Annotated in this window: 100 protein-coding genes, 10 pseudogenes and 1 riboswitch (2 of these 111 only partly in view); of the genes and pseudogenes, 7 read left to right on the plus strand and 103 right to left on the minus strand. The window is 29.7% G+C overall.

The genetic code is table 11. The features are described 5' to 3' along the window. From CLOCEL_RS10945 to CLOCEL_RS10970, 9 genes and pseudogenes are all read right to left on the minus strand, one after another. Positions 1-663: the 5' portion of an aminoglycoside 6-adenylyltransferase gene (locus CLOCEL_RS10945; protein WP_010076856.1), read on the minus strand. The gene continues 195 nt to the left of window position 1, outside the view; only the first 663 of its 858 coding nucleotides appear in the window; its start codon is at positions 661-663; its stop codon lies beyond the left edge, outside the window. A 7-nt stretch (positions 664-670) separates the two neighbouring features. Further along, on the minus strand, positions 671-1,009 hold the full coding sequence (locus CLOCEL_RS10950) for a DUF2500 domain-containing protein (RefSeq protein WP_010076855.1): 339 nt from the start codon (positions 1,007-1,009) through the stop codon (positions 671-673). Between the two features lie 67 nt (positions 1,010-1,076). Beyond that, a complete protein-coding gene (locus tag CLOCEL_RS10955) occupies positions 1,077-1,415 on the minus strand; it encodes a low molecular weight protein tyrosine phosphatase family protein (RefSeq protein WP_010076854.1) in 339 nt (112 codons plus the stop codon). Between the two features lie 47 nt (positions 1,416-1,462). Further along, the gene (locus CLOCEL_RS23900) at positions 1,463-1,555 is read right to left on the minus strand and encodes a hypothetical protein (RefSeq protein ID WP_010076853.1); all 93 of its coding nucleotides are present in this window, start codon (positions 1,553-1,555) and stop codon (positions 1,463-1,465) included. A 20-nt stretch (positions 1,556-1,575) separates the two neighbouring features. Further along, positions 1,576-1,704: pseudogene (locus tag CLOCEL_RS23465) on the minus strand (type I restriction-modification system subunit M N-terminal domain-containing protein); the annotation flags it as partial. A 401-nt stretch (positions 1,705-2,105) separates the two neighbouring features. Then, positions 2,106-2,849, minus strand: coding sequence for a hypothetical protein (locus CLOCEL_RS10960; protein ID WP_010076852.1), 744 nt, complete (start codon positions 2,847-2,849; stop codon positions 2,106-2,108). A gap of 70 nt (positions 2,850-2,919) precedes the next feature. Beyond that, the gene (locus tag CLOCEL_RS22765) at positions 2,920-3,078 is read right to left on the minus strand and encodes a hypothetical protein (protein WP_157629736.1); all 159 of its coding nucleotides are present in this window, start codon (positions 3,076-3,078) and stop codon (positions 2,920-2,922) included. A 737-nt stretch (positions 3,079-3,815) separates the two neighbouring features. Then, on the minus strand, positions 3,816-4,814 hold the full coding sequence (locus tag CLOCEL_RS10965) for a GGGtGRT protein (RefSeq protein WP_010076851.1): 999 nt from the start codon (positions 4,812-4,814) through the stop codon (positions 3,816-3,818). A gap of 20 nt (positions 4,815-4,834) precedes the next feature. Then, positions 4,835-5,527, minus strand: a complete 693-nt coding sequence (locus tag CLOCEL_RS10970) for an iron-sulfur cluster assembly scaffold protein (protein WP_010076850.1) — start codon at positions 5,525-5,527, stop codon at positions 4,835-4,837. Positions 5,528-6,087: 560 nt separating this feature from the next. On the opposite strand from CLOCEL_RS10970, the pseudogene CLOCEL_RS22290 reads away from it, so the two are divergent. Then, positions 6,088-6,540, plus strand: a pseudogene (locus tag CLOCEL_RS22290) (transposase family protein); the annotation flags it as partial. Between the two features lie 324 nt (positions 6,541-6,864). On the opposite strand, the gene CLOCEL_RS10975 reads toward CLOCEL_RS22290, so the two are convergent. Next, complete coding sequence (locus CLOCEL_RS10975) at positions 6,865-7,272, minus strand: aegerolysin family protein (RefSeq protein ID WP_010076847.1); 408 nt, start codon at positions 7,270-7,272, stop codon at positions 6,865-6,867. A 402-nt stretch (positions 7,273-7,674) separates the two neighbouring features. Between CLOCEL_RS10975 and CLOCEL_RS10980 the strand changes: the two genes are divergently transcribed. After that, on the plus strand, positions 7,675-8,100 hold the full coding sequence (locus tag CLOCEL_RS10980) for a hypothetical protein (protein ID WP_010076846.1): 426 nt from the start codon (positions 7,675-7,677) through the stop codon (positions 8,098-8,100). Positions 8,101-8,162: 62 nt separating this feature from the next. On the opposite strand, the gene CLOCEL_RS10985 is transcribed toward CLOCEL_RS10980, so the two are convergent. Then, on the minus strand, positions 8,163-9,122 hold the full coding sequence (locus tag CLOCEL_RS10985) for a cohesin domain-containing protein (RefSeq protein WP_010076845.1): 960 nt from the start codon (positions 9,120-9,122) through the stop codon (positions 8,163-8,165). Between the two features lie 77 nt (positions 9,123-9,199). Next, on the minus strand, positions 9,200-10,633 hold the full coding sequence (locus tag CLOCEL_RS10990; RefSeq protein ID WP_010076844.1) for a transglutaminase domain-containing protein: 1,434 nt from the start codon (positions 10,631-10,633) through the stop codon (positions 9,200-9,202). Between the two features lie 455 nt (positions 10,634-11,088). Between CLOCEL_RS10990 and CLOCEL_RS10995 the strand changes: the two genes are divergently transcribed. Continuing rightward, a complete protein-coding gene (locus tag CLOCEL_RS10995; RefSeq protein ID WP_013291728.1) occupies positions 11,089-13,506 on the plus strand; it encodes a cohesin domain-containing protein in 2,418 nt (805 codons plus the stop codon). Positions 13,507-13,944: 438 nt separating this feature from the next. Here CLOCEL_RS10995 and CLOCEL_RS11000 read toward each other — a convergent pair whose 3' ends face one another. The 37 genes from CLOCEL_RS11000 to cbiD form a co-directional block, all read right to left on the minus strand. After that, positions 13,945-14,712: an acylneuraminate cytidylyltransferase family protein gene (locus CLOCEL_RS11000; RefSeq protein WP_010076841.1), complete on the minus strand. Its 768-nt coding sequence runs from the start codon at positions 14,710-14,712 to the stop codon at positions 13,945-13,947. After that, positions 14,709-15,329 (minus strand): Gfo/Idh/MocA family oxidoreductase, encoded by a 621-nt coding sequence (locus CLOCEL_RS11005; RefSeq protein WP_010076840.1) that lies wholly within the window; start codon positions 15,327-15,329, stop codon positions 14,709-14,711. Before CLOCEL_RS11005 ends, CLOCEL_RS11000 begins: the two co-directional genes overlap by 4 nt. A gap of 28 nt (positions 15,330-15,357) precedes the next feature. Continuing rightward, positions 15,358-15,627: a Gfo/Idh/MocA family oxidoreductase gene (locus CLOCEL_RS21995; RefSeq protein ID WP_010076839.1), complete on the minus strand. Its 270-nt coding sequence runs from the start codon at positions 15,625-15,627 to the stop codon at positions 15,358-15,360. 2 nt (positions 15,628-15,629) lie between these two features. Next, positions 15,630-16,610, minus strand: a complete 981-nt coding sequence (locus tag CLOCEL_RS11010) for a Gfo/Idh/MocA family protein (RefSeq protein WP_010076838.1) — start codon at positions 16,608-16,610, stop codon at positions 15,630-15,632. Between the two features lie 74 nt (positions 16,611-16,684). After that, the gene (gene murJ, locus CLOCEL_RS11015; protein WP_010076837.1) at positions 16,685-18,223 is read right to left on the minus strand and encodes a murein biosynthesis integral membrane protein MurJ; all 1,539 of its coding nucleotides are present in this window, start codon (positions 18,221-18,223) and stop codon (positions 16,685-16,687) included. Beyond that, positions 18,210-19,484 (minus strand): O-antigen polymerase, encoded by a 1,275-nt coding sequence (locus tag CLOCEL_RS11020; RefSeq protein WP_010076836.1) that lies wholly within the window; start codon positions 19,482-19,484, stop codon positions 18,210-18,212. The genes murJ and CLOCEL_RS11020 overlap by 14 nt, the downstream gene beginning before the upstream one ends. Then, positions 19,462-20,169: an SGNH/GDSL hydrolase family protein gene (locus tag CLOCEL_RS11025; protein ID WP_010076835.1), complete on the minus strand. Its 708-nt coding sequence runs from the start codon at positions 20,167-20,169 to the stop codon at positions 19,462-19,464. The genes CLOCEL_RS11020 and CLOCEL_RS11025 overlap by 23 nt, the downstream gene beginning before the upstream one ends. Then, a complete protein-coding gene (locus CLOCEL_RS11030) occupies positions 20,162-21,574 on the minus strand; it encodes a glycosyltransferase family protein (RefSeq protein WP_010076834.1) in 1,413 nt (470 codons plus the stop codon). Before CLOCEL_RS11030 ends, CLOCEL_RS11025 begins: the two co-directional genes overlap by 8 nt. A 36-nt stretch (positions 21,575-21,610) precedes the next feature. Beyond that, positions 21,611-22,741, minus strand: coding sequence for a glycosyltransferase (locus CLOCEL_RS11035; protein ID WP_010076833.1), 1,131 nt, complete (start codon positions 22,739-22,741; stop codon positions 21,611-21,613). A gap of 314 nt (positions 22,742-23,055) precedes the next feature. Beyond that, positions 23,056-23,670: a histidine phosphatase family protein gene (locus tag CLOCEL_RS11040; RefSeq protein WP_010076832.1), complete on the minus strand. Its 615-nt coding sequence runs from the start codon at positions 23,668-23,670 to the stop codon at positions 23,056-23,058. Continuing rightward, positions 23,667-24,935, minus strand: a complete 1,269-nt coding sequence (hemL, locus tag CLOCEL_RS11045; RefSeq protein WP_423200083.1) for a glutamate-1-semialdehyde 2,1-aminomutase — start codon at positions 24,933-24,935, stop codon at positions 23,667-23,669. Before hemL ends, CLOCEL_RS11040 begins: the two co-directional genes overlap by 4 nt. An 11-nt stretch (positions 24,936-24,946) precedes the next feature. Beyond that, complete coding sequence (gene hemB, locus CLOCEL_RS11050; protein WP_010076830.1) at positions 24,947-25,909, minus strand: porphobilinogen synthase; 963 nt, start codon at positions 25,907-25,909, stop codon at positions 24,947-24,949. Continuing rightward, positions 25,902-27,431 (minus strand): uroporphyrinogen-III C-methyltransferase, encoded by a 1,530-nt coding sequence (gene cobA, locus CLOCEL_RS11055; RefSeq protein WP_010076829.1) that lies wholly within the window; start codon positions 27,429-27,431, stop codon positions 25,902-25,904. Before cobA ends, hemB begins: the two co-directional genes overlap by 8 nt. Beyond that, positions 27,431-28,333, minus strand: a complete 903-nt coding sequence (gene hemC / locus CLOCEL_RS11060; RefSeq protein ID WP_010076828.1) for a hydroxymethylbilane synthase — start codon at positions 28,331-28,333, stop codon at positions 27,431-27,433. The genes cobA and hemC overlap by 1 nt, the downstream gene beginning before the upstream one ends. A gap of 198 nt (positions 28,334-28,531) precedes the next feature. Next, positions 28,532-28,951 (minus strand): precorrin-2 dehydrogenase/sirohydrochlorin ferrochelatase family protein, encoded by a 420-nt coding sequence (locus tag CLOCEL_RS11065; protein WP_013291729.1) that lies wholly within the window; start codon positions 28,949-28,951, stop codon positions 28,532-28,534. Between the two features lie 111 nt (positions 28,952-29,062). Then, positions 29,063-30,235, minus strand: a complete 1,173-nt coding sequence (gene hemA / locus CLOCEL_RS11070; RefSeq protein WP_010076826.1) for a glutamyl-tRNA reductase — start codon at positions 30,233-30,235, stop codon at positions 29,063-29,065. A gap of 17 nt (positions 30,236-30,252) precedes the next feature. Further along, positions 30,253-31,308: a nicotinate-nucleotide--dimethylbenzimidazole phosphoribosyltransferase gene (cobT, locus tag CLOCEL_RS11075; RefSeq protein ID WP_010076825.1), complete on the minus strand. Its 1,056-nt coding sequence runs from the start codon at positions 31,306-31,308 to the stop codon at positions 30,253-30,255. A 190-nt stretch (positions 31,309-31,498) separates the two neighbouring features. Continuing rightward, positions 31,499-32,074: an alpha-ribazole phosphatase gene (gene cobC, locus CLOCEL_RS11080; RefSeq protein WP_010076824.1), complete on the minus strand. Its 576-nt coding sequence runs from the start codon at positions 32,072-32,074 to the stop codon at positions 31,499-31,501. A gap of 13 nt (positions 32,075-32,087) precedes the next feature. Further along, positions 32,088-32,813, minus strand: a complete 726-nt coding sequence (gene cobS / locus CLOCEL_RS11085; protein ID WP_010076823.1) for an adenosylcobinamide-GDP ribazoletransferase — start codon at positions 32,811-32,813, stop codon at positions 32,088-32,090. Between the two features lie 8 nt (positions 32,814-32,821). Next, positions 32,822-33,460: a precorrin-8X methylmutase gene (locus tag CLOCEL_RS11090; RefSeq protein ID WP_010076822.1), complete on the minus strand. Its 639-nt coding sequence runs from the start codon at positions 33,458-33,460 to the stop codon at positions 32,822-32,824. Between the two features lie 39 nt (positions 33,461-33,499). Next, positions 33,500-34,027 (minus strand): cob(I)yrinic acid a,c-diamide adenosyltransferase, encoded by a 528-nt coding sequence (locus CLOCEL_RS11095; RefSeq protein WP_013291730.1) that lies wholly within the window; start codon positions 34,025-34,027, stop codon positions 33,500-33,502. Beyond that, positions 34,028-35,524: a cobyric acid synthase gene (locus tag CLOCEL_RS11100; protein WP_010076819.1), complete on the minus strand. Its 1,497-nt coding sequence runs from the start codon at positions 35,522-35,524 to the stop codon at positions 34,028-34,030. A gap of 20 nt (positions 35,525-35,544) precedes the next feature. Continuing rightward, positions 35,545-36,600: a threonine-phosphate decarboxylase CobD gene (gene cobD, locus CLOCEL_RS11105; protein ID WP_010076818.1), complete on the minus strand. Its 1,056-nt coding sequence runs from the start codon at positions 36,598-36,600 to the stop codon at positions 35,545-35,547. 38 nt (positions 36,601-36,638) lie between these two features. Then, positions 36,639-37,475, minus strand: coding sequence for an energy-coupling factor ABC transporter ATP-binding protein (locus tag CLOCEL_RS11110; RefSeq protein WP_010076817.1), 837 nt, complete (start codon positions 37,473-37,475; stop codon positions 36,639-36,641). Positions 37,476-37,561: 86 nt separating this feature from the next. After that, positions 37,562-38,326: a cobalt ECF transporter T component CbiQ gene (cbiQ, locus tag CLOCEL_RS11115; RefSeq protein ID WP_010076816.1), complete on the minus strand. Its 765-nt coding sequence runs from the start codon at positions 38,324-38,326 to the stop codon at positions 37,562-37,564. A 57-nt stretch (positions 38,327-38,383) separates the two neighbouring features. After that, the gene (locus CLOCEL_RS11120) at positions 38,384-38,701 is read right to left on the minus strand and encodes an energy-coupling factor ABC transporter substrate-binding protein (RefSeq protein ID WP_010076815.1); all 318 of its coding nucleotides are present in this window, start codon (positions 38,699-38,701) and stop codon (positions 38,384-38,386) included. Then, positions 38,701-39,483 (minus strand): energy-coupling factor ABC transporter permease, encoded by a 783-nt coding sequence (locus tag CLOCEL_RS11125; protein ID WP_010076814.1) that lies wholly within the window; start codon positions 39,481-39,483, stop codon positions 38,701-38,703. Before CLOCEL_RS11125 ends, CLOCEL_RS11120 begins: the two co-directional genes overlap by 1 nt. 1 nt (position 39,484) lies before the next feature. Further along, on the minus strand, positions 39,485-40,447 hold the full coding sequence (gene cbiB / locus CLOCEL_RS11130) for an adenosylcobinamide-phosphate synthase CbiB (RefSeq protein WP_010076813.1): 963 nt from the start codon (positions 40,445-40,447) through the stop codon (positions 39,485-39,487). 125 nt (positions 40,448-40,572) lie between these two features. Beyond that, on the minus strand, positions 40,573-41,310 hold the full coding sequence (gene cobJ, locus CLOCEL_RS11135; protein ID WP_010076812.1) for a precorrin-3B C(17)-methyltransferase: 738 nt from the start codon (positions 41,308-41,310) through the stop codon (positions 40,573-40,575). Next, the gene (locus CLOCEL_RS11140) at positions 41,307-42,695 is read right to left on the minus strand and encodes a cobyrinic acid a,c-diamide synthase CobB (RefSeq protein ID WP_010076811.1); all 1,389 of its coding nucleotides are present in this window, start codon (positions 42,693-42,695) and stop codon (positions 41,307-41,309) included. The genes cobJ and CLOCEL_RS11140 overlap by 4 nt, the downstream gene beginning before the upstream one ends. Continuing rightward, positions 42,674-43,444: a precorrin-6A reductase gene (gene cobK, locus CLOCEL_RS11145; protein ID WP_010076810.1), complete on the minus strand. Its 771-nt coding sequence runs from the start codon at positions 43,442-43,444 to the stop codon at positions 42,674-42,676. Before cobK ends, CLOCEL_RS11140 begins: the two co-directional genes overlap by 22 nt. Continuing rightward, positions 43,438-43,797: a sirohydrochlorin chelatase gene (locus CLOCEL_RS11150; protein ID WP_010076809.1), complete on the minus strand. Its 360-nt coding sequence runs from the start codon at positions 43,795-43,797 to the stop codon at positions 43,438-43,440. Before CLOCEL_RS11150 ends, cobK begins: the two co-directional genes overlap by 7 nt. A 135-nt stretch (positions 43,798-43,932) precedes the next feature. Then, positions 43,933-44,937, minus strand: coding sequence for a cobalt-precorrin 5A hydrolase (gene cbiG, locus CLOCEL_RS11155; RefSeq protein WP_010076808.1), 1,005 nt, complete (start codon positions 44,935-44,937; stop codon positions 43,933-43,935). Further along, entirely contained in the window at positions 44,934-45,683 is a 750-nt protein-coding gene (gene cobM, locus CLOCEL_RS11160; protein ID WP_010076807.1) for a precorrin-4 C(11)-methyltransferase, read from the minus strand. The genes cbiG and cobM overlap by 4 nt, the downstream gene beginning before the upstream one ends. Then, entirely contained in the window at positions 45,683-46,384 is a 702-nt protein-coding gene (cobI, locus tag CLOCEL_RS11165) for a precorrin-2 C(20)-methyltransferase (protein ID WP_010076806.1), read from the minus strand. Before cobI ends, cobM begins: the two co-directional genes overlap by 1 nt. Positions 46,385-46,450: 66 nt before the next feature. Next, positions 46,451-47,665, minus strand: a complete 1,215-nt coding sequence (locus CLOCEL_RS11170) for a bifunctional cobalt-precorrin-7 (C(5))-methyltransferase/cobalt-precorrin-6B (C(15))-methyltransferase (RefSeq protein WP_010076805.1) — start codon at positions 47,663-47,665, stop codon at positions 46,451-46,453. Then, a complete protein-coding gene (gene cbiD / locus CLOCEL_RS11175) occupies positions 47,662-48,738 on the minus strand; it encodes a cobalt-precorrin-5B (C(1))-methyltransferase CbiD (protein ID WP_010076804.1) in 1,077 nt (358 codons plus the stop codon). Before cbiD ends, CLOCEL_RS11170 begins: the two co-directional genes overlap by 4 nt. A 282-nt stretch (positions 48,739-49,020) precedes the next feature. Beyond that, positions 49,021-49,212: riboswitch (cobalamin riboswitch) on the minus strand. Positions 49,213-49,524: 312 nt separating this feature from the next. Here cbiD and CLOCEL_RS11180 point away from each other — a divergent pair. Beyond that, complete coding sequence (locus CLOCEL_RS11180; protein ID WP_010076803.1) at positions 49,525-50,916, plus strand: hypothetical protein; 1,392 nt, start codon at positions 49,525-49,527, stop codon at positions 50,914-50,916. 211 nt (positions 50,917-51,127) lie between these two features. Here the strand turns inward: CLOCEL_RS11180 and CLOCEL_RS11185 are convergent, their stop codons facing one another. The 42 genes and pseudogenes from CLOCEL_RS11185 to CLOCEL_RS22295 all read right to left on the minus strand — a co-directional run. Continuing rightward, complete coding sequence (locus tag CLOCEL_RS11185; protein ID WP_010076802.1) at positions 51,128-51,931, minus strand: nitroreductase family protein; 804 nt, start codon at positions 51,929-51,931, stop codon at positions 51,128-51,130. Between the two features lie 99 nt (positions 51,932-52,030). Beyond that, positions 52,031-53,077, minus strand: coding sequence for a sensor histidine kinase (locus CLOCEL_RS11190; protein ID WP_010076801.1), 1,047 nt, complete (start codon positions 53,075-53,077; stop codon positions 52,031-52,033). After that, the gene (locus CLOCEL_RS11195; RefSeq protein WP_010076800.1) at positions 53,074-53,748 is read right to left on the minus strand and encodes a response regulator transcription factor; all 675 of its coding nucleotides are present in this window, start codon (positions 53,746-53,748) and stop codon (positions 53,074-53,076) included. The genes CLOCEL_RS11190 and CLOCEL_RS11195 overlap by 4 nt, the downstream gene beginning before the upstream one ends. Before the next feature lie 20 nt (positions 53,749-53,768). Further along, positions 53,769-54,860, minus strand: a complete 1,092-nt coding sequence (locus tag CLOCEL_RS11200; protein WP_010076799.1) for a radical SAM/SPASM domain-containing protein — start codon at positions 54,858-54,860, stop codon at positions 53,769-53,771. A 25-nt stretch (positions 54,861-54,885) separates the two neighbouring features. Further along, a complete protein-coding gene (locus tag CLOCEL_RS11205; RefSeq protein ID WP_010076798.1) occupies positions 54,886-55,293 on the minus strand; it encodes a flavodoxin family protein in 408 nt (135 codons plus the stop codon). A gap of 180 nt (positions 55,294-55,473) precedes the next feature. Further along, complete coding sequence (locus tag CLOCEL_RS11210; protein ID WP_010076797.1) at positions 55,474-56,955, minus strand: L-fucose/L-arabinose isomerase family protein; 1,482 nt, start codon at positions 56,953-56,955, stop codon at positions 55,474-55,476. Between the two features lie 527 nt (positions 56,956-57,482). Continuing rightward, positions 57,483-58,424, minus strand: coding sequence for an IS982 family transposase (locus CLOCEL_RS11215; RefSeq protein WP_010077629.1), 942 nt, complete (start codon positions 58,422-58,424; stop codon positions 57,483-57,485). 207 nt (positions 58,425-58,631) lie between these two features. After that, complete coding sequence (locus tag CLOCEL_RS23680; RefSeq protein ID WP_010076796.1) at positions 58,632-59,174, minus strand: calcium-binding protein; 543 nt, start codon at positions 59,172-59,174, stop codon at positions 58,632-58,634. A 242-nt stretch (positions 59,175-59,416) separates the two neighbouring features. Continuing rightward, the gene (locus CLOCEL_RS11225) at positions 59,417-62,914 is read right to left on the minus strand and encodes a beta strand repeat-containing protein (RefSeq protein ID WP_010076795.1); all 3,498 of its coding nucleotides are present in this window, start codon (positions 62,912-62,914) and stop codon (positions 59,417-59,419) included. A gap of 445 nt (positions 62,915-63,359) precedes the next feature. Continuing rightward, complete coding sequence (locus CLOCEL_RS11230; protein ID WP_010076794.1) at positions 63,360-64,313, minus strand: alpha/beta hydrolase; 954 nt, start codon at positions 64,311-64,313, stop codon at positions 63,360-63,362. Positions 64,314-64,493: 180 nt separating this feature from the next. After that, the gene (locus CLOCEL_RS11235) at positions 64,494-65,120 is read right to left on the minus strand and encodes a metallophosphoesterase (protein WP_341271463.1); all 627 of its coding nucleotides are present in this window, start codon (positions 65,118-65,120) and stop codon (positions 64,494-64,496) included. 3 nt (positions 65,121-65,123) lie between these two features. Further along, entirely contained in the window at positions 65,124-65,351 is a 228-nt protein-coding gene (locus CLOCEL_RS23480) for a hypothetical protein (RefSeq protein ID WP_010076792.1), read from the minus strand. Positions 65,352-65,819: 468 nt separating this feature from the next. Next, positions 65,820-67,559 carry an NADH-dependent [FeFe] hydrogenase, group A6 gene (locus tag CLOCEL_RS11240; protein ID WP_010076791.1) on the minus strand — a complete coding sequence of 580 codons (1,740 nt, stop codon included), beginning with the start codon at positions 67,557-67,559 and terminating at the stop codon, positions 65,820-65,822. A gap of 17 nt (positions 67,560-67,576) precedes the next feature. Then, positions 67,577-69,469 (minus strand): NADH-quinone oxidoreductase subunit NuoF, encoded by a 1,893-nt coding sequence (locus CLOCEL_RS11245; protein WP_010076790.1) that lies wholly within the window; start codon positions 69,467-69,469, stop codon positions 67,577-67,579. Between the two features lie 14 nt (positions 69,470-69,483). Further along, complete coding sequence (locus tag CLOCEL_RS11250; RefSeq protein WP_010076789.1) at positions 69,484-69,966, minus strand: NADH-quinone oxidoreductase subunit NuoE family protein; 483 nt, start codon at positions 69,964-69,966, stop codon at positions 69,484-69,486. A 213-nt stretch (positions 69,967-70,179) separates the two neighbouring features. After that, positions 70,180-71,049 carry an L-serine ammonia-lyase, iron-sulfur-dependent, subunit alpha gene (gene sdaAA / locus CLOCEL_RS11255; RefSeq protein ID WP_010076788.1) on the minus strand — a complete coding sequence of 290 codons (870 nt, stop codon included), beginning with the start codon at positions 71,047-71,049 and terminating at the stop codon, positions 70,180-70,182. Next, positions 71,039-71,734: an L-serine ammonia-lyase, iron-sulfur-dependent subunit beta gene (sdaAB, locus tag CLOCEL_RS11260; protein ID WP_010076787.1), complete on the minus strand. Its 696-nt coding sequence runs from the start codon at positions 71,732-71,734 to the stop codon at positions 71,039-71,041. Before sdaAB ends, sdaAA begins: the two co-directional genes overlap by 11 nt. A 138-nt stretch (positions 71,735-71,872) precedes the next feature. Further along, positions 71,873-72,391, minus strand: coding sequence for a cysteine hydrolase family protein (locus tag CLOCEL_RS11265; protein WP_010076786.1), 519 nt, complete (start codon positions 72,389-72,391; stop codon positions 71,873-71,875). Positions 72,392-72,577: 186 nt separating this feature from the next. After that, positions 72,578-73,984 (minus strand): glucuronate isomerase, encoded by a 1,407-nt coding sequence (uxaC, locus tag CLOCEL_RS11270; RefSeq protein WP_010076785.1) that lies wholly within the window; start codon positions 73,982-73,984, stop codon positions 72,578-72,580. A gap of 13 nt (positions 73,985-73,997) precedes the next feature. Then, positions 73,998-75,485: a UxaA family hydrolase gene (locus tag CLOCEL_RS11275; RefSeq protein WP_010076784.1), complete on the minus strand. Its 1,488-nt coding sequence runs from the start codon at positions 75,483-75,485 to the stop codon at positions 73,998-74,000. Further along, on the minus strand, positions 75,478-76,947 hold the full coding sequence (locus tag CLOCEL_RS11280) for a tagaturonate reductase (RefSeq protein ID WP_010076783.1): 1,470 nt from the start codon (positions 76,945-76,947) through the stop codon (positions 75,478-75,480). The genes CLOCEL_RS11275 and CLOCEL_RS11280 overlap by 8 nt, the downstream gene beginning before the upstream one ends. A 55-nt stretch (positions 76,948-77,002) precedes the next feature. Next, on the minus strand, positions 77,003-77,833 hold the full coding sequence (locus CLOCEL_RS11285) for a polysaccharide deacetylase family protein (RefSeq protein WP_010076782.1): 831 nt from the start codon (positions 77,831-77,833) through the stop codon (positions 77,003-77,005). A 634-nt stretch (positions 77,834-78,467) separates the two neighbouring features. Further along, positions 78,468-79,163 (minus strand): GntR family transcriptional regulator, encoded by a 696-nt coding sequence (locus CLOCEL_RS11290; RefSeq protein ID WP_010076781.1) that lies wholly within the window; start codon positions 79,161-79,163, stop codon positions 78,468-78,470. 95 nt (positions 79,164-79,258) lie between these two features. After that, the gene (locus CLOCEL_RS11295) at positions 79,259-80,791 is read right to left on the minus strand and encodes a glycoside hydrolase family 28 protein (protein WP_010076780.1); all 1,533 of its coding nucleotides are present in this window, start codon (positions 80,789-80,791) and stop codon (positions 79,259-79,261) included. 247 nt (positions 80,792-81,038) lie between these two features. After that, positions 81,039-82,547, minus strand: a complete 1,509-nt coding sequence (locus CLOCEL_RS11300) for an MFS transporter (protein ID WP_010076779.1) — start codon at positions 82,545-82,547, stop codon at positions 81,039-81,041. A gap of 83 nt (positions 82,548-82,630) precedes the next feature. Continuing rightward, positions 82,631-83,719: a glycoside hydrolase family 88/105 protein gene (locus tag CLOCEL_RS11305; protein WP_010076778.1), complete on the minus strand. Its 1,089-nt coding sequence runs from the start codon at positions 83,717-83,719 to the stop codon at positions 82,631-82,633. A gap of 593 nt (positions 83,720-84,312) precedes the next feature. Next, positions 84,313-85,149: a sugar phosphate isomerase/epimerase family protein gene (locus tag CLOCEL_RS11310; RefSeq protein WP_010076777.1), complete on the minus strand. Its 837-nt coding sequence runs from the start codon at positions 85,147-85,149 to the stop codon at positions 84,313-84,315. Positions 85,150-85,244: 95 nt separating this feature from the next. After that, on the minus strand, positions 85,245-85,871 hold the full coding sequence (locus CLOCEL_RS11315; protein ID WP_010076776.1) for a bifunctional 4-hydroxy-2-oxoglutarate aldolase/2-dehydro-3-deoxy-phosphogluconate aldolase: 627 nt from the start codon (positions 85,869-85,871) through the stop codon (positions 85,245-85,247). A gap of 72 nt (positions 85,872-85,943) precedes the next feature. After that, entirely contained in the window at positions 85,944-86,891 is a 948-nt protein-coding gene (locus CLOCEL_RS11320) for a sugar kinase (RefSeq protein WP_013291731.1), read from the minus strand. A gap of 156 nt (positions 86,892-87,047) precedes the next feature. Then, on the minus strand, positions 87,048-87,830 hold the full coding sequence (gene kduD, locus CLOCEL_RS11325; protein ID WP_010076774.1) for a 2-dehydro-3-deoxy-D-gluconate 5-dehydrogenase KduD: 783 nt from the start codon (positions 87,828-87,830) through the stop codon (positions 87,048-87,050). Positions 87,831-87,974: 144 nt separating this feature from the next. Then, a pseudogene (locus tag CLOCEL_RS11330) lies at positions 87,975-88,612 on the minus strand (RpiB/LacA/LacB family sugar-phosphate isomerase). Between the two features lie 11 nt (positions 88,613-88,623). Continuing rightward, positions 88,624-89,427: a gluconate 5-dehydrogenase gene (locus CLOCEL_RS11335; protein WP_010076773.1), complete on the minus strand. Its 804-nt coding sequence runs from the start codon at positions 89,425-89,427 to the stop codon at positions 88,624-88,626. Positions 89,428-89,697: 270 nt separating this feature from the next. Beyond that, on the minus strand, positions 89,698-90,528 hold the full coding sequence (gene kduI / locus CLOCEL_RS11340; RefSeq protein ID WP_010076772.1) for a 5-dehydro-4-deoxy-D-glucuronate isomerase: 831 nt from the start codon (positions 90,526-90,528) through the stop codon (positions 89,698-89,700). 435 nt (positions 90,529-90,963) lie between these two features. Further along, positions 90,964-91,725 (minus strand): IclR family transcriptional regulator, encoded by a 762-nt coding sequence (locus tag CLOCEL_RS11345; RefSeq protein ID WP_010076771.1) that lies wholly within the window; start codon positions 91,723-91,725, stop codon positions 90,964-90,966. A 158-nt stretch (positions 91,726-91,883) separates the two neighbouring features. Continuing rightward, positions 91,884-92,222 (minus strand): annotated as a pseudogene (locus CLOCEL_RS11350) (DUF6054 family protein); the annotation flags it as partial. Positions 92,223-92,552: 330 nt separating this feature from the next. Next, positions 92,553-93,410: a DMT family transporter gene (locus CLOCEL_RS11355; RefSeq protein ID WP_010076769.1), complete on the minus strand. Its 858-nt coding sequence runs from the start codon at positions 93,408-93,410 to the stop codon at positions 92,553-92,555. 155 nt (positions 93,411-93,565) lie between these two features. Then, entirely contained in the window at positions 93,566-94,294 is a 729-nt protein-coding gene (locus CLOCEL_RS11360; RefSeq protein WP_010076768.1) for a TIM barrel protein, read from the minus strand. Between the two features lie 67 nt (positions 94,295-94,361). Further along, the gene (locus CLOCEL_RS11365; RefSeq protein WP_010076767.1) at positions 94,362-94,895 is read right to left on the minus strand and encodes a hypothetical protein; all 534 of its coding nucleotides are present in this window, start codon (positions 94,893-94,895) and stop codon (positions 94,362-94,364) included. A 139-nt stretch (positions 94,896-95,034) separates the two neighbouring features. Next, positions 95,035-95,154: pseudogene (locus CLOCEL_RS23865) on the minus strand (IS982 family transposase); the annotation flags it as partial. 35 nt (positions 95,155-95,189) lie between these two features. Next, positions 95,190-95,831 (minus strand): YczE/YyaS/YitT family protein, encoded by a 642-nt coding sequence (locus CLOCEL_RS11370; protein ID WP_010076766.1) that lies wholly within the window; start codon positions 95,829-95,831, stop codon positions 95,190-95,192. Between the two features lie 16 nt (positions 95,832-95,847). Continuing rightward, positions 95,848-96,396 carry a helix-turn-helix domain-containing protein gene (locus CLOCEL_RS11375; RefSeq protein ID WP_010076765.1) on the minus strand — a complete coding sequence of 183 codons (549 nt, stop codon included), beginning with the start codon at positions 96,394-96,396 and terminating at the stop codon, positions 95,848-95,850. Positions 96,397-96,611: 215 nt separating this feature from the next. Then, positions 96,612-96,896, minus strand: a pseudogene (locus tag CLOCEL_RS22295) (FAD-dependent oxidoreductase); the annotation flags it as partial. Between the two features lie 33 nt (positions 96,897-96,929). On the opposite strand from CLOCEL_RS22295, the gene CLOCEL_RS11385 reads away from it, so the two are divergent. Then, a complete protein-coding gene (locus tag CLOCEL_RS11385) occupies positions 96,930-97,172 on the plus strand; it encodes a helix-turn-helix domain-containing protein (protein WP_013291732.1) in 243 nt (80 codons plus the stop codon). 361 nt (positions 97,173-97,533) lie between these two features. On the opposite strand, the pseudogene CLOCEL_RS22770 reads toward CLOCEL_RS11385, so the two are convergent. Beyond that, a pseudogene (locus tag CLOCEL_RS22770) lies at positions 97,534-97,656 on the minus strand (IS982 family transposase); the annotation flags it as partial. Between the two features lie 56 nt (positions 97,657-97,712). Then, positions 97,713-98,249, minus strand: a pseudogene (locus CLOCEL_RS11390) (FAD-dependent oxidoreductase); the annotation flags it as partial. On the opposite strand from CLOCEL_RS11390, the gene CLOCEL_RS11395 reads away from it, so the two are divergent. After that, complete coding sequence (locus CLOCEL_RS11395) at positions 98,217-98,483, plus strand: helix-turn-helix domain-containing protein (protein WP_010076760.1); 267 nt, start codon at positions 98,217-98,219, stop codon at positions 98,481-98,483. The pseudogene CLOCEL_RS11390 and the gene CLOCEL_RS11395 overlap by 33 nt on opposite strands. Positions 98,484-98,800: 317 nt before the next feature. On the opposite strand, the pseudogene CLOCEL_RS22300 reads toward CLOCEL_RS11395, so the two are convergent. Beyond that, positions 98,801-99,342 (minus strand): annotated as a pseudogene (locus CLOCEL_RS22300) (IS982 family transposase); the annotation flags it as partial. Positions 99,343-99,740: 398 nt separating this feature from the next. Here CLOCEL_RS22300 and CLOCEL_RS22000 point away from each other — a divergent pair. Beyond that, positions 99,741-100,319, plus strand: a complete 579-nt coding sequence (locus CLOCEL_RS22000) for a transposase (protein ID WP_010076757.1) — start codon at positions 99,741-99,743, stop codon at positions 100,317-100,319. Between the two features lie 200 nt (positions 100,320-100,519). Here CLOCEL_RS22000 and CLOCEL_RS11415 read toward each other — a convergent pair whose 3' ends face one another. The 9 genes and pseudogenes from CLOCEL_RS11415 to CLOCEL_RS11445 all read right to left on the minus strand — a co-directional run. Beyond that, positions 100,520-103,009, minus strand: coding sequence for a non-ribosomal peptide synthetase (locus tag CLOCEL_RS11415; RefSeq protein ID WP_010076756.1), 2,490 nt, complete (start codon positions 103,007-103,009; stop codon positions 100,520-100,522). A 156-nt stretch (positions 103,010-103,165) separates the two neighbouring features. Beyond that, a complete protein-coding gene (locus tag CLOCEL_RS11420; RefSeq protein ID WP_010076755.1) occupies positions 103,166-104,860 on the minus strand; it encodes a B12-binding domain-containing radical SAM protein in 1,695 nt (564 codons plus the stop codon). Then, on the minus strand, positions 104,857-106,608 hold the full coding sequence (locus tag CLOCEL_RS11425) for an ABC transporter ATP-binding protein (RefSeq protein WP_010076754.1): 1,752 nt from the start codon (positions 106,606-106,608) through the stop codon (positions 104,857-104,859). The genes CLOCEL_RS11420 and CLOCEL_RS11425 overlap by 4 nt, the downstream gene beginning before the upstream one ends. A gap of 56 nt (positions 106,609-106,664) precedes the next feature. Then, the gene (locus tag CLOCEL_RS11430; RefSeq protein WP_010076753.1) at positions 106,665-108,377 is read right to left on the minus strand and encodes an ABC transporter ATP-binding protein; all 1,713 of its coding nucleotides are present in this window, start codon (positions 108,375-108,377) and stop codon (positions 106,665-106,667) included. A gap of 70 nt (positions 108,378-108,447) precedes the next feature. After that, the gene (locus tag CLOCEL_RS11435; RefSeq protein WP_010076752.1) at positions 108,448-109,572 is read right to left on the minus strand and encodes a hypothetical protein; all 1,125 of its coding nucleotides are present in this window, start codon (positions 109,570-109,572) and stop codon (positions 108,448-108,450) included. A gap of 250 nt (positions 109,573-109,822) precedes the next feature. Continuing rightward, a pseudogene (locus CLOCEL_RS22305) lies at positions 109,823-110,335 on the minus strand (IS982 family transposase); the annotation flags it as partial. A gap of 594 nt (positions 110,336-110,929) precedes the next feature. Beyond that, positions 110,930-111,142 carry a hypothetical protein gene (locus tag CLOCEL_RS23485; protein ID WP_157629737.1) on the minus strand — a complete coding sequence of 71 codons (213 nt, stop codon included), beginning with the start codon at positions 111,140-111,142 and terminating at the stop codon, positions 110,930-110,932. Positions 111,143-111,503: 361 nt separating this feature from the next. After that, on the minus strand, positions 111,504-114,044 hold the full coding sequence (locus tag CLOCEL_RS11440) for a toll/interleukin-1 receptor domain-containing protein (protein WP_010076749.1): 2,541 nt from the start codon (positions 114,042-114,044) through the stop codon (positions 111,504-111,506). A gap of 893 nt (positions 114,045-114,937) precedes the next feature. Further along, positions 114,938-115,343 carry the final stretch of a TIR domain-containing protein gene (locus CLOCEL_RS11445; RefSeq protein WP_013291733.1) on the minus strand. It continues 1,667 nt past the right edge of the window, so 406 of the gene's 2,073 nt are visible here — the last part of the coding sequence; its start codon lies off the right edge, out of view; it ends in the stop codon at positions 114,938-114,940.

Genomic DNA, 115,343 nt, shown 5'->3' on the forward strand with positions numbered 1-115,343 from the left:
ACTAAGGTATCTTTTAAAATATTTATAACACTTTCCTGTAGAAACTGAAAAATCATATTCAATTCCAATTTTCCAATTAAGCATTTTTAAAAACATATCCATCTGGTAATGTTCCATGAAAAATTTAACATACATTAATTCTTCTCTACATAAACCTTTTGCAATATTTGTATTTAACCACCAAAACTCATTACAACAATCCCTAAATTCTTCTTTTGACGGTTTTTGAATATAGTAATAATCCTTAACTTCGATGTTATGTAAACCATCTATTCCATCTTTATCAAGTAATATAATCCTAGGTTCTTTATCATTTATTCTTCTTTTAACATTTTCAATATCAACAAGCGTTAAATCAATTCTATTACCATCTAGAAATTGCATTAAGTATATAAAATCTTCGTTACTATTATAATCATACTGATGACTATACCAATCAACTGATTTCTGCATAATTAATCTATCACCAAATTGGTCTAGCCAATGATCATCCTTTGTAAAAGATTGAATTTCATTTACTATATAAACAATATCAAAATCTGAATATTTATCTTGGGTTGCATCAGGATCTACTCGTGAACCTGATAAATATACAGCTCGAATCCTAGCATCTTCTTTAGCTATATTTAATATTAAATCCATCATTTCTTGAGTATTTCTCATTTTATAACTACCTTTCAACACTTCCACTTACTGATTGAAATTTTAAAAAACGTGTTCCTTTAAAAGTTAAGGTTCCCCATTCATGTTCTGTAATATTTCTAAATACACGTCTTCCAACGTTAAATTTAATTTCACTGCCAGTGTCCAGTTGAAATATCAGGATCAAGGCTTCATTTGTCGACATCATGCCATTACCATCAGTATGGGAATGCATGTCTCTCTTTTTCTTAATTAGTTGAGCTTTAGTAGATATAACAGGTGAATTTTCATTTTTAATATAAGTGGCTATTCCCATAAATGCTACAAAAGCAAAGAAAATAAAAAATATTATTTGAAAGCTAAACATCTATAACTCCTCCGAAATTTTCTTGAGTGATTTCATAATATATATCCTACAATGAAGTAGCTGATGATTAAAAATCTATCTCTATATGTTCTGATCCCCTAGCTTTAAGTAATTCTATCAATTCTTCATCCATAAATCCATAATCATCAGGTATATCAAGACATATTATTCTTTTAGCATAAAGCATATGATTAAATCTATTTTTGATTTTTTGAGAATGCTTTTTCTCCATAACGAATATCATATCTGCCCAACCAATATGTCCTTCTGTAATTTTAATTCGAGCATTTGTTTCTGTCCCAGCTGATCTTACAGAATATCCATTTAATTTATTGAATATTTTTTCTGCTGTAAGACTTCGCCACTTATTTCTGCTACATATAAATAATAATTTTATGTTAATCACACTCCAAATAAACTAATTTTGTTACCAACATTTGCTTTTCTACCACTCTAACTAATAATGTTAACTTCTCTTTTCCAACCTTTAGCACCTTCTGATAAAATTCCAAGGTTCTTAATAAGATCAAATTTAATTTCTGCCAATATAATCACACTCCTCATCACTAATTTCTAAATTTATTGCAATTCCATAACTTTAAAACAATTTCTTTTAAGAATAACATTCCAAATATATAATCCAGGTATTGAGTTGCAGAAAGTTCTTCTCTTAAAACATCTGCAAAGTCCCATAGATTTGATTTTAAGTGCTATAGTGTCAATTTCTACATAATATTAAATCTCAAAATAGAAAAAACTTTTTAGTATAGTATATTTTATCACAATCTTGTATTTTATTATCCGCCTAAGATAGAGTTTAGTAAAATTATTAAAATCAGAACTATCCGCAACATCATTTTGGATAACATCTATGTATTCAATAATTCTTGAAAGTGTTACATTTTGCAAGAGCCTAACATAAGTAAAAGTTGTAAAAAAATACTTCTCATTATTGGCTACTTTTATTATTTTTTTATTCTTAATCCTTTAAGAGCTAATTCTCTCAAGCGCATCACCTCATCAAATAAAAATAAAAAGAACTCTAATTAACTAGAGTTCCTAACGTAATAACCTTCTAATCATTGATTAAACAATTCTATAAAAGTCCTTCAATGTATTTTAAATCTTCAATTGTAATTGGATAATTAATACTATCAATATAATTAGCAATTTTATCAACAACTTCATCATATGAGGTTGTAAATTTATTTTCTGAGTATTGATTATAAACTGATACATTTCCTAACCATTGAGCGTTAAAATAATTAATATTTTTCTTGAATTCTTTCACTTCATTACCAAAGGATATTTCAACTTCTGATATTAATTTTTTATTATTAGATTTTAAAATTTTCTCATATTTACTTATTAATTCATTGCCCTTCTCAAAATACAACTTTTTCTCCCGCCACATACTGTCAATTTCACCTTTTAGTTTTAATATATCAGGATTTTTATTGTAAAAGTATAGTTTTGTTTCATAAATTGCATAGTACTCACTTAAAAAAGCAAGAGCATTGTTTATTTTTTCATTCATTGCCTTTTTCAACATATCATAGTTGTCAATAATTACTTTAACATGAACTAATTCATTATAAATTACTTCATCTAAGTTACCAAAGTCAAACATTGGTATTGTCATTGTCTTATCGTCTGTAGAATAGTTTGCTCCTAATTTAGCTTCAACTGTATAATCTACGTACTTTAAGAATTCACCATATTTTCTATCATTTAAGACTATATCTAAATATTTAAAAAACTTAGTTATAATATTAACTGCTTCTTCATGGTTAACAGAATCATTAAATTTAAAATTAATATTATTCTTTTCTATAATCATATTCCAATTTCACACCCCTTTGTAACCTATTTCTCTAAAAATAAGAAAAATCCTCTATTTTTACATTTTTTTAAATACAGATTAAAGCATTTACTCTTATATTACTTAGTAATTTTGCTAAATTCTTTAATTTTCTGCAAAATAACGAAATATCTCTAGTCAATTCTCTAGCACTTCTAGTACTTTTCACTAATTTCTCGTATTCAAAGCCATCTCTAAATTTTGCCAATTATAATTAGACAGCCATAACTAGTTTTGAAAATAAATCTACATTTGATTTTATCTTCTTGATATGATAACCCTTCTGAAACATAAAAAAGACAGCCCCCATCATAATCAATAGAATTAAATCTATCATTATTCAACGGAAACTGTCCTTATAAAGAACTTTTATTTAATTAAATTGTCTTTAAAGCTAGTAATATATAATAACAATAAAGTTTAGTCATTCCCAAAATGCTCCAATCTGTAAAGCCTTGAAATCACTAGCCTCCTTTGTTCTGAATTTTCTTGAATTATAATAAAGTTTGGTCAAAATATTATTTCTATTCTTTTTCTATTCAAAATTCCATTTAAAAAAATCATAATAAAGTTTGGTCATTTGACGGCCGTCATAAGAATTATGTCATTTTTCTTGATTCAAGATGTGGCTTGTTTTATATTGTAGAGGCATGAATTGATCTATTCATTTTTCTATTTTATCTTTCTACTTTCTTTCCATAAAGCCTGATCTTATAAGGATTAAAGCGAGATAATCTATTTAATTTTCTATATAAAAATCTATTTATTTTTCTATTTTTTACAGCCTGACTCTCAGATGAAGAGGCCGAAAAATAAAAAGGCTGTGCAGCGATGAATGTGAAAACATTCATCGGCCACACAACCTTGACTAAACTTTTTTATTTTTAACCAAACTTTTTATGTTTTGACTAAACTTTATTGTTATTGGACAAGTAAAACAGCCTATTATTTAGCTGCTTCTTCTATAGCAACAGCAACGGCAACTGTAGCACCAACCATTGGGTTGTTACCCATACCGATTAATCCCATCATTTCAACGTGAGCTGGAACTGACGAAGATCCTGCGAATTGAGCATCAGAGTGCATTCTTCCCATAGTATCAGTCATACCGTAAGAAGCTGGACCTGCTGCCATGTTGTCTGGGTGAAGAGTTCTTCCAGTACCACCACCTGATGCAACTGAGAAGTATTTCTTTCCTTGTTCAACACATTCTTTTTTGTATGTTCCTGCAACTGGATGTTGGAATCTAGTTGGGTTTGTTGAGTTACCAGTGATTGATACGTCAACACCTTCGTGATGCATTATAGCAACACCTTCTCTAACATCATCTGAACCGTAACACTTAACTTGTGCTCTTAATCCAGTTGAGTATGGAGTTTCTTTAACTATTTCAAGTTTTCCTGTGTAATAGTCAAATTTAGTTTGAACATATGTAAAACCATTGATTCTTGAAATGATCATTGCAGCATCTTTTCCAAGACCGTTTAATATAACCTTTAATGGTTCTTTTCTTACTTTGTTAGCTTTTTCAGCTATTTTGATAGCACCTTCAGCAGCTGCGAAAGATTCGTGACCAGCTAAGAATGCGAAACATTTAGTTTCTTCTCTTAAAAGCATAGCGCCTAAATTTCCGTGTCCTATACCAACTTTTCTGTCGTCAGCAACTGAACCAGGGATACAGAATGCTTGTAAGCCTTCGCCTATTGCAGCAGCAGCATCAGCAGCAACTTTACATTCTTTTTTAATTGCTATAGCAGCACCAACAATGTAAGCCCACATAGCATTTTCGAATGCGATTGGCTGAGTTGATTTAACTATATTGTAAACATCTATGCCTTTATCAAGACTTATTTGTCTAGCTTCTTCAAGGCTTGCTATTCCGTATTTTTCTAGTACTGGAGTGATTTGATTAATTCTTCTTTCATAACTTTCAAATAAAGCCATATTTTTCGACCTCCCTTATATTATTCGTGTCTTGGGTTGATGTACTTAGCAGCATCAGCAAATCTACCATAAGAGCTTGTAGCAGCTTCTTTAGCTTCATTTGCATCAGTACCTTTTGTTATAGCGTCCATCATTTTACCTAAGCTTATGAATTCATAACCGATAATTTGATCATCAGCATCCAAAGCTAGTCTTGTAACATAGCCTTCAGCCATTTCTAAATATCTTGGTCCCTTGTCTAATGTACCATACATAGTACCAACTTGGCTTCTTAATCCTTTACCAAGGTCTTCAAGTCCTGCTCCGATAGGTAGTCCACCTTCTGAGAATGCAGTTTGAGTTCTTCCGTAAACGATTTGTAAGAATAATTCTCTCATAGCTGTGTTTATAGCATCGCATACTAAGTCAGTATTTAATGCTTCTAAAATAGTTTTACCAGGTAATATTTCTGAAGCCATTGCTGCAGAGTGAGTCATACCTGAACATCCTATTGTTTCAACTAATGCCTCTTGGATTATACCGTCTTTTACGTTTAATGTTAATTTACATGCCCCTTGTTGAGGTGCACACCAGCCTATACCGTGAGTTAATCCTGATATGTCTGATACTTCTTTAGCTTGTACCCATTTACCTTCAACTGGAATTGGTGCTGGACCATGATTTGGGCCTTTTGCTACAGTGCACATGTGTTGTACTTCTGTTGAATAGATCATATTATTATCTCCTTCCCATTACTTAATATTATAGGAACCCTTAAAGGGTTAGAAGCGAAAGCACATGGTTTTTCAACCTTCGTACTTATCCTGCCCCAGAGGGCAATAATTGTCCCACTGGCATCCATATAATTATACTACGACACTAGGTTTTAAACAATATCTTTTTAAATTTTACACCAAAATCAATGGCTTTTAGATTCATGAAAAAACTTAACACCGCTATTATTCTGGAATACATGTTATAATTATGAAATGAAAATTCGGTAAAGTACAGTCGAATAATAATGGATATGCTACCTATATAGTTCCCAATTCTTTAGATGTTCTTGATAGAATCTATAATGATTATAAATCAAAGGTTATAAAAATTATGTCAAATTCATGTAATGTTGATAAAATTAATGAATATTTCTAACCAGAATATATATAAGTTTAGTTTTTAACCCCGTTGTGCTAGTTAAATACGCTGGTAATACTTACAAATAGAAAAACTCCAGCATATTCGCTAAGCTATCATTAAAAAACACGACTAATCTAATGATAGGAGGCTAACTCATATACCGGAGTTTAATAAAGATTTTATTGTTGTCACTTATGTTATAATTGATGATTTTTACAAAAAGGTAACTCTACGTCGCAATATTAATAAATCAGTAATGTCTAATAGCGAAATCATTACTTTACCTTTAATAGATGAACTCGTAACCATTGGCTCTGAAAAAGCTTGGTTTTGTTCTAAAAACTTACGAAATTTATTCCCTAATTCTTGTAGTAGAACAAGATTTTATAGAGTAAGAAAATCCTTATTTAGAATCACAGATGCAATCCGTAAGGAATTTATGGAATTTCTTAACTATCAATATGATCTAATAAGAATTGCATATAGTATGCCTATTCCTGTGTGTAAATTTGGTAGAACTCACTTTCATAAGTCATTTGACTATGAGCGATGCGCTTCGAAAAAAGAGACATATTATGGCTTTAAATTACACGCTTTAGTTGCTTTAAATAGGTAGATAATGCAGTGAGAGGATATAATAGTACTATATTAACTGTATGGGGAGAAGACTATAACATGAATACTAATTTTGTGTAGGCTGTAGCTAGTATGAAATAATCTAGACAGGAGTATAATTCTGATGGGTTGAATAGGAAGATACATGTTATAAGTTGAAGTAAGCTATAGATACCTATAGATAAATTATGTTTTTGCATAAAAATTTCTTGCCATAGTTATGGTGAAATATAGATAGATTTTATAATAAGTTTAAGATAATATTAAGGTATCTATAGCTTTAAATAATTATATTCTTTTATGCAAAATAAAATATAGTCTAGGCGTATTTCTTAAATATTTCTACTGTAACTGTGCCTAGGGCTCCACCATCTAAATTATCTCCAGAATAATCTACCATATAGCCAGTATTAATTGATGACACTTTAAAGGTATTTGTACTACTTCCCCATGGACAATCCCAATAAATGTTGCATATTTGTTGACCTTGGTCATCGCAGACATTGAAAGAGCCTTCTGTACCACTAGAAGCGTCCTCTCTCCCACATGAGGAAATAGAATAAGGAATTTCTTTCTTCACTTGATAATTTTCAAGGGTATTTTTATCAATTTCTGCATCTTTATTATTTGGGGCATAAAACTTACCCCAATCTAGTTGAAAATTTTTAAGAACTACATCACAGTTATCTGGTAAAATCGTAATAGTTACCCATTGAGCGTATGCCATATTTAACATCTCCTTTTTTATATTTTTGTTGGATGCAATTTATTCTTACTTAGTTATTTTTATATAAATTAAACTACAAACAACTACATGTAATATATTACATTAATAGTTAAAATATGTAAACAGATAAATGGTAGACTACTGATTAAAAATTTAAGTTAGAACCATAAAAGTATATAATAAATTAATAATTGAAATATAGTATACATGTGAATATTATTGGGTTTAAAACTGTTGCCTTTGCAATAAATAGTAACTCAATGTAGAAGTGTCTGTTGAGTTACTAATGAAACAATCTATAATGTTAAATATAAATTTATATATTTTTTTATATATTTTTTTGCACCTGAAGGCTACTTTTTCATATCATATATAGTAATTATTGTTTATGTGGAGTTGAAAATGAATAACTGTAGTTTTAATCTTAATAATTGTAATGAAGAAACAGAGGAGACACTTGGTTATGTGGTTTCAAGCAACAATAAAAGTTTTATACATGTAGGAAAATCAAGTAAATATGATGGGTGTTTTGAAAAAGGATTGTTAGTTCCCGGAGCTCCACTTATTGTAAACAAAAAAGAGTATGTTCCAGATACCATTCCAGGCATTGAAACAATTACTCTTGAGTGCAATAATGATCCAGTCACTAAATATTCGATTATTGTAAAAGGAGCAAATCCTTATGAAAAGAAAGGTATAAAACTACTCTTTACAGATTGTAATGATGAAGTTTATATTTTAAGAATATACTCTAGAATTAATAAGGAACATATATTTAACTATCAGAGTTCTGCAGGATATATAAAAAAAATTTCGTGGTATTCTTAAAAACTGGAATCTAATATTATCCTGGTACTGTACTAAAAAATACAGTACCACCATAATCATTTTTATATTCTTTTTATGTTTCTTCGAGAAACTTTCTTATAGAACATTATAGATCCTAATATCAACAGGATAGCAATTATTATAACTGGTAAGAAGAAACTATTAGATGACTTTTCATCTATATCAATTGGATTATTAGCTTCATCTTTTGGCAAAGTTTCTGTAGCTACATTTATTCCTTCCTTATCATTGAAATCTAAGATATCATTAATAGTATTATCCTTTGGTACAGCATCATTACTACTATCGACATTTTGAACTTTATTTAGCAAGCCAGAACTGTTATTGTTCTTTTCTATTTTGGTCGTTTCTTGTTGGAGAGGCGTTTTTGTAGTATTTATTTCTGTTTTATCGATAAAACTACTATTTTCAGTTATATTGTTCTGTTCAATATTTTTATTACTGCCAATATTGTTTGATGCAGAACTTTCAGTTTTTCTAGATTCATCATTATTAGGTTCTTTTACCTTTTTCATTTGTTCTGTGACTATTAATTGATAATCTATATCAACCAATGAAGTATTTACTTTTTCAACTAATTCTATTTTAAAATTATCTGAGTTTATATTTAATTTACCATCACTTAGAACTTCAGCTTTAATTGAAAGAAAGTTGTTGGTACCTGTATAACCTTTTGTATCCCCTAAAAATGTAAAACCGTACTTAGCTTTATTATTTTCATTATTAGGATAGTTATACTCATATATATTTTCTCCTGTAATAGATCTATTTACAGAAATGTTTTTTACTAAAATGATTTTACTATCATAGTTAAAGTCAACACTAGCAGCATACATATTTGTTATGTTGTTTAAATCAATTTGTATATCAATAAAATTACCTTTCTTTACTTCTCCTAGAGTTTTTATTTCGATACTTGCATCAGAGGCTTGTACAGAAGTTGATCTAAGCACCAAAAGAAAAACAAATAATATAAATGCAAAATTAAATATTCTTTTCACATTTTCCCCCTAAAAATATTTGGACAGCTATAGCGAATTTATATTGTAGCATCAAGAAAGTATCTCTTTTAATTTAACTATAGTTTATGCGTAATTTTAACAATATCAAATATATCTATAAGCCCATCTCTATTAAAATCAATCAATGATTTATAGCTAGTATCTTTCAGAGAAACATTATATTTACTAGCGATAGTAGCTAAATCCTTGATATCAATAATTCCATCCCTATTAATATCCTCATCAAGCTTTGTTGATAATACAGTAGTTAAAAGGATGTTGTTTTCAGTGTACTTAACTACTATTCCACTATCATTTTTATATATATCAGTTATAGTTCCTGAAGTTTTAAATAATATATCATTTGTATTCTTTACTACGTTGTATTTCATAACACAATTAGCAGTTCTTCCGTCAACATCGGAACCATTTATATAATAGATATTTTTTCTATCTCCAACAAAATCATTTGTAACAAAAGATAGCAATTCATTAGTTGAATTAGCACCATATAAATTTGTATAAGTTAAAGAGTTTCCTACTTTGTAATTTAAAGTATCTTCTGTTCTAGCAATATAACTATAACTTCTCAAAAATGAAAACTTGTTGCTTGGAGCTGCTATTGAATCTACTGGAACCCAACTATGATCTTTATTCATTTCGTTATCTGAACAATTAAAATAAGCATATCTATTTTTGTTACTTTCAGGAACAGGATCATCCCAAGTTACATCTAAATGATAGTACACTCCTTCAATTTTAACAATATTCCATGCGTGATTCATAGGAGCACTTTCGATTATTCCTGACTCTATTCCACACTTTTCAAAAAGTAAAGATGCTGCTTTAGAATATCCGTCACATACAGCCTTACCATTGATTAATGCTGCATAGGAAGTATGAGATATCAGAGGTACATTTCCCGATGATACAGATTGAGAATCATATGTGCAATTTTCAATAAGATAATCGTGGATTACATATTCTTTTTGCACCTCACTGTCTACTAAGTCTAGGTAGTTTTCTTTTATATAATTAACTTTAGCATCTAATTTTTGTTTCATTATTTTACATGTAGGAATATCGTATAGATAGCTTATGTAAAGCTTATAAGAAACTATTTTACCATTCTGATCTGTAGTATAAGAGCAACGAACATTATTGCTGATATAGAATAAATCTGGAGCTTGTTTATAAACAAGACAATATAAATCTAATGGAATTTGTGGTGTGTCAATTACACTAGCAAAAGCTGATAAATCAATAGTCTGTTGAAAATTAACTAATCCATTATATATAGCTTCTGTAATAGCTAGTCCATCTGCTGTAGAAGTTGCATATGTATTAGCACTATAATCTAAGGTTTTTGTTGTGGAATTATCGAAATCATTTAATTGCAAGCTTGCAGTTTTCACTTGAGTATTAGGTAACTCTGTACCTCTAATATCAACATTAAATAACATCGAATTTAATACTAATGTTATCGCTAATAATTTATTAAGTTTATTCATAATCGCATCCCCTTTTCGATTATTATAAATTTTCACTAATTAATAATTCTTTCTCATAATTTGGTATAAAAATCTTAGTAAATACAATTATACATTATATAGGAAATAATGTATAATTGTATTTACTTGCAGTTAATTAGAAATTAAATAAATTCTAGGAATGAAATCAAATAATGAAAAATTATAATCATAAATATAATTAAATTATAATTGTTTAAGAATAATTAATCAATATTTGAGAAGACCTTTCTTAGGACTATTTTGATATCGCACTAAAAATCTACTTTATTCTAGCTTTTTTTTAATCTTCTACAATAAATATCTATATATTGGGGATTGATACAATTAAGTTTTTAATTTTTTTAATAATAACGTTTAATATAGTGAATTTACAACTTTATTTTTTCAATATATAATTAAAGCTATAATATTCAATTAGTTGAAGGAGGAAACATATGAAAATTTTATTTAATAAAAAGATAAAAAAATCGTTTAGCACCATTTTTGTCTTATCCTTTTTTATGCAAATGTCTTTATTTGGGATTCCTGTATTGGCAGCTTACTCACCAGCCCAAATCTCCTATGTCGTTACTGGTGAAGCGACAGTTGGAAATACAATTATCATTACGGCTAACATTTCGTCTGTAAGTAATCTATACGCATTATCTTGGGATTTTATTTATGATTCAAATATGCTACAAATACAAAGCATTGAATCCGGTTCTATACTTGGAACTAGTGTTCAAAAAAATATCATCAATAACTTGGGACAAGCCTCGATTTGGATTTCTAAGACTGGAAATGTAGAATCTACAAATGGTTCGGGGACCGTTGCTATAATAAAGGCTAAAGTTCTTAAAGCAGGAGTTATCGATCTTAAAACAACCAATGATAAAGCCACTCTGAATCTCACAGGGTCAACTTCGTGTATAAAATTGTCTGATAATAATGGAAATATGCTTATGTACAATTTCACAGATACTTCTATAACATCAAAGATTGTATCGCCACTTTCTCCTGGTAAATATGAAAATACCAATAGCAATCTTACTTATAGCGGATCTTGGACTAAAGTTTCTGATGGTAGCCAACAGTATTCAAATATAACTAATAGTGTCTTGACCTTTACATTTGAAGGAGCTGGTTTAAATATATATGCACTTATGGCTTCAAATCGTGGTATAGCAAAAGTTTATATTGATGATGTAGCTTATGATTTTGATGAGTATAATGCGTCAGCACAAAGTAAAATTGTTTTCACAAAAGATGGGTTGAAAGCTGGGATACATACAGCAAAGGTTGTCGTTTCTGGTACTAAAAATCCTGCTTCCTCTGGATACTATATTTCAATCCATGCTATTGAAATTTTAGGAGCACCAACAAATCTTGTAGCAGGAAAATATGAAAATACAGATTCTAAGCTGAACTATACTGGTTCTTGGACTAAGGTTTCTGATGGTAGTCAACATTATTCAAATGTAACTAATAGCGTCTTGACTTTCACTTTTGAAGGTTCTGGTTTAAATATTTATGCGCTTATGGCTTCAAATCGTGGTGTAGCAAAAGTCTATATTGATGATGTAGCTTATGATGTTGATGAGTATAATGCGTCAACACAAAGTAAAATTGTTTTCACAAAAGATGGATTAGCAACGGGGAAACATACAGCAAAGATTGTTGTTTCTGGTACTAAAAATCCTGCATCCTCCGGATATTATATTTCAATTGATGCTATTGAAATTTTAAGTGCACCAGTAAATCTTATAGCAGGAAAGTATGAAAATACAGACCCAAAACTGACTTATACTGGTTCTTGGTCTAAAACTTCTGACGGTACCCAAAGTTATTCAAATGTAACTAATAGCGTCTTGGCCTTCACCTTTGAAGGTGTCGGGTTAAATATTTATGCACTCAAGGCTTCAAATCGTGGTATAGCAAAAGTTTATATTGATGATGTAGCTTATGATGTTGATGAGTATAATGCTTCACCACAAAGTAAAGTTGTTTTTACAAAAGCTGGGTTATCAGTTGGGAAACATACAGCAAAGATTGTTGTTTCCGGTACTAAAAATGTTGATTCTTCTGGGTATTATATTTCAATTGATGCTATTGAAATCCTAAGCGCACCAACAAATCTTGTAGCAGGAAAATATGAAAATACAGATTCTAGGCTGGTTTATAGTGGCTCTTGGACTAAATCTTTTGATGGTAGCCAACATTATTCAAATGTAACTAATAGTGTTTTGAACTTCACCTTTGAAGGTTCTGGTTTAAATATTTATGCACTTATGGCTTCAAATCGTGGTATGGCAAAAGTTTATATTGATGATGTAGCTTATGATGTTGATGAATATAATGCTTCATCGCAAAATAAAGTTGTTTTCACAAAAGATGGGTTATCAGCTGGGAAGCATACAGCAAAGATTGTTGTTTCTGGTACTAAAAATGCTGACTCCTCTGGATATTATATTTCAATTGATGCTATTGAAATCCTAAGCGCACCAACAAGTCTTGTAGCAGGAAAATATGAAAATACAGATTCTAGGCTTATTTATAGTGGTGCTTGGACTAAATCTTTTGATGGTAGCCAACATTATTCAAATATAACTAATAGCGTTTTGACCTTCAATTTTCAAGGTTCTGGGTTAAATATTTATGCACTTATGGCTTCAAATCGTGGTATAGCAAAAGTCTATATTGATGATGTAGCTTATGATGTTGATGAGTATAGTGCTTTATCGCAAGGTAAAGTTATTTTGGCAAAAGATGGTTTAACACCTGGAAATCATACAGCAAAGATCGTTGTTTCTGGTAACAAAAACATTGATTCTTCTGGATACTATATTTCAATCGATGCTGTTGAAATAAAATAATAATATGTAAAAAAATTTTTTATATAGGACACTAAAACCATTCACTTTCAAGTGAATGGTTTTTCTAAATAGAAAAAAGGTTCTTTATAGAGTTAGTTGAGTTATGTTATAAAATTAAACAAAACAGTAAAGACGTTATAAATGGATAGGATAAGCGTATTTTTGATGATACGTATAATCATTCATTGATAAATGCGTTAAATAAGGATTTAACAGAAAGTATCATTACATGTAATCATAGTAAATAGGAATATGTTAGCTGAAGGTGGTGTTAATAAGTCAGAGGGAAATTAAAAGAATTATTAGTAGTTGTAGTAGTTTTGGCATATTACCAAAAATCTACTACAACTTAAGGAATGCAAAATCATTTAACACTGAAAAGAAACACTTTCCAATTGACAATATCAAAATGACTTATTAAGTAATTTTTCAAAGGCTTTAAACTATACTTTTTATATTATCCTTTATATCTTTGAATTTAGGGTAAGTTTTATACAAATACTCTGCCATAATCTCCATCAGTTCAAAATCATTTTCGCTATCTATATCGAGAATAGCAGTATCAGTCATTTTAACTATATCTATTTTCCCATCAAATACTGTACGTACATCATTGTTTATAAGAAATGCTTTTGCATAAACATATATAGATGCATTCATATCATATACTTCAGGTGCCTGCTGCCTTGCAACAAAATTTGAACTAATTACTTTGCTAACTACTCCATTTTCATTTTTTACCATATTAAAATAGGGATTTCTCCTTGCTTCGACAACTGAAAAAACCACATCTGTAGAAGTATTTTCTATTTTTTTATTTACTGCATTCTCTAAATCTATAATTGTCCTTAACGGTGAAGTTATATCTAAATCAACAATTATGTCGTATCCATACCCCTTCTCTTTTTCAGCCATCTCTAAACTATTTCTTATAACACTAACTTTAGGTGTATCGTCTTTTCCTAACTCTTCAACTCTTCTAATTTGTAAAATATCCAAATTAGTTTCACCAGCAAGCTTTAGTAAGTCTTGACTATCGGAATTAATAGCAATATCTATATGAAATCTATTGCTATTTCTTTTTTTGAATAAGTCTATACAGGATAAGGTATAGTACATTAGTGGATCTCCTAAAAAGGTTTTTAAATTCTTATTTCTAAGCCCTTTTGAGCCTGCTCTTCCACAAACAGTAAATAATATTTTCATTTTATTTCTCCTTCAGCAAATCTAAGAACTTCTATCGAATGTTCTATTGAATTTTCATTAATAGAATTTCCATCTATCATATCCAAAAATGTTTCTAGTTCTTTTATGTACATATAATTAGGTGAAGTATCAAAGGATTCAATTTTGCCATTTGGATACCTAATTTCATTTCTATAAAAATCACCAATGAAACGTCCTTTTTCAGTATATATTTCTACAGTACGTTCTTTATTCTTTCCAAAATAATCGAGGTGCAATTCAATAAGTTTATCATCGTATTTAAAAATATATATAGATAAATCATCACTGTCAATTTCTAAATGAGAATATTTTCCTCTTACATTATACGCATTAGAAGGAAATCCAAATAAATGAAAAAGATAATCTAATTCATGAATACAATCAATACTAACACCGCCACCTTGGTCCTTATGAGCACTATATATATTTCTATAGTCTACATTTGGTCTCCAATCAGGTAAATATGAAGAGCAAATACTTCTTACAGAATAAACCTTGTTTTCATTTACAACTCTTTTAATTGATTCAAGAACCTTAGTATATCTTAAAGGGGCTGCCACATAGTAAATACCATTATCATTAGTCTTTTTACACAATAGTTGCTTCCAATCATATTTACTATGATCAAAAACTGGTTTTTAATATAAATTTATTAATGGTATCATAATGCATATTGGTTGGATTTGTTATAAATACAATATCATAATTATCATCTAAATCAGATGCTTCAAATATTTCTCTATCTATAAACTGTTTAATTTCTTCACTTAAAATTCTATTACTTTCTCTAAATGCATGAATCTCAAGATCAATTTGCCTATCCATTGAAACACTTTTCAAATTATTTATATGTCTACATCCAATAGATCCTAAACCAACGAAACATACTTTCATAATTAAACACCTTCGATTTGATCAAGAATTGATAAAACATATTTATCATCTTCAAAAGTATATTTTTCGTTATTTGTACCTTTGATTTTATCAATAAATGTTTTAAGTTCATCTAAATAAGCATTCTCAATTATATTTTCTGAGTAATTATTGTTTTTATCAACCTTCATATAAGTCTCAATATTATTTTCCTTTTTAGTTTCAATATCATATTCACTTAATGATTGTGGTGTACCTTTCCAAAAAACATGTATATCTTCACCAAAGACTTCTAAGTTTCTAATAGCTTTTCTTGAAACAACATCAATAGAAAGCATACCTAAGGAGCCGTTATCATGGGTCAACAAAATTTGATATGTATCATAATAATTTAATTCTAAACTACTGGAATTACTCTTGTTTACTTTGATATTTGTAATTTTCCCGAAAACTTTATATATCCAAGGCATTTCAATAGCTAAAATTTCTCTACAACCATTGCTTCTTTTTTCATTTACAAAAAAGTCTTTATAGTTTTCCCAAGGATGCCAGTCAGGTAAATATTGTCCGATATGATATATGTAGTTTACTTTATTTCTCGATTGTTTAACTTTAGTGGATATATAGTCTATTTCTTTTCTATATAGCATTGTAGAAGATAAAAACAAAGTTACATTTTTCTCTTTTGCTAGCTTTATAATTTCATCATAAGAATCAGCAACTAAATTAATTTCTGTAAAAACATTCAAGTTATAATTTATGCATTCCATAATAATCTTATGATGTGATAAAGGAGAGGTACATATTATTACTCCATCTAACTTTAAATTGTTTTTTGCATCTTGGATACTAGCAAAAGTTTTGACATTAAACTCTTTTTCTACAATATCTCTTCTTTCTATGCTTAAATCTATTCCAAATACTTCCACTTCATCGAAGTATTGTTTTAATAATCTTATTCGTCTTTTTCCCATAGATCCAAGTCCAACAACAAGTAATTTCATATAATCACTCCATTTTTATATATTAATATATATATCAATAAATAAGTACTGTCTTCTACTGATATATCTTCACTTTAATTTTTTTTATTCAATCTTTTATTCTTTATTATGAACTTAAAGTTAATTATAGCTACAATGATAAAGAAGATAACAAAAAATAATACACTAGCAATGCAAATTAAGATAAATAATTTGAGCTTATCACTTGTTTGAATATATAGTCTGAAAATTTTTTCTATAATATAAGAAGTTAATAAACAGCTTATAAGTGATGAGATAAATATAAAAGGAGCTTTACCAAATGAAATATCTATCTTGCTATTTAACCTAATTGTTAAAGCGATAACACTAAATAAAGTTGATAATGTAGTTGCCAATGCGACACCTACTACTCCCATGTATCTTGATAGAATAACACTTAAAATAACATTTATTATTGTAACCATAATTCCATTTTTCATAGAAGTTTTTGTATCTTTTAATGAGTAAAAAACTCTAGATAATAAATCTCTTAAAATGAATAACATCATTGTAGGAATTAACATAAAAAAAACCTTTGCTGTGTTTTGCGTATCTTCAGCAGTAAAGGCGCCCCCTTCAAATAATACCCTAACAATTTCTGTTCTGAATATTATCATTATAAAGGATATAGGAAGTATAAAAATTATGCAAAAAATCAATGTATTAACTAATATTTTTTTTAATTTTACTAATTCATTTTTATTAACGGCTTCAACCATTTCATTAAATAAAACATTGCTAATTACAATTGACACAATACCATATACTAGCATAATTAATTTATTTGAATAGTTTAAATTTGATATTGCACCTTCTCCTAAAAGACTTACTATAATTTTATCTATAGTTAAGTTAATTTGGTTAACAGATGACCCTACAATCACTGGTCCCATCAAAATAAACATTCTTTTAATATATGAATCCTTAAAATTAAAATCAACTCGGAATCTATATCCGTGTTTAATAATTTTAGGCATTTGAACTAATGCTTGTATTAAAAAAGCAAAAACTACACTCCATACTAAACCTTTAATACCATACTTACTTGAAAAAACAAGTAAGTATGAAATGCAAACAATATTAAACATTAAGCTAGAAAAAGAAGGTGTTTTATATTCCTTTTCTGCATTAAGTGCAAAGGCAATGATACTTTGAATACCTAAGAATATTATCGATATCATCATTATTCTTGTAACTTCGATAGCAAAGTTTATTCTGTCAGAACCGAATTTTATAAAACCTGGTGCAAAAATCATTATCAGTTGTTTTGCAAAAACAATACATATCATCGATAAAACTATTGATAAAATTAGTATGATATTCACATTTTTATTTAGAAATTTTAATGCTGTTTTTTTATCATCCTTAATTTTTATTTCTGAATAAATAGGCATAAAGGATGTTCCCATGGAAGTTCCAACAGCAGAAAATAAGATTGATGTCATTCCAAATGCAAAGAAAAAAACGTCTGATTCAAAGGTTGCTCCAAATTGTTTTGCTATAAGCATTTCTTTTAAAAAACCTAAAACTTTTCCAAGTCCAACTAATATGATTACCAAGAAAGTATCTTTTAAAATCCTATGTTTTTTCAACAACAATTCCTCCTCTTATAAATTTAGGAACTATATATAGTCCTAAAATAAAGGAAATTATAAAATATAATCCCATGGCGTAAGAAATCATATTAATAAAAAACATATGTAAAATAATTGAATATATAATTGAATACATAAGCTTATAGTTCTTATTATTCCTCCTGGAAAAGATCATTTGTGAGATAACTCCCAAAAAGAACATATATATAAATCCATATATCCCAAAGTCAATATATACATCTCCAAAAAATGTGCTATACACCCCAGATTCTGGTACGAAATTTTCTATATTTCCTATAGTTCTGTAGGATACTCCAAGTAAACTTAGCCCCTTAAATATTGGATTGAACTGATATTGACCATAAGCAATATTATCAGTATCGAATACATCTACAAGTAATTGAAATTGATATATACCATGAATTAGATAATGTCTCAAACTAACAGTTGCATATATTATCTCTCCACTAACTACATTATTGTCAAGAAAGTTCCAAATAAAGTCATCAAGATCCACATGGTGCATCTTCTCTAGATATATAAGTGCATCTGATGTATTTTTTTTCTGATATTGTAATCTATCAGATAAAATTGTAACTGAATAGAAAAAGAAACCTATAAGAAATACAGATATAAAAGCAATAATTTTTATTTTTTTTGATTTACTTAAATTTAATTTTTTACTAAAGAAAATAAATAATACAGCTACTGCTATAAAAGTAATTTGAGTTCTCGTTCCTATTGCTACAGAGAATAGAATTATCCCACCAAAGTTAGCCCAAACAGCTATTTTTTGTTTTTTTTCAAAAGATTTTTTATCATCGATATAGGCTAACAGAAGCAATAGAGCCATCGGAAATAGTAATGCAGATATTAGACTTATAAAATTAAAACTATTCCCAGTATAGTTACTTTTGAAATCTGAACTACCTGAATATGATAGGTAATTTTTGTTTACAATTAAATCATAACCTTTAGTAAGTAAGCCAATAATACTTAATATAATTAATGTATTTATCCACTTCTTATTATATGTACCTTCATGACTCACCTCAAGGCTTTCCTTGTTTCGTTCAATGACTTTCAAAAAAGTAGCACCCAGAATAAATGCAATTACATATATCGCTAATATGAATATTCCATTACTTTTAAGAATTATTGTATATGAATGAGTGTGGAAAATATACGCAATACTCCATAATACCATGGAGAAAATTATTGCTTTGATTGGTGAGTTAAGTTTCTTTAGCAGATTCATAATTACCTCTCTCATGAATTTTATTTAAAATCAGATTTGCTATTATATCATGATACTTGTTTTTAAAGTGAAAATAATCTATGTTATAAAATTCTTTATAAAAATCACTTGAAAAAACAGTGGAATCAATATAATTATTACGATATTCATTGGATAACCATTGATTAATTTTTTGTGCTTTTTTATTATGATCATCACCATATATACGTTCTAGCACTTCAAACAATGGTATTATATACAAAGTATTACTATTAGATTTGCATCGAGCTATTATTTCTGCAAGATTATTTTTTAAAATATCCTCAGTCACATAGAACTCTTTCTTTCTCATCCTTTTTATAATTATTCTTCTTAAAATAAAAAATGGATATCTAAGAAAAAAGCTTAATGAACGTTTAGGAGGAATAGAAAACAATGAATCCTTAGCTAACTTAGGTGCGATTTTCTTAAGTTTAGCCATTAATCTTTTAGGCATCCTAGGATGTATATCAGGGTTACCTATTTGTAAGATAATAACATCATAGTTTTCGTCTAATTGTAATTGGTTAAGTATTTTATCTGTAGATATTCCAGCAAATACATTGATATGTATAGATAAAGTATTATCTTTCTTCACTCGTGTCGAATAAGATTCACATCCATAATCAGATCCATGAGAATCACAAATTATTGCCACTTTAAGCATAGTTATCATTTCCTTCAACATAACTAATTAATTTTTCAAAAGCATATTTCATATTGGATATATTTTTTTCGCTGATACTAGCAGGAGAATTTAGAGCATCACCTACTAATCCTTCAAAAGAATATTTTAGAATATTTTCTTTTATATGCTTTATATCGTTAAGCTTATCATGGACAACATTTGACATTAGTGCTTCACCTATATCGTTCTCACTTTTAATATATTTTACAGTAGAAAGTTTAGAAAAATACATATCAATTAAAGTTACTGCCTTAAGCCCCATTATTCCAGCCTCATAGGCTATTGTACCAGTTATAGTAACTATAAGTTCTGCATGTTTTGCTAACTCTAACGTATCCATATATGGATCAACCATTACTACTCCTGGAATTTTAGATATCTCTTCTAAATATCCTTTATTTCTTTCACCAAAAGCTAGAGAATGCTCTTTTACATATATCTTAGTATTACTAGGTACAAATTTTGATAATCTCCTGATAGTCTCTATTTGGTTATTATATTTTATGCCAAGAACGTCAACACTTGATTCTGGTTGTTTATGTAAAGTGAAAATTATGTATTTCTCATTCAAATAATCCGGTTTACTAAACAAATTCTTTCTATTCAATATAAAAGACTTAAACGGCTTCAAATATTTTTTTTCAACGAATAATTGGTATTTTAAGGGTTTTACCGAGGCATCATTCTTACTTAGCCTAATAGATTCATTAAGTTTAATAAAGCATCGCTTTACAAACTTAAGATCATACTTTGGTATTTTAATTAGTTGGTTCCAGTAAAAAGGTTTTTCTTTTGTTACAGTAACAATGTCATATATTTTTTTACAAATGTTTTCCAAAGAATCATTTGATATTTCGCTTTCTACTGGAATTACTTTTGATATTTCGATTCCATCAAAAAAAGCAAACCTTTCAGATGGCATTCGAATAGTTTGTGGGACAGCATATAATTTTCGTTTATATTTGCATACTAATGAGATTAACACTTCATGAGCAGCTGTTATCTCACTAGTTATTATTTTTATATTATGTTTGTCTATAAACTTAGAACTCTCACAAACTACATAAGTAAAATATCTAAGGGCTTTTTCATAATCCCAATTTGAAATAATTCTGTCCATATAATAAACAGAATTAAAACTAACTCCAGTTTTAATCTGCATATCTTCTACAAATTCCAAATCTTCTTTAGAAACATTGTAATTATTTGCTTGAGTTAGGTCTAAATACAATATTTTGTCAGTAGTTACCCCGTTATCTAGTAACTGTTTTATATAATAGCTTGAGGGACTTATCCAAAATATATTATTATTATCTTTTAATTGTTCTGATATTTTATAAAAAATTGGTGTTTTCTCAAAACATGTAATAAACGCTAAGTTCATTCTGTAATTCCTTTCTGCATTCCAATAATAATATAATTAGTTATTATTAACACCGTTCACTGGATTAATAGCATTAAACTCTTTATATTTATTTTCGATGAAATTTTCAATTTTCTTTTTAAATATTTCCTCATCAAAACTTTCTGCATGTTTTCTAATTTCATTTTTATCAAATTTCATTTTTTCAAACTGTATCAACGCATTTTTTAAAGATTCTTCTGTTTGATCTTCAAAAAACACACCTGTTCTCCCGTTAACTACAGTTTCTAAAGCACCACCTTTACCGTAAGCAATAACAGGTCTCCCACTAGCCATAGCTTCAAGAGGGGTTATTCCGAAATCCTCCTCACCTGGGAATATAAAAGCTCTACATTTAGCATAGTATTCTTTAATTACTTCATCTGATGCTCGGCCTAAAAATTTTATATTATCTTTGGCCATAGATTGTAGTTTTTCTCTATCCGGTCCATCACCTATTACAACTAATGGTAACCCTAAAGTATTAAAGACTTTCACTGCTAAATCTATTCTTTTATATTCTTGAAGTCTAGATACAACTAAAAAATATTCTTCATCAATATTCGAGATATTAAACAGGCTACATCTTACTGGAGGATGAATTACTATAGAATCACGTCTATAATGTTTTTTTATTCTACGTGCAACATTTTGGGAATTAGCAATAAAATAATCAACTCGATCTGCTGAAGCGTTATCCCACACCCTCATTGCAGATAAAAAATAATTGAGTATTTTGTTTAATAGCTTGCTTCTCCCTACCATTTTACCTGCATATTCATGTGAAAACTCCCATGCATATCTCATTGGAGAATGACAGTAACAAATATGTAAAGTTTCAGGTTTAGTTATAACACCTTTTGCTACACTAGAACTACTACTTAGAACCACATCGTAATTATTTAAATTAAAACTCTCAATTGCTGTAGGCATGAATGGAAATAATTTTCTGTGGTTTTTTATTTCCTTGTTTTTTTTCTGCAAAGAAGAAGTTATAATATTTGCATCCCTCAAAGGAGGATCTAATTTGCCTTTATTGCATAGAATAGTATATATTGGCGAATCGGGATATAACTCAAGAAAATTTGTTAATACCCTTTCTGCCCCTCCCATAAATGGTAACCAATCATGAACTAATGCCAATCTCATACTGCACACCACCTAAAATTTAATACTAGATTTGTATTAATTTAAACTTATCATTAAATCAACTAGTATATTGTAACATTTTATTATTATGTAAATCAAATAAATATTTATGTTCCTATTAAAGAAGGATATTTTATTAATCATTTTAAATATATGTACTAGAGTATGAAGAAATTGTGAATTAATTGGTTTTATTGGTTTGAATTGTATTATACATATATTTAAAAATTATATGTCTTAAAACATTCAAAATATTTCAATGTAATATACAAATAATTAGCATCTAATTTATTTATATATTACTCTTACTTAAATTACTCATTTAAGTGGCATGTATCATTTAAAGTAATTAAAAAAGGTTTTAAATCTGTATCAAAAACTAATTTAGTAATTGAAGTATTGTCCATAGCAATTTTATGGTACATATTAAAGCCTAAAGAAAAAATTCCTATAAGAGCAGCCTTTATTATTCCCCCATGAGCAACTATAGCAATAGTACTCCCTTTATTTTTTGATACTATATTAAGAATGCATTTCTTAGCACGCAATGCTGCATTTCCAATACTTAGTTCTCCACCACTAATTGGACATTCCTCCAAACCATTATGCCATTTGTGATAAAGCTCTGGATAATTCTCTTCAATTTCTTTATAAGTTAGACCTTGCCAATCACCATAATTCACTTCTTTCAATTCATCTTCTAAATGTAATTCCTTCTGGTTATAGTCTGCTAAAATTTTTGCTGTTTTATTCGCTCTTATAAGAGGACTACTGTATATACAATCAAATCCATCCTTTAATCGCTCTTTCAGTGCATCTGCTTGTAATAAGCCTTCCTCTGTTAAATCTATATCTTGGCAACCTTGTATTTTACCAAAATTGTTCCACTCTGTTTTTCCATGTCTAATTAGTAGTACAGTAGTTTTCATATATTCTCTATAACCTCACAAGTTCTTTTTATATCTTCATCACTATGAGCAGCTGATAAAAATATCGCTTCAAATTGTGATGGTGCAAGATAAATACCGTTGTCTAACATTTTACTAAAAAAGTAAGAATAAGCTATTGTATCTGATTTTAATGCTGAATCATAGCTATTCACTGGATCTTTAGTGAAAAATGTACATAGTAGTGAACCAATGCTATTAACTTGTATTGGCAGTCCTTTTCGTGAGGTAGTTTCAACTATGGTATTTTTTATAATATCCGCTTTTATATTAAGTTCTTTATATATATTAGGATTCCTTTTTAAAATTTCAATTGTCTTTATTCCCGCAGCAGTTGCTACTGGATTTCCAGAAAGTGTTCCTGCCTGATATACTGGACCAAGTGGTGCAACAAGACTCATTATATCCTTACGTCCTCCATAAGCGCCAACTGGCATACCACCGCCTATTATTTTTCCGAAAGTAGTTAAGTCTGGTTTGATTCCGTATAAACCTTGAGCACCTTCTAATCCTAATCTAAAACCTGTAATCACTTCATCAAATATTAAAAGTGAATCATTTTTCAAAGTTATATTTCTTAAAAATTCTAAAAAACCTTCCTCTGGTAATACTACGCCCATATTCGCAGCTACAGGCTCAACAATTACAGCTGCAATTTTGCCCTTATAGGTATCAAAAAGCTTTTCAACAGACTCTTTGTCATTGTATAGTGCTATTAATGTATTATCAGCAAAATCTTTCGGAACTCCTAAGCTATCAGGAATACTTTCTGTTAAAGCACCAGAACCTGCTTTTACTAAAAGACCATCAGAGTGCCCATGGTAACATCCTTTAAATTTTATAATCTTATCACGCTTAGTATAACCTCTAGCGACTCTAACAGCACTCATAACAGCTTCTGTTCCTGAACTCACTAAGCGTACCATTTCTATTGATGGAACTGTATCACATATTAAATCAGCTAGATCAATTTCTGCTTTTGTTGGTGCTCCAAAGGTCATCCCTTTCATTGCAGCTTTGATTACTGCTTCTTGTACTTCTTCATTACAATGTCCAAGAATATTGGGACCCCAAGAACAGACATAATCGATATATTCGTTTCCATCTACATCATATATCTTTGAACCTTTTGCATGATCAATAAATAAAGGAGTCCTGTTAACAGCTCTAAAAGCTCTAACAGGTGAATTCACTCCACCAGGTATATTTTGTTGTGCTTTTTTAAAAAACTCTAATGATTTATCTATTTTCATACTCTCTATTCCTTTATCCACTTTGCTGCATCAAGTGCATGATATGTAATTATTATTTTTGCTCCTGCTCTTTTTATAGCAAGGAGATTTTCCATAACGATTTTTCTTTCATCTATCCATCCATTCATAGCTGCGGCTTTTACCATTGAATACTCTCCACTAACATTATAGGCAGCTACAGGAACGTTTACTTCATCACTTACGACTTTAATTATATCAAGATATGCTAGTGCTGGTTTAACCATAACAATGTCAGCACCTTCCTCAATATCATAAAGAACTTCTCTTATTGCTTCAGTTTTGTTAGCACTGTCCATTTGATAAGTTTTTCTATCACCAAATTTCGGTGCTGATTCAGCAGCCTCTCTAAAAGGTGAATAATATCCTGAAGAATACTTTGCACTATATGACATAATGATTCTATCTTTAAAGCCGTTGTTATCTAAAGCTTCTCTAATTACCGCAACTCTACCATCCATCATATCCGATGGTGCGATAATATCAGCTCCAGCTTCAGCACAAGTAACTGCCATTTTAGCTAATAAAGGTAAAGTATCGTCATTTACAATAGCCTCTTCTTTTATAAGTCCACAATGGCCATGAGAAGTGTATTCACATAAGCATACATCAGCAATAACTACAAGGTCCTTATGCTTCTCTTTAATTATTCTTATAGCCTTTTGAACTATTCCATCTGGATTATATGCTTCACTACCAACCTCATCTTTATGTAATGGTATTCCAAATAATAAAACTGTTTTCACCCCAGATTCTACTATTTCATCTAAAAGTTCACCGATTCTATCCAAGGAATATTGATAAATTCCTGGCATGGAATTGATTGGATTTTTTATGTTGTCTCCTTCAATTACAAAAAAAGGATAAACAAGATCATTAATATTAACTTCTGTTTCTCTTACTAAAGCTCTTATATTATCACTAGATCGTAATCTTCTTGTTCTATTCATCGCTTATGCCTTCCTTCTCTTTTAATAATTCTATTATTCCACTAACACAATATTTCTTCGGCATAATATAGTTTTTTATATTATATTTTTCTAAAGTTTTAGCTGTCATTTCACCTATACAAATAATCTGTACATTTTTTAATATATTTAAATACTTAGTATCTAGGTTTTCATAAAAACCATTCACTCCTGATGCACTTAAAAATACTAGATAATCTAAATAATCTATTTCATTAAGGAGTTCTGTTCTTTTTTCAAAATCTTTAGATAAATAATATGTTTTAATTTCTTGATATTTTACTTTTCTTCCATCTAAAATGTCAGTTAATTCTTCTGAAGATTCCTCTGCTCTTAATAATAAGACAGTTTCATTTGGTAAAACTATATTACTAAGACCTTCGCCTAAGGATTTTGTCGTGAATTTTTCTGGTTTATAATCTGCTATGAATCCGTTATTTTTAAGTACCTCAGCGGTGCCATCTCCTACTACTGCAAATTTCACCTTTGAAAAACTTCTATAATCAACAAGATACTCTTTAGCTTTCTTAAAAAATATATCCACTCCATTTGGACTGGTAAAGACAAGCCAATTATAATCATTTAAATGCTTTAAAGCCTTAATAAGTTCTGTGTTATCTTGAAACTCACAAACCTTACTAAAGCTTAGATTAACGGCTTTCCCTCTTATTTTCTCGACTTCCTTCTGAAGCTTTTCCGTTGTTTTTGGAGTTCCTGTAATACCTATTCGCTTACCTTCCAGCACTTCCGTTTTATCTGTGATAAAATTTAAATTAACAACATCTCCAATTACCATGATAGCTGGAGCTTTTATCTCTTTCTCCTTTGCTTTTTCAACAATGGTAATAAGCTCAGCTTTAGTAACTCTTTGATTAATTGTTGTTCCTTTTTCTATTATTGCTATAGGTGTATTTGGCGATTTACCATTTTGTACAAGTGTATCTACAATAAACTTTAGATTTCCAATACCCATTAAAAATACCAAAGTACCCTTAACTTTAGCTAAAATTTTTAGCTCTTTTTCCAAATCAGAATAATCACCTTGTTCGTTTTCATATCTGTGGCCTGTTATTACATGAAAAGAGGTACTTACTCCTCTATGGGTTACAGGAATGCCTGCATATTCTGGGACTGCTATTGCTGAAGTTATTCCTGGTACAACTTCAAAGGGAATTTCATTTTTAATTAATTCTTGAATTTCTTCTCCGCCTCTTCCAAAGACAAAAGGGTCCCCACCTTTTAATCTTACTACATTCCTACCTTTTAATGCTTCCTCTACAATAATTTCATTTATTTTTTCCTGCTTTATAGCATGTTTGCCAACATCTTTACCTACATAGATATGATTAGCTTTCTCGTTTACAAAATTAATCATATCTGATGATACTAGCCTGTCGTATATAATTGTATCACATTCTTCAAGAAGTTTTTTTCCTTTAATCGTTAGTAATCCTACATCTCCAGGTCCTGCACCAACAAGGTATACTTTGCCATTTTTCTTCATCACTTCACCTCCTGTAATATTTCCTCTACAAGTTTTTCTGTAAGTTTTAATCGATTTTCTATAGAATCGCTTCCTTTTTTTCTAGAAACTTTTCCATTATGCTCATAAATAATGTCCAAGAATATTGTATCTTTATCTATAAAAGAGTAGGCTCCAATAGGTTCATTACAACCAGCATTAAGCTTTTTCATTACATATCTTTCAACTTCTAAAGAATACATTGCTTCTTCATTATGTATGCTATCCTTTAAAAAACTAAACTCCTCCTCAGCTCTTCCTTCAACTGCAATAATTCCTTGTCCACCAGCAGGTATAAAATCTTCAACGGATAAATAATTCAGATTAATTCTTTCATCATCTAATAATCCAAGCCTTTTTAATCCTGCAGCTGCTAAAATTATTCCATCGTATTCACCACTTATCAACTTTTCTAACCTTCTTTGAACATTTCCCCGCAAATCCTTAGTATCTACGTTATTTAGAAGCCTCTTGATTTGTAGTTTACGTCTAAGACTAGTAGTACCTATTAACTTATTTGTTTTGTTAAAATCATTTATAGTATCCTTGTTATTGGCTGTAACCAGTACGTCCCTTGGATCCTCTCGTTTTGTTACAGCTACTATTTTAAGGCCAGTTAAAAGATCCATTGGCATATCTTTTGCACTATGAACAGCTAAATCTATCTCACCACTTTTTATAGCCTTTTCAAATTCTGATACAAAGGCACCTTTTCCACCAAAGCTAAGGAGAGATTTATCTAATATTTCATCTCCTTTTGTACTCATCTCTACTACTTCACAATTGATTTCAGGATGTTTTTTCTTAATAGCATCAATTACTATATTTGTTTGCATCAAGGCTAGTTTACTTTTCCTTGTGCCAATTCTTATAATCTTCTTCATTTTTTTCTCCTTAATATTTATCAATGATTTTTAATACATCGATTTCTTTTATATCTCCTTCCCTCTGAAGCGCTAAAATAAGTAATTCCTTGTGTATCTTCTTTCTTTTAGACTCATCTTTAACAGTAGAGTTAATAAAATTTCTATAGTTTAATAATTGATCAGATACTTTTTCATAAAAATCTGGAATTAACTCTTTTATGTCTTTTTTAGTTTTCTTGACAGACTAGGGCTTCCTCCAGATGAAGTAATGCCTACAATTACAGCTCCACGTTTAACTACAGCAGGAAATAAAAATCCCTCTTGATTTTGATTTGCAGAATTCACATTTGTCCCCTTTTCGTTACATACATTAACTATTTCTTTATTTATGAATTCAGCATCTGTAGCAGCAATTACAAGGAATGCATCTTTTAAATACTTATCATCGTAACTACCCTCTATTAGAGTAATCTTATCACTAACTTCTTTTAGTTCCTGACAAAACTTTGGTGAAATAACTTTTATCTGTGGTTCAAAATTTAAAAGTGTTTTTATCTTTCTATAAGCTACGGGTCCACCACCGAAAACTACAACGATTTTATTTTTTAACTCAACAAACAAAGGAAAATATGCCATTTCGTTCTCCTTAATCTAAGATGATATTTTAAAGCCTTCTTAAAATAAAAAACATTACTCTGTTTAATTGTTTTTGTATATGTTCTTTAGCCTACTATTAGTAATAAAGAACTATTGAAAATCCTCTACTGCTCTTGAAATACATTTTATAAAGGTTTCCAATTCTTCCTTACTTGAATTATCTCTTATTGAATAAATTATATTTTCAATGGAATGGTCTTTAAAAACCTTAGATATCTTGTCCATATCGCCCATAAATTCTCTAAATATAAGCCATTTTTCAAAGTTATCTACTCCATCATTAATTATAATATCAGCAGCTTCAAGTTCCTTAAGTTTTCTAGCATTATTTTCTTTAGAAAGCTTATTAAAGTAATCTATATTATAAAGAGTAGAATTTTCAATAGTGCTGATTCTACCATCGATATCTGTTGGTACTGCTAAATCTATAAATAATCTGTCTTTTAGAGTTATAAATCTTTCTTCAACTTCTTCCTTTGTTAAAGTATAGTGCGGACTAGAAGTAGCACTTATCACTACATCTGCTCTATCTATGAATTTATATCGTTCCTCATAGTTTATCATCTCAATAAAAGGATATTTTATACATGTATCCTTAAAGCTATTATGGTTTCTAGTAGTTACAATAATCTTATTAGCTTTACAATTACATAGGTTCTTTAAAACCGTTCCCCCGATTTTACCTGAAGCTCCAATTATCATTATTACCTTATCTTCAGACTTTTCTATAAAATCTAAAGCGGCATTTGCAGCAAAGGTTCCTATAGAAACAGGAATCTTCGAGAGCAGGGTTTGAGTTTTTATTATTTTTGCATTTGTAATAGCTTCTCTAAATAAGACATTAAAGATTGTACTAGTGCAATTAACTTCTTTTGAAGTATTAAAAGCTTGTTTAACTTGTCCTAAAATTTCATCTTCACCGATAACCATAGAATCTATTCCACAAGCTACTCTGAAAAGATGAGTAATTGCGGCTCTATCAGTAAACACTCTAAAGTGTTTCATTAAAATTTTCATTTCAATATTTTTCGTAGATGCAAGAAATTTTTGAATAGAATCTATAGTATAATTGATATTCTCGGATTTTGAGCTAAAACATACTTCAGTTCTATTACAGGTTGATATTAATACACATTCATCAACAATCTTAGAATCCACTGCTTCCTTAATAAAATCTCTTTGTTCCTCTTGATTAAAAGATAATAAAGCCCTTATATGAACTGGTGCTGTTTTATGACTTATACTAATTATTCCTATACTCATAATAGGCTCCTTTTTCATTATATTTGGTGCGTATATTCTTCAATTAATGCATCATCAAAAGAGGGTATCTCATAATAAGCTTTTAGGGCGTAATCAAATAAATTTGATGCGATTATCGCTCCAGTTCCTTCGCCCATGCCCATAGATAGATCCAAAGCACCTTCAATATTTAAGGTTTCTAAAAGCATTCTTCCAGCTGGTTCTTTTGATACGTGAGATCCAAAAATATAATCTTTACATTTAGGTTGTAATTGAACAGCAATTAATGCTGCAATGGTAGTTATAAAACCATCCATAATTATTGGCTTTTTATACAATGCAGCCCCAAGGTAACAGCCAACTAACCCTGCAATATCAAATCCTCCAACCTTTGCTAGGACATCTATTGGATCTTCTTTTAATGGTTTATTTACTTCTAGGGCGGTTTTTATCACCTGAATTTTTCTTTTAAGTCCTTCTGTGGATAATCCAGCACCTCTACCTGTTACAGTTTCTACACTAGTATCTAACATAACAGAAGCAATGGCACTACTTGTAGTTGTATTACCTATACCCATTTCTCCAGTTATAAATAAATCATATTGGTCTTTTAATTCACCAACAACTTTTATTCCTACTTCAATTGCTTTTATAGCTTCTTCTCTTGTCATAGCTGGCCCATTAATTATATTATCGGTACCTTTTCTTATTTTATACTTTATCACATTATCTTCTTCGACATCTTCAAGTATTCCTATATCTATGGGAATAACTTCTGCTGATGCTACCTTTGAAAGAATGTTAATTGTTGATTTTCCCTTTGCCATATTTCGGACTACTTGAGCAGTAACTTCACTACCAGTTTGAGTAACTCCTTCTGAAACTACGCCATTATCTGCTGCCATAATTAATACAGCTTTTTTTTCAACCTTTGGAGTTAAAGTTCTATATATACCTGCTAATCTTGACACATATTCTTCTAAACGACCAAGACTATTAAGCGGTTTGCAAAGCTTGTCCCAACGTGATTCACAGGCTCTTATCATTCCTTTATCTATTTCTTCTATTTGTGCTATAGCTTCATATAGCTTCACACCCATCACCTCGATAATTTTTATTCCGTATTATATATTTTAATAAATAATCTTCATAGTGTACATTGTTTTTTAGTAATCACATAGATTTACTGTGTACGATTAGGCTTTATCACTTAGTTTTACCTCTAGAAATCTTATAATCAACATAAAACAACTTATCAAATCAAGATATAAACATTATTGGATCTTATATATTTATAGCGTTTATTACAGGGTGATTGTCTATAATTTCAAGAACACTATAACAACCATGATTAAATCTAAAATTCCAAAAACCTTCAATAGGTAACTTTAGCATACTTGAAATCAAAACTTTTAATGGACCTTCGTGAGAAACTATCAATATGTCTTTATTATAACTTACTATTGTATTGGTAGCTTCTACAACTCTATTATAAAAATCTATAAATTTTTCACCTTGTGGTGGTGCTACATTAATCCAATCTTTGCTCCAGAAACTAACTTCTTTAGGGTATTTTTTTGATATTTCCTTATAGCTTAACCCTTCAAAAACACCAAAATCTATTTCTGTCAACTTATTGTCAATTTCAATTTGATTTTCCTGTGCAATAATTTCAGCAGTTTTATATGCTCTAGAATATGGGCTAGTTATTATTTTATCAAATCTCACATCTTTAAGCTTTTCCCTTAAAATTTCACCTTGCCTTATTCCTGTTTCATTGAGAGGTACGTCAGTTGATCCCATGTAAACACCTTTTTTGTTGCATTCTGTTTCACCATGTCTAACTAAATATAATTTCACTGTAAGCTCCTTTTTAAATCGCCAAAATCAATAAAAATAGTACTTCTGCTAACTCTGAGCCAGCCCCTAAAATATCACCAGTAATGCCTCCGATTTTTTTCTCAATATATTTCCTAAATAAGAATATAAAGAATAAACAACCTAGGGTAGCTATAATTCCTATAACTTTAACACCGATAGTTGTTATTAAAGTTCCTAAAATACAGCATATAGCAGAATTTAATAGAGTAACTTTACCTATATAAATATTCCCAAGGCCATTCTCACGTGGATAATTAGCTTTATACATTAATATAGGTTGAACAAGTTTACCAACCACGGGCGAAAGAAAAATGGCAATAGGTATATTTCTCGATACTGATATCAAAAGAATTTTTAATATCAAATCAAAAATAATAGCTATTACACCATTAGTTCCCACTCTGCTATCTTTCATAATCTCAAGCATCACTTCTTTTTTTCTTGAGGAGTATATTGCATCAGCAGTGTCAGCTAATCCATCAATATGAAATGCTCCTGTTAAGCATAGGTAAGCTAAAACAGCGCATACTATCTGAAAGTAACCTGGAACTACATATCCTGCTAAATTATATACAATCAAATCAAAAGCTCCAAGAATCACACCGACTATTGGAAAATAAATTATACCTTTAGAAATATCATTTTCTTTTATATCAATATTTATATTAATAGGTATTCTTGTGAGAAATTGAATTGTTAATATTAGTGATTTAATCATCGTCTTTATCACCTTATCTTATCTGCTTGGTATATTAAAGCATTACATATTGCTGCTGCAACTGTGCTCCCACCTTTTCTGCCCTTTGATACAATGTATGGAATCTCTGTACTCATTATAAGTTCTTTAGATTCTACTACATTTACAAAGCCTACAGGAACTCCAATTATTAATTCTGGTTTGACTATTCCTTCGTTTATGAGTTCATATAATCTAATCAAAGCTGTTGGGGCATTTCCAATAGCAAATATTATCTTTCCTTTAAGCTGAGAACCACGTTCCATAGAAACGGCAGCTCTAGTAACCTGTCTTTTTTCAGCTTCCTTTGCTACATCCTCGTGAGCCATAAAGCAATTAACAGTACCACCTAATGCTTCCAAACGTTTTTTGTTTATACCAGAAGCAGCCATATTGGTGTCTGTAATGATTGATGCACCATTTCTTAGAGCTTCAATGGCAATCTTTGCACTATCTTCTGAAAAACATAAGTTATCGACATAATCAAAATCTGCAGTGGTATGTATTACCCTCTTTACAACTAAGTCTTCATATTCAGGAAATGTTTTTCCTTCTAGTTCTTCAGTAATTATCTCAAAGCTTCTTTTTTCTATTTCATTTGGTTTGACAATTTCAATTTTATTAAGCATTATTTAAACTTACCTTCCTATAATAACCTTTTATTTAGGTTAGTTTTCTATTCCTTTACGGCTTGGAATGCCTTTTTCAAAAGGATGTTTGATTTTTTTTATTTCTGATACATAATCAGCTAGTTCAATTAATTCTTCGCTAGGATTTCTACCTGTTAATACTACTTCTAAAGTCTTTGGCTTTTTATTTAAGAATTCTATAAGATTTTCTTCCTCAAAAACGTTATTTAGAATTGCATAAATTATTTCATCTAAAAATAAAAGTTCTGCATTGGTCTTCTGTACAAAATCTACTATTTCTTTAAACTTTTCATTGTAGTAATTTTTTAACTCTTCTTTTTCTTCTTCTGTCATAGTGAAGGTAAATTTCATTTTATCTTTACCTTCAATTCTCGTTATATTAGGAATTCTATTTAAGCTATCAATCTCGCTAGTAGTATTGTTTTTTAAAAACTGATAAATTACAACTTTTTTACCACTACCAGCGGCTCTTATACATAATCCCATTGCTGCAGTAGTTTTTCCTTTTCCATCACCACAATAAATGTGAACACATGAATCTTTCATCTAAACACCCTCCTCTAATATTTCATATACTTTTTTCATATCTATGGAATTTCTTATTAAATCGGCTAACTTATTATATTGCTCTTCTTTGTAGTCTTTAAGACTTAAGTTGTTTTCTTCTGATGTTATGCCTTTTTCATTCATTAATGTTTTAATTATACTCTTAGTCAATTCTTCGTTGTCAAAGATTCCATGAAGATAAGATCCCCAAACACTAAGATTTTCATTTCCGTATCCATCTATTCTTCCATCTTCTAATGTGATAATGGCTTTTGCAGTCCCTAGATTTTTTGTTCCTCCCATATGTATTTCATAACCAGAGATTTCTTTATTATAAACTTCGTAAATGTCTTCAGTTTTAGCCCAATAGCCTCTAGTTCTTGTTCTGACCTTGCTTTTTTCAAAGGTTGTTGATATGTCTAAAAGTCCCATTCCTCTCATTGAACCGCCATGTTCAATATTCAAAGGATCATGAAGTTCTTTCCCTAAGATTTGAAACCCTCCACATATTCCGATTATTTTAGTTCCCTCATTGACTAATCTTAAAATAGTTCCCTCAAGTCCACTTTCTCTTAAATAAGATAGATCCGCCATAGTATTCTTGGTACCTGGTAAAATTATCAAATCAGGCTTCCCTAATTCACTTTTATTTCTTACATATCTTAACGAAACTTCTTTAAATAATTCTAACACATTGAAATCAGTAAAATTTGATATATGAGGCAATTTGATGATAGCTATGTCTATACCTTCTTTAATTGAATACTTTGTAAGCCTTTCTGATAAACTATCTTCATCATCAATATAAATACTTTCGTAAGGAACAACACCAACAACTGGTACATGTACCTTTTCTTCAAGCATATCTAGACCAGGCTTCAATATTTCAACATCGCCTCTAAATTTATTTATGACGACGCCTTTCATCATCTTCTTTTCTTCTTCTTCCAGTAACATTATAGTACCATAAACCGATGCAAAGACACCGCCTCTATCTATATCTGCCACTAATAGAACTGGAGCATTGGCCATTTTAGCCATACCCATGTTTACAATATCATTTTCTTTAAGATTAATTTCCGCCGGACTTCCTGCACCTTCAATAACGATGATATCATATTCTTCCGTAAGAGAATCATAGGCTTTTTTCACTTCTGGAATTAAATTTGTTTTATTTCTAAAATAGTCACTTGCCTTCATATTGCCCATTACTTCACCATTGACAATTACTTGTGAACCCATAGTGCTTGTTGGCTTTAATAAAATTGGATTCATGGTTACCTTTGGTTCTATACCGGCAGCTTCTGCCTGCATTGCTTGAGCTCTTCCAATCTCCAATCCATCCGAGGTTATGTATGAATTCAAAGCCATATTCTGAGATTTAAATGGAGCTACCTTATATCCATCTTGCATAAATACACGACATAAACCAGCAGTTATAAAGGTTTTACCTGAATTAGACATTGTACCTTGTATCATTATTGCTTTTGCACTCATCTCTATCACCTTTGCTTTTATTACTTTAATGCTTCTCTTAATGCTTCTATTAATTTTTCGTTTTCATCAGATTTTTTCACAGCAACCCTATAATAGGATTCATTCATGTTTGGATAATTGCTACAGCTTCTTATCATTATTCCCTTTTTTATAAGCTTACTCTTTAAATCTATATTGCTACTTACTTTGAACAATATATAATTAGCTTTTGAATCAAAAACCTTTAATCCTAGCTTTTTTAGATTCTCTAAAAGATAACTTCTCTGAGTTTTTACATATTCTTTAACATCATTTTTATATTTATCTTCTTTTAAAGCCTCGATTCCAGCCTCCTGAGCCAAGCTATTAACAGACCAAGCTTGTCCCGAACTGTTTACCTTAGCTACTATTCCTAAGTTACCTGTAATTCCATACCCAAGTCTAATTCCAGGGATAGCATACAACTTAGTAAAAGATTTTAATATAAATAAATTATCATATTCAGAAATAAATTTTTTCATAGAAAAATCTTCATAGTTTTCTATAAACTCTAAAAAACACTCATCTACTAGTAATAGACATTTGCAAGCTTTTGCTTTTTCAAGGATTCTTATAAGTAATTCTTTTTTTGTTACAAGCCCTGTAGGATTGTTTGGATTGCAGATTACTATCATATCTATATCTTCTGAAATTTTATCGATAAAGTTTTCTTTTACTTCAAAATCTTTGTCCATTATGTAATATTCAACTTTTGTTTCTACAGCGTTAAAGGCTTCTTCATATTCTAAAAAAGTTGGAATTGGTATTAAAGCTTTCTTTGGCTTAACTCCATAAACTAACCGATAAAGAACGTCAGCAGCTCCATTTCCACAGGCTATAAATTTTGTATCTATATCTTCAGTTCTACTTATAGCTTCCTTTAACTTTCTACACAAAGGATCAGGGTAATTTATAGCCTTTTTTATACCTCTAACCAAAGCATCTTCAACATTTTTAGGTATGCCAAAAGGGCTTATATTCGCTGAAAAATCTATCAAATCTTCTTCTTTCATACCAGCTTCTAAAGCTGCTGTATATATATCTCCACCATGCAACATTGATGATCTCCTTTTGATTAAATGTTATAAATATTTCTTCATTTATCCTTGCTAATTACTAGCTTCAATTCTTCTAAAGTTTTTGGATAACATTCAGTTTCATTTATCAAGTTATACTTTGACAGTTCTTTGTATATTTCAAAAATCTTAGGTTTACATAACTTCGATTCTTCTATTAAATTATCGTCATTAAATATTTTATAGGGATTGTTGTCACCAATTATTCTTCCATCATGAAACACCACAATTCTATCTGCCCAACTATAAGCAAAATCCATATCGTGGGTTGATAAAATAATTGTTTTCCCTAAAGCATGTAATTGTTCTAAAATACGATATAGATTTTTTGAATTACAAGGATCTAGTGAAGCAGTAGGCTCATCAAAAATTATAAGTTCTGGATCCATAACTAAAACATCAGCTATTGTTACCTTCTTTTTTTGACCACCACTAAGATAATGAGGTGTTTTTTCTTTAAGCTTTTCTATATTTAAATTAATTAATACTTCATCTACTTTTTTAATAACTTCCTCTTCTGTATCCCCTAGATTTAATGGTCCAAAAGCTACTTCTGTATAAACCGTTGGTGCAAATATTTGGTTATCAGGATCTTGGAACACTATACCTACATTCTTTCTTAATTTTTGTAGGTACCTTTTATTATATTGTACAGGCTCGTTTTTATATAAAACTTTTCCTTTGGAAGGTTTATTGATTCCATTAAGAGTTAAGAAAAAAGAGGATTTCCCAGCACCATTGGATCCTAAGATGGCTAACTTTTCTCCTCTATGTATACAAAAGTCAATCCCTTTTAGAGCCTTAGTTCCATCAGAATACTCATATTCAAGTTCTTCAATTTCTATTAATTTTTCCATAATCCGCTCCTTTCTAAACTCTATTTTAAATAAAAATCCCATAGAAAAAATCACTCTATCTATGTTAGCTTAATTATCTTACTTAATTAAGACAACTTTGCAATTAGTAAAATAGAAATTAAATATCCAAAAGCAAAAATATAATAGCTTATAGGACATATTTTATTAATCTTTAACAATCTGATTTCGCCATTAAATAAACGTGCTTCCATGGAATTATATAGATCCTCTGAATGTTTAAATGCCTTAATAAATAAACTAGTTGCAAGCATTGTTGTTGAGTTATAACTGGTTTTTAAATTTTTATACCCAAGCCTAATATTTTGAGCACATCTGATAGTTTCCATAGCTTCAAGCAAAATAAAAATGAAGTTATACATTATAAGCATTATCTCAGTAAGAAATTTAGGAATTCTTATTTTATTTAAAAAGTGAATTATTTCAAATAAAGGAGTTGTAAGAGAAATAAAATATAAGCAAACTACAGAAGCTAAAGCTTTGAAAAATAACTCGAAGCCTAAAATGAGATTCTCTCTTGATATTGATAGAAAATAGCTACTAAAACGAATATTCACTATGCCAATTGGATTTCTGGTTACAGATATCAATACTGTAGCTATACTGATAATCAGAAAAATTAAAGGAATTCTTAATAGCCTCAAATAAGTTTCCATTTTTACTCCAGAGATTTTTATAGTAATAAACGTAATTGTTACAAAAATAGTTAATGACAAAAATAATTTATTACCACATAAACAGATACATAAGAGTATTAGTCCAAAAAAAATCTTAGGAGTAGCTTCTATATTTCTAAGTTTTGAATCATTTGCACATTTATCAATAATATTCATAACTTCTTCTTACTTTCTATAAAATATTTGTTAACTAAATTTGTTTGTAATTAGTTTTCATTGAATTTCTTTATTTTGGTCTTGCTTCTTTTCACTTTTTTGTGTTTTATGAATGCCTCTCATATAACCAATACCATAACCTATAACCCCCGCACCAATAGCAGCTTGTAATGCAAATATAAAACTCTCCATTTCACCGCTTGGTGGTTTCCAAATTGACTTTATCCAAGGCTTATAGTCAGGATTTGTTTGAGAAATCATGTTTTCTGCAACAGTATCAGTTCCTTGAAATTCACTGTTTTTTATAAATACTACTGGTATCGAGATTATTAGCACCAATAGTAGGATTAACAAAACTACTGACTTTTTTTTCATTATAGCTCTGCCTCCTCACTATTATTTAATATACCTAATTTCCCCAACTCTTTACTGCTGTATTTAGCTATGACATTAAAAATAAGAACTGTTAATATTCCTTCTGCAATAGCTATTGGAATTTGTGTGATAGCAAATACACCTAAATACCTTTCGATAGACGCAAAAATTCCATCATACTCTAATGGATGGTCTATACCAAGCTGAATTGCAGTAATACAATAAGTAAAAAGATCTCCAACTGTTGCTGAAAAAAATATATTTATGTTTTGTGGTATTTTAATTTTTTGAAGTATTTTATAAACTCCATAGGCCATTAATGGTCCCATAACAGCCATTGCAAAACTGTTAGCACCTAAAGTTGATATTCCACCATGTGCTAATAGTAATGCTTGAAATAACAACACGATAACACCTAAAACTGTTGTTATAGCTGGTCCAAATAATATGGTACTTAAGCCAATTCCAGTTGGATGTGAGGAAGTTCCGGTAAATGATGGAAGTTTTAGAGCTGATAGAATAAATATAAAGGCACCAGCCATAGCAAAGAGCAATTTAATTCTTTGATCATCACTAACGACCTTTTTAACATTTAAAGATCCCTTTATTAAAAATGGAAGCACAAGGATACCCCAAATAATACACCACTTAGGCGATAAATAGCCTTCCATTATATGCATTGCATTAGCAACTGGCATAACAGTAAAGATTAAAACCCCTAAAAAAGCAATAATTTTTACTGATAATGTTGCATTTTTTTTCATACTTTCACCTAATTTCATATTATCTCATTAACACGCTATATCGTAATAAACAAACAATAACAATGGCTATTATTGAAGTGCCGTATAATAAGTTATTTGCTTTTTTTATGGTTTCGCAATCTATTGCTTTATTAGCATCTCCAATAGTTTTTTTATGTACCAACTTCCCAAAATAATAATTATCTCCTCCAAGTTTAATACCTAAAGCTCCTGCACAAGCCGCTTCAGTTTGTGCACTATTAGGACTTGAGTGATTATATCTATCTCTTAAGAAAATTCTTGTAGCTTCTTTAAAATCATAGCCAAGAAAAAGTGCTGCAAGAATCAGAAAAATTCCTGCTATTCTGGAAGGTAAAAAGTTAGCCACATCATCTAATTTTGCTGCAATTCTTCCAAAATACAAATACTTGTCATTTTTATAGCCTATTGAAGAATCTAAAGTGTTTATAGCTTTATATAAAATTCCAAAAGGTGCACCTCCAATTGCCATAAAAAGAAGAGGGGCGATTACTCCATCAGAAGTATTTTCTGCTATTGTCTCTACGGTAGCTCTTGCAACAGCTTCTTCATTTAGATGCTCAGTATCTCTTCCTACTAAGTAACTAAGCTTTATTCTTGCCTCAGGAAGATTATTATTTTTAAGTTCACTATATACTTTCATAGTTTCTTGCTTTAAGCATTTTGTGGCTAACACCTGATAGATAATAATAATCTCACCTAAATCTCTTAAATAGTTATTGATTAATCCTAAAAGAAATAAAATTAAATAGCAAACACCCGTAGAAATAGAAACTACAGATAAAGTAGTAATTCCACCTGCTATAATTTGTCCATTTTTTGTATCTTTAAATTTAGGCCTTAAAACTTTTTCACATTTTCCTATTAACCATCCAATATATCTTACTGGATGCGGTATGCTTATTGGATCTCCAAAAATTAAGTCTAATATAAAGCCTAGTAATAACTTCATGGTAAGTGACATAGTTTTCTGCTCCTCTTTGTCTTATATTTCCTCACTTCACCGATAAGTTGTTTAAAGTATTATCCAGAAGGAGTTTTCTTAAAAACTTCAGATATAATACAAAATTTTAATGTAGAAAAACTTGTCTATAGCTTATATCCTCTTGGTGTTATGATTTTACCATTTTCTATATAGCTTTGAGAATTTCCTATTATAACAATAGTAAACATATCTATGTTTGCTTTATCAATATCTTTAAGAGATACTATTTCACTGCTTTCATCTTCTCTACCTGCATTTCGAACAATTCCTACCGGTGTATTCTCACTTCTATACTTACCTACTATTTCAGCAGCTTTTGTTATATAATCAGTTCTTTTTTTACTTTTAGGATTGTACAAGCATATAACAAAGTCACCTTCAGCACTACATTCAACTCTTTTCATAATTAAGTCCAGTGGTGTCATTAAGTCACTAAGGCTTATAACTGAAAAATCATGCATCAGTGGTGCACCTAAAATTGCAGCTGCAGCATTTGCAGCAGTAACTCCTGGTATTACTTCAAAATCAATAGCTTCCTTTTGAGCATTAACGAGCTGAAGGAGTATCCCAGCCATTCCATAAATTCCACTATCTCCACTGCTAACCATAGCAACAGTTTTACCTTCTAAGGATTGTTCAACAGCGATTTTACAGCGTTCTATTTCTTTTTTCATTGCAGTAGCAATGTATTCTTTTTCAGGGAATATTTTTTTTACTAATTCTATGTAAGCTGTATATCCGATAATAATATCGGCTTCCTCAAGAACTTTTAATGCTTTTTGCGTCATATGTTCTTCTCCACCAGGACCTATACCAACAGCGAATAATTTATTTTTTTTCATATTAATCCCTCACGTCTATAATCTTGTGCTTTTTTTATAAAATTTATGGCTATATTAACATTACTATAAAAGTATAAATGAGGATACCCACAGTAATTAGTTTCACTAGCTGCAACATCACTCCATTGCTTTCCACTAGGCTTTGTTATAGTAAATCCTTGGTATTTTCCATCATCCTTTGAGTAATGAAATTCATGACCTTTGGCTTTTTCATTTGCATTTAATATCAATGAATCTGATTTAGCCTCTAATGTAATATATCCAAAACGTGGATTCAAGTTTTTAGTCATATATATATTGGAGTCTATCCCTTCCACCATGGTATAAGTGTTTCCAGTATTACCAGTTATTGAATTCGATAGATACATATATCCACCACACTCAGCAATGATAGGAATTTCACCTTTAACAAGGTTTTTCAATTCTTCGAGCATTGTTTTATTACTACTTAGCTTTTCTAGATATAATTCTGGATAACCACCACCGATATATATACCATCTATATCCTCTGGAAGAGATTCATCATTAAGAGGGCTAAAATATACTAATTCTGCTCCTAATCTTTCTAGTAATTCTAAGTTATCCTTGTAATAAAAGCAAAAAGCATTATCATAAGCAACAGCTATTCTAACCTTATCTTTCATTGATTTTGTAAATTCTTTAATTGTTTTTTGAAAATCAGGTATTATACAATCTAAGTTAACTGCAGCTTTAGAAATCTTGTATATTTCATCTAAATCAATTGTGGCTTCTGCCATTTCTCCTACTTTTGTAAGTTTGCAGTCTAAATCCTCAATTTCTTTAGCTAATACCAAGCCTAAATGTCTAGAATCTAAGGATATTTCTTCATTAAACTGTACATAACCTACTACCTTTATATCAAATTCTTGTTCTATTGCGTCTTTAAATATAGAATACATACCAGCACTACAATTATTTAAAATTACGCCTTTTATAAGCTTTGCCTTTTGATATTCTAAGATTCCTTTTATAATTGAAAGTAACGTTGTTGCCATTCCTGTAACATTGATAACTACAATTATAGGAGTATTCGTATATTCCGCAACTTCATATGTACTTGCTCTAGTAGTCATTGCAAGACCATCGTATAATCCCATAACACCTTCAATAATCGATAAATCCGCATCTTTAGAAGTATTATAAAGTAAATAGTTCAAATCGTTTTTATTTAAAAAGAAGCTGTCTAGGTTTCTCGAAGGCTTCTTTGTAATATAACTATGAAACATAGGATCAATATAATCAGGGCCACATTTATAACTATCAACATTTAGTCCTCTATTAATAAATCCTTTAATGATTCCTGCTGTTATGGTAGTTTTACCACAACCACTATTACTTCCTGCTATAATGATTCTGTTGCCCATCTTATCACCTCATCTAAATCCCCTACTCCAGAATCCGCTGGCCTTTGTATAAGAATAACTGGAATGTCCATGGCTTTAGCAGCTAATATCTTTTCTTCTATAGCCCCAGCCTTCCCACTGTCTTTTGTAACTATAGCCTTTGCATTAAGCCTTTTAATTAGATTTATATTATCTTCTGTCGAAAAAGGTGGAGACAATGAAAAAACATGTTCATCTTGTATTCCTAGGCCCTTGCATTTATCGATTGATGTTTTATTATCAAGAATTCTCACAAAAACTCTATTGAAAAAATCATCGATTAAATCCATATAATCTTCTAAGGTTTTTACCCCAGTTGTTAGAAGTATATTTCCTTCAATATTTTTTGCTTTTAAGGCCGCATCCTTTGAATCCTTTGCTAGAATTATTTTTTCATATTCATAAAGCTCTTTTGGCCTTTGATATCTAATATATTTTATATTATTTTCAGCACAAGCAGCTTTGACATTTTTGCTTACTATATCTGCAAAGGGATGAGAAGCATCTATAACACAGGATGGTTTTCTATCTGTAAAGAATTTAACAAAACCATTATAGTCTAGCCTATTCTCATATATTTCTGCATTTGTACCTTTAAGTGCCTGTGCTCCCATTTCTGTTGCCACAGTGGCAAGAATAGAAATGTTATATTTTTCGAGACTTTCTATTAGTTCTCTTGCTTCAGTAGTTCCAGCGATTATTATAATATCTGTTTTAGCATTTTTTAGCATAGTTCATTTATTCTTTCTGTAACTATTTCAGCTAACTTATCATCATCCCCGATACATCTGCCAAGTTTAATTGTAATATCTTTATAGATATCTTTAATCCTATCTAATTCTGAAGGAATATCCTCAGTTATGTGAATTCCATCAAAAATAAACATTGGAACAATTTTAAATACCCTTACTCCTGTTTCATACAATTCAGCAACTGCCTTTTCTATAGTAGAATCAGATAATTGTAAAAAAGCTAGCTTTATTGGGTCTTGGAAGTTTATTTTAACTTTTCTTGCTAAAGATTGTGCTATTTCTTCTGTATCCTTTTTCTTACTTCCATGCGCTAATATAATTATTCCTTCCATTTCTTCAGTTCCTCTCTTTTATATACTATTTTTTATACATATATAGGTTCAGTTAGTAAAACTTCATTAAATCTCTAAGACATATCAATAAACTAATGATTCTTCATCTAAATTTATATATGAAAAGCTAAAACTTTAAAATTTATATATAATGCTTTTCATAGCTAATGCTAGGGTTATTCCCTTGTACTTTGTTTTTCCTTTAAGAATTTTTCCTTTATTTGATGCTATATAAGCACTGGCTTCAGCAACAGAACCAACACCAGTAACAGATTTCACAAACTCTGATGTTTCAATTTCATAATTTATTGTTTCAATTTCTTCATAATCAGCTATATATAAATCAGCTTTATATTTTTCACATAAAGTATTAATAGCTATCTCTTTTTCTTTAAGTGCTATTGTGGCTATAGTCCCAATGGATAATGGCGATACTTGATTTTTCTCTAAAAAATCCTCCACAGCTAAAAGCATCTCTTCAGTACTAATATTTTTTTTGCAACCAACTCCAAGTACTACAGATTTTGGTCTAATATATAAAACATGATTTTCACTTTGAAATTTTTTTCCTATGTCAAAAACAACTTTGTTATTCTGTGAATTGTAAGTAGAATTATCAACTAGAGTATTTATATTATCAGTAGCCTTTAAGCCTTCTACCTGATATTCTGTTATAAAATCTACAACTTTTCCTTCAATTAAGTCGGCACTTATATATTTGAGGTCTTCTATATTTTCTATTACAGAATTATTTTCTTTTGCAAATAAATCAAAGGCTATGGTATTAGTTATATCTGTTGCTGTAGTTATTACAGGTGTTGCTGATATTACCTTTGCTATATTTCTAGCAATTTCATTTGCTCCACCAAGATGACCAGACAATAAGCTGATAACATGTTTACCCTTTTGATCTATTACGATTACTGCTGGATCTTTGGCTTTGTGTTCTAGTAAACTTGCAATAACTCTAACTACAATGCCTGTAGCCATGATAAATACTAAGCTATCGTATTGATTCCATGAACTTTGGACATTTTCTTTAAAGTTATCCTTATTGTATAGATCTCCACCTAACTGACTAGATATTTTCTTTGCTAAATTTTCTCCTTCATTAGTAAGAGAAAAAAATGCTATTTTCATTCTGCACTCCTAAACTCATGAGAAAAACTTTTGTCGTAAAGTTTTGATAACTGATACTCATTACCTAAAAAATCTCCAACAACTACTAGTGCTGTTTTTTTAATTCCAGCTTCTTTTACCTTTATAGCTATATCACTAAGAGTTCCTTTTACAATCAGTTCATCAGTCCAAGAAGCTTTATAAACAACAGCAACTGGAGTATCTTCTCTATAGGACTCATATAATTCTTGTACTAACTGTTCTATTTGTCCGACGCTTAAAAATATTATCATTGTAGCATTATGTGTAGCCAAATTTTTTATGCTTTCCTTTTTAGGTACTGGGGTTCTACCTTCAATTCTTGTCAATATTACTGTTTGTGTAACACCTGGAAGAGTGTATTCTTTTTTTAATGATGACGCTACTGCTAAAAAAGAACTAACTCCTGGTATATTACAATATTCTATACCTAACCTTTCTAAAGCATCCATTTGTTCTCTTATCGCTCCGAAAATTGATGGGTCTCCAGTGTGAATTCTTGCTGTAACTTTACCTTCAGCTTCAGCTTTTTTCATTACCTCAATAACTTGTTCCAAAGTCATAGACGCACTATTATACACAATGGCATCAGGTTTTGAATCTTTAAAAACGTCTTTATTTACTAAAGAACCTGCATAAATTATTACATCTGCTGTATCAATAATCTTTTTACCTTTAACAGTTATAAGTTCAGGATCTCCAGGACCTGCTCCAATAAAATACACCATTACTTTGTACCACCTTTTTTTATTATCATCGTTGTAAAATAACTATTTTCTCTTTCCAAATCTACTTTTCCAATGTATTCATCTTCAAATCCGCATTTACTAGCTACTAGTGCACTGTAATCTTTAAAATTTTCTTCTAAGCATTGATTAATATTTTTAATACTTCCAGCAGCTTTCATCATTACGACGTTATCATAGCTTCTAAAAATTTCAGCAAGATTTGTATTATCCTTTACTGCTGGTATTATAGCAAGGGTTTCATTACCTTCTGCTAAGGAAATTTGGGCTTTAGCAGCTATTGCACTAAATGAAGTAATTCCTGGTATTATCTCAGTTAAGTATCCTGCTTCCTTTATAGAATTATTTATATACATATAAGTACTATAAATAGATACATCCCCCAGAGTAATCATAGCAATATCTTTACCCTCTTTTAGTTTATCCTTAATCAAGTTTATTGCATTTTTTCTTGATGCTTCCCTTTTTTCTTTATTTTTATCCATAGAAAATTCCACTTCTAGAATTTCCTTTTCCTTAATATCAATAATCTCTTTTATAATGTTTAATGCTGTACTATCCTCGCCAATAGACTTCACAGGAACAGCTATAATAGGTACTTGGTCTAAAATCCTTTTCGCTTTTATAGTCATAAGTTCTGCTTCTCCTGGTCCGACACCAACACCGTAGAGTTTTCCTTCCATCTTTACCGCTCCTTAGATATATTTAAAACCTTTATTATTTGGATTTCTTATCATTGCACTTTGCACCTATACTGAATTTAATGTAGCACTTATTAAGTGCACTGGATTATTGGCTTCCATTAAGGTATATTTTCCAAGCTTTCTACTTTCACTTATAGAAACTTGTGTAACTTCAAAATCAGAAAAATCTTCTTTCACTAGAAGTGATGAAGCTAGTGACAAGGTTTCTATTGTTACAGCGGAAATAACGATTCGTATACTCTTTTTAAAACTTCTTAGAATATCAATTATTGCTTCAATCTCACCATTAGCACCACCTATAAAAACAACATCTGGTATTGGTAAGTCTTTTATAACATCAATTGCTCTTCCTTCATGAATGATTAAGTTAGCCTCAAGGTTAAATTTCTCTCTATTTTTATAAATTAGCTCCAGTGCTTTTTTCTTCATCTCAATCGCATGAACTTGTCCGAAATGGCATTGCCTTGCTACTTCTACAGCGATACTTCCAGTACCAGCACCAATATCCCAAACAATATTATCCTGAGATAGTTTTAATTTATGTATAGCTATTAATCTAACATTTTCTTTAGTCATCGGCGTATCATCCCTTATAAAGTCTTTATCACTTAAAAAACCTTGCATTAAAACTTTTTGAGGATTATTATTTATTATCATTACCGCTGTTAAGGAGTCATAATTCTTCTCTACAATTTCATTTGGAAAACCAATATTTATTAGCTCATCTTCATAAGATAGTCTTGATCCTACGCAAATTTTAACGTGATTAATACCATAGCTCAAAAGACTATTACAAATCCAACTTGGATTATTAACGCTACTACATAATACGAAAGTTTTTTTATTTTCTGAAACAGCCATAGCTAAGCTACCACTAGTTACTTCTAAACCATGGGCACTTACAATTTTAACATCTTCAATAGTTTCTCCAATTCTCGCTCCCAGAAGCTGCATAGAACTTATTCCAGGGACTATATCTATCTCTATATCTTTTAAATTATTTTTTATGGTATTGAAAAGACTATGAAGTAAAGGATCACCAGAAACCAAAACGGCTACAGCTCCCTTTAAAGCTAAACTATCTATTAAATCTAAAGTTTCTTTAATATTGCCCATAAAAAAAGTATTCTTTTTATTAAATAAGTTTTTATAGCGCTTTGAAACAACTATGTAATCAGCATTTTCAATTACTTCTTTTGCAGCTATGGAAAGATATTTTATATCTCCAGGTCCCAATCCAACTACTGTTACCTTTTTCATTGTTCCAACTCCTTTAAAACACGATGATAATTATTACTTTTAGCCAAAATCGTGCTATCATTCTCTAAAAATACTACAGCCACTTCAATCTTATTATGTGTTCTTAAAATACAATTCTTTGAAGCCTCCTCAACTATATCTTGCCACATATTATGTAAATTATATTTCTTTGCAATCCTTATGGCTTCGCTAATGTTGGGGCTGTTATAAAGCTCTAATATTGCATCTCTATCTGCTCCTTTTAAAGCAGCAACAGTGCATAAAATTTCACGGCGTCCTTCAGCAACATGACTATGTGTATTCATAATATTTGCTGCAAGTTTTATAAGTTTTCCTCCAAAACCCCAAATTAAAATATGTTTATAACCTAATTCTTCTGCTACATCAAGCATAGCTCCAATATAATTGCTTACATGGGTAATCCATTTTATCCTTATATTTAGTTGGTTTAATGATTTCTCACCAGAAGCTCCTATGACAAAACACATAGAATCAGTTCCTTGAGCTTTTTTCATCTGTAATTCTAATGCTATAGAATCCTTCATAGCTTCTTCACTCATAGGTCTTACAATGCCAGTAGTGCCAATGATAGATAAACCTCCCACTATGCCCATCTTAGGATTAAAAGTCTTCTTTGCAACTTCCTCTCCACCGGAAATAGATATGGTTACTTCTGCGCATTTATCACCAATAATCTTTCTTAATTCATCTTCAATCTGTTTTCTAGGAACTGGATTAATGGCTGGTTCACCTTTCTGTACCTTTAGCCCATCTACAGTAACAATGCCAACACCTTCTCCAGCTTTGTAAGTTATTAGTCCATTTTCATTAAAAATTCTCACTTTCGATATAATCATCATCTTATCAGTTACATCAGGGTCATCTCCTGCATCTTTAATAACACCGCAACAACCATTATTTAATTTCTTGATTTCCAGTTCTATCTCATAACCAGCTGGAACTATAACTTTCACAGAACTAGGACAATTTCCTGTGCTTTGCCATAATGCAACTGCTTTAGTTGCAGCAGCAGCACAAGTTCCTGTTGTTATACCTTTTCTTAGTATCTTCATATAGATTTCCTTTTTCTTTGATTATTTATATTTAATTGTATAGCTACATTAATTCTTAGAATCTATGGTCAATATATTTTTCTATTTTAAAAAATACAAAAGCCACACTTTTTCACCGATGCAAAAAAGTGCAGCCCATTTTTACTGCCCTAATTGTAATTAATAAATACTAAATTTCTCTTTATTATTTCAGTCAATAATTTAGCTTAGACTAAATTTTGTGAAAATTATAAAGTAATATATATAAATCACAAGTATCTAATATCTATAAACCGTAGATTTTAGAATTCACGTTCTTAAGCAGGTCTTCTGGCTTACGTATCATCATTAATATCAACCTTCCCAGAATATATTTCCAGTGGTATATTATGACATAACTCCTCGTTTACAGTGGCGGTACCGCGTGGGATCTTCACCCAACTTCCCTATTATCCTATAAATATTTATAGAGGCACTTAAGAAACTATTAAGTTTTTCCCTTTTATGATATTATACTGCAAATTAATAGTATGTCAAGATTTATAAACCATACAGAATGTAAATGAATTGTAAGGATTTCATTTTCGATAAAAATTTGTAAAAAATATATCTATAATTTTAAATTCTATATGTCGCCTATTTTATAATAACGGTGTTTTTTCTAAATATAAAAGTTATATAATTACATCTATTCGTCGAAAAAAGAAATATCTTGACATTAAAACTATAAAAATACATAATAAAGTATAGAGTAAACGTTTCATAATACTATAAAATTCATATATGAAAAAGGTGGTTATAAATATTATGGAGAACACTAATGAAGATATGAAGAGCAAAAATTCATATGATATGTATCAATTAAATCAAATAAATTTGGGAAAGAAAGATAATTTGGACATATCAACTTATTGTAACCCTAAATTTAATGCATATCAAATGGATCAAATAAGAAAAGGCCTTTATGAACATTTAGATATTAGTTGGTATTGTTCATTGACTTTCACTTGGAGACAAATGGAGCAAATACGCCTTGGATTAAGAAAAGGTCTCGATGTTAAATATTATGCAAAGCCTGAGTTTCACAGTTATAAGATGGAAGAAATAAGGCTTGGACTTGAAAAAGGTTTAGATGTGAAAATTTATGCAAAAGTAAGTTTAAATAGATTTCAGATGGAAGAAATTCGATTAGGTCTTGAAAAAAATATCGATACCTCCATATATGCAAAAGAAGAATTTAAAAAGTATCAAATGGAACAAATACGTCTTGGACTCGAAAAAAAACTAAATGCGTCAATTTACGCTAAAGCTGAATTTTCTAGTTCCCAAATGGAAGAAATAAGACTTGGACTCGAAAAAGGTTTAGATGTTTCTATATATGCAAAATACGAGTTTGATAATTATCAAATGCAAGTTATTAGAGTTGCTCTTGAAAAAGGTTTTGATGTTTTATATTATATAAAGCGAAAATTTAGTGTAGATCAGATTTATAGAATAATAAATGGATTAGAAAAAAGATTAAATGTATCATATTATGCAGACCCTAAATTTACTGTTTATCAAATGGATAAAATAAGATTAGGTCTAGAAAAAGGTGTAGATGTTACATTATATAATAAACCTGAATATGACCAAGCTCAGATGAGACTTATTTTAATGGGCCTACAGAATGGCTTGCAAGTTGAGTTATACGCAAAATCGCAATTTGATATAAAAAGAATGAACTTAATATTACAAGGACTGCTAATGGGTTTAGAAGTTAGTTACTATGCAAAGGAAGAGTTTAACTTAAAGCAAATGCAAGAAATATTTAAGGGATTAGAAGCAGGAATAGATGTGAGTTTATATGCAAAAGAAGAATTCTCAGAGTTTGATATGTTTAATATAAGACAAGACTTGGAAAGTGGAGATGATATCACCGAAATCTTAGATAGAATTGCTTTTGAACATAATGAATCCTACTCTCCTGAAGAATCTCACAACGACAACTTTAATGCAAACCCATTAAGTTATGATGAGGATTTTGGAATTTATTATGAGCCTCATAATATAGGAGAAGTAACTGGTATTAATGCTCAAGATGAATATGTTTCTAAAGAAGTTTTAATTACAAAAGAAACTCAAATTTATGATTTAGGTCCTGATCCTGATAAAACCACCTATTGGAAGTGTGCGGATGATGGATATTATTCATTTTAATTATTATACTATCCTAATTTTATGTATTGTATAAGGTAAACATAAACATTTTTATATTCTTAATATAGAATCAATTCTGGAACTTATATAATTATTCTTATGAATATGTAAAAACCTCTGATTAATAGGAAAAGCCTCCTAACACTCAGGGGTTTTTACGTATTTAAATACACTAAGCTAAATTTCAGAGTATTATTGATTATAACCGAGTCTAGATAACTTCCCATTTAATGACATTAACTTCTTCTTTCGTCCACTTTCCATTGATTCCTTGTTCTTTTAAGGTCATATCAAAATGGCACATTGCTATACCTATATCCACACACTCTAAACCATAATGTCTTCCTTCCGCTATATGAAAATAAAAACTATCATCTACCTTAATAATTCTCCAAGGTTGTTTATTCATAGCTGAAGGCGCTTTTCTAACCATTTCTAACGCTTGAGAATACTTCCCTGCATCTTCTTTTTTTAATGGTTTGCTTAAATTTCTATCAAAAAACAATTCATTCCAAAGCTTTCTATTTTTAGAACCTGCAACTGCTACCATAGCCTTTTCCATAAAGGATTTCTTTTCTCTAGGATATCCTAATGGACTTACAATTAAAATTATCTCATTTTCTTTTAAGTTAACAGCTTTAGCAAAGTTACTCTTGTTAAATGTTCCTCCCATCCAACAAGAACCGATACCTAAAGACGTGCAGTATAGTATAAAGGATTCAACTTCGTAGCCAAGTTCAACTTTATCTTGTTCTTGACTTTCTTGTTCTAAAATACAAACTAAATATGAAGTTGCACCTTTAACAACACCGTATGTTCCAAGTTTTAAATCCTTGGTAGTATCGAAATCCATATCGACAAACGCATAACGAATTTTCCCTTTGAAAGGGCCATCTAAATTTTTTAGATAACTTATAAGCTTTTCTTTTACATCTGCCTCGAGCTTTCCCTTATATCCTCTTACAGAAGTTCTTTCTTCAATAATCTCATTAATTGGTTTGTTATACAAAATCATACTATCAGCTCCTAAACCATATCATATGCAATAATTCTATCATTAAACTAGTAACCATTAAAATATATTTCTAAAATTAGCTTCTACTAATTTTATCTTTTATTCAAATTCTTTCGGTAACGTAACAGTAAAGGTCGTACCTTTACCATACTTTGTTTTAAAATAAATAGTTCCATTACAGATTTCAATTATTCTTTTCACTATCGCAAGTCCTAGTCCGTTACCTTCCTTTGAATGTGAAGTATCTCCTTGATAAAACTTCTCAAAAACATGGTTTTCTATTTCTTCTGAAATTCCAATACCTTGATCAGCTATTTCTACGATAACTGATGAGGGATTGTCTTTCAACTTAACGCTTATAGTTCCATTGTCATAAGAAAATTTAATAGCATTCCCAAGAATATTTACCCATATTTGTTGAATTAACTCTTCATCTCCTATATAATTAACTTTCTCTAAATTAATTTCTAACTCTAAATTTTTTAGAGACCATTGGTCTTCTAATAGTAAAAGTGTTTTTCTTAATTGCTCATCCAGAGAAAAGATTACTCTATTTTTAGAAATCATTTGAGAATCTAATCGAGATAATCTTAAGATATTTGTAGATAAATTACTGAGCCTCTTTGTTTCCTCTATTATGATATCTGTATATTCATCAAATTTAGTTTCAGGTAGACTTTTGTCCTTAATTATTTCAACAAATCCTTGAATAGATGCAATAGGTGTTTTAAATTCATGAGAAACATTAACTATAAAATCTTTCTGGAGATATTCAATATTTTTCAATTCCTTTGCCATTAAATTGAAGTTCTTAGCTAGGATACCTAGTTCATCCTCACTATCATAAAGAATATTTATGTCAAAGTTTCCCTTTGCAATTTCTTTGGTGCTTTCGCTTAACTTCTTTAATGGCTTTATAATGAGTTTTGTTACAAAAAACACAAGTATAGAACCGATTAAAGCACAAATCACTAGTGTTATTGATAAAAGTAATGTTTCCTTCAAATTATCATTAATATAATGTAGTTTAGATAAACTATAATTTAACATAAGAGAGATTCCAAAAGAAGTTACACAAGAAAAGCATAATATACCTATAAATATTAAAGTAAACTTAGTTCTAATTGATTTTGAAAATACATTCATACATACTTCTCCGCTTTATATCCTAATCCTCTAATTGTTATTATTTTAAACTCATCAATATGTTCAAATTTTTTTCGAAGTTTCTTGATATGGCTATCAACGGTTCTCTCATCAATGTCTACATCCATTCCCCAAATTTCATCCATTAATTGTTGACGAGTAAAAATTTTTTTTGGATAACTTAAAAGTTTAAATAATAAATAAAATTCTTTTTTGGGTAGTTCATATACAGTATCCTTAGTAGTTATAGAAAGAGTATCATAATTTAAAACTATATCTCCAATTTGAAGCTTGTGCTCTGATACGATTTTTGAGCGCCTAAGCAAAGCAGCAACTCTTAAAACCATCTCATTCAAATTAATAGGTTTTACCATATAATCATCAGCACCAAATAAAAAACCTTTTTCCTTATCTTCATAACTTTCTCTAGCTGTAATCATTAAAATAGGCATGTTATACTGAGATTCCCTTAAACTCATAGTTAGTTCATATCCGTCCATATTTGGCATCATTATATCACTAATAATTAGATCTATATGATAGCTATCAAGAATCTGTAATGCCTTTATTCCATCTTCTGCATCAAAAATTTTATAGCCCTCCTTCTCAAGGCGAGCTATCATAAGCTTTCTTATATTTGTATTATCTTCTACAATCAGTACATGAAACATTTTAAGTCTTTCATTCCTCTCTAAAGGTTCATAAGTTCTTTTACTTCTTGCTCCTTTTCAAAAAGAACGCAGCCGCCTGCATGTTCAGAAAGAAGCATTCCTGATTTATTTAGCTTATCAAACAAAGGCGAATTTATCGCTTCTCTTAACGTACATTCTGCTAAATTAGTATCCGAATATGGTGAAAATGGGCATGGTTCCGCAGAGCCATCAACACTTATATGAAAAAATCCCCTACCTGCGGCTAGACAACCACCAGAATATTTTTCGTCACCAGGAAAAGACAGAAAAATAGCATCTTTATATTCATCTCTAAGCTTTTGCTGCTCATCCTCTAAAATTTTGCGTTCTCTATTGCCTGGTGCTAGGTTTTGCGTTCCATCTGACACAGGAACATATTCGACAAAAATCATCGCTTTACATCCCTTTTTATATAACTTATTGAAGAATGCTTTACTTGTCACAGTACTAAGATTTTCTTTAGTTACAGTAACTGATGAACCAAATAATATTCCTTTTTCCTTTAGTTTATTCATTACTTCCATCAACATTTTATAGGTTCCTATACCGCGTCTTCTATCAGTTTGCTCCTCATTTCCTTCTATACTTAATATAGGAACGAGATTTCTATTTTTATCAAATAACTTTATATATTCATCATTAATCATTGTTCCATTAGTGAAAATAGGAAACATAATTTCTTTTATTTCAGCTGCTTTCTCAATTATATCTCTTTGCATTAATGGTTCACCACCTGCAAGGAGTATAAATGAAATTCCAAGTTCTTTAGCTTCATTAAAAATTCCAGACCATCTTTCAGAAGGCAATTGTATTTTATGGATATCTTCTCCACAGGACTTATTAGCTCTTGCATAACAACCCTTGCAAAATAAATTACAACTGCTTGTTATGCTGGCAATTAGAAATCCTGGGATGTTTTCACCAATATCTATGAATTCCATTCTTTTCTTTTTAGCTTCTTTACTTGCTAAAGCATACTTTAGGATAAAAGCTGTTTCCTTTGGATTTTTAAAGGACGCTTTTACTATTCCCTTTACAACATTTTCAATACCATTACTCATATATTCAGCTAAATTAAAATTCTCTCTCATTTCTTTACTCCTATATCCATGATAATTATTTAACTATATCTCTAGCAAACTTCTTGGCTAAAATTAGATCCTCTTGGTTAGGTCTATTTTTATGAAGTTTCATAAACTCTCCTCTGCAGTGAAATTCATCACTACAAACATTAATACCCCTAGATTCTAATAGCTTTTTCATTTCTGGATAAGCAGACTTTGCTATTGATGCCGTGCTGAAAACTGCAACCTTTTTAACACTACTATCTAGGTTCATTATAAATTTCTTTAAATCACTATCAATTCCTGCCCAATATAATGCTCCACCTATAAAAAGTATATCAGTGTTTTTTGAAACTCCTCTAGTAATTGGTTGTGCTACAATTCCTAATTCACTAGCTATAGCATCTGCCACTTTTTTTGTATTCCCTGATTTTGATAAATATCGTACTTCTATATTCATAATAAGCATCTCCTTAAATAATTATTTAATATATGAGGAGATTATAACCATTGTATATGACCTAAATGTGACCAAATGAAAATTATCTAACTAAACCAACAAAGGTTCTAGAATCAGTTAACAACTGATTCTAGAACCTTAATTATTTTAATTTACTTTTGTCTCAAAACCCTAATGATATTACTTGAAAGGATTTTCAGTTTTATAAAGCATCCCTTTTGGTTGATTAAAGCATAGATCATTAACACCTAGGTATTTAAATAAACTATAAATTGCTTTTCCGTGATGTCCAAATGCAACAGCTCCATGGTGAGGATATCTCTTTTCAATTAACACATGACGGTAGAATCTCGCCATTTCAGGAATTGCAAAAATACCTATAGCTCCAAAGGAACGAGTAGCAACTGGAAGAACTTCGCCTTCAGCAACATATGCTGTTAACTCTGCCTCAGCATTGCTCTGTAAACGGAAGAAAGTTATATCGCCAGGAACAATATCTCCTTCTAGAGTACCACGAGTTATATTTGGTTCTTGATTTGGTTCTAAAGCTCTTGCCATAATCATTTGATTTTTCATAGTTCCACTTGTTAACTTACATGCAGCTGTATTACCACAATGGAAGCCCATGAATGTATCTTTTAAAGTATAATCAAAGTTACCTTTGATTTCTGCTTCGTACATGTCAGCTGGCACTGAATTATTTATATCAAGTAATGTTACTACATCTTGACTTACACAAGTTCCTATATATTCACTTAAAGCACCAAAAATATCAACTTCACAAGCAACAGGTATTCCCATTGCTGCTAAACGACTGTTAACATAACATGGGACGAATCCGAATTGAGTTTGAAAAGATGGCCAACATTTGTTTGCAAAAACAACAAATTCTCTTGAACCCTTATGTTCTTCCATCCAATCAAGCAAAGTAACTTCGTACTGAGCAAGTTTAGGTAATATACCAGGCATTTTATTTCCTTCACCTAGTTCTTGTTCCATACTAGCTATTACTTCTGGAATTCTTGGATCATTAGCATGTGCATTAAAAGCTGCATATAAATCAAGTTCTGAATTTTCTTCAATTTCAACACCAAGATTATATAATTGCTTTATTGGTGCATTGCAAGCTAAAAAGTCTTGTGGCCGAGGTCCAAAAGAAATAATTTTTAAATTTTTAAGTCCAAGTAAAGCAGTAGCAACAGGAACAAATTCTTTAACCATATCTGCAACTTCAATAGCTGTTCCTACAGGATATTCAGGAATATATGCTTTTATATTACGTAATGCCAAATTATAGCTTGCATTTAACATTCCACAATAAGCATCTCCACGTCCATTGATTAGGTTGTCCCCACTTTCTTCAGCAGCAGCAACAAACATAACTGGTCCATCAAAATATTTTGCAAGCAAAGTTTCTGAAGTTTCAGGTCCAAAATTTCCAAGGTATACTACTAATGCATTTACACCTGCTTCTTTAACTTCTTTTAAAGCTTGTTCCATATGTTTTTCATTTTCTACGGTTGTAGGACATTCAAAAATATCTCCACTTATTTCTTTATAAGCTTTTACTACAGCTTTTCTGCGACTAGCAGATAATTCCATTGGGAAACAATCTCTGCTTACTGCCACAATGCCTAATTTTATTTCTGGTATGTTTTTCATTTTCTATTCCTCCGATAAATTAATAAGTTATCTCTTCTTTGCTTTTTAAATCCGGTTTAATAAGTCTATTTTACTTCCCTTTTTCATTTTCATCAATATCTTTTTGAAATCTTTTTCACAATTATATTAACGTAACGTAAAATAATAAATAAAATAATGAAATAAAACTTTTTGAAAGATATAAATCCTTATATTCACCTATAGTTTAATGTAGTTCAGATATATTCTTTTAACATTACATAAACCGTTTTAATAAAACTTTGAAGATCAAAATGGGTTTCTATTATAAAGACTGCATAAATAATTTACCTAAATTTTCAACTGTTTTTACTTAAAAAATAAGAACTCACTTTATTATGAGTTCTCACTTAACTTTTTTATATAAACTACAGTTTTATTATAAAAACTTTTAGTTACTACTTAAATTAACCTGTTGTGCTAGCAGATAAGTTTTCATTAAAAGGATATTTATACCATGATTTTAGGCAGTCCTATCCTATTGTCTCATATACTGTTTTTGGAAATTATTATCCGAATACTAATTCTTTAATCTTTGATATTTCTATACCTATATTAAAAAATTTATTTATAAAATAGCAAAGATTATGAGCTAATATTTTATTTGATATTCTTGTGGCAAATCCCCAAGTTGATTTTGTAAGAACCCTCTGCATATTTAATTGCTCGGAGAGCTGAGAAAAAGTAGTTTCTACTCTACGACGAGCCTTGAATATCAACTGCCTAAAAGGTTTTAAAAGTTTAGTTTTACTATTGTTACGATTTATTGTTAAAAGACGAATGTACCTTGTTTCTTTTAATTGCGAAGCAACTTTTTGACCTATATATCCTTTATCACCTATTAGTATATCAATCTCTGAATTAGCTGTGAGTTCCCAGACGACATCTCTGTCATCAATATTTGCTGCTGTTACAGTAAAATCTGTGATATAGCCATCGAGGGCTACTAAAGCATGTAATTTGAATCCATAATATGTTTCTTTTTTCGAAGCGCATCGCCCGTAGGCAGCCTCCGGCTTAAAAGCTTTATGGAAATGAGCTCTCCCAAACTTACACACAGGAATTGGCATACTATCTGCAATTCTCATTCGGTCATATTGATAGTTAAGAAATTTCGTTAACTCTTTACGAATTTCATCAATGACTCGAAATAATGACTTTCTAACTCTATGAAACCTCGGCCTACTACAAAAGTTGGGAAATAAGTCTCGTAGGTTTTTAGAGCAAAATCCAAACCATGCTTTTTCAGAGTCAATGGTTAAGAGTTCACCTACTAAAGAAATCGTAATTATTTCGCTATCAGTCATTACTGATTTAGCGATGTTACGACGATTTTTAATAAATGTTGGAGTTACTTTTTGGTAAAAGTCATCAATTATAACATAAGTGACAACAATAAAATCTTTTAAGTCATTTATTGTTATGGTAGAATCTTTATTAAACTCTGGCATATAGGTTAGCCTCCTATCATTAGATTAGTGGTGTTTTTTAATGATAGGTTAGCAAATATGCTGGAGTTTTTCTATTTGTAAGTATTGCCAGCGTATTTAACTAGCACAACGGGTTAAATTAAATAGATATTGATCTGTATTTGGAACAGTAGAATTTGCAACTTAACTCACATTTGCTAATCCGCTATCACTGATTCCAGCTATATTTTATACTGATTTTTCTAATATTAATTGGTAATTAGTTCCAAGTACTGTATTACTAGTTATCTCCTGTATAGCTTGAACATCCCATACTACGTTACCTTCAAAACCTATTCTGTTAACTGCAAAAGTTCTATCAACTGATTCATAGTCAAAATAATTCCAAATGGTTACTTTATCGTTAGTGCCGTCTACAGCTAGTATAAGATTTTGTCCATTTCTTACAGCTTTTACTTCTTCTTCTCTTATTCCAATCATTCTTAAAGTATCTACATCTAAGTCATTGTTTCCTAGCGTATAATTACCTATTATATCTTCCCCATATCCCTTTTGGAATATATAAGTATCGCTTCCTAGTCCACCTTCTAATATATCATTTCCAAAGCCGCCGTCGAGAATATCATCTCCACTTCCGCCACCTAAGATGTCATCTCCTAAGGTACCATTTAATATATGGTTATCATTTACATCAGACGAAAGCATACTTTCACTTCCTAGATTTACAGTGTTGTTACTATTGGTTCCTAAGATTTTATTATCTGTTAACATCTTTTTTCCTCATAATTGGTTACTACATTAAATTTGAACTTATTCAAATTATAGCTATATAATGTTTTAATTCCCTATAACTCATATTTCGTTTCATACAGATGTTTCTTTAGTAATTATATTTAGATAATTAAAATTCTTAAGTCCATGGTGTAAGATAAAACAGTGCTATTCATTAGACAATAAAAAGATGATCCTTATTCAATATAAGAATCATCTTCTAAATCTTTGTTGCTAATGCATTATACTCCTACAATTCCACTTACTATTGCAAGTATCTCAGATTTTGTTAAGTTACTTCCTTTGATTGCCTTAGCTTCTTTCACTGCTAAACTTACAGCTTTGATATTAGTTGAATTAACTGAAAGTATAGATAAAGTTGTATAGTAATTTATGACTAAAGAACCATTATTTATATAATTTAGTGAATTTACAACAATTGATACATTAGCTTGTAATTTAGCTACAGTGGTATTATCAGTTGTTTTTACATAATCATTTACATCACTTAAGTTAATATCTGTTACGCCTTTTATACCTACTAGAGTAAAATCATCTAAGATTCCTTGACCTTGATCAATTCTGCTTCTTGCTCCATTCAAATCAGTTATAGTATCATTAACTAATTGAACAATTTCTGATATTGTTAAGTTACTTCCTTTTATAGTTTTCATATTTCTAATTGCTGTACTAATAGGTCCAATATTTTCGGTATTAACTGCTGTTATGTTTAAAGTTGTATAATAGGTCATTACTGTTGATCCATTATTTATAGAATTTAATGCATTTACCACTGTTGTAACATTTGTTTGTAATTTAGCCAAGGTTGTATTATCTTTTCCTACTACGTAAGAATTTACATCATCTAAATTGATTTCTGTAACTCCTTTTATACCTATAAAAGTATAATCATCTAAGGTTCCATTTCCATTAACAATTGAACTTTTTGAAGAATTAAAGCTATTTGTTGTATCTTGTACTATTACTGCTATATCTGCTTTTGTCAAGTTGCTTCCGTATAACGGTAACGCGTTTTTTATTGCTACATTTATAGGGGTAATGGTTTCAGAATTAACAGTTGTTATTCCTAAAGTCGTATAATTACTTATAGTACCTAAGCCTTTATTTATATTATTAAGAGCTGTAACAATAGTTGTAACGTTGGTTTGCATTTTAGCAACTGTTGTATTATCTTTTCCTTTTACATATGAGTTTACATCAGGCAAGTTTATATCTGTTACTCCTTTTATTCCTACTAATGTATAATCATCAATTGTTCCATTTCCGTTGTTTATATTAGTTTTCGCGTTATTTAAGTTAACTATTGTATCAGAAACTACTTTTGCAATTTCAACCTTTAACAAATTATCACCCTTTAGAGTTTTCGCATCTTTTACTGCTAAATTTATAGGGCCAAGATTTTCAGTGTTAACAGAAAGTATTCCTATTGTAGTATAATTAGATACAATTGCAGTACCGTTATTTATACTATTTAAAGCATTTACAACAGTTGTTACATTAGTTTGTAGTTTCGCTAATGTAGTGTTATCTTTTCCTTTTACATATGAATTTACATCTGTTAAGTTGGTATCTGTTACTCCTTTTATTCCTAGCAATATATAATCATTAAGCGTTGCAGCTCCATTATTAATGTTAGTCTTTGAAGCATTTAATATGATTATAGTATCTGCTACTAACTTTATTATATCTGCTCTTACTAAATTACTTCCCTTTGAGATAATTTCATTTTTTACAGCTAAATTGATAGGGGTAAGATTATCTGTATTAACTGTTGTTATTCCTAAAGTTGTATAATTAACTACAGTTGCAGTACCATTATTTATACTATTAAGGGCATTTGCAATTGTTGTTACATTTGCTTGTAGCTTTGCTATTGTGCTATTATCTTTTCCTTTTACATAATCATTTACATCTAAAAGATTATTGACAGTTACGCCCTTTATTCCTAACAAGGTGTAATCAGCTATCGTCCCTAACCCAGTGTTTATGATAGTCTTAGAATTATTCAAGTCAACTATTGTATCCGCTACAATTTTTACTATTTCAGCTTTTGTTAAGTTACTTAACTTCAAGGTACTGGCATTTTTCGCTGCTATGTTAATAGGTGTAAGATTCTCTGTAGTAACTGTTGTTATTCCTAGGAGAGTATAATTACTTATAGTAGCAGTACCAGTACTTATAGTATTAAGAGCAGTTACAATTGCTGAAACATTAGTTTGCAATTTAGCCAATGTAGTATTATCTCGCCCTGTTACATATTGATTTACATCAGCTAAATTTAAACTTGTAACTCCTTTTATTTGTATTAGCGTGTAATCAGCTAATGCTCCTTGTCCATTATTTATTGCTATTTTTGATTGATTTATACTAATTATTGTGTCACTTACTACTTTTGCTATGTCTGCCTTTGTTAAATTGCTTCCGTTTTTAACCTTTTCAGCTTTTACTGCTAAGCTAATAATAGTAACATTTTCTGTATTAACTGTTGTTATTCCTAAGATAGTATAATCACTTATAGTTACTGAACCGTTATTTATACTATTAAGAGGTTTTACAATTGCAGTTACATTTGTTTGCAATTTAACTAAAGTACTGTTATCTTTTCCTTGCACATAATCATTTACATCAACTAAGTTTATTTGTGTTACACCCATTATACCTATAGAAGTGTAATCACTTAATGATGCTTGTCCATTATTTATTCTGTCTTTTATGTCAACTAGATCAAGTATTGTAATATCTATTACATTTATTATATCCAGCTTGGTTAAGTTATTACCGTTTGCTACTTTAGCATTTTTTATAGCTATACTCATAGCTATAACATTATCTTCGTTAACTTTTGTTATTCCTAAGGTTGTATAATCTGTCAATGTTGTAGAGCCATTATTAATATTATTTAGTGCATTTACAATTAACTTAACGTTAGCTTGTAGCTTAGCTAAGGTGCTATTGTCCTTTCCTTTTACAAAATCATTTACATCAGCTAAGTTTATCTGAGTTACATCTGTAATTCCTAAAGAAGTATAATCTGATATAGATCCTTGTCCAGTATTTATTGCATTTAAGTAAGTTGAAAAATTACTTAGTATATTATTTACTACATATACTATTTCGGACTTCACTAAGTCGCTACCTTTTGTATCCTTTGCATTCTTAATTGCAAAACTTATAAGATCAAAATTATCTGCATTAACAGATGTAATTCCAAGAGAAGCATATGTACTACATGTCGCATAACCATTATTTACATTTTTTATAAGTGTTATAATCACTGTTGCATTTGCTTGTACTCTTGCTACTGTAGTAAGATTTTTTCCTGTTAAATAATCATTAACATCAACTATATTACTTGATGTTACACCTGTTATCCCTAATAAGGAATAATCATACATTGTTGCACTGCCTTGATTTATCAAAGCCAAAGAATTTGTTATCATATTTGGAAGATCGTCAACTATCTGTTGTATTTCTGCTTCAATTAAATCATTACCTTTAATTCCCTTTAAGACTTTAACTGCAGTATTTACTGGGCTTAAATTATTAGTGTCTACTCCTATTATACCTGCTCCTTGATAATCTGAGATACTTGCATTACCACAATTAATGTTATAAGTGTAATTAACTGTTTGTGCACTTACATATGAGTTTATTATAAAGGTATTAGAGATCACTACAACTAAGATCAACGCTAGTATCTTTTTAAAATATTTTTTCATATATATTCCTCCCTTTCTTTTACTTTACAAGATTTTTACCATAAAATCCAAGACAAATTTCTACAAATTGCAATGTCTTCATAGTTGATAAGCATTATTTATAAAATAAGTTCTATTTTTTCCTCCTTTCTACTTAAATAAGGTCTCAAATGGATCTTCCAATATATTATCATAGTCGTTCTTTTCTCGGAAAACTAAAATAATAATGGAAACTTTTAATTATATTTGTTTTTTTTTAAGTTCATTTGAAACTTAACTACCATTTATAAGCGATTTTATAAAATATTCGCCTGTATATATATTTAAATTTTCTTCCTTTCAACACATTTATCTCCTTTATATGGTATCTCATGTTTAAACTCAACTACTTTTGCAAATTGACTCATAAATAAAAAAGGTGGCTACAGTTAACTGAGCCACTTTTCCCCAAATATTCTATTGATATTTACATAAAAGCATTTTCTTTGAATAATGTCTTTATCCAAGTATTTGCTAACTCAAACCAAGGTTCGCATTGCGGAACACTTTCCCATGGATTATTTGAAGTAATATCATTTGAAAGACCTAATCCATGACCACCTGTTCCAAAAATATGTAATTCATATGGTACTTGTTTTTCATTTAACGCAGTTGCAAATTTTAGTGAATTTGCAGGTAGGATTAAACCATCTTGTGCTGCATGCCATATAAATGCAGGTGCTGTATCACTTGTTACTTGGTTTTGAAGGCTATAAAATTCTTCTTGCTCTTTTGTATAATACCCTCCAAATATATAAGCATTCATTGCCATAGCAAAATCTACGTAGGTTTTACCATTTTCACGTTTAAATATATCTTCATATGCAATGCCTGGATAAAGTTGTCCGAATTGGATTGTATCATATTCAGGATAACCTTCAATACCAATATCTAAACGTTTTGCTGAACTATCTAAATCTAAAACAGGATATCCTAAAATCATTCCATTAGGTTTAATAACATCAAAATTCTGTTGATATTCTTCTAATAAATCTTTATTATTCCAGAATACACCTAATGAAGCTGCTAAGTGTGCGCCTGCTGAAAATCCACAAACAAGAATTTTGTTTTCATCTACAAACCATTCTTCAGAACGTTGGCGAATATATAACATTGTTTGTGCTAACTCTTTTAGCGGATTTGGCATTTTCGCATCTAAACCCACAGAATATCGTAGTACAAAGGCATGATATCCTTTACTTGCAAATGCTAAAGCAATAGGTTCAGCTTCACGATCAGAGGTGAAAGAGTAACCGCCACCTGGACAAATTACAATAGATGGACGTTTTGAATTTGGCTTAAGTTCCTTTGAATTTTCAATCAAATAAGTGTTGAAAAATACGTTTTTTTCTTCATTCAAATATATCTTTTCAGTAATCATATATATTCTCCCTTAACTTAATGTTGAATAGACTACTTTATTATTATACTATAATTACGAGGTTTATGTAATTAGCGCTTCATTTATAAATTCTGTTATTTAAAAATAGATTCTTACTATGACTCTGTGAGATTAATTTGTTGATATAATGTATTAAATAAGATTGTTTAACTAGCGAACTTATTTTGATAACTCAACAACTATAAGTTCTGGTCTGTTGAATATTCTTATAGGAATAATACTATTGCCTAAGCCTCTACTAATAACCATTGACGTATTATTATTGGTATGAATACCTTCAGTTAGCTTAGGAAAAAATCCTTGATCTGGAGCGATTAATCCTCCGATAAAGGGAAGTCTAAATTGGCCACCATGAGCATGTCCAGAAAAAACTAAATCTACCCCACTACTTGAATACACATCAAACAATTCTGGTCTATGAGAAAGTAGAATTTTGAACTGTTTATTTGTCTCTGTTAGAGTTTTTAATAAGTTTTTGTTTTCTATATTACCTCCATATTCTAACCCCTTTGATTGGCTAAATGAAATATCAGATAATCCTATTAAGTCAATAGAACTAGTCTCTTTAAAAATCTCAGTTTTTTCGTTATCTAAAACAGTAACTCCAACTTTCTCTAATTGAAATTTTAGACTATCATATGAACCAGACAAAGCTTCATGATTTCCAGAAACATAGCATATAGGTGCAATCTCAATGGCTTGGTTTATTAAATCCATAGAAACCTCAATATTGGTATTATTTGAATCGATTAAATCTCCTGTAATAACGATAATATCTGGATTTATTTTTTAAACTTTCCTTAATATATCACTTTGCTCATTTCCAAACTCTTTATTATGAAGGTCAGATATATGCAGTATTCTGTATCCATTGAACACTTCTGGAATCTTATTATTTTTGAATATTATTTCATTTATGATTATAGAATTATTTTGCCATTTTAAAAAAGCAAATAACCCAATAAAAATAACGATAGTAACAATAATAATATTTTTTCTTCTTCCTTTTAACCTCACGTTATCTCCCCTTTTTATTGTTATAAACTAGTTTTTCTTTATATTATATAATATTTAGTATCAACATATAGAATTATATTATCAATAAGCGTATGTATAGCTTTTGTAACTTCTTCACTACTTTTGCAAGTAACTCTCGGCATTTTATATAATTATCCAAAATCCACTTTCTGTCTATATCCATAATATCATGTATATTACTTCATCCATAACGGTTCTTATATAATTAACAATATTATACCTTGCATAGGATAAAATTCTAATACTTACATCTAAGCTTTCAGCATTTTTTCTTATTAGTAAACTCTATAACTATTTCAATTCAGTTTTGCAAAGATAATTTAAAAGATTATGCTGCAGGCTTTCTTAGACCATTAAAGGATTTATTACAAAATGTTTGTGTTATAATATGCAAAAATGATTCTAGCTAGGCTAGAATCATTTTTCATATCACATATAATCAAAATTTTAACTATGTCTATTTTTATAGTGAGTATGAAGTAACTTATGAGCTTTTTCACCATTTGCTTCAATTAAATATTTATTATATATTTCCTTGATAATAGGACTTTCATGGGATTTTCTTATATCCTTTCCTTCATCTACATTATACAAAACAGCAGTTCTCTTTTTCAGAATTTCTCTATCTCCCCTTATAAAAGGTTGACCTCCTCCATCAATACAACCACCAGGACAAGCCATAATCTCAATTGCAGCATATTGATTTTCGCCATTTTTTATTGATTCCATTAATTTTCTTGCATTACCTAATCCACTTGCAACTGCAATTTTTAAATCTAAGTCACCAATTTTTATAGTAGCAGATTTTATTCCATCAAGGCCCCTAACAGCCTGAAAATCTATCTTCTCTAGCTTTTGATCAGTAATCAATTCATATGCTGTTCTAAGTGCTGCCTCCATTACTCCTCCTGAATTTCCAAAGATAACAGCTGCACCAGTTGATTCACCTAAAGGATTATCGAAATCATCATCTTCAAAATCATTTAAATCTAGTCCAGCGCTCCTAATCATACTGCTCAGTTCACGAGTAGTTAAGACAATATCTACATCTCTTATTCCATCAACTTCCATTTCTTTTCTACTTGCTTCAAACTTCTTTGCTGTACATGGCATAATTGATACTACAACCATTTTCTTTGGATCAACTCCTAGCTTTTCTGCAAGATAACTTTTGGCGATAGCTCCAAACATTTGTTGAGGAGATTTACAACTTGAAGGCAGATTCAAGAATTCTCCATAGTTATGTTCTAAGAACTTTATCCATCCTGGACAGCAACTTGTTAAAAGCGGAAGATCTTTATTATTCTTAATCCTATTAACTAATTCATTCGCTTCTTCCATTATGGTCAAATCCGCAGCAAAATCAGTATCATATACTTTTTTAAATCCCAATGCTTTTAATACTGAAACCATTTTTCCTGTTACATTTGTACCTGGTTTCAAACCAAATTGTTCTCCTAATGCTGCTCTAATTGCTGGAGCAGTTTGGACTATTACATATTTATCTTCATCATCTAAAGCGTCCCATACTCTATCTTCATCGTTTGTTTCCCTTAATGCTCCAGTAGGACAAACTGCTACACACTGTCCACAATTAGTACAATTAGTTTCTGCTAAAGGCTCCATAAAAGCAGTAGATATTATTGTTTCAAATCCTCTAAAAACAGGACTTAAAACCCCAATAGTTTGTATATTATTACATACACTTACGCATCTTCTACATAAAATACACTTATCTACATCTCTTGTTATGGACACTGAAGAAAAATCTGTAGGTGTTTTTGTTCTTTCCCCTTCATATCTAATTTGTCTTATATTTAAGTCTGAAGCTATTTTTTGGAGTTCGCATTTTAGATTCTTTTGACACTTCAAACAATCCTGAGGATGGTCTGAGAGAAGTAATTCCACAAGAGTTTTTCTTGCATTTGCAACCTTTTGAGTATTTGTTTTTACAACCATATAGGGAGCTACTGGTGTTGAACAAGCTGCTACTAAATTCTTTTTCCCTTCGACTTCTACAGAGCAAACTCTACAGGAGGACGTACAACTAACATGTTTTCCATCTTGGAGCTTTAAATGACAAAGTGTTGGAATTTCAATATTTAGTTTTTTAGCTGCTTCTAGTATAGTAGTTCCTGTTTCAACCTCGACTTTTCTTCCGTTGATAGTTAACTGAATTAATTCCATAGCTACCTCAACTCCTTTCAGCCCAATTTAATCGCTTTAACTGGACATCCTTCAAAGCAAGTTCCACATTTAATACATTTTTCTTGATCGATTATGTGTTTTCCTTTTATCTTTCCACTGATACAGCGTACTGGACATGCTCTACTACACTTTGTGCATCCAATACATTCATCGGTTATCTCATATCTAACGAGTTTTTTACATTTACCTGCTACGCATTTTTTTTCATCTACGTGAGCGTTATATTCATCCATAAAATAAGTCATAGTGCTTAAAATAGGATTAGGTGCTGTTTGTCCTAAACCACAAAGTGCTGTATCCTTAATTACTTTTGAAAGATCTTTTAATTTTTTTATATCATCTTCTGTTCCTTTTCCTTCTACAATCTTGTTCAAAATTTCTAATAATCGTTTATTACCAACCCTACAAGGAGTGCATTTTCCACAAGATTCATCTACAATAAACTCTAGATAGAACTTGGCTATATCAACCATACAATCGTCTTCATCCATAACTATCATACCGCCAGAGCCCATCATAGACCCTACTGCATTTAAAGATTCATAATCTATTGGTAAATCTAATAGCATGGAAGGGATACATCCACCAGATGGACCACCTGTTTGAACAGCCTTGAATTCTTTATTGTCTTTAATGCCTCCACCTATTTCATAAATAATTTCCTCTAGTTTAATTCCCATTGGTACTTCTACAAGCCCTACATTCTTTATTTTTCCAGCCAAAGCAAAAACCTTGGTGCCTTTTGATGTATTTGTTCCAATAGAACTAAACCACTGAGAGCCATTATTTATGATAGCTGTAATATTAGCAAAGGTCTCTACATTGTTTACTGATGTTGGTTTATTAAAAAGACCTTTTTCAGCAGGGAATGGGGGTTTAGTAGTTGGTTCTCCTCTACACCCCTCTATAGAATGCACTAACGCAGTTTCTTCACCGCAAACAAAAGCTCCTGCACCATATTTAATTTCCACATCAAAATTAAAGCTGCTTCCTAAAATTCCTTCTCCTATTACACCAATTTCTTTTGCTTGTTCTATAGCAATCATAAGCCTTTGAACTGCTAATGGATATTCAGCTCGTATATATATAAGCCCTTTACTTGCTCCAATAGCATATCCTGCTATTGCCATGGCTTCAATTATACTGTTTGGATCACCCTCAAGAATTGCCCTATCCATAAAAGCACCTGGATCACCCTCATCAGCATTGCAAATTATATACTTTATATCATCCTTAGAATCTTTCGCTAAACTCCACTTTTTGCCTGTAGGAAAGCCACCACCACCTCTACCTCTTAAGCCAGAATCGGTGATTTCTTTAATTACATCCTCTGGAGTCATCTCATTTATTACTTTTCCTAGAGCTAAATATCCTTTTGCTCCAATATATTCTTTAATATCTTCAGGATCTATAACTCCACAATTTTTAAGTGCTATTCTTCTTTGCTTTTTATAAAAACTCATTTCTTCTTGCTTTGTGATTTTTTCTTTCAAAGTTGGTTCTTCATAAAGTAATCTATCAACAATATTTCCGTTTATTATGTGTTCTTCAACTATTTCAGCTACATCTTTAGGTGATACATGAATATAAAAGGTGTTATCTGGTATAATCTTCACTATTGGACCTTTCTCACAAAACCCAAAACAACCAGTCATCTTTACAGAAACTTTACTTGAAAGATTGATATTCTCTATTTCAAGTTTAAAGTTTTTTATAATCTCATCAGAATTTGAAGACTTACAACCAGTCCCTCCACAGACTAATACTTCAATTTTATCTTTTTTATTATCCTTTGACTTTTCAACATCCTCTGAGTATCTCAGACTTAAAAGTTTTCTACACTCTTTATGGAATAGATTTAGTTCTGAATAAGATTTTATCTTTTCCATTATACAGCCCCCATTTATTCACTATACTCTTGAATTAATTTATCAACGTCTTTTTTATTAAAATGACCATATACCTTTCCGTTTACTGATACTACTGGAGCGAGTCCACAAGCACCTACGCACCTTAGAGTATCAATTGTATACTTTCCGTCTTGAGTAGTTTCCCCTTGATTTATTTCTAGCTTTTTTTCGAATTCTTCTAAGATTTCGCCAGCACCTCTTACGAAGCAAGCAGTACCTTTACAAACATTTATCACATATTTACCTTTTGCTGTTGTTGAAAAGAAAGAATAGAATGTAACAACCCCATATACTTTTGAATAAGGTATACCAAGTTTTTTTGAAATAAAAACTTGTACTTCTCTTGGTAAATAGCCAAAAAGTTCTTGTGCTTTATGCAATATGACGATGAGATGAGCTTCGTTATTATTATGAAGCTTTATAAACTCTTCCAACTCTTTATATTTCCCTTCACTCAGTTTGTTAGAACAGCACATATTATCAACTCCTTCATATATATATATATTTCATAGAATATTGTAAATTCATAAAAACCTATGAAGTGAGAGATAATTTTAAAAGTTTATGCTTATTTTTATATGAAAGTCTCCACGTCCTTATTAGGTTACTTTTATTTTTAAGTTTTCTCCTATATTGAGATAACTTAAAAAAGCCTTGAAATTAATCTCAAGACTTTCAAAATATTTGATCTATTTTCCCAAAACTTGTTCCTTTAAAAGAATACCTGTTTTTGTAGCTGCTAATCCACCCATAGCAGTTTCCCTAAGTTCACAAGGCATCTGTTTTCCAACACTATACATAGCTGAAACTGCATCATCAAAGGGTATCATACTTTTAACTCCACTCATTACAAGATCTGCAGTTGTCAAGCTACTAACAGTACCAGCAACATTTCTTTTCGCGCAAGGAACTTCAACTAATCCTGCAATAGGGTCACATACAAGCCCAAGAACGTTTTTGATAACAATGGCTGCTGCATCTAATGCCATTGCTGGAGTTCCGCCCATCATCTCTACTACAGCCGCCGCCGCCATTGCAGCTGCCGATCCACATTCCGCTTGGCAACCGCCTTCTGCCCCTGATAATGTAGCATTTTTGGCAATTATAATACCCACTCCTGAAGCAGTGAACAATGCTTGAATCAGTTCTTCTTCACTTTTTCCTAATCTTTCTCCTGCAGAAATTATCACCGCTGGAATAATCCCACAAGAACCGGCTGTAGGTGCTGCTACGATTCTGCCCATAGCAGCATTTACTTCACTGCAAGATAAAGCTCTAGCCATGGCATTAGTTAAAAATTCTCCACATAAAGGCTTACTATCTTTAGCATAATTTGCAATTTTGATAGCATCGCCACCAATCAATCCACTTACAGATCTAATTTCTTTTTTTAGTCCTTGCTCTGATGAACTCTTCATTATTTCAAGGTTTTTTCGCATATGCTCTATTAAAGCTTTCCTATCATTTCCTTCTTCTTCAGCTCTAAGAGTATATTCCCAAATACGTAGTCCTTCTTTACTACAAATAGCTTCAAGTTCTTGGCCTGAATTAACAAACATAATTCTCTTCACCTTTCTTTGCAGGATTTATCATTCGTACATTTTCAATATGGTTTAGCGTATTGATTTCATTTACTACATCATCATTTAAAGTACTATCAGTTTCAAATATCATAGTTGCTGATTGGCCTTTACTTGTCCTTAAAACCTTTAAAAATGCTATGTTTATATTTTGCTTTGATATTATTTCACTAACTTTTGAGATCATTCCTGGCAAATCCTTATGTTTTATAATTAACGTTGGATAGTTACCACTAAACTCTAACTTTTCATCATCCACTTCATTTATTATAATATTTCCGCCTCCAATCGAAGAACCTACCACTTCGACTAAAGTATTATCCTTTAAAGTAATTAGAAATTTTACTGTATTCGGATGTACATCGCCTAGATCTGTCTCAAGAAATCTTATACTGATTCCTTGTTCCTCTGCAATACTAATTGAGTCCCTTAACCTTTCATCCCAAGGATCTAGTCCTAAAATCCCAGCTACAAGTGCTCTATCTGTACCATGCCCCTTATATGTCTTACTAAAAGATCCATGAAGTAAAAAATCAACATTTTCAATTTCCCCACCTGCAATGGCTTTAGCTATTTTCCCTAATCTTGCAGCTCCAGCAGTATGAGAACTTGATGGACCTATCATTATAGGACCAATAATATCAAATACACTATATTCCTTCACCTAGCTCGCCTACTTTCCTCTTCATAAAACTTTTCTTTTGTATTATAGGTTCCCACAATCGCAGGTAGGATTATTCAAAAATCTTTTTAATATTAAACAATACCTATAACTGATTTACTCTATTATTATTAAGTTTTATTAAAATCTTGCTATTGTATCTTCTATATTTTCTACAACAGCAAACCTGTTCTTAAATATATTAAAGTTATGGTATTCATATAAAGTTTCTGCTGAAATATTTCCATTATCAAATGTTGTATTTGTCTTTTCAGGCATAATCAACTTGAAGCCATATTCAAAAGCAACCTTGCAGGTAGCATCTATACAATATTCTGTTTGCATTCCTGTAATAATTAACTGACTTATACCTTTACTATCTAGATATTCTTTCAATTCTGTATTCTTAAAAGAAGAATTAAAGCTTTTGTATACTATTTTCTCATTTTCATTTGGACTTATTTCTTCATAGATTTTCCATCCTTCTGAGTTTCTAACTAGTTCTTCATCTGTATGTTGAACATAAATTACTTCCACTTTATTTTTTCTGCATATCTCAATTAATCTTTTTATATTTCCTATAACTTCTTCCAGCGCAAAAGGTTTTTCAGATACTAATGCATTTTGAACATCTACCACTAATAATGCTGTATTTTCCATATTTCTTCTCCTTTATGTAAACAAAATTATATTAAAAACTATCTCATTATATGTGTTATTATGTCAAGTTTTATTAAAGTGGCTCCTTATCCCAATATATTATTATATTTGCTTTCGAGTTTTAATTGATATTAATAAAGACTGACTACGATTAATAATAACCATAGTCAGTCTAAAGTATAAAAACTATTTTTGATTTTTAAAATATATTACTGCATTGTTATAGCAAATATCTCTTACCACTTGTCCTAATACTTCCATATCAGCTGGATATTCTCCGTTTTCAACTAACTCGCCTAAGTAGTTGCAAAGTATTCTTCTAAAATACTCATGTCGTGTGTATGATAAAAAGCTACGTGAATCAGTAAGCATTCCAACAAATTTGCTAACAAGCCCTAATTGAGATAATGCTGTTAATTGTTTTATCATTCCATCTTTTTGGTCAAGGAACCACCAACCAGATCCAAATTGGATTTTACTAGCAATTCCACCACCTTGGAAGTTTCCAAGCATAGTTGCAAGAACTTCATTATCTTTAGGATTTAAACAATATAATATTGTCTTTGGTAACTTGTCTTGAGATTCTAGTGCATCTAATAATTTTGATAAAGGTTGAGCTATTTCACCATCATCAATACTATCAAAGCCTATATCTGGGCCTAGTTTTTTAAACATTCTACTATTATTGTTTCTTAAAGCACCAATATGTAATTGTAGAATCATTCCAAGTTCATGATACATCTCACTTAACTTAATCATTGTTAATGTAACATATTTTTCTATTGCTTCTTGTGATAAAGCTTGACCAGCTAATGCTTTCTTAAAAATAGAATCAACTTCTTCTTCAGTAGTTTCTCTAAAATAAACTCTATCCATAGCATGATCTGTTATTGTGCAACCATTCTCAACAAAGAATTTCAGTCTTTTTTTAAGGACATCTAAAAGCTTTGCATAAGATGTAATAGTTGTATTTTCAGTAGCACCTAATAATTTTATATATTCAGCAAAGTCTTGGTTTCCTATCTTAACGGCTTTGTCAGGTCTCCATGAAGGTCTTACTTCACATGTAAAATTCTTATCACTAGCTATTTCTTGATGAAATTCTAAACTATCAGCTGGATCATCTGTAGTTCCAATATACTTAACATTGGAATTCATAATTATTGACTTTGCACTGAATCCAGAACTCTTTATTACTTCATTGCATTTATTCCAAATTTCTTCAGCATTTTTTTCACTTAATACTTCTGTCACACCAAAATATCTTCTAAGTTCTAAATGCGACCAATGATATATTGGATTGCCTATTAAATATGGCATTACAGAAGCAAATGCCTTAAACTTTTGAAAGTCGCTTGCATCTCCTGTTATATACTTTTCATCAACGCCGTAGCTTCTCATTGCTCTCCATTTGTAGTGATCTCCATATAACCATATCTCAGTGATATTGTTATATTTTTTATCTGTAGCAATTTGCTCCGGAATTAGATGACAATGATAATCAAAAATAGGCATATCCTTAGCATATTCGTTATAAAGTGTTTTTGCAGTTTCAGTTGATAATAAAAAATCTTCTCCCATAAACTCTTTCATGTCAAATACCCTCCTATAATGTAACTCCATCTTTTAATATAGCTATTTCTCTATAATCATTAACTTCGTTCTTTGCTCTATAATCACCTGATGCAGTATCTATAATTAATTTTAAGAATTCTTCATCAATTTTTTCAGGATTATTGGAGCCAATAAGTTCTCCAGCGTTAAAATCAATCCAATTTTTCTTTCTGTTATATAAATCAGTATTAGTTGAAATTTTTAAAGTTGGAACACTACCACCGTATGGAGTTCCTCTTCCAGTAGTGAATAATACAATATGAGCTCCAGCAGCTGCTAATACTGTAACTGCAATTTGATCATTACCAGGTCCTGAGATAAGATTTAACCCCGTTTTGGTAGCTCTATCACCATATTGCAAAACATCTGTTACAACAGCTTTACCACTTTTTTGAACACAACCTAGTGATTTTTCTTCTAAAGTTGTAATTCCACCTTTTTTATTTCCTGGTGAAGGGTTTTCATAAATCACTTGATTATATCTCATAAAATATTCTTTGAAATCATTTATAAGCTCTACACTCTTATCAAATATCTCTTTATTTATAGACCTATCAAACAGAATAGTCTCAGCTCCAAACATTTCTGGTACTTCAGTTTGTATAGCTGTTCCACCTAAAGAAGTTATTTCATTTGATATTCTTCCTAGTAATGGATTAGCTGTAACCCCTGAAAATGCATCTGAACCTCCACATTTTAATCCTATCTTTAGTTTAGATATATTAACATGTTCACGTTCAAACTTAGACGCATATTGAATTAATTCTCCTAATAACTTCTTTCCTTCTTCAATTTCATCTTCAACATCTTGAACCCTTAAAAATTTAACTCTTTCTTCATTTATAGGTTCAAGAAGTTCCTTAAAACTTTCTAAAGTATTGTTTTCACATCCAAGAGCAACTACAAGTACACCTGCTGCATTAGGATGATTTACTAGATTCGCTAGAATTTTTCTAGTGTTCTCTAAATCAGAGTCTAATTGAGAACATCCAAATGGATGTTCAAAATGATAAACACCATCTACTTTATCATTTATAAGTTTATTTCCTTCCCTTGCTAAGTTTGCACAAGTTTTATTAATACAGCCAACTGTATTAATAATCCATATTTCGTTTCTTATACCAACTTCACCATTGTCACGAACATATCCTTTAAAGGTAATAGCGCTATTTTCTTTAACAGTTTGTTTCATAGCACCCTTGAAGTTGTATTCTAATATTTCTCCAAGACCTGTTCCAAGGTTATGAGAATGAATCCATTCTCCAACCTTGATATCTTCTTTAGCCTTTCCGATACTGTAGCCATATTTAAGGACATCTTGTCCTTTTTCTATATTTTTTATGGCTACTTTATGACCTTTAGGTATATCATTTAGCAATTTTATTTCTTGTTCATCAGCAACAATGACTTCGCCTATTGTACTATCTTCTAATAGTACGACTACATCATCATCATGATTTATCTTAACTATTCTATGCATACTTTCTCTCCAAACTTTCCAATGCTTCACTTACAGCTACAGTTAACCCTTCAATTTTAGTTAAATCTTCACCCCATAGTTCTGTATTACTTAATATGGCTTTTACATAATTCTGATTTTTTATTGAGTATTCTTTGTTCATATTGCACATAAAGTCTAATACGTTTATAACGTCAAATACAGGATATTCTTTTCCTTTAAAATTGTGTCCTATATATTTGTCTTCCTTTTTTTCTATTTGGTAAAATCTAAGAAGACCAGCAAGACCTATTACCATGTTCTTTGGTAAAGAATTGTTATCTTCGATATATGCTTTTACAGTAGGTAAATCTCTATTAACAAACTTAGATACTGAGTTCATTGATATAGATTCTAATTTATGTTTTAAGTGAGGATTTCTAAATCTTTGAAGAATTGTCTTAGCATATCCTTCTGCATCCTCATTCTTCAATGATGGTATTATTTCATTTTGTAATGCTTCATTTAAAAATGCTTTTTCTTCTGGATCCTCAACTAACTCATCCACTCTTTCAAATCCTTTTAAAATTCCTAGTGGAGTTATCAAAGTATGTGACCCATTTAGTATACTAACTTTTAGTAAATGTATGTCATATAATGAATCTGCCCATTTGACATTTAATCCAGCTGATTTTAATGGTAATATTTTGTCATATTCTTCACTACCTTCGATTCCCCATAAGAAAAATGGCTCACATACTGAAGCAGCTTCATCTATATAACCTAACTTTTCAAAATATGCTTCTGTATTTTCTCTTGGGAATCCTGGAACTATTCTATCAACTAAATTATTTAGAAATACACATGATTCATTTACCCAAGTTTTAAACTCATCACTAGTCCCAAAACTTTCAGCGTGCTTTTTTACCATTTCTTCAAGGACTTTACCATTATCATCTAGCAACTCACATGGGAAGATAAGTAATTTTTTTGTCTTATCTTTAATATTTTCAAATCTATGCATTAAGAATGCAGTCAATTTACCAGGATATAATCCGTCAACTGATACTTTATCTAATTCTACTTCTTTATAAGCAAGTCCAGCTTCAGTAGTGTTAGATATAATTACTTCTAAGCTTTCAAGCTCTGCTATCTCCATAAATGAATTCCAATCAACATTATAGTTGAATACTTTTGAAAATACTGAGATTATATCACTTTCATCAACTTCAACATTATCCTTAAAACCTCTTTGCGTTACTGTATATAACATATCTTGTTCTTTTAAGATATTTATCTTTTTATCAAAATCTAAAGGACAAGTTAATGCTACTGATCCTTCATATTTTCCAGCTTCTATTGCTTTATATAACATCCAATCAAAAAATGATGTTAAAAAGTTTCCTTCACCTATTTGCATAACTTTTATTGGACTTTTTACAACCTTATCATATATCGATCTTTGCTTTTCATTTAAACATTCAACACTTAGTTTCTTTAGCATAAGAATATTCACCTCATAATATTTTTTTAATCTATAGTTTTACTTTTTATTAAATTTACTTGAGATTTACTTTTGCTCCACCTGGGATTTCAACTATATTATCATCATTTATAACAACCCAAGCTGATGCTACTGAAGGATTATAGACAAAACTTCCATCTGCTGCAAACTTCAAATTATCACACACCTTTAGATAATCAACTATTTCTATATTGGTTGCATACCAAATATCATCTCTATGACCTATTCTTCTGCAAAATTCTTCTATAACTTCCCAGTTGTTATCTTTTTCAAATTCATAACTATGACCCCAAACATAAAACATATATAAATATTGCTTTTTGGATAAACCAATAAATTCGTCTGCATGTTCAAGTAAATTATGCAGATGATGACAAGTAGATTGCCACTGATAATAATCTGTTGGCATCTTAAAATTGTCACTATTTCCAACTATTCTTGAATACTCTATTCCAACATGTCTTAGCATATCTTTTATTTCATTATTGTAAGAACCATTTGGATAAGAGAATCCTCTTACAGTATAGTCAACAATTGATTCTAAAACTTTTCTATCTTCTAAAATTTGTTCTATTACCTGAGGCATAGGACACCGAGATATAGTCGGATGAGTCACGGTGTGACAAGCTACTTCATGACCTTTATATAATTCCTTTACTTCTTCTTTAGGAATTCTTTTTTCATATGGCAAGGTCAACACTGGATCATTTTGTTCCATATATCCTGAATTTAAATGGAATGTACCTTTAATTCCATAATCATTAAAAAGATTAACTAATCTTCTATCTGTAATTTTCCCATCATCATAACTCATAGTTAATACTTTAAATTTTCCATCGGGAAAACATCTGTATATCTTGGCCACTTTCCTTCATCTCCTAAAAATTAAGTTCTTATAAACTTTGAACTACCCATATAAACATATTTATTACTTAAAATTCAAACATGCTTTAAAGTATTATTAATAATAAATTTAATCTATTATTTTAAGCATCTATAAACTGTCATACATCTTAATGTAATTACTTAAATCCTTGCTTGTATACCAAGTGTTTAAAACTGATACTTAAACTGGTATTATTTTTCACATAAAAATCAATGATAAATCCCTTATAATTGCATGATTTCCTATAAACAGTTTGAAAATTTCTATGTTCTAATTCCTGTGCCCTTCCCTTACTTGTATACTAGTTATAGTTCTATTATACATCTTTTGTTACATTTTGCAACCCTTTTCAAGGCTTTTCTCAGAGATTTATCACTAAAATATCAATATAAATATTAAAAACAAACCTATTTTAACTGTTGATTAAAGTAATAGACCTTATATTCTTAAAATTTATTTTAAGAATATAAGGTCTATTACTGAGATCACATTAAACTCCTATGAACATATTGAAAAACAATATAACATATGAATTTTTTTATCAAATCCTATATAAGTTATATTTTTGTGAAAAAAAGATGCTTCATATAAGCATCTTTTTAAAATCAGTATTCTATTTATTTATCTTGAAAAAGTTATGAGATTCATTTTTTTCCTCTAGAAGATGTTCCCAACTCTTCTTTGTATATCTCATATGATCATTAATTAATGATTCGACTTTGTCTATATGCTTTTCTTTTATAACCTTTATAAACTCAGCATGCTGTTCTACTACATCCTTCTTAGGATCCTCAGCCTGAGATAGTAGTCTCATTCTATTATAATGAGTACTTATATTAAGTATACTCTGCCAAACATTTACCTTATTAACTCCTAAGAAAAACAGTTCATGGAAGCGGTTATCTAACTTATGGAATTCTTTCTCCCCCCCCTCCATATCTGCAAGTATTTGTTGGGCATATAGATTTTTATCCAATTCAACAAATAGCTCTTCATTGAACTCCTCACAAGCTGATTTTAGCACTTTTTCTTCTAATGCAAATCTCATAAACCTAGCTTCTTGAACTAAATCAAGATCTATTAATGAAACATACGTCCCAGATTGTGGTTTTACCTCTATTAAATGTTCACTTTTAAGTTTCATCAAAACTTCTCTTATAGGAGTTCTTGATATACCTAGTTTTTCTGATAGTTCAATTTCACTTAGTAATTCTCCTGGCTTAAGTTCTAGAGACATTATGTTTTCTTTCAACACTCTATAAGCATAATCTTTTCCACTTTCATTCTCGTTTTTATCATATAGTACCAAATATTATCTCCTCCATACGTACCCATATATCATTTTCTTATGTTTAGTATACTAGATACTCTAAATTATTCAATATATTAACTTAAAAATAACTATTAAATTATTTCTTGAAACTCATTATTTACATGGAAAGTTTTATCTGCTAACTTCTTACCATTTATAGATACGTTTTTAAATGTTATATTTTTAACGTTTTGAAGAATAGCTTCTCCGTTAACACCATTTAAAATAGCATCTTCTATAACAATATTTTCTATAGGCGCATGCTCAAACCCTTTTATGTACAAAGCATTTTTTGCATCAATACTTCCACCTTCGACAGTCTTTATGTTTTCTAATGTAATATTTCTTAATATAGGTTTGTGATCTCCATTAGTACCTTCTTCATAGAAAAAATCGGCATGTATAACAGCTATTTTAGACTTATTAACAGTGCTGTTTTTTACGTAGATATTTTCTAACTTTCCACCACGTTCTGCATTAGTCTTAAATCTTATAGGATAATCAAGTTCTTTACTATCGAAATAGTTATCGTGAGCAAATATATCATTAACTCCTCCAGATATTTCACTACCAATAGTAATACCACCATGCCCGTCCTTAAACTCATTATATCTTATAATAACATTTTCAGTAGGAACACCAATATTTCTTCCTTCATTATTTCTTCCTGACTTTATAGCTATACAATCATCCCCTGTTAAAAAGTAACAATTCTCTATAATCATATCTTTACATGATTCTGGATCTACACCATCATTATTATATAAATTTGTGCCCACTTTTATATTATCTACTTTTATATTTTCACAGAGTACAGGATTTATCTCCCAAAAAGGAGAGTTAATTATTTTTACATCTTTTATAAGAATGTTTTTAGATTTATATGGTTGAATAAATGGTGGTCTTATAGTGGAAACATCATCCCCAAATATTCTTTCTGTTCTTACATCAGCATTTTTTTGACCTAACTCAAATAATCTTTCTCTTTGAATTTGCTGATCTTCTTCTTTAAAATATCCAAACTTCCATGGCATCCAATTAAATTCATCAGCATTTCCATCTAGTACCCCTTCCCCAACTATAGCTATATTTTCAGCTTCATAAGAATATATAAATGGAGAAAAATTCATCATTTCAACCCCTTCCCATCTAGTATATACTAATGGATAGAATTCATTTGTCTTATTTCTAACAAATCTAAGTATTGCATTTTTCTGAATTTCAAGTATAACATTACTTTTTAATGTTATAGCTCCTGTATAATAGACATTAGGAGCTTCAGGATTTTCACTTCCTGGTATTATAACTTTCCCACCGTCTTTATTACTATTAGCTTCATCAATAGCTCTTTGTATTGCATCACCATAATAAGTTACTTCTTGAACATTTCTTATTAAAGCTTTTGCTATATACTCTTTATCTTTTTTAAGTTCTGACTTTGTCCCTTTATAAGTTCCATCAACATGAGTAAAGTATTCTTCATTGATTTCTTTAATAAGCTTTGTATATCTTTCATCTGTAATTCTATATTCCATTAAGTTACCTATCATAGGCATGTTTTTATTTACTTTTTCTTCGATAAAATCATAAAGCTTTTGATTCCACTGAAATTTATTTTGTTCCATAAATGCTCCTCCAAAAAAAAATTTTACAAGTTCATTTTTCATTATATAATAACTACACTGTTATCTATAACCAACAATCAATAGAGACGCTTCATAAGGTATACTACTTTTTCAACATATCCGTATACTTTCGGTTGTAGCCACAATAATGAACCGTATATATTATAAAAAAATATAGTAGATAAACATAAGATACATTTACCTACTATATATTATCAATTATTTATTTGCACTAAATATTTATATTTTATGCGTTAGCAGCTTTTGAATGGTATCCTACATTGTTGTTTCCAAAACAATTTTCATAAGCAAATCCTGTTAATTCTTCGATTGCTTCTCTAGCTTCTGGTGTAACATCTGCTTTAGAACCACCAGCTTTTACTCTATTAACTTCATCAACTAAAATTTTATGAGTTTCTTTATTTAATTTTAATTTTCTTGAAACAATTACAGTAGTAATAAGTAACACAGTTGGAACTACAGTTGCGAAAATAACTACCCCTACTATAGCTAATTGAGGTTGTTCTTTAGCACCTTTAACAAATCCAAATGCTTGTAATCCAAAGCCCAGTAATAATGATTCTACACCGTATGCGATTTTAGACATAGCTCCATTAACCCCTGAGAATATACCTTCTCTTCTAGTACCTGTTACAGCTTCATCAATATCAGCCATGAATGGTAATTGGAATACTGGTATATAGTCAGCACCACCCTTACCAACTGTATTTATGATTTGAACTGCAACTAAAGCTGGAATTATTAAGCTTGTACCTTTTAAGAATGTTAATCCAAATAATCCAAGCGCAGCTAAAACAACTAGTGAAGTAGCAACTCTTAAAGTTTTTGGTCCGCCAAATTTATAAGCAAGAGCAACGAACAATGTTAACGTTGCTAAAGAAATTAATGTTGAGAAAGCTGAAATATAACCTGTAACAGACTTACTTAACACTAAACAATAAACTACGAAATAAGTAAATACGCTATTAGCTAAGTTTTTATAAATTCCGATTAAAAGCATCATAATTGTATGTATTCTGAAAGATTTTACTTTTAATGTTGAAGAGATATCTAATAGTAATTTTTTCAAAACTTGTCCTATACCATGAGCTTCGTTTGAGTAAACGATGTCTTCTGGTGCTCTTTCAAATGTAAGTGAATAAACTACAACTAAAGAAAGTGCAAGTATAACTGCATAAACAATACCTGTTAAATGGAATGCATCTGGATTATTTTCACCATACATTACGAATAATTGAGCTGGTATGAATGAAGATATCATATTAGCTATTGTTCCACAATAAGATTTAGCAGCAACAAGTTTTGTTTTATCAGCTGCAGTTTGTGCCATTTCTGCTGGCAATGCAATTGTAGAAACGATAACCATAGTAAATACCATTTCCCAAATCATGTTGATTCCGAAATAGTATGCATAAGAGTGACCAACTGTCCACATCATTGGAAACACAAGTAAAGATAATGGTGCTCCAAGTAATATAAAGAATCTTCTTCTTCCAAAACGTCTACCTAATCTAGTTTTTCCAAAGTTATCAGTAATGAACCCCATTATAGGATTTAGAGCAGCATCAAGGAATCTTGTACCTGCGAATATAGACCCTGCTTGTAATACACTAAGATTACAAAGAGATGTGTAAAATATTAATAGGTATAATTGAACTATATTCTGTGATCCACTTCCTAAGAAGTTGATAGATGCATAACCTATCATATGTTTAATGCTAATTTTCTTTTTCATTTTTTTCCCTCCATTTTTTATTTTCGTGCTTTTTAATAATAATTAAGATGATTGCAATAAGTTTACAATAATCATTATTAACTTTAGTTTAATAAATTGTTTTCTGCAGCTGCTAATATGAATGGTCCTAAGCCCTTTGGTTCATTTGCAACTATTGGTTCGCTAATGTAATAAGTAAATGATCCATCTCTGTTATCTTTACCACCAAGTCCAGCTACAAAACAAATCTTATTTAGATTTATGTTACCTTCTTTAGTCTCAAGAATAAATTCATCTACTAAACCTTTAAAGGATGCTTGTCCAAATTCTTTTAAATCTTCTCTTAACAAGCCTATTCTTACACCTTTTAATATAGAATAAGCTATCATTGAAGAACCAGAAGCTTCTAAGTAATTACCTTTTCTATCGCCTTGGTCTAATACTTGATACCAAACATGGCTATCTTTGTCAGCTACTTTTATTAAAGCATCAACAGTATTTTGGAATATCTCTAACATTTCAGCTCTATGTTTATTATCTTTAGGTAATACTTCTAAAGTATCAACTAACGCCATAACATACCACCCCATAGATCTACTCCAGAAATGTGCTGATAAGCCTGTTTCTTTGTTTGCCCAAGGTTGTACTCTAGCATCATCATAAGCGTGATATAATAAGCCTGTTTTTTCATCTATAAGATGTTGTTTTGCTATAACAAATTGTTTTGCTATATCATCAAATTCAGCAACATCCCCGAATTCGTTTACATACTTTGCATAAAAAGTTGCACCCATATATAATCCATCTAACCAGATTTGTTCTGGATATATTTCTTTATGCCAGAAGACACCTTCTCTTGTTCTTGGATGATTATTAATTTGTGTTCTTAATAATTCTAAGGCTTTTTTATATTTTTCTTCCTTAGTTGCTTGATATAAAGTCAATACAATTTTACCATTATTTAAATGATCGATATTATATTCATCTACTCTATATCCTCTAATACTTCCATCTTCTCCTATAAAAGTATCCATAGCATCTTTTACATATTTGAAATACTTTTCGTCTTGAGTTTGTTTCCATACCTCAGCGATACCATCTAAAGTTAATCCAAACTCATAAGCCCAGTAGCTAGTTAAATCAGTATTTCTTGCTATGACTGAATCAGCCATCCATTTTGCATAATCTCTCATTGCGACATTCCCTCTCCTATTTCTATATTATTCTTTCAATTTTCCATTTCTTGAAAACGTATTCTTTCCACATCTTTATTATATTACCTAGCTATTATAAAGTCAATAGTAATTAGTATATTAGTTTTACTTTTTTTTATATTTTTTTACGTTTTTTTATTATTGGAAAAGATCGCCTTTATAATCTTAATATCTTTGTATTTTTACTCCTTATCAAATAAACCATTGATACAAGCCGATTTATTAAAATAAATGTTGATAATTCAGCTTTATTTCTTTAATGTTTTTTCGAAATTCACCCCCTAAAAGATTATATCACTCCTCCCAACTAGTATACAACACTTTTATATTTTTATTACATTTTTTCTTTTTTTAAAATATATAATTACATATTTGTTATAGAAATTTCATCAAACAGAATACAAGTATACAACTTTTTATTCTTTTTAAAAATAAGATTTTTATTTATGCATTGATAACAAATGAATCTTTGAAGTTTTTATACAAAATCTACTTTTTAAAATTGTATACAAAATGCACAAAAAATTGCAACTATTTTAGCCCAAGTAATTAGGTTAAAATAGTTGTATTTCTTATACTCTATCATAGATTTCTTTAATATATTTTATGCTATTGTCTAAATCTTGTGGAGTTGTCCCTTCAAGAATAATATCAATATGTGGTTTTCTCGATTTTATTAATGACAATAATAAAGGATAATTAAATTGTCCTGTTCCTATTGCTACTTGCTTAACTTGTCCATTTTCTACTATGAAATCTTTTGCATGAATTAATATTATTCTATCACCATATAACTCAAAAGCTTCTTTGATAAGTTCATCTTGATTCATATAATTTTCATTTGTCAAAAAGTTATATGGATCAAATATTGCTTGAAGATTATTTGAATTGATTTCATCTAACGCTCTCTTCATTTTTGTTGGTGTGTTAATTACGTGTCTTGCAACCCCTTCAATAGCAACCATGACTCCAAACTTCTCTGCTTCACTAACCATTATTTTTAAAGAATTTAAACATCTTTGAAATGCTTCTTCTGTATGATTTTCTGGTCCATATACATATTCCTTATTAAGAGCTCCTGTTTCAGTACCAACCATACTGCAGCCAAGATCTCTGGCAAACCTAATATGATCTTTAAATAAATCTAATAATTCTTGTAACTCCTCATCATCTGGATGTGACATATTAATATAGCAACCAAGAATACTTATATCTACATTATGTCTATCGAAAGTTTCTTTTATATAACGAGCTAATCCCGGAGTCATACATCCCTTGGTTACTTCAAACTCAGTTATAGCTTTTTTCATAACAAACTGTATACTTTTTAAATCCTTTTCTTTAATACGTGTTGCCAATTCATCTAATGAAAACTTACCTATATCATGACCTCTTACTCCTATTCGCATCAGTGCCTCTCCTTACTTTAAATACTATATTTCTCTTTTTCTCAAATACTATTAATAGTATAAAAGAATGTTATTTAAACATTCTTTTATGACAATTATAAACTTTTTACTTTAGCAACAACTTCGGCGCAATATTCAGTCACACCTTCAGTACCATTACTTTTGTATATTTTATTTAAATCGCTTCCTATACCACTACAATCAGCTCCTGCTTGTATCCATTCACCTATATTGTCTTTATTAACACCACCAGTTGGCATTATACTAAGATCTGGGAAAATAGATTTAGCAGCTCCTATAAATGCTTTTCCAACAACATTTCCAGGGAACACTTTTATAAATCTAAGTCCTAATTTGTAAGCATTGTTTACTTCAGACATTGTCATCAAACCAGGAATTATTAATACTTTTCTTTGGTTTGCGTAAACTATTACTTCTTCATCAAAACATGGTGAAACGATGAAATCAGCATTATTTTCAATACATTGATCTACAGCATCTTTAGATAATACAGTTCCAGCGCCAACGCAAGCATCTTTATACTCTTCTTTTAATTCTTTTATTAATTTAGGAGCATTAGGAACACTCATAGTTACTTCTATAATTTTCATTCCACCATTTATAGCTGCAATACTTATTTCCTTTGCTTCGTCATAAGTTTTAGTTCTTATAACAGCTACAGCTTTTTCTTCTTTTAAAGTACTATAAATTTTTTCAAACATTTATTTACACCTCATTTTTGTTTCTTTATATCAAAACTAACTATGATACATCTATAAATTTCAATATTTTCTCTAACGTTCTATTTTCTTAGCTTGTCCTAAATGTACTAGAACATCTTCATAGCAGGGTAATCCTTCATTATCACCTTCAACACCAACAACTAAAGATCCTACTGCATTTGCAAACTTAACACAATTTTCTAAAGTTTCACCCTTAATCATTGATGTTAAAAATCCTGCTGCAAAACCATCTCCAGCTCCAACTGTGTCAACTAAAGCTTTTGGTTTAATAGCATCAACTTCGTAAACATTTTTACCATCTGATCCTACTGCACCTTTAGCTCCTTTTTTAACAATAACCTTTCCTATGCCATAATAATGAAAAGTTTTTATTGCATCTGGTATAGATACTTCTCCTAAAAGAATTTCTATCTCTTCATCGCCAATCAATAAGATATCTACATTAGGTAATATCTTTTCAATATAAGACTTCGCTTCTTCTTTAGTCCACATTTTTAGTCTTATATTAGGGTCAAAGGATATAACTAAACCATGTTTTTTTGCTAGTTTAACTGCTTCTAATATTATTTCTTGATTATTCTTAGCTATTGAAGGAAATACACCTGTAATATGTAGTACTTTTGCATTCTTGAAATATTCTTCATTTAGATCTTCACATTTCATTGTACTTGTAGGTGATTTTTCTCTATAATAAAAGGATCTGCTAGAGCCATCTGCTAAGACTTCTCTAAAATATACTGATGTTGGATAATTATCTACAAGTTTAACTTCTGAAATATCAATACCTTCTCCTCTTACAGTTTTCATTATATATTTACCAAAATCATCATTTCCAAGTCGGCTTATCCAACCTGATTGAATACCTAATCTTGCACAACCTATTATAACATTTAGTTCTGCTCCACCTAGTTTTCTTTCAAAAGTGTTACAAAATATTATTGGACCTTTTGCTTTAGGACACATTGCTATCATTGCATCACCTATAGTAATAACATCCATATATTCTTGCCTCGCTTTCAATCTATTATTTTTTATTATTAACATTTTACTTCTAAAACTTTTATTGTTCAAATATATATCAAAATGTAATCAAGTGTTTCGAGAAATTTTTATAATTTACTTAATACAGCAAGTATTAACCAAAGATAACTTTCACTATCTTACTAACCAGCCACCATCAACTGCAAGGATATGACCATTAACATAGTCAGATGCTTTACTTGCTAAAAATACAACTGCACCCATTAAATCAAATGGCTCAGCCCACTTTTCTGCTGGAATTCTATCTAAAATTTCTTTATTTCTTTTTTCATCTTCTCTTATTTGTCCAGTATTAGCTGTTTTTATATATCCTGGTGCTATAGCATTAATTTGAATATTTTTGAATGCTAATTCATTGGCAAAAGCTTTAGTTATACCAGCTACTCCATGTTTACTAGCAGTATATGCTGGTACAAATTTTCCACCTTGGAATGTTAACATTGATGCAATATTAATTATTTTTCCTGAACCTTGATTTACCATTATTTTAACTACTTCTTGGCTTAAAAAATATAATGCATTTAAATTTATATCCATTACCGAATTCCAATCTTCTTCCTTATATTCAAGAAGTGGAGCTCTTTTTATAATTCCAGCATTATTTACTAATATGTCTATCCTACCAAACTCTTTCATAGAAACGTCTACTATCTTTTTCCTATCTTCTTTATTAGTTAATTCTGCTTGAACAAATACAACTCTTTTACCTTCGTTTTCTATTAACTTCCTTGTTTCTTCCCAATTAGTACCATGGGTTGTGATTACTAAGTCTGCTCCTGCTTTAGCTAAAGCCATAGCATAAGCTTGGCCAAGTCCTGTATTTCCACCAGTAACTATAGCTACCTTTCCATCCAATCTAAAAAAATCCATTGAAAACTCATTTAAAATACTCGACATTATAATTCACTCCCATCATAATTTAATTGTTTATGTTAGCGAAAACGAAACATGATATAAAAGCCTTCATATATAAAGAAAAGAGCGGATTATTCATGTCCGCTCTTAACTTTTCTACTATATTAGATGTGTCTTATCAGCTTATTATTCTAATATGCTTCTTATATAAGACTCTATCTCCTTGCACTGACAATTATTAAAGAAGTATTCCTTAAACTTTTGCCCGCTAACAGCACCTTTTAATAAGGCTTGATCTATTTCTTTTAAAATAGTAATCATATCCTTATGGGTTACTATTTTTACTTCATCTAAAATCTTTTTATTTCTTTGTTCTGGTATAACTCTATCTTTTGGATATCCTTGTCCACTTTCGCCTTGGAATAGTTTTTCAAAGATATATTCTAAATTTAATTCTGCTCCCCATCCAAATCCTTTTGCAAAAGGTAATGATATAGAATTCCCATCATTAATTTGTGCAAACATATATGCATCGGATGGATCTACTATGTGACCACATAATACTCCTGGAAATGAATTAGCAGCAAGCATTGCGCCTTCTCCTGTTCCACATCCAGTTATTACATAATCTGCAGCCCTGAATTTAATAATATAGCTGTTAATATGCCATTTTGAACATATGTTAATTGAGCCTCATCTTCAGCACTATACATTCCGTAGTTAAATACTTCATGTCCTTTTGGTTCTACTACTTTCTTTAAGGTTTCGTAGATTAAACCATTTTTTGATGCTTGGCTATTTTCATTTATTAAAGCTATTTTCATTGTCCTACCCCCTATTTTGGTTGTTTTCCAATGTAAGCTAAAATACCACCGTCTACATATAAAATGTGACCGTTAACGAAGTCAGATGCATCAGATGCTAAGAATACAGCTGGACCTGCTAAATCTTCTGGAGTTCCCCAACGTGCTGCTGGAGTTTTTGCAACTATAAATTGATCAAATGGATGTCTTGAACCATCTGCTTGAACTTCTCTAAGTGGTGCAGTTTGTGGTGTAGCTATATATCCAGGTCCAATTCCGTTACATTGAATATTGTATTCACCATATTCAGATGCAATATTCTTTGTTAACATCTTAAGTCCACCCTTAGCTGCTGCATAAGCTGCTACAGTTTCTCTTCCTAATTCACTCATCATAGAGCATATGTTGATTATTTTTCCGTGACCTTTTTTAATCATCCCTGGAATTACTGCTTTAGCTACTATAAATGGAGCATTTAAATCTACATCTATAACTTTTCTAAAATCTTCTGCTTTCATTTCTAACATTGGAATACGTTTGATTATTCCAGCGTTATTGATTAATATATCAATTATTCCTACTTCTTTTTCTATTGTTGCAACTAGTTCATTTACAGCATCTTCATCTGTAACATCACATACATAACCATGTGCTTTTATTCCTAGTTCTTCATAACTTTTTATTCCCTGGTTAACTAAATCTTGGTTTATATCATTAAATACTATTGTAGCTCCAGCTTCAGCACAAGCTTTTGCAAGAGCAAATCCAATACCATAAGCAGCGCCTGTTACTAATGCAATTTTGCCTTCTAATGAAAAATTGTTAATTATGTTCATTGAACTTTCCCTCCATAATTTAAGTGTGTTAAACGTGTTTGATTCTGAATTTGTTTGTGTTATTGTGTTACGTGTTATTGAGATATTTTTTTGAGATATTCTTTTTTAGAGATATATATTCTTTTTTTAGAGATATATTTTTTAGGGAAATAGAGATTATTCCCTTATGGTTTACAATATTAAAATTATTTTTTAACTTTTTGTATTTCTATTTAATCAATGAGTTACACCATACTATAGGTGCCTTTTTAGAGAAAAGGTTTTTAAAATCTATTTTAAATCTTTTGTTGCTAGATTATCCATATCATCAAAAGTTTTATTTTCTCCACACATTCCCCATATAAAAGTATAATTGCTAGTTCCTATACCAGCATGAATTGACCAACTTGGGGATATTACGGCTTGTTCATTAGCCATTACTATATGTCTAGTTTCTTGAGCTTGGCCCATTAAATGGAATACTCTTTGATCTTCTGGTAAATCAAAGTAAAAATACACTTCCATTCTTCTTTCATGTGTATGACAAGGCATACTATTCCAACCGCTACCTTCTTTTAACATAGTAACGCCCATAGATAGTTGACAGCTTTCACAAACTTCTGGATGAATAAATTTATAAATTGTTCGCTTATTCATATTTTCTTGGGTACCTAAGTCTGCAATCACAGCTTTATTTCTATCTATTTTCACTGTTGGATACGATGTATGAGCAGGTACAGAATTTATGTAAAATTTTGCAGGATTGTTTTTATCTAATGAAACAAATTGAATTTCTTTTGTTCCCATTCCTACATAGATACCTTCATATTTATCTAGTTGATATTTTTTTCCATCAAGAATAATCACTCCAGAGCCACCTACATTAATAGCACCCATTTCTCTTCTTTCTAAGAAATAATCTGCTCTTAATTCCTCTGCTGCCTCTAAAGAAAGTTTTTCTTCTACAGGCATAGCTCCACCAAATATTATTCTATCTACATGACTATAAGTCAGACTTATCTGATCTTTTTCAAAAATCTTCTCTTGTAGATAATGTTTTCTCAACTCTTCAGTATCATACTTTTTTGAGTCATCTGGATGATTCGCATATCTAGTTTCCATTTCACACCTCCTAAATGTTTTTCATATTAAAAATATTAATTTTATTATTACCTTTATCAGTAATACGCTTCCATAGCTACTCTTTATTTTAAATTTACACCTTATAAAGAATATATAACTATAACAAGCACAGCAACATAAGTTGCTATATTACCCCCCAGTAATCGCTCGCATTATGGATTAGCGTTTCACATCGTGAACTTAATACTATTATACGATACGCAGTTTCATTTTTCAAGTAGATAATAAAAAATTTGTAGAATTTTTTTATTGTTTTTTGTTTAACTATTCTTGCATTTGAAATAAAAAAACAAACCGCTGCCAATATTTACATGACAATGATTTGTTTTTTAATCTCAATTATTGATTTATATATATGTATCTTTAATCCCTATAATTTATATTCGTTGCTCCTACTGTGTGAACATCTAGTAGTTAAATATTATATCCAAGATCCTTTGATATTTTATTTGCACATTGTAAAAGTTCTTCTGCAATAATTTCTTTTTTCTCTTCATCTACGCTCATAATAGTTCCTGAAACACTAATAGCCCCACATATTTTACTTCTGTAATCTTTGATTACAGCTCCCATGCATATTATTCCATTTTCAACTTCTTGGTCATCTATCGCATAGCCTTTGGAACGTACTTCTCTTAAATTGTTTTTCAGTTCACTTAAGTTAACTATAGTATTATCAGTGTAGACTTTTCTATCACTTGTGTCCCATATATTTTTCACTTCTTCTTCAGTCAATTCTGCCATTATTGCTTTACCCATAGCTGTACAATACATTGGCTTTCTCATCCCAATACGAGTATACATAATTATAGACTTTTTAGGTTCAACTTTAGCAACATAAATAAGTTCATTATCTTCTCTAACAGCTAAATGAATTACTTCATCAGTTTTTTTCATAAGTTCTCTTAGATAAGGCTGAGCAACAGTCACTAAATTCATTTTCTCGATTCTTTTATTACCTAATTCAAATAATTTTAATGTTAGAAGATACTTGCTTGTACTTGTATCTTGAGTTACATATCCCTTATATATTAGCGTATTTAAAAATCTATATACTGTACTTTTATGTAAATTTGCTTTTTCACTAATCTCAGCTATTCCCAATCCATCCTCATAATCAGATAATATCTCTAAAATACAAAGGGCTCTATCTACTGATTGTACTACTTCTTGCATTTTAATTCCCCTCTTTTATTCATTTATAATATTAACCATTGTATCAATTTTAATTGGATAATACAACAGATAAAATAAAATTAGTCAAAGGGGCGTTATAATATATCTCTAATATTTTTTCTTAAAGCTCTTTACATAATTATAATCATATTCAAAATTCATGTTTTTTTACCACTTAAAAATTTCGTTAATACGATTTTGAGAGCTTCTTTTATAAGATTAATTAATAATGCACTTCTCTGGTGTAATTTAATAGTATAAGGAAAATCTTCTGCCATAACCCAATGAAAATTAAAGGTCTCTCCTGGTGAACTTCCAGTATGAATAGCTTTTACTTGTGTTTTTCCATCTAGATTATTAAATAAAACAGTCAAAGTTACACTATTGCTTACTCTCATAAAAAATCTTTCAAATATTAAAGTTCCATAATATTTGCCATTTCCAATATCATTAATTTCATCATAGACTAAATCTGAGTTTTCTTCATTTTCAATCTTTTTCTTAACTTTTTCTGGAGTTAAACTTACAAAAAACTACATTGATCCATAAAACACTATACACATTCTAGAATAGACTTTATTAGTGAATGTTCTATTTTGTAATATAAGATAATACAGTGATATATGCGTATAAATAAATATATTCTATTAGTAAATAACTTCATCATGAACATATTTGTTTATACTTTTAAAAATATAATTTTTAAGGCATCCTATTGGTTTTTAAATACTATAGGCTGCCTTATCTTTTATTATTTTATAGGTTATAAAAATTAAGTTTTTATTATAAAAAGCTTATTCTTGAATAAAGTGATCAGTATGTCATGATTATTTTTTTATAAATAAAAATACAATACCCAAAATCAAAAAACAAATATAGCTAAATTTTCGTTTAAGATTCTTCTCTTTAAATATAAGCCCACCAACAATCACGGATATGAAAATTGATATTTTCCTAAGAGGCATAATTATCGAAATTTGACTTGATGGAATATTAACTGCAGTGAAATACAACCTGTCAGAAATTATTAATAACACACTCATAAGAGGGATATACAAATCAAGTTTAATACTATTCTTCTCTTTTCCTCTTACCCGTAAATATGCTAATGTACTAGCATTAAATAAGAACATAAAAAAAGTAAACCAAAATTGCATTTGTCCAGGATTTATTGATTTTAGTGCTATTTTATCGATTGTAGCACTTACTGCATTCAAAAGTGCAGACCCTAGCATAAAATAGAAATACTTATTATTAAATATTTTAATTACTTCTTTTGATCCTACTTTTCCAATGAAATAATAAGAAATTAACATGATTATTATTCCTATGTATTGAAATGAACTAAGTCTCTCACTTAATATAACTATCCCAAAAATAATAGAAAACATTGGATTCAATGTATCAAAGGGAGTTATAACACTTATAGGCAAATGTTTAATTGCTGAAAAGCTTAATACCCAAGCTATAAATACAACAAAAGTCTTAATAAAAATTATAAATATCTTATCTAAATATATATTAACTGCATTACTAAATTCAAAAGATACCAATAAAAAACAAAATAGCGAGTAGAAAGTTAAGACTGTTACTACTGAGTTTTTTTCAAAGGCTTTCTTTTTGGTTACGTCCCAAAAGCCTAATAAGATGCCAGATACAATTACCATTACGATCCATAGATGCATAAAAATCACTCCTCGTCATTAAGTATTTATCTCTAAAACTAGCCTAAAAAAGAACATACTAAGCATATCACATTTTCGCTTAATTTTGTGTAAAAAATACATTTTCAAGATAAACTGACTTTCATAATTCTTTTCAATATTCCTATTGTTTTGCATCATTTTTTCAAAATATCAGCTATTACTTTCTGAGAATTTACTATATCTAAATCAGTATTTACAATCTCCAATATTATTTTTCCTTCATAATTTTCAAGGATATTACTGAATATAAAATTAAAATCTATTTCTCCTTGTCCAATGGGCAAATGCTCATGAACCACATTAAAATGTTTATCAGCTATATGTAAAATGCTGGGTTTCCTTATATTAACCATTTCCTTTAAGTGATTTATGCTATCTATGTGTGCAATATCCAATAAAAATTCCAGAGTCTTGTTAGCATTAAACATTAGTTCTATTTCATTAGTATCAGTAAATATTGGATCTAACTTACTATTGTTTTCTAAATATAACGTTATCCCTTCTTTATTTAGTAAATTTAAAGCAAACTTAACTTTTCTATTCAATTCATCTAAAGTATTTTTATTTATAAGTTTGTTTTCACAAATTGGATGAACTATCAACTCTTTATGTTGTAATTTTTTTAGTATCTCAAGTAACTTAGGTATATGTTCATCAAATTCATTAATGTTTAATACTGCATGAATAATTGTAGGAAATCTATGCTTATTTATAGTCTTTATAAAGTCTTTATCATCTTCATGTAAACATAAGCCTCTATTATCATACCAAAGCTGCATAAAATCAAACCCATTTTCTTTTGCGAATTTCACCTCGCTTTCATACCTATTAAAAAACCTAGCTAAACATCCTATTTTAACCATACTGTCCTCCTTAATACATATTGATTCCTTTTTACTTATAAATAAACTTATAGTTTCTTCTCATTAATTAAATAATGCCGTCTTTCAATTCCTTTATATATGTCTCAGCAAATTTATTTGCTTCTTTCCAAATAGGTTTAGTTTCTGGTAAATAACAATCCCCATTATATAATACATTCTTTTCAACATAGTTTATTGTTTCTAATAAAGTTTGTCCCCTTAACGTTCCAGTAATTAGACATTTTGTTATGAAATACACCTTACCCCCTTCTATTTGATGAGAATCATGTAATATTTTGCCTTCAAGAGTTGTTGGAATTTCTTGTCTAAAGGATTCTGATGCGATTGTAATAATCCTTTCAATTCTCTCTAAGGGTACTTTTTTATCACTTAACCAACTTCGCATTTCATTTTCATTAGTGCTAATTACGCCATGGAAATAAGCACCATATATCAAGTTTTCATACTCTACAACATACTTACCTGCTTTTATTACTTTATCAATAGTTTTTATTATTAATTCTATATGTTGTAAGTTATGCATAATATCTTTGTTTTTATAATACGGTCTAACAAATTCAATCAAATCACTTCTATTCATTTCTACACCTCAATTATTTATATCTACAATTATAGTTTAAGTATAACTGTGCTAACAGATAAGTTTTTATTAGAAGGATATTTATACCACGATTTTGGATAGGCCTATCCTATTGACAGCTATACTGTTTTGGAATTTACTATCCGAATACTAATTCTTTATTTAATAATTCTATACCTATATTAAAAGTTTTATTTATGAAATAGCAAAGATTATGAGATAATATTTTATTTGATATTCTCTTGGCAAATCCCCAAGTTTATTTTGTAAGAATACTCTACAATTATTTGCGCTTCAGTGACATTGATTTAATGTATCAGTTACACTCTCGTGCTTGATATTTTTTACATCAAAACGTAGTAATTTGAAAGTGAATTGCAAAATAAGCCCAATGCCAAATACAGATATTATTGTGCCAATGCCAATTTTTGCACCCAACAGCCATCCAATAATAAGTACGGTACCTTCTATTAATGTTCTTATTGCTCCTATGGGTACTTTTGGCATGCGTTTTCCAAGTGCCACCATGAGTGCATCACGGGGACCACATCCAAGGGATACACCAATATAAAAATAACTTCCAATACAGATAATTAATAGTCCCAACAGGAGCATTAATAAACCAAGCCCCAAATTGGACATCCTTGGAATAATGTTGACAAATTGAATCAAATCCACAAACTTTCCTATTAATATAGCATTGAGAATTGTACCAAATCCAATTTTTTCTTTAAACACGAAATCAATTAAAATGATAATAACACCAGTAATGACAACAATATTTCCATACGATATACGCGTCAGATATGTACCACCCATACTAAATGCTTCCCAAGGGGCTAATCCTATATTAGCTTGTATAGTTAAGAAAGAGCCTAATGCATATAAAAAAAGGCCAAATATTAACCTAATTATTCTCTTCATAAAGTTAATCATAATATGATCCACCTTTCTATTCATGATATAGAAGCATAATAATATTTACCTCTTGATTTGTTGAGTTGAAATATTTATGCTTGCAATTTGCAAGAAACTGTAGTGCTTCACCTTCTTGTAAATTGAACGTTTTATCTCCAATTTGTATACTAAAAACACCCTTTGTACAGATAATATATTCTCTGATACCTGCTTCATGTAGCTCGGACTTACGTTCAGAATGAGGAGCAATTACATGACGAAATATTTCAAATTTTTTATCGGGACTAAATTCAAACAAAACAAATAATTCAAATCCCTTCCACGCAGAATAGTTTTTAACGGTATCATTTGTAATAACAGATACTTGAGGCATTTCAGTATGCGTAAGTTGAGCTAGTGGAACATTAATCCCATCACATATTTTTTCAAGTACAGATATTGTGGGACTTTTTGTGCAACGTTCAATTTCACTTAGCATACTCTTGCTGACACCAGTTAATATAGCTAAATCATCCAATGTAAGATTTCTTTCTTGCCGAATCCTTTTAATATTCCTACTTATAGTTTCACTAGTTGAAATCATATGTACCTCCAAAACACTATAGTGTATTATATATTCTATAGTGGATAATTTATCACGATTTCAGTTGATTGTAAAGTATTTTTTAAAATAGCACTTTTGATATAATATGAATTTTAAGTGTTCTACACAGTTGATTTATCATTTCACTTTATTAATTAACGGTTCATTAATTTAAAAAGGAAGCAATGCTTTTTATTTTTCAACATATAGCTCTTCATTAAAAGGGGCATACCTATACCATACCTAACAGAATTACATCCAGCTAATGCGCCAGTTACCACTGCTTCAATGTGACCTACAAATAGTCCACTCTTTTCTCCATCAACAAATAAATTAGCAAGTCCCCTAACTCTCATATCATTTGTTCTAGGAGATACTGCTAAATATCTTATAGAATTCCATATTCCTCTTGCCTATGGATCTGAATACTTAGCAAATTCAAAGCTTAGGATTTTTCTTAGTTTTTCTAATAGATAATAAGTGGACATTAGATTGGCATTAGCAAAATCAATAAAACTGCAACCTTTAGAAAAGTGTTTGAAACTGTTGAAACAGGTTCGTCTACAATATATGAGTATTTGCTCGAAAATACTTTTGCTGATAAAATAATTAAGTTACAGCTGATTCTTGGATTAACACAGTGTCAGTTTGCTGCTAGGTGTGGGATTGGATATTCTAGTTTATGTAGATATGATCTTGGTGGTGTTTTAAACTCAGATAATTTAGAAAAGATAATACATGCTTTAAATTTAGATGTAAATTATTTTGCCCAATAAGGTTGATCTTAAGATAATTTTAAAACCCTAGTGCCAAAGCTAGCAAAATCTATAAACATGCCCACCTCTCATTTTGCTAATTTTGTTATTTTTTTATAATGACATATAACATTATATCATCTGTTAACATTGTTGTAAGTTTCAATATATTACACATAATTTAAAGTTATTTTTGTAACAAATTCCAAAAACTATAAGGTCGTGTAGAATATTTTTTATATACGCCTTATATAAACAATTAAAATAGGTTCACTTACTTAATCTGTATGAAATTTAGAAATATATGAATATTGGAGTTGGTATAATAAGGTAGATACTAAATTAACCTATTATACTAACAGATAAGTTCTCATTAATTTAACTCTTTACGAATTTTATCAATGACTCGAAATAAGGACTTCCTAACTCTGTAAAACCTCATTCTACTACAAAAGTTAAGAAATAAATCTCGTAGGTTTTCAGAGCTAAATTGAAACCAAGCTTTTCAGAGGCAATTTGTGCTCCTGATTTATAACATAATAAAAGCCCATGACTGGGCTTTTAAATCAACTTAATCTTAAATATATCTGTCAAGTTATTCTTTTCAACTCTTCTTTTAATTTCTTCATCATCAAGAGAATACAGACCTAAAGACTTCATCCTAGCAAAATATTCAGCGCCTGAGAAAGTATATCTATTTTTCCTTCCATCAATAGTAGAAACCCTGTAATTTTCATAAGAAATCATATCTCCAATTGCTGTGCTAATAGGAAGAGTTAAAAGGGGCATACCTATACCATACCTAACCGCATTATATCCCGCTAGTGATCCTGTTGCCATAGCTTCAATGTGTCCTACAAATAATCCACTCTTTTCTCCAGCTACAAATAAATTATCTAGTCCCCTAACTCTCATATCGTTAGTTCTTGGGGAAACAGCTAAATACCTTATAGAATTTCCTACACCACCAGCATACGGATCAGCAAATTTAGCAAACTCTAAGCCTGGAATTTTTCTTAATTTTTCTAATGGATAGTAGGTTGTCATTAACTTGGCATTAGCAAGGTGAACAAAACTACAACTTTTAGAGAAGTGTTTGAAACCGTTGAAACAGGCTCATTTGCAGCATATAAGGATTTGCCTGAAAATACTTTGGCTGAGAAAATAATTAAGTTACGGATGCTTAATGGATTAACTCAGCGTCAGTTTGCTGCTAGGTGTGGGATTGGATATTCTAGTTTATGTAGATATGAAGTTGGTGGTGTTATAAACTCAGATAATTTAGAAAAGATAATAGGTGCTTTAAATTTAGATGTACATTATTTCGATTAAAAAGCATATAAAAGATTTGTATTATCTTTTTCAGATATTTTCAAGTTCTATTTTCAATCTTTATCAAAAACCTTATAAAAATCTTCCTGAGGGAACTACTGCTGAGAAAATAATTAAACTTAGAAAAACTGATAACCTAGAACGACCTGAACTATATTATGGTATTTTAGGGTTGTATCATTCTGGGTTTACTCGGTTTCTTAGTGGTAAGATTATGCTTCCTTATTATATGTATTTGGAACTAAAGAATATTAACCTGTTGTGCTAACGGATAAGTTTTTATTAATAGGATATTTATTCCGTATGCTTGAGGAGACTTATCCTGATAAAAATTCTACTAGATTCTCAGGAATTATTATCCCAATATTAATCTTTGCTGTATCTATACCTATATTTAAGATTTTATTTATAAAATAACAGAGATTATGAGCTAATATTTTATTTACTACTCTTGCAGCAAAGCTCAAAGTTGGCTTTGCAAGCACCTCTGTATATTCAATTGTTCGGAGAGCTGAGAAAAAGTAGTTTTTATTCTACGACGAGCCTTGAATATGAGTTGCCTAAGTGTTTTTAAAAATTTAAATTTACTGTTATTACGATTTATGATTAAAAGATTAATACCCATTATTTTTTTAATTGAGAAGCAATTTTGGGGCATATATATTCTTTATCACCTATTAGTGTATTAACCGCTGAATTATCTGTAAGTTCCCAGACTGCGTCTCTATCATCGGCGTTTGCATCAGTAATAGAGAATTCTGTGATATATCCATCTAAAGCAACTAATGCATGTAATTTGAAGTCATAATATATCTCTTTTTTTCCAAGCACATCTCCAATAAGCAGCCTTCGGCTTAAATTACTACGAACTAATAATAAAAAAACAAAAATAACAATGATGATGATAATAATGATCCACCTAACTCTGGAACCTTAGTTATTGATGCTACATGTACACCAGTAAACATTGCATTTCCTCAGGATCTTAATCTTCTAAACCAAGAGAGAGAACACCTTGAAAAAATTATAAACCAACTTAATAATTCGAAGGATGGCAAAAAACCTAGAACCTATAGACAAAAGTCTAGAAGAGATTTTTTGTTAACTTCAAAATCAAAGAACAAAACAGTAAAAAACTTATAAAAGCTATTAGGTTATATTGCTACAAATATACGATACATAGAAGGATTCATTACAAAAGGTAAGTCTTTAAATTTTAGACAACTTAAATTTTTTAATGTAATCAAAGAACTTTTTATGCAACAAAACTACATTCTTAAAAATCAAAAACTTAGTGTTGAAGATAGAATAGTTGGTATTGAACAACCATATGTTAGACCTATTGTCAGAGGTAAGGCGAAAGCAAAAATGGAGTTTGATGCTAAGGTTGAAATTAGTGTTGTAGATGGTTTTGTAAGAATTGAGAAGCTTAGCTGGGATGCTTATAATGAATGTGAAAGTTTACAAACAGTTGTTGAAGCTTATAGACAAAAATATGGCTGTTATCCTCAAAGGATTCTTTTCGATAAAATCTATAGAAATAGGAAAAACTTAGGCTACTGTAAGGATAACAATATATCTGCTTTAGGACGTCCAAAACAGTCTGTTACTACCGATAAACGTCAGGAGTATGTTGATATTTGTGATAGAAATATTGTTGAAGGCAAGTTTGATGAAGGAAAATTAGCTTATGAATTAAACAGAATAGCCTCTAGGCTCAGAGAAACTTCTGAGTTCGTTATTTCTATTGGATTTTTGGCAATGAACCTCAATAAAAAATTGAGGGACATGTTGTCTCATTTCTTGAAAAATTCCAGGAGAGTTTTTCAGTGGTAATAATATTCAATTATTAAAAACGATAGGGGTTGCAAAGCAACCCCTACTTATTGAAGCGAGTTTAAATAAAAACTGGCTTATTGGTGATTGATAAAATAGCATGGATTTATTTATACTAGCTTGCTAAATTAACGTTAAAGTTTATATTTTGTTTTAACTAGTGTTTGTAGCAACTCAGAACAAAATTTCAAACTATCTTCTTATGGCATTATTTTAGAATTAATAAATTCTTCTTGCAAACATATGGTGTCATTTGAAAATATGTCAATAACATCCATACTTATATTAAATTCCATTTCTATTTTTATACAAAGCTTTGTAGCTTTTAGTGAATCTGCTCCTAGTAAAAAAAATCCATCATTCTTGCCAAAATTATCGTGGTTTAATATACAACTCCAAATAGTATAGAGTCTCTTTTGAATATCTGTATAATTCTCCTTATCATCCAAATCAAAGTTTAACTCTTTACCTATCTGAACTAATTTAATCTTATCTAGTTTGCCAAAAATGGTACTAGGAAATTCTTCAACTATATAATAACGTGAAGGAATCATATAGTATGGCAACTTTTCTGAAAGAACCTTCCTTATACTATCATTATTGATAGTAGGTTTTAATTTCAAATATGCATTTAATGTATCTTCATTTGAGATATTTTTATTTACAATAACTGATACATCAATAACATCTGGAATAGTTCTAATAACGCTTTCTATTTCTTCCAACTCTATTCTATATCCACTAATTTTTATTTGATTATCCATTCTTCCTAGTATTGATACACTTCCATCCTTATTCCAGTAAGCCATATCACCAGTTTTATACATTATAGAATTTGAATACTTATTAATAATAAACTTTGATTGATTCAATTTAGTGTTATTAACATAACCAGTTGATAGTCCTATTCCAGAAATACATAATTCACCAACAAATCCAATAGGTATCAAATCATTTTGTTTATTAAGAATAAAAATATTGGAGTTAGGAATTGGTTTTCCAATACTCGACACATCTTCAATTCCTGAAATTTTATTATATGAGGTAGCAACACAGCACTCAGTTGGACCATATTCATTATATAAAACTATATGAGGTATTTTTTCTTTTACTATCTCAATAGTGCTTTTACCAATTTTTTCCCCACCAAATACAACAGATTTTAAAGACGTTAATCCAGATGTTTCTATGCAATCTAAAATATTATTAAAAAGCGTAGGTACAATACTAATATTAGTTACTTTACAACTAGTAATTATATTAACCAATTTTTTCATATCTATCCGCTCTTCTCGACTGGCACATATTAAGGTAGAACCAGATAATAATGCTGAATAGAAGTTTGATACATAACCATCAAATGCTGATGAAAGCGTTTGTAATATTACATCCTCGCTATTTATTGAATACTGTTGATTTCTCCATAATATATAATTTACAATGCTCTTATGCTGTATCTTAACCCCTTTAGGAATACCTGTAGTTCCTGAAGTATATATTATATAAGCTAAATTGCTATCATTATACTTCTTATATTTCCATTCGCTTTTTACATCATTTATTTCATCAATATTAACTACGGATACTTTAATATTTTTAAAAACATCTGCTGCCTCTTTGTCGCAAATAGCTTTAGAAGATTTACAATCTTTAATAATAATTTCTATCCTATCGCATGGCTGTTCAAAATCAATTGGAAGATATGTAGCTCCAACTTTTAAAACTCCAAATATTGACACAGCAAAATCTATTCCTGACTTACAACATATAGCAATAACATCATTCATATTCACGCCACATTCTATTAACTTTTTTGCAACCTTATCTGATTTCTCATCAATTTCTTTATATGTAATGTTCTTCTCAATATATTTAACGGCAATTTTATTAGGATATTCATTTACAATATTCTTAAATATATCAATCAAATTAATATCTCTTATTTCTTCTATCTTACCATTGAAAACATTTAACATTAAATCCATCTCATCATGATCAACAACATTAATTTCTTGAATGTTTTTACCAGGATTATCAACTAACTTATCTAATACAAAAATGAAGTGCTTTGAAATTGTCCTTATATATGAAGACTTGTACTTTTGTTCATCATAAAAAATTTCACATGACAAATTGCTACCACTATCATCAAATACAAAACAAATACTATATTTTGAGTCATCTAAGTAATTTATATCTTGTATATTTTTTAGTATTACAGCAATATCAAATAAATTATTTGATATTGCTGTAATATCAAATAACTCATTAAGAGGGGCGTTTTGATTAGCAACGGCTTTATTAATTAAATCTTTAGTGGAATTGAGAATCATAGAACATGAATTTTCATTATAAATGTTATTTTTTATAAGTAATACTTTATTTATATAATCATAATTATCATTTTGATTATATATAGGCATGCCTATTGTTACATCTTTACATCCACTGTATTTATGAATTAAGATTTCAAGAGCACTGGTCAAAATAGTAAGTGTTAATACATCTGAGTTGTTACTAATCTTTTTCATTATAGAATAGGTTCTATCATTAATTTCGAATTCATGCTTATTAAAGCCGCTACAATTACCTTGTTGCTCAATAAACTCCTCAGTACGAATAACTGATTTATCATGGTCTTCTCCAATATAATTAATCCAGAAGTTACTTTGTTCATACATTTTCTTCATATTAAGTACCTACCTTTCACTTACATCCAAATATTTTATACATAAATACTCCAAATCCACTAACTATTCACTAATTTAAATCTCACTATATTTAAAATGAACTTGTCTCAAATCTTATTAACCAACTTCTAAAACCAACATTAAATAAGGAATCTATTAAAAATTAAAATCTATACTTTCTATTCTACTTTCAGCAAGCCTAACATTTCCTAGTTTACTCTTATCTTCATTAAACTTGATATCTTGTATTTCTATCAATGATGGAACTGCATTACTGTGTAAATTTTTCCATCTAATATCAGCATAATTTATTTCACTTATTGTATTAGGATTTGGTATTCCCAATTCTCTACATTTCTCTGCAAATATCGCAACTCTCTCTAAAGAAGTTTCTCTTGAAGGTAATGTATTTAAAGTCCATGATTTACAAACTAATAAATCACTTACATCTTTTGGATATAATAACTCTCTACTAAGTTCCCACTCATTGTTTGAAGGTTGTCCATCATAGAAATATTCAAATATATGGCATTCTGCTTGCCATATATCATCCTTACAACTCTCTAGCAATTTTAATGTCTGATTAAAATCTTCTTCTGTCTCACCCGGATGTCCGATTACCCAATATGTTGTTGTTTTAATACCGGCATAAGAAAGACTTGCCAATGCATTACGTGTTTGATCAACCGAAATTCCTTTACTCATTAAATCTAATACATGTTGTGATCCACTTTCTACCCCTATTCTTACGCGATAGATTCCCCCCTTTCTCCATAGCATGGTCTTAGTTATGTCGCATACCTCCTCACTAATACGCAGATAACCATCTATATATATAGATAGATCCTCTTGTATAATTCCATTAGATAAATTGGTAATATACGGATTCATCAAAGAATCCAGCATGAAGAATGCCCTTTTTTTATATTTTTCTTGTAAGAATTTAATTTCATTAATCGTTGTATCTATATCTCTTTCTTGATATTCACCAAAATTTCTTACTACAGTACAGAAACTACATTTATTGGGACATCCTTTTGAAGCATATGTTCCAATATAAGGATATTGTTCAATTTTAAAGTCAGTCATATTAGGCGTACATATATGAGAAATATCAATAACTCCATTAGGTATATCTCTGCTATGATATATTTTTTGATTATCATCAAGTTCCCCTTTTAAAAATGACAATATCAATTGTTCTCCTTGCCCAATCAATATTTTATCAATATATCTTCCTGTTTCTTCGACAAAATCATTAAAATTAGGACTACTCTCAATTAATTCTCCAGCAAATATTGCCCCTCCCATTATTGTTATAATATTAGGCGCTATTGATTTTATATATTCAAAGGCAACCATAGATGCTGGCAAATTATCAGAATAAACAGATAATCCTATTACATCTGGTCTTTCCTTTTCAATGATATTTGCTATGTATTCTTTGAGTAATTGATAGAATTTATCTATTATCTCTTTAAATCCATATACATCTTCCTCATTAATATCTGACTGAAAATTTCGCTTGAATAGTGCTCGCATCATATTAATATACTGTTCATTCTTAGTACATTTTCCATGCCCCATCATTTGATTTCTTAAGACTACGTATCCTAAATCAAAAATGTTGCCTTGCTTCGTCTTAGGAACACACTCGTTTATTTTCTTAAAATATTCATCACATATTTCTTTAAACTCAACTTCAATATTTGCATCAAATGTTTTGCAGTTATATCCACTTTCACCTATATACTGTTTAATTCGTGCTAACCCTTGTGGTGGTAACAACGGTGGCCAATAAGGCACCATACAAAACACTACCCTTTTATATTCTTTATTGCTATTAATCATATAAACACCTCATCTTTTTTATTATTAGACTTATATAGGTCATAATATACTCCTTTCTTATTTATCAATTCTGTGTGATTCCCAGATTCAATTATATGCCCTTTATCAAAGACATGTATATTGTCAACAAACTCCATACAATGTAGTTTGTGTGCAACAATAATGACTGTTATTTCGTTAGGTAGATTTTCTATAATTTTCATAATAGACTCAGTATTTCTAATATCTAGTGCAGAAGTTGGTTCATCAAATATAAGTATAGAAGCTCTCTTAACTAGAGCTCTTGCAATAGTTATTCTTTGTTTTTGTCCACCTGATAAAGCACAACCATGTTCCCCAACAAAGCTATTATATTTATCTGGTAATAATTGAATGTAATCATGTAACCCAACTAACTTGCATATATGCTCAATTTCACTAATAGTTATTTTACTATTACCATATCTTATATTTTCTTCAAATGTACCGCTAAATAACAATTTATCTTGTGGAATATATGATATGTCATCTCTTATGTTTTCGATATTATCACCATAAATTAATTGGTTATTAATAAAAATTTTTCCATCACAAGGTATATACAATCCCATTACTAATTTAATAAATGTACTTTTACCACTTCCGCTATACCCCACCAAAGCAACTTTTTCACCTTTTTGAATCTTCAAATTTAAATTATTAAATTGAAAATTGGCATTACCATAATTAAATGAGACATTTTTAAATAAAACTGAATAATTGCAATCACTGTCTTTGGTAGACCGTTTATGTGAAGCTAATTGTAACAACTCTTTTTCTGTTGCCTCTAGATAAAATTTATTTAGAGCATCGCTACATGTAAAAGCTTGTTGCAGAATACCTTTAGTTCCACCTATTGTTAAAAACATTGTAGCTATACTTCCATGCAATAAAATTACCATAACCATATCGCCTATTGTAATTAAGTTATCCTTAACCAAGAATGATCCGTAAAAAAGCAAAAATATAAAATTCAACATCTTAAAGAAGTATCCAATTCCTTCTTTAGATGACTGTATCTTATTTAGATTTATTGATTCTGTTTCATATTTTTTATTATTCTCTAGAAAATTTTCATATATATACTCTGATATATTGAAAACCTTAATATCTTTGATCCCAGAATATATTTCGCTAATATCACTCAATACGACATTATATCTGTCATAAATTAATTTAATACTCTTTTCAATATATTTGTTAAAAAATACATTTACACTTAATAAAAGTATGCCTAAAGCTATATTAACCAATACCATTTTTATGTTAATTATAAATATCATTACAATAGAGCAAACACCAAACATAATGTCATTTACAATTGCTCTAATTGGTTCACCATATGTCTCTTCCATTGAATTTATGTTATATGTGTAATACATCATTACATCACTATTATTATGATTATCATAATAACTTTGAGGCAAATTCAATGCTTGTCTAAATATAGATAATCTCATTTTCATTATGCTATTACGAATAATTTTCCCTCTAAAATACATAAAAATCGGAAAAGAACAGCATGACAAAACAACCCCTATTATGGTAATCGTAATTTCATTACTGATATTATCATTTGACATCACACCATCAATCAGCTGCTGGTTAACAATACTCATTATTAATCTAAAACCAATAAAAGTTGCACAGCTAGCAAATGTGAAAAAAATATATGCTTTTTTTTTATCTAGATGGTTCAGTAACTCATTTAGTTTCTTATAAAAACTCAACTTAGCACACTCCTATACAAATAAATAAGATTATAGATATTTTACTACTATTGTATTTAACAAACATTATCTTCTTTGTCTGACGAAAGTAATATTGTTCTGTAATATTCACATTCTTTTAATAATTCCTCATGATTTCCTTGGGCTACAATTGCTCCATTTTTTAAAACTATTATTTTATCTGCATACAAAATAGTCTTTAGTCTATGAGAGGTAATTAAAACACCACAATTACCATTTTTTAGTTTTTTTAAATAATCAACGACTTTCCCTTCAGAAGTAGCATCTAATGCTGCTGTAGGCTCATCCAAAACTAACAAAGATGCCTTTTTTAAGAATGCACGTGCAATTCCAACTCGTTGACGTTGTCCTCCAGATAATTTTTTGCCATCTTCACTAACTAATTCATCAAATTTATCACTAAAACTACTAATAAAGTCTATGGCGTATGCATTTGAAGAACTGGATATAACAGCCTCTTTGTCTGCATAAATGTTTCCGTACAATATATTGTTATATATAGTTGTTGAAAATAAATGTGAATCTTGAAATGATACTGAAATAAGTTTTCTTAGTTCTTGTTTTGAATAATCCTTTATATTGTTACCACAGATAAAAATCGACCCATCATAATAATCATAAAAACCTGAAATAAGATTAATTATTGTACTCTTCCCACTTCCACTTTCACCAACAATAGCTATAATACTTCCTTTTTGTATTTTAAAACTAATATTGTTTAGGATATTTTTTTGTCGTTCATCATAACTATATGATACATTATTAAATTCTAATATGTTTTCATAATTATTATTCTCTTTCGTTTTGCAATTTAATAAGTTATCCTCTTGGTCCAACATCATTATTTTTCTCAATTCTTTCGACGCCCCTATAGCTTTTTTCATAGAAACAACATGATTTGCAAATTCAACTATTGGATTAACAATATACGAAGTCATCTGCATGTAAACGATGAGTCCAGCAACACTTATTTGATTTTGAGCAACTAAATAACTTCCATAAATAATACATATCACGCCTGGTACTTCATATATAAGGATAAGAATAAGAAAAAGTATAGATTGTGATTTTTCAACTTCACATCCCAAATTACGATTTACTCTCAAGTTTTTTTGGACTTTATCAATTAGTAAAGGAATCATATTAAAAACCTTAACAATAGTAAACATAACAAAACACTCAGAAACTATAGCATTTGAACTCTCTAAAACTGAGAAATATTCCTCACTATATTTCCCAATTTTTTTTGATACATTATTACTAAAATAAACGCAAACAGGTAATAAGCAAAAACTAATAATAAATAGCTTAACATTTAATGTTAGTAAGAAGATACAAGTTCCACTGAACATTACAGGCAAATATATTAAATTTATAAAACTATTTTTATAAAAACCACTAATGGTTTGTATGTTGGTTACATATTTTGAAATAAAAGAACCTTTTTCCTGTTTGTTGTAGTCTGAAATCTTTATATTAATTATTTTTTTAGTCAACATTTCTCTTAGGTTTGATTCTTTTCGTATACTATATGCATTAGTAGTAAATTGCTTTAAAAATGATGCTAACACTCCTAATAATATAACTATTGATAGATATATTACTGCATTCATAAGTTTGTTCTTATTCTTATCAAGTACTGATTGTAAAAGTACTATTACTTGATTAGCTTGGTATATATTTAAACAAGCTAAAAACAAAGAACATATGCTAGCAATAAAAATGGTACTTCTATGTTTGGCTTTCAATTTATTCACACCCCTCTTCTTTATCTCATCAAATGAAGTGGATCTTTAAATTAATAAAACTCTTACTATGTTATAATAAATTATCTTCTCCTATTCCTTCTTTAATCAATTCATATACTTCTTTTAACAATAATTCTTCTTTTAATCTTTCAGATTCAAAGATGTTTATTATTTTTCTTATTGCATCTTGATTCTTAAGTTGTCCATTTATTGTCTTCATATCATTCTCTATTAACATATATTTCATATAAGTAAGTCTTGCATCTTTATACTCATTTACAATACCCCCTAATTCTTGAATCTTGCTTTCTATTTTTTCATCCAATTTGTAACATTCTGATATATATTTAATCTTGTCTAACATAAGTCTCTTATGTTCTTCTATTAAATGAATTTGTCTATAGTCCATTACATAATCTCCATCTAATAGTCTATAAAGATTTTTTAATACTTCATCATGAACCTTTATTCCATATATAGCTTTATTTCCCATCTCAATCTGTATCTCTGGTCTCAACTGTGATTCATCTCCATAAGACAATAAATAATTCTTTAAATGAGATAAAAATATAGATGGTTGAAACTTATATTTTTCTTGTGGATCTTTTACCTTCATTAATAAGCAATAATATAACTCAACCCATATGGCAAATTTTTCATAATTAGCTATACATTCCTCATATCCTTTTTTATAGTCATCATATAAAATGTTTAATTTCCCAAAAGTTCCATCATTAAAAAAACCAATACTATACATTAATCCTTCGTTATCATCATACCCATATGTAAAAACTTGCAAAGGTCTATGTTCTTTTTTATAATATTCAGAATTTTCGTAATAATACTCATCGATATATATTGTTAAATAGTTTTCCTGATCTATTTTTTCTTTCGTAAATTCCAATATGTCTTGAATGTTTCTCATATTTTTCGCAGGAATAAATGAATAATCTAAGACATCTTTTGGAAAATATAAATCTTCTAAATAATCAAGCCATATGTACCCATTTTCTGCTCTCATAAGATATAATTCAGTAAAATGTTCATATACCCATTGTTCCTTCATCTTATTAGAATAAATAACATTCATGGGCAAACTAAAAGTTAAATAAGTAGTAATTATTTTCTGTTCATATACCTCCAAAATTCTTCTTGTTTTTAAAACCTTAGAAAAGCTTTCAGTATTTTTATACAAAACTATACATCCCTTTCATTATCATTATTATATATATGTATTTTAGCATAAAATTACATATATTCTTGTCTAATTATTATATGTATTTTTATTACATTTTAGTTTATTATAAACTTTCCTGCGCAACACGTCAATATTTTGTATTAATTTACCTTGTTGTGCTAACAGATAAGTTTTTATTAAAAGGATATTTATACCACAATTTTGAACAGTCCAATCCTATTGACTGATATACTATTTTTGGAAATCATTATCCAAATACTAATTCTTTAATCTTTGATGTTTTTATACCTATACTAAAAAGTTTATTTATAAAATAGCAAAAACTATGAGCTAATATTTTATTTAATATTCTTGTGGCAAACCTCAAAGTTGATTTTGCAAGAACACTCTGCATATTTAATTGCTCAGAGAGCTGAGAAGAAGTAGTTTCTACTCTACGACGAACTTTAAATATCAACTGCCTAAAAGGTTTTAAAAGTTTAGTTTTGCTATTGTTACGGTTTATTATTTAAAGACGAATATACCTTGTTTCTTCTAATTGCGAATCAACTTTTTGACCTATATATCCTTTATCACCTATTAGTATATCAATCTCTGAATTGGCTGTAAGTTCCCAGACGACATCTCTGTCATCAATATTTGATGCTATTACAGTAAAATCTGTGATATAACCATCGAGGGCCACTAAAGCATGTAACTTGAATCCATAATATGCTTCTTTTTTTGAAGCACATCGCCCGTAGGCAGCCTCCGGCTTAAAATCTTACATAAGTGGCAACAATAAAATCTTTTAAGTCTTTATTGTTATGATAGAATCTTTATTAAACTCTGGCATATAGGTTAGCAAATATGCTGGAGTTTTTCTATTTGTAAGTATTGCCAGCGTATTTAACTAGCAACATGGGTTAATTTATCATCGTCTTGATATCCAACTCACTGATTCAAATTGTATGTTCAATTATTCTATATTCATTTCCATATAATCAACAAAACGATTCAGTGGTATGAAGATTAGATCGTGTCTGAAAACAATATTATTCTATGCTACTTGGATAAAACAAAAAGGAGGAAGCATACATAAAAGTTAAATAACGTTAACATATATCTGGTATAAGTACCCCCTGATGAATGGAATATAATTCTTCAATAGTTTAAGATTAAAAAACTATTAATCACAGTTAGTTTCAGCGATATTTTTCTCTGTATTTTTTATTAAATAAAGGAATAATATCCTTAAAGTAAGGCTTGTTTCCCCATAACTCCTTCTCACTTACAATAATTAAGCTTTTCTTCGTCCTAAAAACTGCAACATTTAAAATATTGGGGTATAAAGCTGCCCAATTAGCTGCTCCTTTCAGTTCTTAAGCATGATAATAAATATTACTATCTCAGCTTTGTTGACCTGAAATGTATGTACTGTTCCAATAGATGACTTTATCCATTCATTGAAATCTCTCAATTTAGTTTGAGGATACTGCTTTGCTAAAGGTTGCAACATTCTATTCAATCCATAAGTAACAGTTTTAAATGGAGATATGATATATAAATTTGGGAAAGTATTAATCACTATAAGGTCTTTAATATGCTTTTTTTAACCTTTAGATGTTGTAAATTTTTCTGTTGCATACCAATAGAGAAGTTTCTTTATTATTTCTTGCTGGATCTTAAGTTTAATATTTCAAAAATATGTACATTGGATATTTATAAATACTATTTTCAAAACAAAAAAACATCTGAAGTCTGCTAGATAGTAAGTTTAAAACTTATTAAGACAAAACTTCAGATATATTTACATAATATTAGATAATGTTTATTTTTTAACCTTTATAACCTTTTTTATTTATAAATTCATTAATATTAATAGTTTCCTGTTCTCTAGCCTTTTCATTGTTAGTTCTTAACTAAACTCTATGTTAAAGTATATAATTTTACAATGATCTTTTAGATATAACATCATCAACTTTACTTAATATACGCGTCTTGATGCTATGAGATAAGGATTTTCTTCTGTTAAGATTGATTTCTATATCAGCTTTTGACTTTCCAGAATAAGCCTCATAGATTGCTTCCCTAAAAACGTATATATTTTCGAATCCAGACCGTCCATCCTTTATTGCTGAAGCTAATGATTCTAACGTATTTTTCATACCAGTTAAATTACCGCATTCTCGATAAATATCAAAAAGTTCCTTCAGTAAATAAGTTGATGTATCAAACTTAGTAAGACCTTCTTTTAATAATTGGATTGCTTCATTTTGCCTGTTTTCTATGAATGCTTTATATAAAGCATTCATCTGATAAAATATATCTAATTGTCTTTCTGAATATAAATTATTAACTGTACTTAATATTTTATCCAATTCTTTTTTTTCTTGAAGAGATAAGTTATTTTTTCTCACTAGGCACTCAAAATACGCCTGCATCTGGTAAATATTTGCTAGATCCTTTTTATAATTATGCTTAGATAAATCAAATGCTAAATCATATTGTTCTAATAATATATATACAGTAGCTAATTCTCTTTTAGCTCTACTATGATTTCTATTTTTTGAAATAACATTTCTAAAACTATTTTCAGCAAACTCTAGTTGTCCTGAGAGCCTATAATTGAATCCTTTTAAAAAATTATAATTTATGTATGCTTTACTATCTTTATTAAATTTAGATCTTCTAAAAAATCCAACTTGCTCGTTAAACTCATTAGAATCCTTTCGTGCAAGAGCTAAACAATAATAATATTGAATCTGGCTTTGAGTAATAGGATCATACATTTCAAAAGTACCATTATTTTTTAATCCTTTTATAATAGTGATCACCTTATCTATTTTCATATCGTTATATAATTCTACAATAGATCGAAGGAAGAGAGTTGAATATAAAAACTTATTAGGAACATACTCATCATTCTTCATATTTTCTTTTATATAATAACTTAATTCTGTAAAATCAATAAAATCAGTATATTTAGGATTATCTATATTTTGATTAAATTCTTTTATTTTTTCTTTTAGGTAATTAAGAATATCCTTAGGTAATGAATATTTATTTCGTAATATATAATCTTGTATTACAGAATTGACTTTTATATACTCATTTGATGCTCCTATACATCTAACTATAGTTAATACTATAAATCGTCTAAAAATCTCTTCATATAAGGGATTAATTTTAAATATTTCATAAATAACACTACTAGGAACAGTGTCATACTCTGACAAAAATGATAAAAAACCGTAACTGATATCTTCCTTTTCCTCTTCAATAACAGCATTAAGAATCGCGGAAGCCTTATCAGATGAATAATCTACAATTTTATGCGGATTATTCTTAAGATACATAATATCATATTCTTTAACTAAATCTACACAGTACATTATCTGAGGTGGATATCCAGTCAATGATCCTTGAATGAATTTAATATCATCTCTTTCAAAATTAACTCCTTCCAACTCTGCATATGTCCTAAGTAATCCAGCACATTCTGATTTTTCAAGTCCTGATAAATCTATAAAGAAGAAATCATCATTAGTTCGGTATTTCATAGAATCTAATTTTATATTTGATGCTATTGAGATAACAATTTCATTTTTGATTTTTTTCAGTGCTTCTTCAAACCAAAGCTTAACGCTCCTGTCTAAATTGATTAAACATTTATCATCATATATAACTATATGTTCATTATACCTTTGAACTTCTAATAATAATTCTGATAATAATTCAACTTTTGAGTTAAGTGAAGAAATTGAAATTATGTCTTGAAGTGAATATTTTCCAAACCCTAAATTAGATATTTTTATTATCAAATCCTCTATTGATTCATTTCTAGATAAAGAAATTGTAGCTGGAAAATAATACGATTTAATTATTTTTGCACTTTTTAGTACTTCTCGTACAAATGACCGCCTTCCTATTCCTTCGATTCCTGATACAACAAGGCATTTCATTGGATTACGTGAACTATCATCATATCTCTCTTTAAACTTTTTTATTTCAGCATCTCTTCCATAAAATAAGTTTTTCTTTTCAGCAAATTTTGAATCTATACTCATTTGCAAATTAATCATTTGACTAATTATTTTCTCGTATGCAAGTTTATAGTGATTTATATGTCTTAAGTTATATCCATTAAACCCAGCTTTAATAAAATCTGCTATACGTTTATCCGAATACATTATTTTAGGATCAATAATAATAGGAAATATTTGCTTCAACCTATGTGAACTTGAATAAAGCTTTTCTTGGGCATTATTAAGTTCTATTTTTACCCAATCTGAATTCAATGAATAATCAGAAATGAAATACACAAAGATATCTGTATTATCCATATTTCTAAATATTTCATCAATATTTTTCATTCCACCTTCAAATGTTACTTCATCAAAAATACATCTATCTTTACCAAACAATTCAGCTATTGGCCTAACAAATTCTTTATCACAGCTACTGTGAGATAAAAATACTTTACTCATATTAAAATCCACCTTACAACTTAAATTTATCTTGTATCCTACAAGTAGTCTTTAATAGCATTACTAAAACTATATTTAAATATAATTATTTTATTTACAAGTTAAATATTATCAATACTTATATAGGTTACTTGCAGAATAGCAGTTTATTTTTATGATTTGTCATCATAAATAAAAATGCATTGTATGTAAAAATACTAAGTAAATGAACCAAAGAGAGTAGAACTATATATTGTTAACTTAACATTTTTTCACACTTACTAGGTCTAAATCTACAAAAATTATAAAGTTTTATAAAATCTTTTTCCAACAATGGAAAAGTCTCTAAAACATTTACAGATACAAGTGGAAACAAATCTTCAAATTTGATATATCTATGATTACAATGCATTATTTTAGTTTTGACTATGATTATCTAGAGTATTCATCTTCCCAAAAATATTATTTTTGACTCTATTCTTTATCTTATATTAGATTCAAGACTACATTTATTAAAAATAGTACCCTCTTTATAATAGTAACCCCTATATATATCTTTTATTACTGTAACAATACCAAATCTCTAATTTTTTAACTCCATTCACTTTTTCTCATGAAAGTAGCTGAATAAGTATTTGAAATTTATTTTAAAATAACATAATAAAATAAGAAGCCAGGTCAAAAATTACTCAAGCATAATCACTCAAGATATTTAACCTAGCTTCTTTCCACCTGCTTACAAATATATAACACTAATTTTGATTACAATTAACCATCAAATGAAAAGTGCTTATTCAAAGCATAAGTACTGAAATATGTTATTATAATGTCATCTTCTAATGAGTTTTTACATTTTTGAAGATCTACAAATTGCTATAGGAATAATTTTAATACGTCTATTTTATCTAACACTCCTACATACTTGATTTCCCTAAACTTTGTATACCTTTTATAATTAGTTCTATAATCTCTTGTGCATCCTCTGAACTAAATAAAATATCATTTTCTTCTGTAGTTAACCCATTATTAAATAGCGAGTATGCTTTACCTTTAATTTTTTTACATATTTCATGGTACTTCATATATATATCTTTTTCATATAATTCCCTGTAAAAGTGATTGTTTCCGTTAAACTGTTTTTCTTCCTCAAATACGTTTGAATCATTCCCCTTAATCATACGTATTATTTCTTTAGCTGCTCCACCAAAACCACCTAGTAAATAAATAGGCTTTTTCATATCAGAAGCTATTAAAAACTCTTCTAAGACACCAGGATATTTGCCTTTATAGCCAGTTACCTTTCCACCCATTATAATAACT

The organism is Clostridium cellulovorans 743B (assembly GCF_000145275.1).
Lineage (GTDB): Bacteria > Bacillota > Clostridia > Clostridiales > Clostridiaceae > Clostridium_K > Clostridium_K cellulovorans.

Coding starts and splice junctions, on each gene's coding strand:
- CLOCEL_RS11225 (WP_010076795.1), bottom strand. CDS start 62,914: ATGAAAAAATATTTTAAAAAGATACTAGCGTTGATCTTAGTTGTAGTG.
- CLOCEL_RS10990 (WP_010076844.1), bottom strand. CDS start 10,633: ATGAATAAACTTAATAAATTATTAGCGATAACATTAGTATTAAATTCG.
- CLOCEL_RS11355 (WP_010076769.1), bottom strand. CDS start 93,410: ATGCATCTATGGATCGTAATGGTAATTGTATCTGGCATCTTATTAGGC.
- CLOCEL_RS11305 (WP_010076778.1), bottom strand. CDS start 83,719: ATGAGAGATTATGCAAAATGGATGGCTGATTCAGTCATAGCAAGAAAT.
- CLOCEL_RS11295 (WP_010076780.1), bottom strand. CDS start 80,791: ATGGAACAAAATAAATTTCAGTGGAATCAAAAGCTTTATGATTTTATC.
- CLOCEL_RS11250 (WP_010076789.1), bottom strand. CDS start 69,966: ATGTGCTGTTCTAACAAACTGAGTGAAGGGAAATATAAAGAGTTGGAA.
- CLOCEL_RS23680 (WP_010076796.1), bottom strand. CDS start 59,174: ATGTTAACAGATAATAAAATCTTAGGAACCAATAGTAACAACACTGTA.
- CLOCEL_RS11195 (WP_010076800.1), bottom strand. CDS start 53,748: ATGTTTCATGTACTGATTGTAGAAGATAATACAAATATAAGAAAGCTT.
- CLOCEL_RS10960 (WP_010076852.1), bottom strand. CDS start 2,849: ATGATTATAGAAAAGAATAATATTAATTTTAAATTTAATGATTCTGTT.
- kduI (WP_010076772.1), bottom strand. CDS start 90,528: ATGGAAACTAGATATGCGAATCATCCAGATGACTCAAAAAAGTATGAT.
- cobS (WP_010076823.1), bottom strand. CDS start 32,813: ATGATTAAATCACTAATATTAACAATTCAATTTCTCACAAGAATACCT.
- CLOCEL_RS11345 (WP_010076771.1), bottom strand. CDS start 91,725: ATGCAAGAAGTAGTACAATCAGTAGATAGAGCCCTTTGTATTTTAGAG.
- CLOCEL_RS11335 (WP_010076773.1), bottom strand. CDS start 89,427: ATGAACATAATTAACAATTTTTCATTAGAAGGCAAAATTGCATTAGTA.
- cbiG (WP_010076808.1), bottom strand. CDS start 44,937: ATGAAAATAGCATTTTTTTCTCTTACTAATGAAGGAGAAAATTTAGCA.
- CLOCEL_RS11030 (WP_010076834.1), bottom strand. CDS start 21,574: ATGAACTTAGCGTTTATTACATGTTTTGAGAAAACACCAATTTTTTAT.
- CLOCEL_RS11415 (WP_010076756.1), bottom strand. CDS start 103,009: ATGAAGAAAATGTATGAACAAAGTAACTTCTGGATTAATTATATTGGA.
- CLOCEL_RS22000 (WP_010076757.1), top strand. CDS start 99,741: ATGCAACAAAACTACATTCTTAAAAATCAAAAACTTAGTGTTGAAGAT.
- CLOCEL_RS11000 (WP_010076841.1), bottom strand. CDS start 14,712: ATGAAAATATTATTTACTGTTTGTGGAAGAGCAGGCTCAAAAGGGCTT.
- hemA (WP_010076826.1), bottom strand. CDS start 30,235: ATGAGTATAGGAATAATTAGTATAAGTCATAAAACAGCACCAGTTCAT.
- CLOCEL_RS11440 (WP_010076749.1), bottom strand. CDS start 114,044: ATGAGTAAAGTATTTTTATCTCACAGTAGCTGTGATAAAGAATTTGTT.
- uxaC (WP_010076785.1), bottom strand. CDS start 73,984: ATGAAAGAGTTTATGGGAGAAGATTTTTTATTATCAACTGAAACTGCA.
- CLOCEL_RS11190 (WP_010076801.1), bottom strand. CDS start 53,077: ATGAATGTATTTTCAAAATCAATTAGAACTAAGTTTACTTTAATATTT.
- CLOCEL_RS10980 (WP_010076846.1), top strand. CDS start 7,675: ATGAATAACTGTAGTTTTAATCTTAATAATTGTAATGAAGAAACAGAG.
- CLOCEL_RS11025 (WP_010076835.1), bottom strand. CDS start 20,169: ATGCTTAAAGTGGCAATAATTTGTGATTCTCATGGATCTGATTATGGA.
- CLOCEL_RS11200 (WP_010076799.1), bottom strand. CDS start 54,860: ATGAGAGAGAATTTTAATTTAGCTGAATATATGAGTAATGGTATTGAA.
- cobJ (WP_010076812.1), bottom strand. CDS start 41,310: ATGAAAAAAAATAAATTATTCGCTGTTGGTATAGGTCCTGGTGGAGAA.
- CLOCEL_RS10970 (WP_010076850.1), bottom strand. CDS start 5,527: ATGATCTATTCAACAGAAGTACAACACATGTGCACTGTAGCAAAAGGC.
- CLOCEL_RS11360 (WP_010076768.1), bottom strand. CDS start 94,294: ATGGTTAAAATAGGATGTTTAGCTAGGTTTTTTAATAGGTATGAAAGC.
- CLOCEL_RS11035 (WP_010076833.1), bottom strand. CDS start 22,741: ATGAGATTGGCATTAGTTCATGATTGGTTACCATTTATGGGAGGGGCA.
- CLOCEL_RS21995 (WP_010076839.1), bottom strand. CDS start 15,627: ATGAAAGTATGTTTCGTTGGTTTAGGATCTATTGGATGTAGACATATA.
- CLOCEL_RS11120 (WP_010076815.1), bottom strand. CDS start 38,701: ATGAAAAAAAAGTCAGTAGTTTTGTTAATCCTACTATTGGTGCTAATA.
- CLOCEL_RS10995 (WP_013291728.1), top strand. CDS start 11,089: ATGAAAATTTTATTTAATAAAAAGATAAAAAAATCGTTTAGCACCATT.
- CLOCEL_RS11265 (WP_010076786.1), bottom strand. CDS start 72,391: ATGGAAAATACAGCATTATTAGTGGTAGATGTTCAAAATGCATTAGTA.
- sdaAA (WP_010076788.1), bottom strand. CDS start 71,049: ATGTTTGTTAATTCAGGCCAAGAACTTGAAGCTATTTGTAGTAAAGAA.
- CLOCEL_RS10950 (WP_010076855.1), bottom strand. CDS start 1,009: ATGTTTAGCTTTCAAATAATATTTTTTATTTTCTTTGCTTTTGTAGCA.
- CLOCEL_RS11140 (WP_010076811.1), bottom strand. CDS start 42,695: ATGGGCAACAGAATCATTATAGCAGGAAGTAATAGTGGTTGTGGTAAA.
- CLOCEL_RS11040 (WP_010076832.1), bottom strand. CDS start 23,670: ATGAAAACTACTGTACTACTAATTAGACATGGAAAAACAGAGTGGAAC.
- CLOCEL_RS10965 (WP_010076851.1), bottom strand. CDS start 4,814: ATGGCTTTATTTGAAAGTTATGAAAGAAGAATTAATCAAATCACTCCA.
- CLOCEL_RS11210 (WP_010076797.1), bottom strand. CDS start 56,955: ATGAAAAACATACCAGAAATAAAATTAGGCATTGTGGCAGTAAGCAGA.
- CLOCEL_RS11180 (WP_010076803.1), top strand. CDS start 49,525: ATGGAGAACACTAATGAAGATATGAAGAGCAAAAATTCATATGATATG.
- cbiD (WP_010076804.1), bottom strand. CDS start 48,738: ATGAAGATACTAAGAAAAGGTATAACAACAGGAACTTGTGCTGCTGCT.
- cbiQ (WP_010076816.1), bottom strand. CDS start 38,326: ATGAATATTATTGATAAATGTGCAAATGATTCAAAACTTAGAAATATA.
- CLOCEL_RS11315 (WP_010076776.1), bottom strand. CDS start 85,871: ATGTTTGAAAAAATTTATAGTACTTTAAAAGAAGAAAAAGCTGTAGCT.
- CLOCEL_RS11020 (WP_010076836.1), bottom strand. CDS start 19,484: ATGAATCTGCTAAAGAAACTTAACTCACCAATCAAAGCAATAATTTTC.
- CLOCEL_RS11125 (WP_010076814.1), bottom strand. CDS start 39,483: ATGAAATTAGGTGAAAGTATGAAAAAAAATGCAACATTATCAGTAAAA.
- cobD (WP_010076818.1), bottom strand. CDS start 36,600: ATGTTGCATGGTGGAGATATATATACAGCAGCTTTAGAAGCTGGTATG.
- cobI (WP_010076806.1), bottom strand. CDS start 46,384: ATGGAAGGAAAACTCTACGGTGTTGGTGTCGGACCAGGAGAAGCAGAA.
- CLOCEL_RS11170 (WP_010076805.1), bottom strand. CDS start 47,665: ATGAAAAAGGTAACAGTAGTTGGATTGGGACCTGGAGATATAAAATAT.
- CLOCEL_RS11095 (WP_013291730.1), bottom strand. CDS start 34,027: ATGAAAGATTCATGTGTTCACATTTATTGTGGTGATGGAAAAGGAAAA.
- CLOCEL_RS11310 (WP_010076777.1), bottom strand. CDS start 85,149: ATGCGAATAGGAGTAAGAGGTCATGATATAGGTAAGTTTTCATTAGAT.
- CLOCEL_RS11150 (WP_010076809.1), bottom strand. CDS start 43,797: ATGGAAGGAATAATTATATTAGCGCATGGAAGTAAGAAAAAGGATACA.
- CLOCEL_RS11100 (WP_010076819.1), bottom strand. CDS start 35,524: ATGAGTGCAAAAGCAATAATGATACAAGGTACAATGTCTAATTCAGGT.
- CLOCEL_RS11185 (WP_010076802.1), bottom strand. CDS start 51,931: ATGATTTTGTATAACAAACCAATTAATGAGATTATTGAAGAAAGAACT.
- CLOCEL_RS11090 (WP_010076822.1), bottom strand. CDS start 33,460: ATGCTTAATAAAATTGAAATTGTCAAACCAAATGAAATAGAAAAAAGA.
- CLOCEL_RS11240 (WP_010076791.1), bottom strand. CDS start 67,559: ATGGAATTAATTCAGTTAACTATCAACGGAAGAAAAGTCGAGGTTGAA.
- hemB (WP_010076830.1), bottom strand. CDS start 25,909: ATGAATAGAACAAGAAGATTACGATCTAGTGATAATATAAGAGCTTTA.
- kduD (WP_010076774.1), bottom strand. CDS start 87,830: ATGTCGAGTATTTTAAATGAGTTTTCAATGGATTTTTTTAGATTGGAT.
- CLOCEL_RS11010 (WP_010076838.1), bottom strand. CDS start 16,610: ATGAAATTACTTGTTGTTGGACTTGGATCTATGGGAAAAAGACGAATA.
- CLOCEL_RS11065 (WP_013291729.1), bottom strand. CDS start 28,951: ATGGCATATTTTCCTTTGTTTGTTGAGTTAAAAAATAAAATCGTTGTA.
- CLOCEL_RS11275 (WP_010076784.1), bottom strand. CDS start 75,485: ATGCATAGAATAGTTAAGATAAATCATGATGATGATGTAGTCGTACTA.
- CLOCEL_RS11280 (WP_010076783.1), bottom strand. CDS start 76,947: ATGCTAAAGAAACTAAGTGTTGAATGTTTAAATGAAAAGCAAAGATCG.
- hemC (WP_010076828.1), bottom strand. CDS start 28,333: ATGAAGAAGATTATAAGAATTGGCACAAGGAAAAGTAAACTAGCCTTG.
- CLOCEL_RS11420 (WP_010076755.1), bottom strand. CDS start 104,860: ATGATTAATAGCAATAAAGAATATAAAAGGGTAGTGTTTTGTATGGTG.
- CLOCEL_RS11320 (WP_013291731.1), bottom strand. CDS start 86,891: ATGGATGTTATTACTATAGGTGATGCAATGATAGCAATGTGTCCTAAA.
- CLOCEL_RS11300 (WP_010076779.1), bottom strand. CDS start 82,547: ATGAAAAAGAAAATTAGCATTAAACATATGATAGGTTATGCATCTATC.
- CLOCEL_RS10975 (WP_010076847.1), bottom strand. CDS start 7,272: ATGGCATACGCTCAATGGGTAACTATTACGATTTTACCAGATAACTGT.
- CLOCEL_RS11365 (WP_010076767.1), bottom strand. CDS start 94,895: ATGAATAGAAGTGATTTGATTGAATTTGTTAGACCGTATTATAAAAAC.
- CLOCEL_RS11215 (WP_010077629.1), bottom strand. CDS start 58,424: ATGCCAGAGTTTAATAAAGATTCTACCATAACAATAAATGACTTAAAA.
- CLOCEL_RS11370 (WP_010076766.1), bottom strand. CDS start 95,831: ATGATTAACTTTATGAAGAGAATAATTAGGTTAATATTTGGCCTTTTT.
- CLOCEL_RS11110 (WP_010076817.1), bottom strand. CDS start 37,475: ATGGAAAAATTAATAGAAATTGAAGAACTTGAATATGAGTATTCTGAT.
- CLOCEL_RS11245 (WP_010076790.1), bottom strand. CDS start 69,469: ATGGAAAAGATAAAATCTTATTCAGAACTAAATCTATTCCATAAAGAG.
- cobA (WP_010076829.1), bottom strand. CDS start 27,431: ATGAAGAAAAATGGCAAAGTATACCTTGTTGGTGCAGGACCTGGAGAT.
- CLOCEL_RS11205 (WP_010076798.1), bottom strand. CDS start 55,293: ATGAATATAGAAGTACGATATTTATCAAAATCAGGGAATACAAAAAAA.
- CLOCEL_RS11375 (WP_010076765.1), bottom strand. CDS start 96,396: ATGATTTCAACTAGTGAAACTATAAGTAGGAATATTAAAAGGATTCGG.
- cbiB (WP_010076813.1), bottom strand. CDS start 40,447: ATGTCACTTACCATGAAGTTATTACTAGGCTTTATATTAGACTTAATT.
- cobK (WP_010076810.1), bottom strand. CDS start 43,444: ATGCTAAAAAATGCTAAAACAGATATTATAATAATCGCTGGAACTACT.
- CLOCEL_RS11230 (WP_010076794.1), bottom strand. CDS start 64,313: ATGATTACTGAAAAGATATATTTGAATGAAGAAAAAAACGTATTTTTC.
- cobM (WP_010076807.1), bottom strand. CDS start 45,683: ATGGTGTATTTTATTGGAGCAGGTCCTGGAGATCCTGAACTTATAACT.